Raw genomic sequence first — 109,905 nt, forward strand, 5'->3', positions numbered from 1 at the left:
CCACCAATATATAAAGGTCAACCGTTCTCGGTTGGCCTTTTTTCTTGCGCGCTCCCGCGTGTTCGCGGGGACTCCTGCGGATTCCTGCGGACTTCCTTCCTCCGGTCGTCTCGCCCATCTCGGACCCATTTCGCTCTCTCCGCGCCGTTATTCTCTCCAGCCTCGCTCCCCGACTAAGGGCCGAAGTCCGCAGAGGCCGCAACGCGGACCCATACAGATCAATGGGTTACGCGCTGACGAATCAAACGGTTGGATTGCGGCATCGGCAGGCAAAGGAAACCATGTCAGTTGTGTTTTGTCGGTAGTTCTTGACAGCTACCGACGTTTCGCAACATTATGACGACATGGACAGTTCGCACCAGAGCATTCTGGATCTTGCCGCCCAGCGCGGCCTTATTCGCCCACGCGATCTCAATGAGCGTGGGCTGCCCACGGTCGCCCTCACGCGGCTGGTGCGGCAAGGGCTGCTCCAGCGCGTGGGACGGGGCCTGTACGCGATTCCGGACCGGCCCGTCTCGGAACACGGTGCACTTGCCGAGGTGGCACGCAAGCACCCGCAAGCCATCATCTGCCTGCTGTCGGCACTTCGCCTACATGAACTCACCACACAGTCGCCGTTCGAGGTCTGGCTGGCAATCCCCAACAAGGCACGCGCGCCAAAGATGGACTATCCCCCGCTGCGCATCGTGCGCTTCTCCGGCGCCGCGCTGACGGAGGGGGTCGAGGAGCACCTCATCGATGGTGTGCCTGTGCGCGTGACCAACGTCGCCCGGACGGTGGCCGACTGCTTCAAGTACCGCAACAAGATCGGCCTGGATGTCGCGCTGGAGGCGCTGCGTGAGGCCTGGAAAGGAAAGCGCGTCGGCATGGACGAACTGTGGCAGTTTGCCAAGCTGTGCCGGGTGGCCAACGTCATGCGCCCCTACCTGGAGAGCCTGACGTGAGCAGCCGGAACACCGCCGCCTCGGTCCGTGCACGACTGCTCGCCAAGGCCCGCACCGACAAGCAGGACTTCAACCTCGTCCTCACCCGCTACGCCCTGGAGCGGCTCCTGTATCGCCTGAGTGTTTCCGCTCATGCGGATCACTTCCTGCTCAAGGGCGCCTTGCTGTTCGATCTGTGGTTCGACATCCCGCATCGTCCGACACGCGACGCCGATCTGCTGGGCTTCGGCTCGGCCGAGATCCCGCATGTCGAGGCGGCGTTCCGGGATATCTGTGCGGTGGAACTGGACGACGGCATACGCTTTCAAGCCGACTCGGTACACGCGGAGGAGATCCGCAAGGAAGCCAACTACTCCGGTGTCCGGGTCACGCTGATCGGCCTGTTGGACGGTGCCCGATGCCACGTGCAGGTCGACGTGGGTTTCGGCGACGCCGTGACGCCCGGCCCCGAGGCCGTCGACTACCCGGTGATGCTGTCGGAGATGCCAGCCCCGAAGTTGCGTGCCTACCCCCGCTACACGGTCATCGCCGAAAAGCTGGAGGCACTGGTGTCGCTCGGCATCGCCAACAGCCGCATGAAGGATTACTTCGATCTCTGGATCTTGTCGCGCTACACCGACTTCGACGGCGCGCTCCTGTGCAAGGCGATCCACGCCACCTTCGAGCGCCGCAGGACACCGCTGCCGGACGGTGTCCCTTTCGGCTTGAGCGACGAATTCGCGCAGGATCGGCAGAAGCAGACCCAGTGGCAAGCATTCCTGAGAAAGAATGCCTTGGACGAGCTTCAGATTTCCGAGGTCGTTGCCGGTCTGCGTGTATTCCTGTCGCCCCCGCTGGACGCACTCCGGCAAGCTACCGCTTTTCCGAAAACATGGCTTGCCGGAAACGGGTGGACGTCGAGCAGCGAGGAATCGGGCCGATGACCTGGAATCCCGATCTGCTCTTGGAGGATTTTCGCCGTGTCGCCAGCATGGCTGGCGTCTCGTTGGCGCTTAATGCCATCGCGATCGAGCGATGCCCTGCGCCGCACGTGCCTCCCAGGGGATTACCGCCCGGCACCATGGCGGTGTACATCTTCTCGTTTGGGCCTCATGTGCTGAAGGTCGGGAAGGTCGGCCCCAACAGCGCTGCTCGCTACACGGCTCAACACTACAACGCCGGCAGCGCGAAGAGCACTCTGGCAGCCTCCTTGATCAAACACGGCGAGCGCATCGGCGTCGCTGGCCTGAACGAAACGAACGTCGCCGGCTGGATCAGGGAGCACACCGATCGGGTGAACTTCATCCTCGATGCGTCGCTCGGTGTCCACGTCCTCAACCTCCTCGAGGCATTTCTGCAGTGCCGCCTTCGGCCTGAGTTCGAGGGATTTGCCAGCCAACGGATCGATCGCGAGGGCGGACAGGCATGAAAGAGGACATCCTCGAACAGATGGTGGACGAGTACCTGCAGCACAAAGGGTACTTCACCAGGCACAACATCAAGTTCCGGCCCGCCGGCGATCACGCGGAGTACGACACCCGCCAGGATGCCGTGCATAGCGACATCGACGTAATCGGCATCCATCCGCGACTCGACGGTGCGCGTCGGGTAATAGTGGTGAGCTGCAAGAGCTGGCAGGGTGGCTTTCGTCCCGAATACTGGATCGATGCCATCGCCAAGAACAAGGTGGTCTCGGGGCGTGAAGCCTGGCGCGGGTTTCGCGAACTGACCAGGGAGAAGTGGGCAGCAGCGTTCAGGACGACGGTCGCCGAACTGACGGGATCGTCCTCGTTCACCTACATCACAGCCGTCACGAAAGTCGTCGGCAACCGAGCGGCGTGGCAGGACAACGCGACGTTCTGCGAGAATCTCGGCGGCAACCCCATCGAGATACTGACCTTCGGCGACATGCTGAAGGAACTCTTCCCGTCCATCGACACGACTCCGGCATCATCGGAAGTCGGACGGGTTCTGCAGCTGATCAAGGCGTCAGGCTGGTCTCTCGACAAGTAATCCAACCCGAAGGATTCCCGTGCGACGGTAATCAGCGATCGATGATGGCCCGCTGCTCGTCCCACAACAACGGCGTTCCCGACGCCAGATCGAACAGCGTCACCTCTGGCGGCAAAGTCTCGTCGAGGATGGCGGCGACGATATCGGGTGCCAGGGTGGTGAGGTTCACCATCCGGCTCACATAGGCCCGATCCATCCCCTCGCGTTCGGCCACCTCGGTCAGCGTGCGTGCCTGGCCGGACTCCACCATCGCCAGCCAGCGGTGGCCGCGGGCGAGCGCGAGCTGGATCGGCGTCGGCGTGTCATCCCACGGGCGTGGTTGCACGGCGCCGCCGTCCGGCAGGGTCACGGCCTTGCGGCTGCCGCGACGCTTGATCCGGATTGGCACGGTGACGGTGAGGCTGCCGTCGCTGGCGGTGATCACCTCGGCCTGACCGGTCTTGTCGATCAAGATTTCGCTGCGGGCTCCATCCCTGGAGCCCGTCCCTGCGGGACCAGCCTTGCGGCTGTCCAAATTCGTTCCCGACGAATTTGTCATGCCACGGCCTCCTCAAGGGTTTCCGGGGCGGGTTCGGGGCGCAGCTCCAGGGCGAGCACCTCGATGCCGTTGGGCCGGAACCGCACCTCGATGTCGTTCGGCGAGACGATTACCTTGTCGATGAGGAGCCGCACGATGCGCTGCTGCTCGGCCGGAAAGAGCTGATCCCAGATCGCATCCAGCCGGGTCATGGCCACCGTGACCTGGGCCTCGTCCCAAGAGGGATCGAGCCGGGCGGCGCGCTCGGCCACCCCGGCGACCATGTCCGGGGCGCGCAGCACGCGGCGCATCTGCTCCAGCACCGCGGCCTCCAGCTCGCCGGCCGGCAAGCGCGGCAGCCCGGAGGCACCGGCGTGCTCCTTGTTCTCCCGCGTCGGCAGGTAGTAGCGGTAGATGCGTCCGTTCCTCTTGCGCGTGGACCAGGGCGTGAGCGCCCGGCCATCGATCCCCACGACGATCCCCTTGAGCAGGAACGGCACCCGGGCGCGGGTGTTGTTGCCTCGCACCCGCGAGTTCTGCGCGAGGATCGCCTGGACGGCGTCCCACAGTTTGCGCTCGACGACGGGTGGGTGCTCGCCCGGATACCACTGATCACGATGGCGGATCTCGCCCCGGTAGACCCGGTTGTTGAGGACCTTGTAGACGAGGCTCTTGTCGATGAGCTTGCCCTCGCGCACCCGCCCGTCCTGGGTGGTCCAGGCCTTGGAGGTCACGCCGTCGAGGCGCAGCTCCTTCACGAGCATGGTCGAGGACCCGAGTTCGACGAAGCGCTGGAAGATGTGGCGGACGATCTTGGCCTCGCGCTCGTTGGGCACCAACCTCCGGTTCTCGACGTCGTAGCCGAGCGGCGGCACGCCGCCCATCCACATGCCCTTGCGCTTGCTGGCGGCGATCTTGTCGCGGATGCGCTCTCCCGTCACCTCGCGTTCGAACTGCGCGAAGGAGAGCAGGATGTTGAGCATCAACCGCCCCATCGAGGTGGTGGTGTTGAACTGCTGGGTGACCGAGACGAAGGAGACCCCGTGGCGCTCGAACACGTCGATCATTCGCGAGAAGTCAGTCAGCGATCGCGTTAGGCGGTCGATCTTGTAGACCACCACGATGTCGATCCTGCCGGCCTCGATGTCGGCCAGCAGCCGCTTGAGCGCCGGCCGGTCCATGTTGCCACCGGAGAAGGCGGGATCGTCGTAGTCGTCGGCCACCGGAATCCAGCCCTCCGCGCGCTGGCTGGCGATGTAGGCGTGGCCGGCGTCGCGCTGGGCGTCGATGGAGTTGTACTCCTGGTCGAGCCCCTCGTCGGTGGACTTGCGGGTGTAGACGGCGCAGCGCAGGCGGCGCTTCAGAGTTTCGCTCATCGCCGGCCTCCCTGCTTCTTCGGATTCTTCTGCTTGGCCGGCGCCTTCACGCCGAAGAAGAGCGGCCCGGACCAGCGGGTGCCGGTGATCTCGCGGGCGATCATGGACAGGCTCGGGTAGCGCCTGCCCTCGAACTCATACTGTCCGTCCTGGGCGACCGTCACCCGGTGCTCGATCCCCTGGTACTCCCGGGTGAGCACGGTGCCGGGCATCAGCCGGATGTCGCGATCGAGCTTGCGCGCCTTGCCGGTCTCCACCAGGGCCTTGATGCGCCGCTTGTTGCGCTCCAAGAGGCTGGGATCGACCTTGCGGAACTCGATCTCTTGCAGCTTGTACGCGATCCGCCGCTCCATGAACTGGCGATTGGGCGTCGGGTTGTCGCTGCCGAAGAGTTCTCGCCAAAGCGCCCTCATTTCCTCTATCGAGAGATCCGGGAGCCCGGCGATCCGGGCGACGACGCTCGGCGGGGTGGGTGGGACGGTGCTTGCCTTCATGGAGCCTCCTCCAAAGTGTTGTTGACGGGGTGGCTATGAAGGCGCTGGTGGCCGGAGAAGCCAAGCTCAAACTCGCTCTCCGCGGGGCCGCCTGCGGACTGGGCGAACACGGCCTCGCGCAGTCGGACGAGGCCGTGGGCCAGCAAGGATGCGGCTTCGCGCCGGCGCTGCTCCGGCGTCATCCGTTCGGGTGGTAGGTGGTTGATCGTGCACATCGGTATCGGTCCTGAACGTCTAACTCGCTTGATGACGAGATTGTCCGGTCAGGCCTCTACCTGCGCCATGAGGGAATTTCGAACGGCTGCGAATCAGCGGGGAGTAATGAGGAAACGACCCGGGCCGGGAGGGACGTCGTCACCCGTGATTCTGCATTTTCACGAATAGGTCGCCGATGTTGGCACCGTCGAACGCTAACTCGAACCGTCCGTCGATCAACTCCGCTCGCCCGTAGGCATACCATCGAACACTTGCAGCTTCTGCTACCGCGCGCTCGAGTTGACGAAGCAATGCCCTCCGCGCGCCGCGTAGCTGCCCTTCGTCTACGTCATGCAATGAAACGATGATGACGAATGGTCGTGTGGAGTTGTCGTCATCGATCTTTCCCGGCCGTTCGGACATGATTACGTAGCCGTCGTCGTTTGCCGTCACCTTGGCGTGCTTACCGTGAAAGACGCGTGGGTACTTCGGGACCGGAAACCAAAGGTCATGGAGCGCGCCTCGATAGGTCGTCGAGTAACCGCGCAAGTCGATCGGCGCTTGCAGCACCTCGCGAATCCAGCTCTGGCGCTCGGTGTCGGGCCAGCCGTGCTCTTTCTGCTTCTCGTAAGCATCCGCCAGGACCGCAAGGTGCGCTTCGGCCAGCGACTGAACAAGCGACACACGAAACCGCGCCACGCCGTAGCGGCGTCCTGCAGCCTCCCGGCGACGACGGATCTCGTCTGGAGTGGGAGCGCGGGCAGGCGCGCCGCCTGCGGGCCTCGGGGGTCGATCGACGTACTCGGCGAATTCCGTCGGCAACGAGAACTGGCGCTTCTCGATGTGTGCCTGAACGGGCTTTTTCCCGGTCGGGTGTTGGTAGTTAGATGAATTTCCGTCGCAACCCGAATAGTGCTTTGCACCGCCGCGACGGGTTCGAAAATGCGGACTCTTGCCGATCTCTTGATCTGCCGGCGCATAAACCAGCACTGGATCGAGCAACACTCCGCAGAACGGACAAAAGAACTCTGTATAGAGCGTCTCATCACGGAGATACAGATCGCGAAAGTAGAGCGCGGAGTGGAAATCTCCGAATGGTTCCAGCGCGGCGACCTCAGACATTTCGCTACCCCTTCTTCAGCGCACCGGCAGCTGCCCGTTGCGGATAAAGCGATCGAAGGTGTCTTCCTCCGATTCCTCATCGTCGTGATGGGCTCCCTGCCACTCGGCTTCCGGCAGCAGGAGCAGGGTCAGGGTGTATTCGTACTGGCCAGCGTCCCTGATCATCTCATTGACCATCATGGATTCAGGCTCGCGCGGAAACCAAAGCCTCGCCGGTGTGGTTTGCTGCTGGCCGACGGCCAAGGCGTTACTGCTGTGCGCCAGCGCATCACACGGCAGCTCGATCGTGTTCTTGCGGGTCGCGAAGTAGGCACCGGACCTGAGCGCTCCCGTGTTCGACTTGGCCCACAGCATGTGGTCGTCGCGGCTGGCGATGAGGACTGCCCGTTTGGGCGCGATCTCGGTCCAGCGCAAAGCTGCCGCAGTCAGCGAGACGCCGTAGCGGTCGGCGCAGTGACCCAGCAGATCGAAGCTGACTGGCTGCCCGTCCACCTGCCGCCGAAAGTCATCCAGCGGCATCAGCAGGGTCGAAGCGAAAAGATCCGCCTCGGCCTCGATGTCCCTCTCGTTGTTGTCACCGGTCTCGATGTCGTCGTCGCCACACTCGAAACGATCCTGCTGGTGGCGATGGAGGATGTAGTGACCGAACTCGTGCGCGATCGTGAAGCGTTTGCGACCCTCCGATGGGGTGGCGCTGTTGTACAGGATCAGCCACTTCGACCGCGTCTTGTTCGCCGCCAGCATGCCGTCGAATCCGTCCAGCGCTTCCCCCCGGACCTTGTCTACGGGCGAATCCGCGAAACACTGGCGCGAGTACTCGATGGCGAGCTCATCGACCTTGACCGGAAACCGATCCGTGCCCAGAACCGCGTTGAGCATGGCCGAGATGCGGTTGGCCTCGGCCATGGGCTTTTTCGCCTCTGTCATTCATCTTCCCAAGCGTCGAGGATCTTGCGGATCTTCTTCTTGTCCGGCTCGGACATGTTCTTGTACTTACGGAAGAAGGCCTCATCGAGCACTTCTTCGTCCGGCGTGGTCGCCGACTCGGTGAGCAGGAATTCTGTAGTCACCTCGAGTACGGCAGCGATCTTGCCGACCTTCTCAGCCGAGGGCTTCGGTTCGTCCTTGTTCTCCAGCTCCCAGATGTAGCTCTTACTAGAGTCGGTCAGTTCGGCCAACTGCTCAAGGCTGAGCTTCTTCTGTTTCCGCAATGCGCGGATCTTGTCCCCCAAGGGCGATGGCACCGGTATCTCCTAATCGTTCTGCGTCAGTCCGAAGATGTTACCACTACGCCGAACGATTTCGTACCTGCTTGACAAACCCAGCATCACTTCGAGACAATCTGAAACGTTCGGCACACCGAACGTTCGCGTCCTTGGTGGGATGTGGCGGCGCCGGGCATCGTCCGTCTGAAGAAGGAGAAGAAAGGCATGACCGCGTTCAACCCTCGTCACCTCGCCCGTCAGGTTCCGGCCACCACTTGGCAGGCGTATCTGTCCTCCCGTTCCATCGCCATCCCCGAATCTTTCGACTGGAACGCCGAGGAAAAGGCATTTTCCGATGCCCTGATCGCCCTCCTGGAGGAACTCGAACCGGATCAACAGGCCCTGCTGCACGCCGAGCTGCGCCATGTCTACGCCCTCGCGACCCAGAAAGGCATCGATGCGATCCTCAACGCCAGCGACAACGACGTGGCCATTCGGGAGGACTTCGGGCAGCTCCGCAACCACGCCGAGCGGGCCATGTGGGTGTTGGTGAACTGGCCGCAAACCTTCATGACGGCCGAGGCGCTGCTTCAATTCGATCTCGGCGTCGGCAAGCGGTCGTGGAAACGGCAAGCCATCAAGGTGACCGAGCCGGTGTCCCGAGAGGCTGCCGACATCGAGGGATTGCAGGCCGCCTTGTCCGAGGTACTCTCGAAACGCAAGGGACCGCGGCGCGCCTGCCACGTGGACGTCTGCGACCGTCACCTGGACGGCGGTGTGCAGATCAGCGTCTACGTGGAGGACGATCCCAACGATCTGGTGGAGTTCGTCGAAGAGGGCATGCGCCGCCGGACGACCCGCCCGGCGACCAATCTCGCGCTGGTCTACTTCCCCGCATCCGGCATCGTCGACACCGTCGGCCGGGGCGGCGCCAAGGTCCACCAGCCGCTGGTGACGCTCTTCGCACGCCATCTGCTGAAACAGGAGGTCAAGCCCGAGGCTGTGAAGCAGCCGATGTTCTATCTCAACCGGCTGCGGCACGGCTTGGACCTTCCGGAGGACAGCGAAATCGACCTCGCCGCCCACGGCATTGACCGCATTCGCCTCCGCCGCGCCCGGCTCAGGAGCACGAGGGCGCCGATCAGCGACTTCTGGGTAGGCGTACCGGCGGATCAGGCCGAACACTGCGTGCTCGCTGCTTCGAGCGCCCACCTGAAGGACCACGACCTGTTCCGCGGTCCGTTCAATATCGTCGAGGCCCTCATCAGCATCTACTTCGCCCCTGCCGAGGTGGGCAAGCGCGGTCGCGTACTGAACATCGACATCAAGCAATCGGGGATCTCCAACCTCCAGGACATGGCAGAGGAGGACGCCAAGCTCGCTGAGCGCCTCCTGCGTGCCTGGCGCGTCTCCGAACCGACCGAGGTCGAACTGGCCCTGGTCGCGTAGAAGCCGCCGTGCAAGCACGCAACGACATCGCATTCGGCCTGCTCTGCGGGCTCGTCGAGGAATCCGAGGGAAGCCTCCATCCGGATGCCGCCCGGTATTCCGGACAAATGGATGCCTATCGGCATCTCCTCGACCTCGGCGCCCTCGGGGCGGGTGATGGTGTCGGATCGAGCATCCTCTGTCCCTGGTGCGGAATGGGCGATCTGGAGGGGATTCGCTTCGAGCAAGGAGGCCGCCAGGGGTACTGCACGGACTGCGGCTGGGTGGATCTGGCCAGTGATCAAGTGACACGGCTCAGGGTGGACATCACGCGCATCGTCCGCTGGCTCGCCTCGGCCCTGGGCCTTGCGGGACGGTATCAACATGAAGAGCTGGTTCCGACAGCGCTGTGGCGCCTGGGCGAGATCGAACATCGGCGAAAGCGGCGCATTATCTTCTTCGGTCGAAGGCTGAACGACCCGGCCTTGACGCCCATCATCGAACATCGACTGCGCAATGCCTGCGCACCGGGTTGCGGCGTCCTCATCACCACTACACCCGACGTCGCCCAAGCGATCCAGGCCGCCGGCCATCTCGTCGTTGCGCTGCGTGCCGTGGCGCATCTCCGCAAGGCCGGCTTCGTCATCGAGAATCTCGACGCATACCTCGACGGCTCCGCCGGGATCGGCGAACGGGATTCGGAAACCTCCCTGCGGCTCATGCACTCCGGCCGCATCGCACTGATCGACGGAGAGCGGCACGCACTGTCGCCCCAGGTCTACGGCTTTCTTTCGGTACTCGCGCAGGGCGGCGGCGATCCCGTCCATAAACGCACCATCGCCGACGCCTTGGAAATCGATGTCGACAAGTGCAAGGGCGCGGACATCTGCAAGCGGCACAAGGCCGTCTACCGCACCTTCGTCGCCCACGACAACGACGGTCACTATTGGCTGAAACCCGAATTCGTCAACGACCAAAGGAGGTGATGCACCCAACGAAGCGCAATCCTTTCATCCGGCAGTTCAACTTCGATCTCGATGAGGTGAATGACATGAGTGGTAAGAACCAGTGGGTCGTCCGCAACGGCGACAAGTGGGGTGTCCGGGGGGAAGGCAACGACCGCCTGACATCCGTACACGATACGCAACAGGAAGCCTTCGAGCGCGCACGCGACATCGCGCGCAACCAGGGCAGCGAGGTGCTCATCCAGGGCGAGGACGGGAAGATCCGCGAGCGCAACAGCTACGGCAAAGATCCGTTCCCGCCTCCCGGCTGACCACCCCGCATTTCCACCCCCGATAAGGGCCCGGAGCCAACCACTCCGGGCCTTTTTCTTTTCCGGCTCTGCGAAGGGCCGATTTGCACGATTTGCCCGCCCGTCCTGCCCGCTTTGCCCGCCGGTTTGCCCACCCCCTGAAACCCAGAATGACCTCACGTTTCCGCAACAACCCGTAAGGAGCGAACCGTGAGTATCAAACACCTCAACCAACGCCAACTGGCCGACCGTTGGGGCGTCAGCGAAGCCACCTTGGAACGCTGGCGCTCCGAAGGAATCGGGCCGGTCTTTCTCAAGATCCAGGGGCGCGTGCTCTACCGCGTCGAGGACGTCGAGTCCTACGAGGCGGAGTGCCTGCGCAAGAGCACCTCCGAGCGCGTCGGCGCGGGAGGTGTGGCATGAGCCGCCTCACCCCCGACCAGGTTCTCGCCACGCCGGCCGGCGAGCTCGCCGCGCTGCAAAGCGATGCGCTGTTCCAGCTCAAGAACGACGCCGCCGATCTGCTCTCTGCCGCCAAGGCCATCGTCGAGCACCTCGAACGCGCGCTGGAGCTGAAGTACGCCGACCGCGCCCACGCCCTGCGCCTGGCCGCCGGCAAGGATACCGGTGTCGTGCATTTCGACGACGGCCGCGTGCGCGTCACCGCCGACCTTCCCAAGCGGGTCGAGTGGGATCAGAAGCGGCTCGCCGAGATCGTGCGCCGCATCGCCGAGGGCGGAGAGGACCCCGCCGAGTACGTCGAGACCGCCTACCGCGTCTCCGAGACCAAGTTCAACGCCTGGCCGGAGTCGCTGAAGAGCGCCTTCGCCCCCGCCCGCACCCTCAAGACCGGCAAGCCCGGATTCCGTCTCGCCCTGTTGGAGGAGTGACCGTCATGTTCAAGAACCGCACTTTGCTCGACAAGCTGAAAAAGCAGCACCCCTATCTGCTGGAGTCCCTGCCGGAACGGATCGGGACGAATGGCGCCGACGTGGCCATCGAAGAAGCCACCCTGGACCAGATCGCCTTCGCCGTCATCGCCCTCGAAAACGAGGTCCGGCCCATCAGCCGCCGCATGAACGCCTTGCGGGAGCTCTACGACCTCGCCCGCAAACATGGCGCACTGGGCGCGCACCGGATCGGAGACGCCTTCGCCGACAAAGGAGGCCGCTCATGACCCTCCCCATCATCTCCGCCGACCAACGCCTGGCCGAGAAGCGCGGCGTGAAAGGCGTGCTGGTCGGCAAGAGCGGCATCGGCAAGACCTCGCAGCTCTGGACGCTGGCGCCCGAGGCGACGCTGTTCTTCGACCTCGAGGCGGGCGACCTCGCCGTCGAGGGCTGGGCGGGCGACACCATCCGCCCGCGCACCTGGCAGGAGTGCCGCGACTTCGCGGTGTTCATCGGCGGTCCGAACCCGGCGCTGCGCGAGGACCAGCCCTTCAGCCAGGCCCACTTCGACGCGGTCTGCGCGCGCTTCGGCGACCCGACCGTGCTCGACCGCTACGACACCGTGTTCGTCGACTCGATCACCGTCGCCGGGCGTCTGTGCCTGCAGTGGTGCAAGGGCCAGCCGCAGGCCTACTCCGAGAAGACCGGCAAGCCCGACACCCGCGGCGCTTACGGGCTGATGGGCCAGGAGATGATCGCCTGGCTCACCCACCTGCAGCACACGCGCGGCAAGAACGTGTGGTTCGTCGGCATCCTCGACGAGCGTCTCGACGACTTCAATCGCCGCGTCTTCCAGCTGCAGATCGACGGCTCCAAGACCGGGCTAGAGCTGCCGGGCATCGTCGACGAGGTGGTGACGCTGGCCGAGCTCAAGGCCGACGACGGCAGCGCCTACCGCGCCTTCGTCTGCCACACGCTCAACCCCTGGGGCTACCCCGCCAAGGACCGCTCCGGCCGCCTCGACCAGATCGAGGAGCCGCACCTCGGCCGGCTGATGGCCAAGATCGCCGGCCCCGCGCGCCCCGCACTCGAACGCCTCGACTTCGCGCGCCCCGCGCCTTCCGAACCCGTGCAGCAATAAGGAGCCACGACCATGAGCTATTTCGATTTCAACGATGCCAACGAGCAGTCCTCGTTCGACCTGATCCCCAAAGGCACGCTGGTGCGCGTGCGCATGACCATCCGCCCCGGCGGCTTCGACGATGCGAGCCAGGGCTGGACCGGCGGCTACGCCACCCGCAACGACAACACCGGCTCGGTGTACCTCAACTGCGAATTCGTGGTGATGGAGGGTGAGTACGCCCGCCGCAAGCTGTGGTCGCTGATCGGTCTCTACAGCCCCAAGGGGCCCGAGTGGGCCAACATGGGCCGCGCGTTCGTCAAGGCGATCCTGAACTCCGCGCGCGGCGTCCATCCGGGCGACGCCAGCCCCCAGGCCCAGAACGCGCGGCGCATCGCCGGGTTCGCCGACCTCGACGGCATCGAGTTCCTCGGCAAGGTCGATTGGGAGAAGGATCAGAACGGCCAGGACAAGGCCGTCATCAAGCAGGCGATCCAGCCGGATCACAAGGAATACGCCGCGCTGATGGGCAACGCGCGTCCGTCGGCCCCGGCGCCTTCGGCCACCACGCCCAACGCCTATGCCCAGGCCACGGGTCGCGCTCCGGTCACGGGCCGTCCGAGCTGGGCGCAGTAAGGGGGACTGCCGGCATGATGCTTCGTCCCCGTCAGGCCCTGCTGGTGGAGCGCTCGCTCACGGCGCTGCACCAGCACGGCAACACCCTGGCCATCGGCCCGACCGGTTCGGGCAAGACCATCATGCTGTCGGCGGTGGCCGGCGGCGTGTTGGAGCAGCCCGACGCGAAGTCCTGCATCCTCGCGCACCGCGACGAGCTCACCGCCCAGAACCGGGAGAAGTTCTGCCGGGTCAATCCGGGCGTCGCGACCTCGGTGTTCGATGCCAAGGAGAAGTCCTGGGCCGGGCGCGCCACCTTCGCGATGGTGCAGACGCTCTCGCGCGACGCGCATCTCGACGCGATGCCCACGCTCGATCTGTTGGTGGTCGACGAGGCGCACCATGCCGCCTCGCCGTCCTACCGGCGCGTGATCGATCGCGTGCTGTCGCGCAACCCACGGGCGCTGATCTTCGGTGCCACGGCCACGCCCGCACGCAGCGACGGCAAGGGGCTGCGCGAGGTGTTCAGCAACGTGGCCGACCAGATCACTCTGGGCGAGCTCATCGCCTCGGGCCATCTGGTGCCGCCGCGCACCTTCGTCATCGATGTCGGCGCGCAATCGGCCCTCGCCCAGGTGCGCCGCACCGCCACCGACTTCGACATGACCGAGGTGGAGGCGATCCTCAATAAGACGCCCATCACCGATGCGGTGATCCGTCACTGGCGCGAGAAGGCCGGCGAGCGCAAGACCATCGTGTTCTGCTCCACCGTGGCCCACGCGCAGTGCGTGGCCGACGCCTTCGTCGCCGCCGGCATCCGCGCCGTGCTGATCCACGGCGAGTTGTCGGACGCCGAACGCAAGGTGCGCCTCGCCGAATACGAGACCGGAGAGGCGCAAGTCGTGGTCAACGTGGCGGTGCTCACCGAAGGCTACGACTACACGCCCACCTCCTGCGTGGTGCTGCTGCGCCCCAGCTCCCACAAGTCGACGCTGACCCAGATGATCGGGCGGGGGCTTCGCACCGTCGATCCGGCCGAGCATCCCGGCGTGGTCAAGACCGATTGCATCGTGCTCGACTTCGGCACCGCGACGCTCATGCACGGCTCGCTGGAGCAGGAGGCCAACCTGGACGGCCACCAGCACCAGGGCGAGGCGCCCACCAAGGAGTGCCCCTCCTGCGAGGCGACGGTGCCGCTCGGCAGCCGCGAGTGCCCACTGTGCGGCTTCGAGTGGACCATTGATCCGGCCGAGCAGGCGGAGGCGCTGGACGACTTCGTCATGACGGAGATCGACCTGCTCAAGCGCTCCAACTTCCGCTGGTGTGATCTCTTCGGCTGCGACGACGCCCTGATGGCCACCGGCTTCGGCGCCTGGGGCGGGATCTTCTTCCTCAACGGTCGCTGGCACGCGGTCGGCGGAGGCAAGGATCTGCAGCCTCGTCTGCTGGCGGTCGGCGATCGCACGGTCTGCATGGCCAAGGCGGATGACTGGTTGAACGAGAACGAGTCCCTCGACACCGCCCACAAGACCCGCCGCTGGCTCAACGAGCCGCCCACCGAGAAGCAGCTGCGCTACCTGCCGCAGGCCATGCGTTCCGACTTCGGGCTCACCCGCTACCAGGCCTCGGCGCTGCTCGCCTTCCAGTTCAACAAGTCGTCCATCCAGCGTCTCGTGCTGGCGGCCAACGACGAGCACCGGAGGGCGGCGTGATATGCGCGATCTGCGGACGAGAGGGACGCGGCTTCTGCTGGCTGTCGCCGAGGAATGGCCCGCGTGCGCCGGACGGAAAGCCTCTGTTCAAGCGCTTCTGCTCGATGCGCTGCCAGGACATCCATCTGCGCAGGCTGAAGGCGGGAGGCGGCGTCGTGATTGATCCCACCCACAACGAGAAGGCCGCGATGGAGGCCGTGCTGCCCCACCTCGGCGAATACGTCGCCGCCATCGGGATGGACCGGCCGCTGTCGGCCTACAGCCGCAAGGAGGTCCTGCAACTGGTCGACGTGGTGCTCACCGCCTACTTCGACAACCTGCGTGAGATCACGCCCGACGACGTGCCGTTCTGAGGGGGGTGGCCATGCTCGATTACAACCACCGCCCCAAGTTCCACGAGCGCGTCGGCGCCGTCATCGACGAGGCGCTGGCGCGTGAACGTGCCTCACAAACGCCGCGCCGTTATCTCGGCGCGTCACGGCTCGGCGTGGCCTGCGAGCGCGCACTGCAGTACGAGTACGCCCAGGCCGCGGTCGATCCCGGCCGCGAGCTGCCCGGGCGGGTGCTGCGGGTGTTCGAGGTCGGGCATGCCCTGGAGGATCTGGCGATCCGCTGGCTGCGCCTGGCCGGCTTCGAGCTCTACACGCGCAAGGCCGACGGCGGGCAGTTCGGTTTCTCCGTCGCCGGCGGCCGCATCCAAGGACACGTCGACGGCATTCTCGCCGCCGGCCCCGCCGACATCGATCTCGCCTGTCCCGCGTTGTGGGAGTGCAAGACGATGAACGACCGGGCGTGGCGCGAGACCGTCAAGCAGGGCGTGGCCCGCGCCAAGCCGATCTACGCCGCCCAGATCACCGTCTACCAGGCCTACATGGAGGCGCACGTTCCCGGCATCTCCCGCCATCCGGCGCTGTTCACCGCCATCAACAAGGACAGCGAGGAGATCTGGTTCGAGCTCGTGCCGTTCGACGGCGGGCTCGCGCAGCGCATGTCGGACCGGGCCGTGCGCGTCATCACCGCCACCGAGGCCGGCGAGCTGCTGCCCCGTCACGCCACCACGCCGACCCACTTCGAGTGCAAGTCGTGTCCTTGGCAGGACCGCTGCTGGAGACCGGCTTGATGGCGGAAAACATCGTCTGGCTCGATTTCAATGACGCACCGGATCAGCAGACGCATGCGTCGTCTGATACCGAGGCGCTGCGCAGGGGCCTGCTCGATCGCCTGGAGGCGGTGTTGCTCTACCTGTTCCCACAGGGCCGCATCCGAGGCGGCAAATTCTTTGTCGGTGACGTCGACGGCAACTGGGGCAAGAGCCTGGTGGTCGAGCTCGAGGGCGAGCGGCGCGGCCTGTGGAAGGACTTCGCCTCCGACGAAGGCGGCGACGTCATCGATCTATGGGCGCGCTCGCGCGGGCATTCCGCCCGGCACGACTTCCCCCGCCTCGCGGACGAGATCCGCCGATGGCTCGGCCTCGCACCGCCCATCGGCCGAGCGAAGCCATCAGATGTCCGCAGCGCACCAATCGACGAGCTCGGCCCCTACACTGCGAAGTGGGACTACCTCACGGCGGACGGTCGGCTCATCGCCTGCGTCTACCGCTACGACCCGCCCACCGGCAAGGAGTACCGCCCCTGGGACGTGCGCGCCCGCATGTGGCGCGCCCCCGACCCGCGTCCGCTCTACAACCTGCCGGCCGTGGCCGAGGCGCGCGACGTGGTGCTGGTCGAGGGCGAGAAGGCGGCTTGCGCCCTGATCGGGACGGGCATCACGGCGACCACGGCCATGAACGGCGCGCGGGCGCCGATCGACAAGACCGACTGGACGCCGCTCGCGGGCAAGCACGTGCTGATCTGGCCGGATCGCGATGCGCCGGGCTGGGACTACGCGGAGAATGCCGCGCGCGCCTGCGTGGCCGCCGGTGCGGCGTCGGTCGCCATCCTCGTGCCGCCCACCGACAAGCCCGACAAGTGGGACGCGGCCGATGCCGTGGCCGAGGGCTTCGATTGCGCCGAGTTCATTCGTGATGGCGAGCGCAGGGTCGTGAAGACCGCCGCCCCCGGGCTCCCGACCTTCACCCTGGGCATGCTGCTGGACGACGACTCGCCGCTGCCGGCGGATCTCGTCGCGCCCCGCGTGCTCACCCCGGGCGGTCTGCTGGTTTTCGGCGGCGCGCCCAAGGTGGGCAAGAGCGATTTCCTGCTGGCCTGGCTCACGCACATGGCGGCGGGCGCGAGCTTTCTCGCCATGACGCCGCCGCGCCCGCTGCGAGTGTTCTACCTGCAAGCCGAGGTGCAGTACCACTACCTGCGCGAGCGCGTGAAGGAGATCCGCCTCCCGCCCAGTCGCCTGGGGGCGGCACGCGCCAACTTCGTCGCCACCCCGCAGCTGCGCCTGGTGCTGGACGACGCCGGGATCAATCAGGTCATCCCCGCCATCGCGCAGGCCTTCGGCGGCGAGCCGCCCGACATCATCGCCATCGATCCCATCCGCAACGTCTTCGACGGCGGGGACGCGGGCGGCGAGAACGACAACGCCGCCATGCTGTTCTTCCTGTCACAGCGGGTGGACCGCCTGCGCGATGCGGTGAACCCGGACGCCGGCGTCGTGCTGGCCCACCACACCAAGAAGCTCGGCAAGAAGCAGTTCGAGGAGGACCCGTTCCAGGCGCTGGCCGGGGCCGGGAGTCTGCGCGGCTACTACACCACCGGCATGTTGCTGTTCCGCCCGGACGAGACGCGCACCACGCGCCAGCTGATCTTCGAGCTGCGCAACGGCGCGGCCATCCCCTCGATGCACGTGGACAAGATCCGGGGCGAGTGGCGGGAGGTGGATGCCAACGAGCGGTTGGTGATGAAGGACTACGGCGAGCGGCTCGATGCCGAGCGTCGGCGCAAGCGCGACGCCATCCTGCAGATCCTGTTCGACGAGGCGGCCCAGGGGCGCTGCTACACCGCCAACCAGTTCGCGGAAAGCTTCGAGGGCAAGGCGGGGCTCGGTGGCGAGCGCACCATCCGCGAGCGCCTCTCCGCGCTCTCGACCCAGGGCTACATCAAGTACTTCCGCAATGCGCAGGACTACGGCCTGCCGCCCGCCCGCACCAAGTTCGGCTACCTGTGCGTCGAGGCGATGGTGCTGCGCTCGGTCGTCGGCGAGCCCGATCCAGCCACGGGCGAAGTATCGCTGCGCGAACTGCCGGTGCTGCCCACCCACTTCAAATGCCCGCAATCGGGGGCCGCATTGCCGGTCGAGAACCCCGAGGTGTGGGTTTACCAAGACGACCTGAACGACCCCGAGGAGCCCGCATGAACACGCACAGCCAAGTTGGCAAAACCGCTGCCAACTTCCCCCCGATTTTCAGAGACGTTGGCAAGTTGGCAAACGCCTGCCAACTTGAATCCCATACTGATCAACGCGTTAGGGAGTTGTCGGCAGATTGGCAAGTTGGCAACGCTGCCAACTTGCCAACTTCCCCAAACCCGCGTGGTTGCTGGGTTTCCGGAGATTTCCAAGTTGGCGAAAACTCCCTCCCCCCTTCGGGGGGAGAGGAACACGCGGTGTCCTCTCCTCCGACCCGAAGGGGTCTGCCCGGCACGGAAGGTCGGGATCGGGGACCGGGCACGGCCATCCTGAGCCTCGACCTGGGCACCCGGACCGGCTGGGCGCTGCTCGGCCGTGACGGCTCCATCACCAGCGGCTCGGAGTCCTTCAAACCCCGGCGCTTCGAGGGCGGCGGCATGCGTTACCTGCGCTTCAAGCGCTGGCTCACCGAGGTCAAACAATCGGCGGACGGGCTGGATGCGGTGTACTTCGAGGAGGTGCGCCGCCACGCCGGAGTGGATGCCGCACACGCCTACGGCGGCTTCATGGCGCAGCTGACCGCCTGGTGCGAGCACCACGGCATCCCGTACCAGGGCGTGCCGGTGGGCACGATCAAGAAGCACGCCACCGGCAAGGGCAACGCCGGCAAGCAGGAGATGGTGGCCGCCATGCAGGCCCTGGGTTTCCGGCCCGCGGACGACAACGAGGCCGACGCGCTGGCGCTGCTGATGTGGGCCATCGCGACGCAGGAGGTGCCGGCATGAACGCGCCCAGCCCCCACTATCGTTGCCCCCTCGGGCGCCTGCAACCGACTCGCCCGGACGTCGATGCCATCAAACGCGACGGCTGGCGGGACCAGGGCATCCTGGTGGTCTCGCTCGACGACGAGCGGCTCGACTGGATCGAGCGGGAGCTGGTGAAGCGCATCGGCGAGCGGCTCTACGGTCGCCAGGGAGACGGCCATGTGGAGCGTTGACGACGTCGCCGAGCGCTTCCGGGAGGCCGCCCAGACCGCGCGACGCCTGCCGCCGGTCCGCGTCCAGGGCTACTTCAACACCTGGCCGGCCATCCTGCGCCAGCCGTGGGAGACCTACTCGGGCGAAGACGTGCTGTACCGCTTTCCGCCCGACCCGGCCGCCATCGACCGCATGACGGAGACGATGCGCTGGGTGCTGTGGCTCACCGAGGAGCAGCGCCATCTCGTCTGGATGCGCGCCGAGGAACGGGGGTGGCGGGAGATCTGCCGGCGCTTCGGCTGTGACCGCACCACGGCCTGGCGGCGGTGGCAGAAGGCGCTCGACATCGTCGCCTGCCGTCTGAACGAGCAGACCCGCCGGACCGTGGCCAGCCTTTCATGAGTGAAGTTGCGGGTCGTTTCCAACGCGGTCCAAGCCATGCGGGCGGATGCGGAACGATGCCGGTTTCGAGCCATTTTGGACGTGCAACACTTCACCCGTTTTTGCGCTAGGATTTCGCTAACCTCGCGAGAGAAGCATGTGCGAAGGCCACGGAGCGATCCGTGGCCTTCGTCGTTTCTGCCTTCGCGATCCGACCCGCCGAGCGCGATGGGTCCTTCCTGGCCGAAAAGCCATGCGGGGGGCGCGAGCGCGACGCTTTTCTAGCGTCAGAGTGCAAACCGGGGTTTGCAGGGTTTGCGGTTTGCAGGCCCCATCCCTGGGGCCTGCCGCTTCGCGGCCAGCCTGCGGCTGTCCAAATCCGCTCCAGGCGGATTTGTGCACTCCCCGATACACATCACGAGCCCGCCCACGATTCTCCGTCGGCGGGCTTTCCATTTCGAGGTTCCGATCCTGAACACGCTCAACGTCGAGTACCGCAAGGTCGAGACGCTGATTCCCTACGCCCGCAATCCGCGCACGCACAGCGACGAGCAGGTCGCGCGCATCGCCGCCAGCATCGCCGAGTTCGGCTGGACCAGCCCGATCCTGGTCGATGGCGACCATGGTGTGATCGCCGGCCATGGCCGACTGCTGGCCGCACGCAAGCTGGGGCTGACCGAGGTGCCAGTGATCGAGCTCGCGCACCTCACCCCGGCGCAGAAGCGCGCCTATGTGATCGCCGACAACCGGCTCGCGCTCGATGCCGGCTGGGATGAGGCCATGTTGGCGCTGGAGTTCGCGGAGCTGGCCGACGCCGGCTTCGATCTGGACTTGACCGGCTTCTCGGCCTCCGAGATCGAAGGCCTGCTCGATCAGATCGAGGAGACGGAACCGGCAGCCGATGAGGACGAGCGTGCACCGGAAGGCGACGCGGACGAGGACGACGTCACGCCGCCCACGGTTGCGGTCACGCGGCCCGGCGACTTGTGGCTGCTGGGCGAACACCGGCTGCTCTGCGCCGACAGCAGCGACGCTGCCGCCGTCGCGCACCTCCTCGATGGCGAGCGCGCTCGCGTGCTGTTCACCAGCCCGCCCTACGCGAACCAGCGCGACTACACCACCGGCGGGATCGATGACTGGAACGCGCTCATGCAGGGCGTGTTCGGCGCCGCCCGCAGCGCGCTGCACGAGGACGCGCAAATCCTGGTCAACCTCGGCCTCGTCCATCGCGACGGCGAGTGGCAGCCGTATTGGGACGGCTGGATCGAATGGATGCGCACCCAGGGCTGGCGCCGCTTCGGCTGGTACGTCTGGGACCAGTCGGTGACCGTACCCGGCGACTGGGCCGGTCGCCTCGCGCCGCGCCACGAGTTCGTGTTCCACTTCAACCACCAGGCGCGCAAGCCGAACAAGATCGTGCCGTGCAAGTGGGCCGGCCACGAAACGCACCTGCGCGCCGACGGTTCCTCCACCGCGATGCGCGGCAAGGATGGCAAGGTCGGCGAATGGAACCACGCCGGCACGCCGACGCAGGAGTTCCGCATCCCGGACTCGGTCGTCGAGGTGACGCGCCAACGCGGTCGCATCGGCAACGGCATCGATCATCCGGCGGTGTTCCCGCTGGGTCTGCCGAAGTTCTTCATCGAGGCCTATTCGGACGAAGGTGAGATCGTGTTCGAGCCGTTCTCCGGCAGCGGCACGACCATACTCGCGGGCGAGGACTGCGGCCGCCGCCTGCGCGCCGTCGAGCTCGCCCCCGAGTACGTTGACGTCGCGCTGCGCCGCTGGCTGCAGCACCACCCAGGCACAGCGCCGGTGCTTGCCGCGACCGGCCAGACCTTCGCGGAGGTCGCCGCCGAACGGCTGGGTGAGAAGGCGGAGGTCGCTGCATGAGTTGGCTGGCCGACCGCATCGAGCATTGGCCGCTCGACAAGCTGTTGCCCTACGTCCGGAACGCGCGCCAGCATTCGGAGGACCAGATCGCGCAGATCGCGGCCTCCATCGCCGAGTTCGGCTTCGTGAATCCGATTCTCACCGGCGCCGACGGCGTGCTGGTGGCAGGCCACGGGCGGCTCGCTGCCGCGCACAAGTTGGGTCTTGCCACCGTGCCGGTGGTCGTACTCGACCACCTGACTCCGACCCAGCGCCGTGCGCTAGTGCTCGCGGACAATCGGCTCGCGGAGCTTGCGACCTGGGACAACGATCTGCTGCGCATCGAACTGGAGGCGCTGCAGGACGATGGCTTCGATCTCGACCTGACGGGCTTCGACGCCGATGCACTGGCCGACCTGCTCGCTGGCGAAGAGCAGGAGCATGAGGGCCAGACGGAGGACGACGCCGTTCCCGATGTGCCCGAGGAACCCGTCTCCCAGCCGGGCGACGTCTGGCTACTCGGGCCACACCGCCTCGTCTGCGGCGACGCGACCACCGCCGAGGCCTTCGCGCTCCTGTTCCCGGACGGCGAACGGGCGGACATGGTGTTCACCGATCCGCCCTACAACGTGAACTACGCCAACAGCGCAAAGGACAAGCTGCGGGGCAAGCACCGCCCCATTCTCAACGATGCGCTGGGCGAGGGCTTCTTCGATTTCCTCTACGACGCACTGGCGCTGATCAATGCGCACACACGCGGCGCGATCTACATCGCCATGTCGTCGAGTGAACTGGATACGCTACAGGCGGCCTTCCGCGCCGCCGGCGGCCACTGGTCGACCTTCATCATCTGGGCGAAGAACACCTTCACCCTCGGCCGCGCCGACTACCAGCGCCAGTACGAGCCGATCCTCTACGGTTGGCCCGAGGGCGCGGAGCGCCACTGGTGCGGCGACCGCGACCAGGGCGACGTGTGGCAAATCAAGAAGCCGCAGAAGAACGATCTGCACCCGACGATGAAGCCGGTGGAACTGGTCGAGCGCGCGCTGCGCAACTCCAGCCGTCCGGGCGACGTGGTGCTCGACCCCTTCGGCGGTTCCGGCACGACACTGATCGCCGCCGAGAAGTCGGGGCGCGTCGCGCGCCTGATCGAACTCGACCCGAAGTACGCGGACGTGATCGTGCGCCGCTGGCAGGACTGGAGCGGCAAACAGGCCACCCGCGAGGCGGATGGCCTGGCGTTCGATCAGGCGGCGAGTTCCTCCTCGACGATCTCGCAGTGAATCACGAACCCGGTGAGGTACGGCAACCCGCGCGGGATGCCGTAGTCCTTACTGGTGCGGCGTCCGATGGTCCATTCCATCCACTGCCGGGTGGCGGCGCAGATCGCGTCGTGGAGGGCATGGCCCGCATGCATGTGGTTGAGGACTTCGTCCGCGAAGTGGCGTCCGTGGCGGCTGTCGAGGAAGGCCCGCACCGCTTCGAAGGGCTGCCCCGTGGCGTCGGAGATGGCGTTCATCGCGATGGGCCAGGCGGCTTGCGCGTGCGCGTCCATCGTGCCCCAGAAGCCCCAGGCTTCGTTGCGGGTGGCGGGGATCGTTTTGGCTGTGGTCATCGTTGTTTCCTTCGTTGATCGTTGCGACACACGTATGAACGCGCTGTTCGATCGGGAAGCCAAGCTCAATCTCAATCCTCTCGCATCGCCTGCTGGCGACCGGTTACGGCGGCCAGCTTGGCGCGGGCCGACGCGCTTTCCCAGTGGCAGGGTCCGTTGCCGTGCGCGGCCTCTTCGCTCCAGCGGGCCAGGATTTCGTCATCGCTCCAGCCCTTGGCGGTGAGGTAGGCGTAGTCGTCGGCGTCGTAGTTGCTGTGGGTGAGGATGGCGCGGGTGGGTTTCATGCTGTGCTCCTTGGCGTGGATGGTTGCGACACCCGTATGAACGCGCTGCCGGCGCGGGAAGCCAAGCGTTTTCTGCTTGGCTTCCCATTCCGATTGAATCACGCGATTCGGTAGATGCGCTCGCCGCCCTCGGGCTTGTCCGAGGTGATGGTGAGGCCCATCTTTTTCTTGAAGGCGTTGGCGAAGGTGCCGCGCACCGTGTGCGCCTGCCAGCCGGTGAGTTCGCAGATCTGGCGCACCGTCGCGCCCTCCGGGCGCCGGAGCATCGCGATGACTTGGGCCTGCTTGCTGTTCTCGCGGGTGCGGGGCTTGGTCTCGGCGCGCTGCGGTGCCCAGGTGGCCTCGGCGGCTGCGACCTCCGCCTCGAGATCCGCATCTGCCTCCACCGAGGCCGGCGCGGGACGCGGGCGCCCCAGGGCTTCGTAACCCTCGGCGGCGACGGACCAGTCGGTGCCGTCGGTGGTGATCAGGGCCCGATTGCAGAGGCCGTCCAGTACCTTCTTGCGGGCGCCGCCTTTCACGTTGTCGGGGAACCACTCGATCTTGCCGCCGGTGTGCTCGACGGCGTAGGCCAGGATGGCGTGCTGGGCGGGGGTGAGTTGGATGGTGCTCATCTGATGCTCCTTCGTGATGATTGATGGTGTGGTCATGAACGCGCTGTTCTCTGGAGAAGCCAAGCGCTTTCCGCTGCTTTCTCAGCCCTGTCGCGCGGCCTGCCGGCCTGCCTGGTAGGCGGCCATCAAGGCGCTCTTGACGGCCCAGACGCTGACCTCGTGGAAGTCCAGCCGGTCGCTGTTGCGCGTTTCCAGGGTGTCGATGAACAGGTGATCCAGCGCGATCTGCTGCAGCTGCCGGTCGATGTCCTTTTCGGCTTGCTCGGTCACGTGCTTCTCCTCGAGGTGTCGTTGATGGTGATGACATGAACGCGCTGTTCCCGAGAGAAGCCAAGCTGAATCCGAGCCGGGCCGCGCCAATGCTTGATGGAGACCATGGGACTGTCGATTCGCGCCTATGCCCGCCACCGTGGGGTATCGGACACCGCCGTACACAAGGCCATCCGCGCCGGGCGGATCACGCCCGAGGCGGACGGCACAATCGATCCGGACAAGGCCGACCGCGATTGGGCAAGGAACTCCGAGCCGCCCAAGGAGGGAACGGGCGCCAAAGCCGCGAAGGTGCGGGTGGCGGACGATCCGGCCCCGAACCTCGCCGCCGGGCTGCCCGCGGGCGGCACGTCGCTGCTGCAGGCGCGCACGGTCAACGAGGTGGTCAAGGCGCAGACCAACAAAGTGCGCCTCGCCCGCCTCAAGGGCGATCTGGTCGATCGCAACCAGGCCATCGCCCACGTGTTCAAGCTCGCGCGCACCGAGCGCGACGCCTGGCTCAACTGGCCCGCGCGCATCTCGGCGCAGATGGCGGCCCGGCTCGGCATGGACGCACACGCGCTGCACGTCGCGTTGGAGGCGGCGGTGCGCGAGCACCTCGCCGAGCTTGGTGAATTGAAGGTCCGCGTCGATTAATGAACGACTTCGTCTACGAGGGCTTCGACGCCATCGAGCGCGCCTGGCGCGAAGGACTGACGCCCGATCCGCTGCTCTCCGTCTCCGAGTGGGCCGACCGGCACCGGATGCTTTCCAGCAAGGCCTCGGCCGAGCCGGGCCGCTGGCGCACCAGCCGCACGCCTTACCTCAAGGCGATCATGGACTGCCTGTCGCCGACCTCGCCGGTCGAGCGCGTGGTGTTCATGAAAGGCGCACAGGTGGGCGCCACGGAAACCGGCTCGAACTGGATCGGCTACGTCATCCACCACGCGCCCGGTCCGATGATGGCGGTGTGGCCCACCGTGGAGATGGCCAAGCGCAACTCCAAGCAGCGCATCGACCCGCTGATCGAAGAGTCGCCGGTGCTCTCCGAGCTGATCGCCCCGGCACGCTCGCGCGACTCGGGCAACACCATCCTCGCCAAGGAGTTCCGCGGCGGCGTGCTGGTGATGACCGGCGCGAATAGCGCCGTGGGCCTACGCTCGATGCCGGTGCGGTATCTCTTCCTCGACGAAGTGGACGGCTACCCGCTCGACGTCGAGGGCGAAGGGGATGCGATCTCGCTCGCCGAGGCGCGCACGCGCACCTTCGCGCGGCGCAAGATCTTCATCGTCTCGACACCGACCAGCGCCGGGGCGAGCGCCGTCGAGCGCGAGTACGAGGCATCCGACCAGCGCCGCTACTTCGTGCCGTGCCCGCACTGCTCCCACCGCCACTGGCTGCGCTTCGAGCAGCTGCGTTGGGAGAGGGGCCGGCCGGAGACGGCGGCCTATGTGTGCGAGTCTTGCGACCAGCCGATCGCCGAGCATCACAAGACCTGGATGCTGGAGCACGGCGAGTGGCGCGCGATGGCGCCGGAGAACGGCATCAAGACGGCGGGCTTCCATCTTTCGTCGCTCTACAGCCCGGTAGGCTGGCGCTCCTGGCGCGACATCGCGAGCGCGTGGGAGAGCGCGGTCAGCAAGGAGTCCGGCTCGGCTGCCGCGATCAAGACCTTCAAGAACACCGAGCTCGGCGAGACCTGGGTCGAGGAAGGCGAAGCGCCCGACTGGCAGCGCCTGATCGAGCGGCGGGAGGACTATCCGCTTGGCACCGTCCCCATGGGCGGCCTGTTGCTGGTGGGCGGCGCCGACGTGCAGAAGGATCGCATCGAGTCCTCGATCTGGGCCTTCGGGCGCGGCAAGGCGTCCTGGCTCGTCGAGCACCGCGTGCTGATGGGCGACACCGCGCGGGATGCGGTATGGAAGCAGCTGTCCGAGCTGATCGACGAGACCTGGACGCACGAATCCGGCAACCAGGTTCCGCTGGCGCGCTTCGCGCTCGACACCGGCTTCGCCACCCAGGAGGCCTACGCCTTCGTGCGTGCCGTGCGTGACACGCGCCTGATGGCGATCAAGGGCGTCCCGCGCGGCGCGGCCCTGATCGGCACGCCCACCGCCGTCGATGTGTCGCAGGGCGGCAAGAAGCTGCGCCGGGGCATCAAGGTGTACTCGGTCGCGGTGGGGCTCGCCAAGCTCGAGTTCTACAACAACCTGCGCAAGAGTGCGGATGTGGCCGACGACGGCACAACGCCGATCTACCCGGCGGGCTTCGTCCATCTGCCCAAGGTCGACGCCGAGTACGTCCAGCAGCTCTGCGCCGAGCAGCTGATCACCCGCCGTGACCGCAACGGCTTTCCGGTGCGCGAGTGGCAGAAGCTGCGCGAGCGCAACGAGGCGCTGGACTGCTACGTGTACGCCCGCGCCGCCGCGGCAGCGAGCGGTCTCGACCGCTTCGAGGAGCGCCACTGGCGCGAGCTGGAAAGACAACTGGGCATCGCCGCACCGCCCGAGCAGGACGAACACACCGTAATCACAGAAGACGCCCCCGACTCCGGGGGCGTCGTCGTTTCGGGCCGACGCGTCCGGCGCCGGTCCGTCGTCAAGAGTCGTTGGATGAGCTGAAGATGATGTCGGAAGGCACCTACCGCAACCCGACCACCGGTCGAGACGAAATCCGCTGCATCCGTTGCGATGCGTCGGGACACCTGATGGGCGTACCGGCCCTCGCTTCCGCCTTCGCGGTGGGAGCCCTGTCCGCCAATGGCTCCGTCACCACCGACGCGGTCGATCTGGGTGAGGAGCACGGCTACACATTGCTGCTGGCTCGTAAGAGCGGCGTCGCCTCGAAGCAGGAAGCGATGGAGATCCAGAGCTCGATCGACGGCGTGCGTTGGCTGCCGGCGGCGGGCATCTATCCGGACGAGAACGTGGCCTGGCACAAGCCGCCGAACGGCAGCGACTCCTTCACCGTCCAGGGCCGTCCCATCGGACGCTTCGTCCGCATCGTGTTTCAGAACGGCAATACGGCCCAGACCGAGCTGGTGCTCGAGCTGGCCGGTTTGGCGGGTGTCTGACCATGGCCTACACAGCGGCCGATCGCGAGGCGCTGGAGCGGGCATTGGCGCGCGGCGAGCGGCGCGTCACCTTCGGCGACAAGACGGTGGAGTACCGCTCGGTGGACGAGTTGCGCGCGGCGCTGCGCGAGGTCGATGCGGCGCTCGCCCGCGAGGCGGGCCGACCCAAGCTGCGCCAGATCCGGGTCACCACGGGCAAGGGGCTTTGATGGGCTTCTGGAGCCGCATCAAGCTCGCCTTCGGCACGACCCCCACCTACGACGGGGTGGGCTCCGGGCGCCGCGCGCTCGCCTGGATGCCGGGCAACCCCGGCGCGGTGGCCGCGCTGCTCACGACGCAGACGGAGCTGCGCGCCAAGAGCCGCGACCTGGTGCGCCGCAACGCCTGGGCGGCCGCCGGCATCGAGGCCTTCGTGGCCAACGCCATCGGCACCGGTATCAAGCCGCAGTCGATGGTCGAAGAGCCGGGCCTGCGCGAGACGATCCAGGCTCTCTGGCGCGACTGGACCGAGGAGGCCGATGCCCAGGGGCTCACCGACTTCTACGGTCTGCAGGCCCTGGCCTGCCGCGCCATGCTCGAAGGCGGCGAGGCACTGGTGCGGCTGCGCTACCGGCGACCGGAGGACGGGCTGGCGGTGGCGCTCCAGGTCCAGGTACTGGAGCCCGAGCACCTGCCGGTGACGCTCAATCGCCTTGCCGACAACGGCAACGTGATCCGCGCCGGCATCGAGTTCGACCGGCTCGGGCGGCGTGTGGCCTACCACCTGTACCGCTCGCACCCGGAGGACGGACTGCTCGCGCCCATGTCCGGCGGCGGCGGCATGGAGACGGTGCGCGTGCCCGCCGCCGAGATCGTGCATCTGTTCCGGCCCTTGCGTCCCGGGCAGATCCGCGGCGAGCCCTGGCTCGCGCGGGCCTTGGTGAAGCTCAACGAGCTCGATCAGTACGACGACGCGGAACTGGTACGCAAGAAGACCGCCGCCATGTTCGCCGGCTTCGTCACCCGCGACCAGCCGGAGGATGCCCTGATGGGCGAAGGGCCGGCCGATGCCTCGGGCGTGGCCCTGGCGGGGCTGGAACCGGGCACCCTGCAGATCCTCGAACCGGGCGAGGACGTGAAGTTCTCCCAGCCGGCCGACGTGGGCGGCTCCTACGCCGAGTTCATGCGCCAGCAGTTTCGCGCCGTGGCCGCCGCGATGGGTGTCACCTACGAGCAGCTCACGGGCGATCTCACCCAGGTGAACTACTCCTCCATCCGCGCGGGGCTGCTGGAGTTTCGCCGCCGCTGCGAGGCGATCCAGCACGGCGTCATCGTCCACCAGCTTTGCCGCCCGGTGTGGCGCGCGTGGATGGCGCAGGCGGTGCTGGAGGGACGGCTCGAGCTCCCCGGTTTCGTCCGGGACGCCGCGCGGCGCCGCGCCTGGCTCGCCTGCAAGTGGATTCCCCAGGGCTGGCAGTGGGTCGATCCGCAGAAGGAGTTCAACGCCATGCTCACTGCGATCCGGGCGGGACTGCTGTCGCGCTCGGAGGCGGTCTCCTCCTTCGGCTACGACGCCGAAGACGTGGATCGGGAGATCGCCGCCGACAACGCCCGCGCCGATGCGCTCGGCCTCGTCTTCGATTCCGACCCGCGCCACGACCGCAACCCACCCGCGGCGGCGTCCGACCCGGCGCCGCCGCAAGACATCCAGGACCTCTGACATGCAGCTCGTACACCTGGCGTCCCGTCTCTACGGGACGCCGCTTCTCATCGCGCGTTCGAAGCTTGACGTGATCCTCTCCGTGCTCGGTCCCCGCATCGGTCTGCCCGACCTGGAAGCCGCCGTACCGGCGGTGATGCCCGTAAGCCCGGAGGTAGCGGCACCGCCCGGCATCGCCGTGATCCCGATCCACGGCACGCTGGTGCGCCGCACCCTGGGCCTCGAGGCCGCCTCCGGCCTTCTGAGCTACGGCGAGATCGGCGCCCGTCTGGATGCTGTGCTGGCCGACCCTGCCGTGTCCGGCATCCTGCTCGACGTGGACTCCCCAGGCGGCGAGGCGGGCGGTGTGTTCGAGCTCGCCGAGCGCATCCGCGCGGCCGACGCCGTGAAACCGGTCTGGGCGATCGCCGCCGACTCCGCCTTCTCGGCCGCCTACGCCATCGCCTGCGCCGCCTCGCATCTCGCCGTCACGCGCACCGGCGGTGTGGGCTCGGTCGGGGTCATCGCCATGCACGTCGACCAGTCGGTCCGCGACGCCCAGCAGGGCTACCGCTACACGGCGATCACCGCCGGCCGGCACAAGAACGACTTCTCGCCCCACGAGCCGCTCGACCGGGAGGCTTTGGTGCGCCTCCAGGCGGAGGTGGATCGCCTCTACGGCCTGTTCGTCGGGCATGTGGCCGCGATGCGCGGGCTGGACCCCGACGCCGTGCGCGCCACCGAGGCCGGGCTCTTCTTCGGCGAGCAGGCGATAGGCAGCGGGCTCGCCGACGCCGTGGCGAGCCGCGACCAGCTGCTCGCCGTCTTCGCGAGCTTCTTGAACACGCAGGGCCGTTCGCGGAACCCGGCCCCCCGCACCCGTCCCGGTTCCGCCTACGCCAAACAGGAGAACGACCCGATGCGATCCCCCGATCCGACCCCCGACGTCCCCGAGACGACCCTCATCGCCGCTGCTGCCTCCGCGGCGCCCGCGCCCGAGACGCCCACCACCACAGTGGCGGACCGGCGCGAGGCCGTGGCCATCGCCGAGCTGTGCCAGCTCGGCGGCTGCCCGGAGCGCACCGCCGAGTTCCTGGCCGCAGGACTCTCGGAAACCGATGTCCGCCGCGCGCTGCTCGCCGCCCGCACCCAAAGCCCCGAGATCGGTTCGGCGATCCATCCGGATGCGCACGCCGCGCACCGCGCTTCCCCCGAACACAACCCGCTGATCAAGGCGGTCAAGCACCTCACCGGAAAGGAGTGAACCATGCCGACCCTAGTTGAACCGATGAATCTGGGCGACCTGTTGAAGTACGAGGCGCCCAACCTGTACTCGCGCGACCCGGCCACGGTCGCCGCCGGCCAGAACCTCCTCCTGGGCAGCGTCGTCGGCCGCGAGACCGCCACAAACAAGCTGAAGGCGCTCGACCCGGCCGCCACCGACGGCACCGAGCTGCCCGCCGGCGTGCTGATCGTCGACGCCGACGCCACCGCCGCCGACCTCGATGCGGTCATCGTCGCGCGCCACGCCATCGTCGCCCGCCACGCGCTCGTGTGGCCTGCCGGCATCACGCCCGCGCAGCAATCCGCAGCCATCGCCGCCCTCGAAGCGCGCGGCATCCTCGTTCGTGAAGGAGCCTGACCATGCAGAATCCCTTTTCCAATCCCGCCTTCTCGATGGCGAGCCTCACCGCCGCCATCAACCTGATCCCCAACCGCTACGGGCGGTTGGAGACCCTAGACCTGTTCCCCATCAAGCCGGTGCGTACCCGCCAGGTCGTGGTGGAGGAGATGCACGGCGTGCTGAACCTGCTGCCGACCCTGCCGCCCGGCTCGCCCGGCACCGTGGGCAAGCGCGGCAAGCGGGCGATGCGCGCCTTCGTCGTGCCCCACATCCCGCACGACGACGTGGTGCTGCCCGAGGAGGTCCAGGGCATCCGCAGCTTCGGGCAGGAAACCGAGACCGAGAGCGTGGCCGGCGTGCTCGCCCGCCACCTGGAGACCATGCGCAACAAGCACGCCATCACCCTGGAGCACCTGCGCATGGGGGCGCTGAAGGGCGAGATCCTCGATGCCGATGCCACGCCGCTGGTCAATCTCTACACCGAGTTCGGCATCACCCCCAAGACCGTGAACTTCGTCCTCGGCAACGCCAACACCAACGTCAAGGGCAAGTGCGCCGAGGTCCTGCGCCACATCGAGGACAACCTCTCGGGCGAGTTCTCGACCGGGGTGCACTGCCTGTGCTCGCCCGAGTTCTTCGACGCGCTGACCGGCCATGCCAAGGTCGAGGAGGCATACAAGAACTGGCAGCAGGGCGCGGTGCTGATCAACGACATGCGCCGCGGCTTCACCTTCGGCGGCATCACCTTCGAGGAGTACCGTGGCCAGGCGAGCGACGCCTCCGGCACCACCCGGCGCTTCATCGCGGCGGGCGAGGCCCACTGCTTCCCGCTCGGCACCGTCGACACCTTCGCCACCTACGTCGCCCCCGCCGACTTCAACGAGACGGTCAACACCCTGGGCCTGCCGCTCTACGCCAAGCAGGAGCCGCGCAAGTTCGACCGCGGCACCGACCTGCACACCCAGAGCAACCCGCTGCCCATGTGCCACCGGCCCGGCGTGCTGGTGAAGCTGACGGCAGCGTGATGGCGCAGGTGACGGATCTCTACGAGGCTGCCGGCCGCGCCGGGCTGCTCACCGACGTCGTGGTGGGCTCGCTCACGGTGCAGTGCGTCTTCAGCGCTCCGGACGAGCTGGCGCTCGACGGGCTCGCCCTGAACCGCGACTACCACCTCGAGTACCCGAGCGCCTGGCTCACCCTCGCCGCCGGCGACACGGTGGAGATCGCGGGAAGCCCGTATCGGGTGCGCGAGGTCCGCCAGCTGCGCGACGGCTCCGAGATGCAGGCCAAGCTGACCCGGCTATGACGCCCTCCGTCCGCGAGCGCCTGGTCCGGGCGGTCGTGGCGCGCATCGGTCCCGCGATCGCACCGACGCCGCTGCATCGCCAGCCGACCGTGCCGCTCCCGCGCGAGGCGAGCCCCGCGCTCCTGCTGTTCATCGAAGGCGATCAGGTCCTCGCGCAGGCGAACGACCGGTGTGAGCGCGCCCTGACGCTGAGGCTCGTCGCGCTCGCGCGCGAAGACGACGCCTTCGACGTGGCCGACGCGCTCATCGTCGCGGCGCACGGCGCGCTCATGGCCGAGCCGAGCCTCGGCAGGCTGGCCTTGGGCGTGCGCGAGATCGACTGCGAGTGGGACGCGGAGGACGCCGACAGCCAAGCCCTGGCCGTGCCCGCGCGCTACGAGATCCGCTACCGCACCCTGGCCTCCGACCTCACCCAAAATGGATAGTCACCATGCACATCGAACTCATCGAACCGCACACCCACGCCGGCCGACTCCACGCCCCCGGCGAGATCCTCGATCTCGACGAGGCAGCCGCCCAATGGCTGATCGAGCGCGGAGCCGCGCGGCCGGCCGACCCTCAACCCCAGACCCCGATCAAGACCCGTAAAGGAGACTGACCATGCCTTACTTTTCCGGACAGGGGCGCGTCTACATCGGCGCCCGCGACGCACTCGGCAACCCGCAGGGCCTGGCCTACGTGGGCAACGTGCCCGAGCTCAAGGTCTCCCTCTCGGTGGAGACCCTGGAGCACCAGGAGTCGGTGAGCGGCCAGCGCCTCACCGATCTGCAGCTCATCAAGACCAAGAAGGGCGAGTTCGCCTGCACCCTGGAGGAGCTCATCGCGACCAACCTGGCGCTCGCCCTCTACGGCGCCACCACCGCCCAGACCCCGGGCACGGTCACCGCCGAGGCGCTGCCGAACCCGGTCACCCCCGGCAGCCTCTACCTGCTCGCCAAGCAGGACGTCTCGTCGGTGGTGGTGAAGGACTCCAGCGCCACCCCCAAGACCCTGCCGGCCGCGCAGTACTCGGTGAATGCCAAGCACGGCTCGCTGGTGATCCTCGACGCCACCACCGGCGGACCCTACGTCGAGCCCTTCAAGGTCGACTACGCCTACGGCACGGCCTCGGTCACCGCGATGTTCACCCAGCCGCTGCCCGAGCGCTGGGTGCGCTTCGAGGGGCTCAACACCGCCGACGGCAACCGCGAGGTGGTGATCGACCTCTACCGCGTGGCCATCAACCCGGCCAAGGAGCTCTCGGTCATCACCGACGAGTTGCTGAAGTTCGAGCTCTCGGGCCAGGTGCTCGCGGACACGCTCAAGCCCGCCGCCGGCGACCTCGGCCAGTTCGGCCGCATCGTGCTGCTGTGAGGGGGATGACGATGAGTACTTCCGATCTGGATGTTCTCGTGCCGCAGCCTCAAGTCGTGGAACTGGCCGGCCAACGCCTCGCGATCAGCCCGCTGGTGCTCGGCGAGCTGCCGGCGATGCTCAAGGCCGTGCAGCCCTTCGCGCAACGACTGGCGGGCGAGCCGGACTGGCTCGCCTTGCTCTCGGACCACGGCGATGCCTTGCTCACCGGGTTGGCGATCGCCAGTCGCCAACCGCGCGAGTGGGTGGACGCGCTGGCTCTCGACGATGCCATCACCCTGGCGGCGACCGTGTTCGAGGTGAACGCGGATTTTTTCGTGCGCCGGATCGCGCCGAAAGTCGGCGATCTGGCGCAGCGTCTGAACGGCCGTCTGGCTGGGCTGACGCCATCGCCCGCCTGATTCGAGGCGGTCACCGCTACCCGGACATCCTCGGCTACACGTTGGGCCAGCTGAACGCCTTCCTCGCCGCCGATCGCCGCCTCGAACACGAACGGCTCGCCACCCGGCTTGCCGTCATGACCGCTGCCGCCCAGGGCAGTCGCGACGGCATCCGTGAGCTCCAGGCCGAACTCCATCGGGGCATGCGTGATGAAGATCGATCTGGTCGCTGAGGGCTTGCTGGATCGGCGGCGCTTCAGCGCCTGGCAAGGTGACACCCGCAAGACGATCCACACCGCCGTGGCCCGCGCGATGCGCGACACCGGCAAGGAGATGGCCGAGCGGGCGCGGAGCGAAATGCGCGCCGGTTTCACGGTCGTGAAGCCGAAGTTCCTCCGCTCGATGCACGCCAAGGTGTTCGACCGCAAGGCCGAGGAATTCCCGGCCCTCTACATCGGCTCGAAGGTGCCCTGGCTGGGTATCCACGAACAGGGCGGAACGATCCGGGGGCGGATGCTTGTCCCGCTGCTGCCCCAGCACCGGCGCATCGGGCGCAAGGCGTTCGCTCGGGTGATCGATGCCTTGATGCGCTCCGGTAACGCCTTCTTCATCGAAAAGAACGGCCGGCAGATCCTGATGGCCGAGAACATCGCCGAGAACGCCCAGCCGCTCGCGCGCTTTCGCCGTGCCGAGCGGGAGCGCACCGGCGCCAGGCGCGTGCGGCGCGGCCAGGAGATCCCCATCGCCGTGCTCGTGCGACGCGTGAGCTTGAGAAAACGGTTCGACCTCGCCCGCTCGGTGCGAGGCGATCTTCCCCGCCTGACGGCGGCCATCCGTAAAGCAATGTCGAAGGTGTGAACGTGGCCGGTAACCGTGCCCAGATCCTCATCACCGCCGTCGATGAGACGCGACGGGCCTTCCAGTCCGTCCAGGGAAATCTCGCCCGCCTGCGCGGCGAAGCCGCCCAGGTCGGCCAGGTGCTCTCCCGCATCGGCGGCGCGATCGGCCTTGGGCTGGGGGTGCGCGAACTGGTCGAGGTCGCCGACCAGTACAAGAACCTGCAGGCGCGCCTCAAGCTCGCGGTCACCTCGCAAGAGGAGTTCAACCGCGCCGACGCGGCCCTCTTCGAGATCGCCCAGAAAAACCGCGCGCCCCTGGCAGAGACCGTCACCCTCTATGCGCGGCTCGCACCCTCGGTGCAGGCGTTGGGGCGTTCGCAGGCGGACGTGCTGGCGGCCACCGATGCCATCGGGCAGGCCGTGTCGCTCTCCGGCGCATCCAGCGACGCGGCGGCCGGTGCCCTGCTGCAGCTGGGGCAGGCCTTCGCGTCGGGCCAGCTGCGCGGTGAGGAGTTTAATTCCGTCATCGAGCAGACGCCGCGCCTGGCGCAGGCCATCGCCGACGGCATGGGCGTGCCGCTCGGCTCACTGCGGGCCCTGGCGCAGGAAGGCAAGATCACCTCGAAGGCCGTGCTCGACGCCTTGCTCAAGGAGCGGACGCGCCTCGCCGAGGAGTACGCGAGCCTCCCCGATACGGTGTCGGGCGCGCTCACCCGCCTCAAGAACGCCTTCCAGCGAGCCTTCGGCGAACGCGACGCGAGCTCGGGTCTGACGGCGGGCCTGGCGCAGGCCATCCAGCTCGTCGCCCGGCATCTCGAGCTGCTGATCGACTTGGCCGGTGTCGTGCTGGTCGCCGCCTTCGGGCGGATGGCGGGCGCCTTCGCGACCAGTGTTGCTGCCGCCCGGGCGGAAGCGGCCGCGCGCCTGGCCAATCTGCGCACGCTGGAAGCCGAGGCGCTCGCTCGGGTGCGGCTCGCCGATGCCGCCTTGGCTCAGGCACGTGCACAAGGGCTTGCCACCAGCGCGCTGGTCGCGGATGCGGCCAAGGCCCGGTTGCAAGCCACCGCTGCTTCCGGTGCCGTAGCTCAGGCAGTAGCGTCCACGTCCCTGCTCGGTCGCGCCGCGGGTCTGTTGCGCGGGGTGCTCGCGCTCCTGGGCGGGCCCATCGGCGTCATCGTGACCGCCGCGGGGCTGCTCGCGGGCACACTCTATTCGGCGCGCGACGCCGTGGTCGAGTTCGGCGGCAGGACCGCCTCGATCAAGCAAATCGTCGCCGCCGCCTGGGACCTGGTCGTCGAGAAGGTCGGCGAAGTCGTCAGCGCCTTGGGGCGGCTGGTCGGTATCAACGACCTGTCCTGGGCCCGCGTGCGCGCGGCGATGGTCGGCGCGCTGAGCGCCATCGGCACGGCCGTCCGCGCAATGGTCAACGTCGTCATCGGCGCGTTCAACGCCATCGGCAGCATCGTGGGCATCACGGCCGCCTTCCTGGTCGAGCGCTTTCGTAGCGCCTTCTCCGACATCGGGGAACTGGCGAAGGCCTTGGGCCAGGACGTGGCAGCGGCCTTCAGCGGCGACTTTTCGATGCAGGCGCTGCGCGCAGCACTCAGCCGCCAGCTCGGCGAGGTGCGGGATTTCGGGAAGGAGCTGGCCGGAGCCGTGCGCGACGCCGTCACGCGCGACTACGTCGGGGAGGCCGCGCAAGCCATCGCCCGGCGCATCCGCCCCGAGCAAACCCAGCCGGGCGTCTTCGGCCGTCCGCAGCCGCCAGCCAAGCCGACCCCCGACAAAGGAGGCGAAGCAGCGAAGCTCGCCCTCGTGCAGGCCCAGGCCAAGGCCGAATTCAAGCTCCTCAAGGACGCGTTGGACCGTCAGGCGCGGGCGCTGGACGCATCTCTCGAAGACCGGCTGATCTCGCTCAAGGACTACTACGCGGCCAAGACCCGGATCGAACAGCAGGAGATCGATGCGGAGATCCGGCGCGTGCAGGTCTCGCTCGCGGAGCAGCAGCGCCTGCAGAAGACCGGCAAGGACGAACGGGCACGCCTCAAGGCGAAAGCCGAGGTCGCCAAGCTCGAAGCGGAGCTCACCGTCCTCAACAATAAGCGCGCGGACGTCGAGGTCGCCAATGCCCGCAAGGCCGCCCAGGCCGAGCGCGAGCTGCGCGAGGAGCTTGCCAAGGTGCGCGACGAACTGCTCGACCTCACCGGGGCGGCGACCAGCCAGGATCGACGCGCGGCGATCGAGCGGCAGTACCAGACCCTGATCGAGCGACTGCGTGCCGAGGGCGACACCGAAGGCGTGGCCACGGTCGGGCGCCTCATCGACGTCAAATCGGCGGCCGCCAATCTCACCGACTACGAGCGCCAGTTCAACGACGCGCTCGCCCGGATACGTGCATCCGAGGAGTCGATCAACCTGCAGCGCCAGTCGGGGCTGCTCACCGAGTCCCAGGCGAGAAGCCAGATCCTCACGCTGCATCGGCAGACTGGCGAATCGCTCGATGCGCTCCTGCCGCAGTTGGAGGCCGCCGCCGCGGCCATTGGCCCGGAGGCCGTCGCCCGGGTACAGACCTGGAAGAACGAGATCGCACAGGTGAAGCTCGTGGTGGACGACGTGGCGGTCGCCATCGACGGGGCGGTGCAGGACGGCTTCGCGCAGATGTTCGAGGCCATCGGCAGCGGCGCCAAGTCCGCCAAGGACGCCTTCGCCGACTTCGCCCGGGAGGTAGCAGCCGCCATCAACCGCATCGCCTCCCAGAAGCTCGCCGAGGCGCTGTTCGGCAGCCTGTTCGGGGGCGGCGGCGCTGGCGGGTTCAGCCTCGGATCGCTGGTCTCGTCGTTGTTCCAGGGCTTCGCCGGCGGCGGCTACGTCACCGGTCCGGGCACCTCCACCAGCGACTCGATCCCGGCACGGCTCTCCGCCGGCGAGTACGTGCTCAACGCCGCCGCCGTAAAGCGCGTGGGCGTGACGTTCCTGGAGGCGATCAACGGCATCGAAGGCGGACCGCGCATCCAGGGGCCCCGGCTCGCCTTCGCTGCCGGCGGGCTGGTGCCCGAGACGCCGCCCCCGCAACCGCAGGGCCAGGGCGTGCGCATCGTCAACGTGATCGACCCTGCGATGGCCGCCGACTACCTCAACTCGTCCGCGGGCGAGAAGACCATCCTCAACATCCTGCAACGCAATGCGGGAGCCGTCAGACAGGTGCTTGCGTAAATGGCGTTCGAAATCGGCACGGCCAGCGATTACCGCGATCTGCTGGACCGCTTCCATACCTTCCTCACCGCTCACCCGAATCTGGTCGCCGCAGGCCAGCAGTGGCAGGCGCTGCACTGGACGACGGACGCCGCCACGAAAGAGCTCATCCTCAAGGCGCCCGGGCTGGCCGGTGCTGAGGAGATCTACTGCGGCATCCGGGCCTACGAGAACGCCACGGCCGGCTACTACATGTGGGACCTGAACGGCTTCGTCGGCTTCAACCCGGCCAACGACTTCTATACACAACCGGGTGCGATCAGCGGCTGGCTGCCGATGATGTCGCTCTGGAACACGGCGATCCCGTACTGGTTCGTGGCCAACGGCCGGCGTGCCGTGGTGGTGGCGAAGATCTCGACCGTCTACCAGGCGGCGCACCTGGGCTTCGTCCTGCCCTACGCGACGCCGGGTCAGTACCCGTACCCACTGCTCGTCGGCGGGTCGATGACCGGCCAGCGGGGCCGCAACTACAGCGTGACATCGCCCAACCACCGCCATTTCGTCGACCCGGGCGAGGACGGACAGAACAACGCCAACACCGCCTGCATGCTGCGCGGCCCCTCGGGCGCCTGGCTGCCGTTCCAGAACCTCGCCTACTCGTCGTCCGAGTATCGCTATGACGGGCCGCGCCCGGTCTGGCCGACGAACTACACCTACCTCGGCAACCTGCGCGAGGCGCCGGACGGCACCTACGTGCTCTCGCCCGTGGTGCTCACGCAATACAACTCCGGCACCGATCACGATCTCTTCGGCGAGCTGGAGGGCATCTATCACGTCTCCGGATTCAACAACGCCGCCGAGAACCTGATCACGGTGGGCGGCGTGGACCACCTCGTGGTGCAGAACGTGTATCGCACCAGCGTGCGCGACTACTGGGCGCTGCGCCTGGAGTAAACAACCATGGCCTACCAGACCGGCACCTCCGCCAACCCCGATCAGCTGCTCGATGCCCTGCGCGTGATCGCGGTGGCCAACGGCTGGACCCAGCTGCGCTGGGTCCCCGACGGCACCGGGCAGACCCTGTCGCTCGCCAAGGGCGGGCTCTACGTCCATCTGCGCTCCGCGGTGAACGAGCGCCTCTCTACACGCTACAACACCATCACCGGCATCTGGCTGATCGGCTCGACGGGATTCGATGCCGGCAAGCCCTGGTGGGATCAACCCGGATCGATCGTCAGCGCCAGCTACGTGAGCAACACCACGAGCTACCGCGCCGAGGCCTGCGGCCTGTTCGAGGTGGGCACTGCCAACACCTACCACCTACTCTCGGCCGCCACGCCCGAACTGATCATGCTCGTCGCCGAGGTCTCGCCCGGCGTCTATCACCATCTCGCCTTCGGGGAGCTCACGAAGTTCGGCAGCTACGGCGGCGGGGCGTTCGTATCAGGAACGTTCGGCTCGGACGCCTACACCTACACGTACAGCGGCTTCAACGACTACGTTTTCGGCTACCCCTACGATCGGCACGGTGGTCTGCCGTTCAACGATTACAAAGGCTACGGCCAGACTTTCGTGCGCGGCACGGTGGATGCGGCCGACACCTGGTTCTCGGTCTGCCAGAACTCGCCGTTGACCGGCAAGCGTGCTAAGGCGATGTGGGAAGAGGGACTGGGCACCCCACGCAACAGTCTCGGGCGCTACTGGTGGGGGCATACGCCCAACACGCTGAACGGCGTGACGCCCATGATCCCGTTCTACGTGTTCGCGGAGCGACCAAGCGGTTTCTTCTCGCCCTTCGGCCACACCGCCCACCTGCGCTACCTCAACATCACCCACTACGCGCCGGCGGAGGCCTTCGCGTTGGGCGCAGAGCAGTGGATGGCCTTCCCGGCCCACTCCAAGAACGGCAAGAGCGGCGTGCACGGCTATGCCGTGAGACTCATCCCCTAAGCGGATCATGCCGACCTTTCCCGGTTCCATCCTGCCCGGTGCCGCCCGCCAGGAGCCGCCGACCTGGTCGCGCTCGCCGGAGGTCTCCGAGCGCGTGCCGGTCGCCTTTCCTTTCGACCCGAGTGCGAGCTCGATCGCGCGTCCGGGCGCGCGGCTCGACACCCAGCCCGTCGACGAGCTGCGGCTCGGCGTCAACGGCGCTCTGCTGCCCGCCTTCGGGGCCGACTGGTACCACCGCATCCACGTCATCCCCTCGACCATCGATCTCGGCAACCTGGTGAGCCCGGTCGAGCGGGTGCTGGAGGTGTGGAACGCTCGGTTCGACGCGCAGACGCTCGATGCCATCGACGAGACCGGAACGGACGGGCTGCTGCTCTCGGGCCAGCCGGCGCCGCCGCTCGCCTTCGGGCCGCTGCAATCGCGCCTCTACACCTTCGCAGCGGGCACGCGCGGGGCGCCGGTGATCGACGCCGCCTACCGCTTCGTCTTTGCCGGCGGGCTCACCGCGCTGCTGGTGGTCACCGGCCGCCGCGTGGTGGTCTTTGGCATGCGTCCGGACTGGTCGCAAGGGATCACCGAGCGGCTGGAATGGCTCACCGAGGTGCTGGAGTCCTACGACGGCACCGAGCAGCGGGTGCGCCTGCGGCAGCTGCCGCGACGCGGTTTCGAGTATGGATTCCTGATCGAGGGCCGGGACGCCCAGGTGCTGGATCATCTGCTGTTCGCCTGGGGCGCACGCATCTACTGCCTGCCGGTGTGGACCGACGTCTCCACCCTTGCGGGCGAGGCCGCCATCGGCAGCACCGCGCTCACCGTGCAGGATGCCACCAACAGCGACTACCACGCGGGCGGCCTGGCGGTGCTGTGGCGCTCCAACACACGGCACGAGGCGGTGGAGATCCTCTCCATCGCCGGCAACACGCTGACCCTCAAGCTGCCCTTGGCCGGGAACTGGCCGGCCGGTACGCGGGTGTTTCCGGCGCGGCTCGCCCGCCTCGAGGGCGAGGTGGCCGTGGCGCGTCCCACCGACACCATCGTCGTCGGCCGCTGCCGTTTCAGTGTGGAGGACATCACGGCGCCCGCGGTCGCCGACGCGGGTCCGGCCTATCAGGGCTACCGGGTGTTCGACTGGCGACCCAACCGGAGCACCGACCTCGAGGACAGGTGGCGGAGGAAGCTCTCGATCATCGACTACGGAACGGGACTGCCGACCTTCGACGACGAGTCGGGCGCCCCGCTCATCGGCCGCACGCTGACCTGGCTGCTCACCGACCGGAGCGCGGCGACCGCCTTCCGGGGCTGGCTCGCCGCGCGCGCGGGACGGGCGAATCCCTGCTGGTTGCCGACCTTCGAGTCCGACCTCGAAGTCAGCCGCACGGTGGCGGCCACGGATGCCGGCCTCGTCGTCCGCAACGTCGGCTATGCCCGCTTCGTCGCCGCCGATCCCTTGCGGCGCGACCTGCGGCTCCTCACCACGGCCGGCACCTTCCATCGCCGTATCACCGGGGCGAACGAGATCTCCGAAGACGAGGAGCTGCTGTCCCTGGACGCGCCGCTGGGCGTGACCCTCGAGCCCCTGCAGTTCCTGCAGGTCTCGTACCTGGAGCTGGCCCGGCTCGACCAGGATGCGGTCGAGCTGCATTGGGAGACGGACGCCACGGCGCGCGTGCAGCTCTCCACCCGGACGTTGAGATCATGAGCTAGGACCATGAGCTATCTGGGCATCGAACAGTCCGCCCACGGCGGACAACCGCAGGAACTCTACCGCTTCTCCCAGGGCGCGCAGCGCTGGCTCTATACCTCGGGGCAGACGGCGGTGGACTACCAATCCGAGACCTATCAGCCGGCGACGATTTCGCGCGGCGGCCTTGAGCAGAGCAACGAGCTCGCGCGCCTGGGGCTGGAGATCCGCATGCCGCGCGACCTGGCCGTGGCGAGTCTGTTTCTCGCCGCCCCGCCCGAGGGTGTGGTGAGCGTGACCCTCTACCGGCGCCATGTCGGCGACGCCGAGTTCATCACCTACTGGAAGGGGCGGATCACCGGCGCGCGGCTGTCCGGCGCCGAGGCCACCCTCAAGTGCGAGCCCATCGCCTCGAGCCTGAAGCGGCCGGGCTTGCGCGCCCGCTACCAGCTGCTGTGCCGCCACGTGCTGTACTCCAGCGGATGCGGCGCGCTGAAGGACAGCTTCCGGGTGGACGGCACCGTGGCGGCGGTGAGCGGCGTGACCGTCCAGGTCGCCGTCGCCGCCAGCCGGCCGGACGGCTACTTCGTGGGCGGCATGCTCGCCACCACCGCCGGCGCGCGCATGATCGTCGGTCACGCCGGGATCGACCTCACGCTGGTCGCGCCCATGGTCGGCCTCGCAGCGGGCGATGCGATACAGCTCTATGCCGGCTGCGACCACACCATGGCGCATTGCAAGGACAGGTTCGGCAACCTCGACAACTTCGGCGGCTTCCCCTTCATCCCGGTGAAGAACCCCTTCACCGGCGACGCCATCGTGTGAGGGGCGGCATGAGCAGTAAGCAGGGGCCCCGCGCAGCGGGGATGCGCACGGCCGCGAATGCCGCCGGCCGCCGACGGTACGGCGATTGGATTGGCAAGGAACGATAGGAGGCGGCGGACCATGTGGCAGCAGATCATCATCTGGGTCGTCACCACGGTGCTGTCGGCGCTGCTCGCGCCGCGCCCCAAGGTGCAGGACGCCCAGCCCGGCCAGATCGGCGACAAGGACGTGCCCATCGCCTCCCAGGACGCCTCTATCCCGGTGCTGTTCGGTACGCGGGTGATCTCGGGACCGAACGTGGTCTGGTACGGCGACGTGCAGGTGCGGCCGATCCGCAAGTCCTCCGGGGGCAAGAAGTGACCGAGGTCATCGCTCGGCTGGAGCATGCCCGTGCCCTGGGCTACTGCGCCCGCGGCATGCGTCGCTGGTTCGAGGGACGCAGCCACACCTGGGCCGAGTTCGTGGAGCAAGGGGTCCCGGCTGATTGGCTGCGCGCCACGGGGGACGCGATGGCGATCCGCGTCGCCGAGGAAGCCGACAAGGCCCGAAGGGCCGCAGGACAGCACGAAGTGCTGGTCCCGAGCGCAGCGAGGGATGCGCACAGCGCACAAGTGCTGGTCCTGAGCGAAGCGAAGGATGCGCGAAGCGCACAGAAGGAGCAGCCACGATGAGCGGCGGCGGCAAGGGCAGTCAGGAGTATACGGTCGGCTATTGGTACGGCCTCGGCGCCCACCTCGCCCTGTGTCACGGCCCGCTGGACGCCATCACCGAGATCCGCGTGGGCGAGCGCGTCGCCTGGTCGGGCAACGTCACCGGCAACACCACGATCACCATCGACAACCCCAATCTCTTCGGCGGGGAGGAGCGCGAGGGTGGCGTGCAGGGGCCGGTGGACATCCTGATGGGCGGGCCGACCCAGGGACGGAACGCCTACCTGCAGGAGCGTCTCGGCACCGACGTTCCGGCCTTTCGCGGCGTGGTGTCGCTGATCCTGCGCCGGGTGTGGGTGGCGGCCATGAACCCCTACATCAAGCCCTGGTCGGTACGTGCCAAGCGCGTGCCGAGGCAGTGGTACGCGGCCAAGGCCGAGATCTCCGGCGACGCCAACCCGGCCCACATCGTGCGCGAGTGTCTCACCAACGGCGAGTGGGGCATGGGTTACCCGACGAGCGACATCGACGACGCCAGCTTCACGGCGGCCGCCGACACGCTCCATGCCGAGGGTTTCGGGCTGTCGCTGCTGTGGAACAAGGAAGAGACCATCGAGGACTTCATCCTGTCGGTGCTCAGGCACGTGGACGGGCTGCTCTACGTCCATCCGCGCACCGGGCTCTTCACCCTCAAGCTCGCGCGCGCCGATTACACGCTCTCCAGCCTGCCGACCTTCGATCCGGGCAACATCCTGCGCATCGAGGAGTTCACGCGCCCCTCCTGGGGCGAGATCACCAACCAGGTGACCGTCGTCTACCGCGACGGCGCCACGGACAAGGACGGCAGCGTCACGGTGCAGGACATCGCCGCCGTGCAGCTCAACGGCGGCGTGGTAGCAACCACGGTCAACTACCCCGGCATCAGCCGAGCGGAGCTGGCCAACCGGGTGGCCATGCGCGAGTTGAAGCAACTCTCCAGCAGCCTCGCCAAATGCACCTTCGTCGCCAACCGCCAGGCCTCCGGCCTCAACATCGGCGACGTGGTGAAGCTCTCCTGGCCGCCCTACGGCATCGACCAGATGGTGATGCGCGTCGCGCGCATCGCCTACGGGGAGCTGGCGAACGGCGCGGTGCGGGTGGAGTGCGTGCAGGACATCTTCGGCCTGCCGCAGTCGGTCTACTCGGCGCCGCCCCCCTCGGGCTGGACGGAGCCGACCAGCCTGCCGGCACCGTGCCCCCACCAGACCCTGTTCGAGGTGCCGTACTGGTCGGTGGTCAAGGACTTCACCGGCGAGTCCCAGAGCCTGCTCGGCGACATCGACGATCTCGACGGCCTGGTGGCGGCCTGCGGTTCGCGCCCCTCGTCGGACGCCTTCGGCTTCAAGGCGCTGGCCCGCGTCAGCGGCAGTTTCACCGACAAGGGCTTCGGCATCTTCACGCCCACCGCGCTCCTCACCGCAACGCTGCCGCAGTCGGCCGCGCAGGTGAGTGTGGGGCTGACCTCCGGCATCGGCCTCGAGGAGGTGGACGCCTCCGGCCTGGCGGTGATCGACGGCGAATGGCTCAAGGTGGTGTCGCTCAACCTCGCGACCCAGACCGTTACCCTGGAGCGTGGGATGCTCGATACGGTGCCGGCGAGCCACCCCGCAGGCAGCCGCATCTGGTTCGTCGACGGCTTCCGCCACTACCTCACGCCCGAGTACGTCGCCGGCGAGACGGTGCGCGTCAAGCTCCTCACCCGCACGGCACGCGGCACGCTGCCCGAGGCGGCGGCCACTGAAATGAGCCTGCCGCTCAACAAGCGCTTCATCCGTCCCTACTGCCCCGGCAACGCCCAGGTCAACGGCAAGCGCTACGCGACGGTGGTGGCCGGCGAGATCAACGTGAGCTGGGCCACGCGCAACCGCCAGTCCCAGACCGCCTACCTCGTGCTACAGACCGAGGGGGCGATCACGCCGGAGGCGGGCCAGACCACCACCGTGCGCTTCTACAACGAGAACGGCTCGCTGCGCCGCACGGTGAGCGGCATCACCGGCAACGGTACCACTTGGCCGCTGGCGCAGGAGCTCGCCGACTCCGGCCTTGGGCGCGTCAACGCGCACGTCAAGGTGGAGATCGAGGCGAGCCGCGACGGCCACGTGTCCTGGCAGAAACACGTCATCGAATTCGACCGTACCGGCTACGGTCTGCGTTACGGCGACTACTACGGAGGTGCCTGATGGCTTTGAATGACCCGAACCTCGGCCTCGCCTACGGCTGGGCCCAGGGCGAACACAACTGGAACGGCGGCATGGACGCCAACCTGAAGCGCCTCGGCGCAGTGGTGGGGCTGTCGGTCAAGGACCGCTACCTCGCCACTCCACCCGCGACACCCGTGGACGGCGATCGCTACATCGTCCCGGCAGCGGCCACCGGTGCCTGGGCGGGTCGCACCGACCAGATCGCGGTGCGCATCGCGGGTGTCTGGGAGTACCACGTCCCCAAGATCGGCTGGACCTGCTTCGTCGAGGACGAGGGCGTGCTCTCCGTCTACAGGGCGACCGGCTGGAGTCCCGGTATCGCCGTCTGATCGCTTCCCTTTCCTTCATCCACCGAACCCGCCGCCCGGCGGGTTCTTCGTTTTCGGAGACCAACGATGAGCCCACCCACCCTGCAAGACGGCATGGTCGTCATGCCGCGCGATGAATTCGAGGAGCTGCTCGCACGCGCAGCCGAACGCGGCGCGAGGCGCGCCCTGGCCGACGTCGGCCTCGACGGCGAGGACGCCGCCCACGACATCCGCGAGCTGCGCGGCCTGCTCGAAGCCTTCAACGCCGCCAAGCACACCGCATGGCAGACCGTGGTCCGGCTCATCACCACCGGATTCCTCCTGGCCCTGGTCGCAGGCGCCGTCATCAAGCTCAAGGTGTTCGGAGGTGGCCAATGATCGAGACCCTGCTCGGCGGCCTCCTCGGCGGGGCCTTCCGCCTGGCACCCGAGATCCTCAAGTGGCTCGACCGCAAGGGCGAGCGCAGCCACGAGCTGGCGATGCAGGACAAGGCGCTGGAGTTCGAGAAGCTGCGCGGCGCCCAGCGCATGGCCGAGATCGGCGCCGCCGGCGAGGCCGCCTGGAACAGCGGTGCGGTCGAGGCCTTGCGCGAGGCCGTCGCCGCCCAGGGCCAGCGGTCCGGCGTCCGGTGGGCCGATGCGCTCTCCACCAGCGTGCGGCCGGTCATCACTTACTGGTTCATGGCGCTGTACTGCGCGGCCAAGACCGCCGCCTTCGTCGGCGCCGTCGATGCGGGCGTCGATTGGATGCCGGCCGTGCAGGCCGCCTGGACCGACGCTGACCAAGCCCTATGGGCCGGCGTCCTGAATTTCTGGTTCCTCGGCCGCGTGTTCGACCGGGCGCGACAGTGATTGAAGTACCAACGGCTGCGGTCGACCTGGCCAAGCGATTCGAGGGTTTCCACCGCGTGCCCAAAGCCGACCCGCAGCGCCGTGCGCATCCGTACATCTGTCCCGCCGGCTACTGGACCATCGGCTACGGCCGGCTCTGCAAACCCGACCATCCGCCCATCAGCGAAGAAGAGGGCGAGACCTTCCTGCGCCAGGACCTGCGCACCGCCCTCGTCGCCACACTGCGCCATTGCCCGGTGCTCGCCACCGAGCCCGAGGACCGGCTCGCGGCCATCGTGGATTTCACCTTCAACCTCGGCGGAGGGCGGCTGCAGACATCGACCCTGCGGCGGCGGGTCAACGAGCGGGACTGGGAGGCCGCCGCTCGCGAGCTGAGGCGGTGGGTGTATGGCGGAGGGAGAGTGTTGCCGGGATTGGTAGCGAGGCGGAGTGCCGAGACCACGCTTCTACTCTCGCCAAACCCAACGGCCTCCGACTCGAACCAGCCTAATCAAGACAGTTCGGCATAAAACAGGTTTTATTCCCATTGAAGCTATGGCAGAATCGCCGATCATGGGTGTCTATGCCGTGGGAACCGCCATGTCCGACCGATGGTTGTCCGTCGAGGAAATCGCCGAATACCTCGGGGTAAGCAGAGACACGGTCTATGCGTGGATCGGCAAAAAGGACATGCCGGCCCACAAGGTAGGGAGGTTCTGGAAGTTCAAGGCCGATGAAGTCGACCAATGGGTGCGATCCGGCAAGGCGTCGGAAGAATCCGACGATGCGCCAAGCCGATGATGAGGAGGAGCATCACTGTGCGAGCCTTGTTCTGGCTGACCAGGGGAGATCATGAATGACGACCTTGGCCTGCATTGATTTGTTTTGCGGTGCGGGTGGGCTCACTCACGGCCTGACTTCAGAAGGTATTCCTGTGGTCGCCGGCATCGATGTCGATCCTGCGTGCCGTCATCCATTCGAAACCAACAACGGCTCACGATTCATCGAAGAAGACGTTTCTCGATCGAAACCTGCGAAACTACGCGCTCTTTTCGGCGACGCGGACATCCGCATCCTCGCCGGGTGCGCGCCTTGTCAACCGTTCTCCACTTATGCACAACGCTACGACACCGTGGGCAGCCCACGCTGGGCGTTGTTGTATGAGTTCGCACGATTGGTCAAAGGTGTGCGCCCGGATATCGTCACCATGGAGAACGTACCGACAGTAGAGAAACACGAGGTGTACGGTGATTTCGTCGCCGCTTTGGAAAAACTCGGCTACAAGGTTTGGCACGATGTCGTGGACTGCTCTGGCTACGGCTTGCCTCAACGTCGACGTCGAATGGTGCTACTCGCGTCGCGACTCGGCCGAATCGAACTCATCGAATCCACTCACAATCGCCCAATGACCGTGCATGAAGCGATTGGCAAGCTCCCAGCAATCGCCGCCGGCGACTCTCTGTCGCGCGATCCGCTGCATGCGGCTTCCAGGCTGTCGAAACTCAACCTCGAGCGGATCCGAGCATCGCGCCCTGGTGGAACATGGCGAGACTGGCCCAAACGTCTGATTGCGGAGTGCCACCAGCGTGATACGGGTCGCACCTATCCCGGTGTCTACGGCCGCATGGTCTGGGACGAGCCTGCCCCTACACTCACCACGCAGTATTACGGCTTCGGCAATGGTCGCTTTGGTCACCCCGAGCAGGACCGCGCGATCTCACTGCGTGAAGGTGCCATCTTGCAGGGCTTTCCGGAGGATTACTCCTTCGTCCCGGACGGTGCGCCGATCCAGTTCAAGGCCTTGGGGCGCATGATCGGCAATGCCGTACCGGTGACACTTGGAAAGGTCATCGGTCGTAGCATCCTCCAGCATCTCGCCATTCAACCATCGATGACGGGCACAAAGGGGAAACGTGGTGTCGCGCGCAACCCCCTCGTCGCCTGAGGCAAGTCGTCGTATGGCGCGTGTGCGCCAGCGCGGCACCGACATCGAGATAGAACTTCGCAAGGCCCTGTACGCATTGGGTCTACGATATCGCCTGCAAGTACCACTACTTTCGAAACCGCGGCGGGTCGCGGATATTGCTTTCCTGGGTCCGCGCGTCGCAGTGTTCGTCGATGGGTGCTTCTGGCACGGCTGCCCTCTACACGCCACTTGGCCCAAGGAAAACGCCGAATTCTGGCGAGCGAAGATCGAAGCCAATCGCGCCCGTGATGCCGACACCGATCGACGCCTTAGTGAGCTCGGGTGGGAAGTGGTGAGGATTTGGGCGCATGAATCACCCGCCGACGCAGCGCGTCATGTTTCCAAGATCGTCGAGACGCGCAAGCACACGAGGCAGCCGGGGATCACCACCGATCGGGGGCTCCGTCGGCCGCCACGGAAACCGGACCAATCGAGCCAATGACGACCTTCTACCCCCGTGAAGCATCACCGAGCAGCCCGCGATCGGAGACCAAGGTGCGCGAGCGCTTGTCCACCGCTGATGATCTCGTTGTTTTCCATTCGGTTGCCTGGCAATCACGTCGTGGGGGCAAGCAGGGCGACGGCGAAGCCGATTTCGTCGTGCTGGCTCCCGACCTCGGCATCCTCGTTTTGGAGGTGAAGGGCGGCGGGATCGAAGCCATTGACGGCACTTGGTTTTCGACTGGGGGCGACGGAATCCGCCGTTCCATCAAAAACCCGTTCGATCAGGCGAAAGACTCCAAATATGCGTTGCTCAACTTCTTCAAGGCGGTCGATCCCACCCTGACACGGTATCCGATCGTGCATGCCGTCGTGTTCCCGGACATAGAAGTCACTCAGCTTCTCGGGCTCAATGCACCCAGAGAAATCGTCGTCGACCGTGTCGATCTGGCTCGGCCAATGGAGGCGATAGAACGGATATTCCGCCATTGGGGACAGAATCGAGCCTTGTCCAAGAGTGACGTCCAGCGGATCGTTGACCATTTGGCACCTACCATTCGAGTAAGACGCCTCCTGCGAGACGACGTTGGAGACGCCGGGCAAGCATTGCTCGATTTGACGAGCGAACAGATGGTGGTGCTGCAAGCGATCAGACGCGTCAAGCGCGCCATGATCCTCGGGGGCGCCGGGACGGGGAAGACGGTGCTGGCCGTAGAGAAGTCGCGTCAGCTCGCTTCATCTGGTTTTCGCGTACTGCTGCTCTGCTACAACGCGCCACTGAGACAGCATCTCGCGTCGACACTGCATGGCTCATCGGTCGACGTCGAGACCTTTCACAGCCTCGTACTTCGTGAGGCACGACGCGCCAAATCGAAGACCCCGTTCGACCCGACGAGCGAGTGGTACGAAATCGAAGCCCCTCGCATTCTGGGCGAGGCTGCCGCTCGCAACGGCACGCAGTACGATGCAGTACTGGTCGATGAGGCTCAGGATTTCGCCATGGAATGGCTTTCGGTGACACAATCTATCGTTGCCGACGATGGTCTTCTATACCTATTCGCCGACTCTCACCAAGATTTGTATCGACGAGGATGGTCGATACCCGAAGGACTGGTCGAACTCGAGTTGACCGTGAATTGCCGGAACACGGGTCCGATAGCTCGAAGGGTGGCCAGCATTTTCGACGATCGCCTCGACGGCAAGTTTGTCGATGGACCGGAGCCGAGGTTCGTGGAGGTGGACCGTCGAGAGCAGCTCACACCCTACGTCGTCGGCCTGGTCGAGAGCATAGTCCTCGAAGACAAGATCGAGCCGACCCAGCTGATCGTCCTGACGGATTCCACATCGGTGGTCTCCGAACTGCGATCGACCGGCGTGGCTGGGCATCTATTCACCACACTGGACGGTCATGGTATTCCCGTCGAAACCGTTTACCGTTTCAAGGGGCTCGAACGTGACGTGGTCGTCCTTGCTTTATCGGATGCCGCGACGATCGAAGACCTTCGCGCCGTTGCTTATGTCGGGTTGAGTCGGGCGAAGGTGGGTCTCTATGTCGTTGCCAGCCGAAAGATCAAAGACGCCATTGTCTGGGGCCCATGAACCGAGACTCATGGGCTTCGCAGATACCCATGTTGTCCGAAGAGCGTCAGACGGCTCAAATACCGATTGAAATAGCGGCAGGATGGCTCTCCGACATGAAGGCAAGCCATGCAAGCCGCCCCGGCGTCGGAGCAACCCGGATCCAGTGCGCAACGATGCTCGTCATACACGATGGCGTCGAACAGACGGTGCAGTTCGGTCTCGAACACGGCTTGGAGTCCTCCCAACACGAAGTCGCCCCGCGCGGCAGCGTAGATGAAGAACCCCAGATGCAGGGGAACCAGCAGCTCTGAAAGGGCATTTCTGTCGATGCCGGCGTGAACGGCGGATATCCTCAGGAAACGATGCGCATAGGAATGGACCAACTCGAGTAGTGCAGCGCCGACGGACCCGTCCTTCTCGTCCGTCGACGAAGGCAGGCGTGCCGCCTCCAATATGGCTGATCGAGCCGTTCGTTCGTCGTGCCACTCGGCGAGTGGATGACCTGCATCGACCAACCATTTCGCGACCCTCATCGGATCCAACCTGACGAAAAGGGCCTCCGTCTCGGCGATGTCCGCGTACACCTTGTAACCTTGTCCATGGCGCCCCTTGTATGGGACGAGCCGCCCCTTGCCAGGCTCGTGGTCACCTCGCGTATAGCCGAAGTGCCCCGTGAGCACGGGGAAACGCTCGATCAGGTCGACTGCGCACAGCCCGGCCGAACGCAGCGCGTGCGCATATCGCACGCGGTAGAGTAGACCGAGCTCGCTGGAAGGATCGGTCGCCGCCACCAAATCGTCGATTCTGGTCCTGGACTCCATTGTCGCTAGGGCGATGGTCACTGCTTGGGCCTCTGCATCCTCTCGTTGACCCGATGGCAGCACGATGTCTTCACTCTGCAGTGCTCCAGATGCCGTCCCGGCGATGTCGAGCATCTTGTCGATGATCTCCGGGGGCAGCCCCTGCGCCTCCAGTTGCCGCCTCAGGGTTTCACGACTGGCTGGGACTTCTTCGACCGTCTTGGTCTTCATGCCATCCACGACCCAGCTCAACGCCTTGGGTGGTCCACCCGCTTCGGCGATCGCCCGTATGCGCTCCCGCGAAGGCGGATTGACGATCACGACGTTGCGGGGCGTGTAGACAGAAGACGCACGATGTGGCTGAAAGGCGAGATTGCCCTGACCACAATCGCACGGGACGTGTCCGAACCCTTTCCGGAGTTCTCGATCGCATACCGGACACTCGAATCGGATTTCGGTCGCGGAGGAAGTTCCAGGAAACACGATGCGCACCTGCCTGTGCTCGGGACACTTGGGGATCCACGGTGCTCGGAGTGTTCCACACTTGTCGTGATAGCCCACGAAGAACAGCTGCCCCTTCTGACCTTTTGCCCCGCAAGGACACGTCGCATCCGGCGTATCGTGTACCCTCTTGCAGGACTTGCATATCCACGATTTCGGAAACGGCTCCACTTCGACGCCGTTGTTCTCGTCGAGCGTCAACACTGTGATGGGTGCGCCCGCGTGCAAATGGGCGACGAAACCGGCGTCCATTCCCACTGCACTCCACGGCGTCGCCTGCCGGATGATTTCCCGCCGAAGCGATGCCGAATCGATCTCGCCGCGAACCTTGGGATGCCGCCAGTCCTTGACTTTCCACACTCCGCCGCGCAGGTCGACGGTCTGTTCCGGAAGGAATCCGAAGAGGATCTGGGAAGCGCTTCTCGATTCTTTCACTTTTCTCCTCCTTCAGACCCTGGTCCCGATGACCGGGACCTGCTTCTCGACGTCCCGCAGCGACAGCATGGGTGGACCAGACGGCGACAGATCGGAAGGGAAACGCGCATCATTGGGTGGTACGAGGATGTTGTGGCGCAACTCGTCGAACCATACTCGCAGGTCCTTTCTCAACGGCTCGTCGAGCTCGCTCTGCAAACCAAGCGCTTCGATCAGTGCATCGAGTTCCACGTCGACGTCGAATTTCCCAGACGACACATAGTCCTTGAAAGTGCGCAAAGTCGTCAGAGCGGTTCCAGAAGACCCCTCATGGATTACCAGCAAGCGAGCCAGCTCCAGGCCGGCAACGGTTCGGTCCAAGACTCGGCGGCTGCGCCTCGTAACCGGTATGGGTTCGACGAATCGGTCCCCTTGCTCGACGAATTGTCTGAAGGAGCGAAAGACCCCTGCGTCACGTTCCCGGCCGATCTTGTGGACGACGAACACGAGGCCCGGGAAGCGGCGCCCCACCCGGGCTGTGGCCTGGATGAATTCGGCTGCCGACAGCGGGATACCGAGCATCACCATCACGTTCAACCTATCGACATCCACGCCGTGGGACATCATCGAGGATGCCGATACGATATGCAGCCGCTCTTCGAACGAGTCCTCGGGGCTCTGTAATCTTTCGAGTATCTCGCGCACTTCCGAGAAGTCGGTCTTGCCCGTGAGTGATGCAGTATTGATCGCACCAGGAACGAGCACCTGCGTTTCCATCGAGCGCATCACTGCCTCGAGGTCACGCAACGTATTCCCATAGACGACGTTCGTTCCATACAGAGAGAGCAACTCCGCCGAGAACTGCGGATCGATCCCGATATCTGCACACGTGGATACGGGATCTCGCGCCAGATTCCGCACAGCGATCTGCAACTCGGTCAGCAATCGATCGACCGTGTACTCGATGGTCACCCCCCGCGGCGCTATCGCCACGAACCGGCGCATCAAGCTTTCCGAATCCGCGGTCCAGAAGCCTCCGCCGACACGCGGCGGAGGAACGGGGAAAACACGCGCCGCTCGCCGATACAGAACGTCTACCTGCTTTTCGTAACCCGTAAGTGTCGCGGAGGATGCAAGTACCTTTGGCTTCCTGCCGCAAAGTTCGTCCTGCAGCGCGTCGTACAAAGCCTCGTAGTGTGAGTCGACAGCCCCGAGACTGTCCCGCAGGAGGTGCAGTTCGTCTTGGAGTCGGAAGGACGGTCCATACTTATCCTCCTCCATGGGCAACGCCTGGCGAGTCCCCCGACAACCGGGAACGAGACATCCCGAAGGACGTGAACTCCTCGGGGCATAGGTGTATCCATGCCCTTCTTTGGAGCACACCCCCAGAGGCGCGCCGACCATGCCGCGCATGGACGCCTGAAGGGAGATCGATGCCGCCTTGTCGAGGGTGCCGACGACCACCGTAGGCAGAAATCTGTAGATCTCCTCGTCGACCACGTATATCGGCAGAGCGTCACCATTCGCTACACAGTCCGTGTTTCCGCATCGGTGTTCGAGTCTCCACGAGCGCCTGTCGAAGTCCATCGTTATCGAACGCTCGTGACAGAAAGGGCAGTACTCCAGTACCTGGTATCGGCGCGGCATCTGGTCGTCGTCGGGATCCGGCTCGCCCGGCTTGGGGTTCTCGAGGATGCGATTGGGGGTCGCACCCTGCCCAACGAAGAACCCAAGTGAGAAACCATCTCCTGCCAAACCCATCTCGCGGCGAACCATCTCTGCCGAGGCGATTGCGTCGGCGAAACGCTGGGTCTGCTGTAGGGACAGCATCCTCAAAGGGAAACGACTCCACGCAGTGATTCCCGATACTTTCCCGGTCATTCTGTCGTATAACGCAGCCGTCACCAAAAGGCCGAGGTACGTCTCCGTCTTGCCTCCGCCCGTCGCAAACCAGACGACGTCGACGACATCCGGCTCATGCTCCTTGTCCACGACCGACGAAAGGTTCGCGAGCAAGAACCCCAACTGGAACGGACGCCAGGAGTCATACTTGCCCCGGGCACTGAATGACATCGCGCGATTCATTCCGGTGAACGCGCGAAACAAAGCTTCGTCGGACTTCAATAGCTCAATGCCTTTCGCGAGTCGCTCACACTCTCGCTCGAATTCCTCGGCGGCCCTGGTCGCTTGTTGCTGCATCTCGGTCGACCATCTATCTGCGTCCGCCCGATGTTCCAGTACATCGGCCGCCCAGTTGGCGCCTCCCCAGCTCCTCAGCGCCGAAAGTAGAGCTTCCGCCGGCCCGATCGGATCGGCCGCCAAATCCATGAATCGCATGGTTGGCATCGGATCGTCCACGCTCCAGTACCGAGGTCTACGGCGGTCGACCGTGACCGCATCTTCCGTGACGATGGCTCCAGACTCGGTACGTACGCCGCAGTTGATGCCGTACGCCTCGATACACCTGTCGTATCTGAACGAATCCTCCAGTGCTTCGAGCATGAAAGGGAGCGTGTCGAGATCCTCGACTCGCAACTCGGACTGGTAGAGCCGTGTGTCTTTGAAGTCCGGATGTTCCTTGGGGGAGCAATTGACCAGAGACACGCTCAGCTCATGATCACCGGACTGTCCGGTGTCGACTTCGACATCGATCCGCGCGGCGAGTCCGTCGCGCCCAGTCACGCTGGCCAGGGCGCTCGCGATCTCCTCTTCTCCATATCGATGTATCCCTATCCGTACCGGCACTTCGATCGCGAATCCAACGCAGACGGGCCCGGTCTTCTTCCATATCTTCGCCGACTTGTCCCACAGCCAAACCCGAAAACTCGTGACGACACGGAAGCGCCACGGTCCCGCCCCTCTGGGTTTAACCTTGATCCCGAATGCGCAGGGTTCTAGCCGTTCCCCCCGATCACCCCAGTCGCTTTCGGCCACGGCCTCGGCGGATTGCAATCTCCCCAACCAATACTTCCCTGACGGCTCGACCTTCAACACGTCGTCGCAGTCGCCCCTGCCGGCCAGGGTCATGCGCCTTGCCAACCAATCGACGAATTTCTCTCGAGCCGTTTCTGCGTTCATTCTCGTTCTCCTCTATGAAGCTCTGCCCTCGCCACACTCCCTGCACTCCTCACGAGTCCAGAAAGTCGCGAAGCACATCTCCTCGACTTGGATGCCTGAGTCGACCGAGGGCTTTGGCTTCGATCTGCCGAATCCGCTCGCGTGTCAGACCGAACATCTGCCCAATTTCTTCCAGCGTCGCCCCGTGACCGGAATCACTCAAACCGAATCGGAGGCGTAACACTTTGCTCTCTCGCTCTTTCAGGCCACTCAGGGCGCCGTCGATGCACCTCGCCAGATCGGCATGATCTAGATGCTCCTCCGGCGACGGGAGCCCGGAAACCAGCGTGTCCATCAGCGTGAGATCGTCATGGCCGTTGATCCTCTCGTCCAACGACGCAGGAACGAAGGCAGCGATCTGTTGTATGAAATGGACTTTGTCGATCGCCCAAGCGAGTTCGTCGGCGAGCTCGGCCATGCTCGTCCGTCGTTCTGGATGTGCTTGTCCCAGGAGTTTGTGTGCGCGTTTCAGCCTGAGCACGTCGTCATACACGTGTACTGGAAGACGTATCGTCGCTCCGCGATCGGCGAGAGACCTCGTGATCGACTGCCTGATCCACCATGTCGCATAGGTGGAAAACTTGTACCCGAGCGTATGATCGTACTTGTCCGCCGCGCGCATCAGTCCCATCACCCCCTCTTGGAAGAGATCATCCAGGCTGAGATCGGAAAGTCCGACATACGGCTTCGCGATGTGGAGCACGAGCCGGAGATTCGCCATGATCATCGTCTCCTTCGCATTCCTACCTCGTTCGATTATCCTGTCGTGCTCCTCCGATCGGGGAACGCCTTCTTGGAGCTCACGTAGGGCGCGGCGACCGAGCTCCATCCGCCGCCCCAGTTCGACTTCTTCCTCGGCGGTCAGAAGCCTGGAGCTCAGACTGCGCAGCCTGAGGTCTAGGCGTTCAAACGAACCATCGACGCCGGCGTCGACAGAGTCGACCTCATCGACGTTCGGGCCTTCGGTCTCATCCGGGTTCTCGGATTCGTCCTCGACACTGATGCCGAGCGCATTGAGCTGTCGATAAACCTCTGCGCCTTCCTCGACGGTCAGCTGTCGTTTCTCGAGCAACCTCTCCACATGGGCCTTGGATAGAAAACCATCCAGTCGATCATGGTCCGCGACCAAGTCTCTGACGACCCTGTCTACCTTGGTTTCTTCCACGCCCCCTCCCACGCGTGCCTGCCTATCGGTTCCACACGACCCTACAGGCGAGATACTCACCGATCACCATGCGGACATCGATCCCGGTCTGCCAGTCGACCGAATATCTATAACGACCTGGCTGTACGATCAGCCACGCTCCGACCTGGGCCGGAGGGACGGATTTTCCCAAGGCACGCAGGAAAGCGCGGCTTCCCAGCTCTGGCCATAAACACTGGGCTTCTCCCCCTATGCATTCGAACTCCTGCCTCTCCGCCTCCAGCATCGCAGGAATTGCACGAACCGAGTAAGCGTCGGGCTCGTCGTGCCAGGACTCGCTCAATTCATAGGCGGCATGCCCCTTCGCCAATTTCAAGACGACGTTGCGTACCCGCGCTTCATCGGGCCGCCACCAGGGGCGGCCGAAGAGATCATCCCAGCGACACGCATCCAATTGAGCAGTGAGCCGAGGATTCCTCGATAGCGCCCGTTTGACCTTTTCTCTCGCAAGCCCATCGGTCTCGGTCGTGCCGGCCATGACGCACTCCAGCAGGCACGCCAGATATTCCTCGTCCAACGAAAAGCCGCCGTTGCACTCCCGGCAGGCTTCGACGACCGGAAGGTTCTCAGGTAGCGGATCGTCGAGGAAGACGCGCGATGGCACGTGGTCGACGGTATCGGGTCGGCCACCACAGTAGACGCAGCTTCCTTTCAGGCGCTCATCCACGAAGAGGTGTTTCGGATCCACGTGCCGGTTCCCCTTCAGTCGGCGTTGCAGCGTCGCGCCACTTCCCAGCGACGCCACCCCGGCACATGCGCGCTCATCAGCGCCTTGAACATCCTGCCGTGCGTCGAGAAACGGAGGTGCAGCAGTTCATGGACGATGACGTAATCCTGGAACCGCTCTTCCTGCTCGACGAGATCGGATGCGAGGGTGACGGTACCCGCAGAGGAGCATGATCCCCACTTCCTGCGCATCTCCTGCACCCGGATCACCTTCGGGTTGACACGCAGCATCACCGCCCAGGCCATGGCGCGGCGCTTGAGCTCCTGAGCCGGATAGAGCGAGCCTTTTCCGGGCCCTGTACGCCTTCTCGTTCGGGAGTCGCGATGCGCTGCACCACCAGCCTTCATCATTCACCCTCCGTCAGCAGCAACTTGACCACCAGGTCGACGACGCGGGCGCGCTCGTCCTGGGAAAGCGCGAGGAGCGGCTTGTAGAGGGCAGCACGGAAGCGACGTTGCTCGTCGGGATTGACCGCTGCGTTCGGGAAGCGGCCCAGCAGAGCCTCGGCCTCCCTGGCGATTTCCATGGCCTCAATGCTGGCCCCTTGCAACGCCGCATCGCCGCGTAACGTCCAATAGATCGCGAAGGCTCGTGCCGCCAAGCCACTCTCACGGGCCGTCTTGAGCGCCGCCTCCTTCTCGGCCGCGAGTTGGGCCAGCAGGTCCATGGCGGCGAGACCGGTGGTCTTCCGTTCCTCGAGGTCCTTCAGGATGCGCTCCGCGCGGTCCTTCAACGGCTGCAGCACCGGCGCGGTCGCGGCATCCTCGTCGATCTCCTGCTGCAAGCCGCGCACGAGGTTGAACACTTTGCCTTCGTCGGAACCCTTCTCGCCGCGCAGCGATTCCAGCGTCTTGACGTCGAAGGTGACGCTCTTGGTGAGCCGCCCCAGCCCCTCCTGCGTCGCACTGCCTTCGATCAGGCGCCGGGTCTTGTAGGCGAGGTCGGCCACGAAGCCGACCTTGTCGGCATAGGCGTTGCGAACCGCCGCATAGAGCTGGCTCAGGTGCTTGTAGGTCGCGATGTGGTCGCGCAGCTCGGGCGACGGAGACAGGATCTCCCACAGCGCCTCGATGTCCTTGTAGGCCTCGAAGAAGGCCTTGCGGGCCTCGGGGGCGAGGAAGCGGCCATAGACGAGCCGCTCCAGACGCTCGTCGGCGCTACCGCCCTCGCCGGCGTCGAGGTAATCCGTCTCGGCCTGGGCGATCTTCTGTTGGAAGTCCTGGAGCAGGACGTCGAGATCCTCGATTACGCCGCTCACGTCGCTGGAGTCGAACTGCAGGGCCTTCTTGAGCTCGCGCAGCACGCCGACGAAGTCCACCACGAGGCCGACCCGCTTCTGCACCCCGTTGGCATCGACGTAGGGGCGATTGACTCGGGCGATCGACTGCAGCAGCACGTGGTCGCGCATCGGCTTGTCGAGGTACAGACAGTAGAGCAGCGGCGCGTCGTAGCCGGTGAGCAGCTTGTCGGTGACGATGAGGATCTTGGGGTCCTCGGCGGGCTTCTTGAACAGCAGCCGGACGTCCTCTTCCCGCTCGGGGGAGAGTTGGAGCTCTGCTACCAGGGGCCGGTCGATGGCGTCGGCAGCGTTCTCGGTGTAGACCGGCACCGACCACTCGGGCGGCAGCAGTTTGTCCAACGCCCTCTTGTATTTCGCGCAGGCCTCGCGGTTGACGGCGACGAGGAAGGCCTTGTAGCCCAGCGGCAGGACGCTTTCCTTGAAGTGTTCCGCGACGAAGGCGGCCACCTTCTCGATGCGGTCGTCCGCGCACAGGAAGGTGCGAAGCCCCACCGCGCGGTCCAGCACCTTGTTGAGCTCCTCGACGTCGGTGACGCCTTCGCTGTCGGCCAGAGCGAAGAATTCCTTGTCGAGCTGCTCCGTCGGCACCGTCATCGTGGAGGGGGCCATCACATGCTTGATGGGCAGAGTGGTCTCGTCGGCGATGGACTCCGCGATCGAGTACTTGTCCAGGTAGCCCAGCTCGTCCTGGGCGCCGAAGATCTTGAACGTACCCTCGCCCTGGGAGGTGCGGGCGATCGGTGTGCCGGTGAAGCCGATGATGGTGGCCTTCGGCACGGCCGCCATCAGGTAGGTGCCCAGGTCCTTGGCCACCGAGCGATGCGCCTCGTCGATGAAGACGTAGACGTTGTCACGCAGACAGCTGTCCTTCCGGATCGCCTCGAACTTGTGGATCATCGAGATGATCAGGCCCCGGAAGTCGGCGTCCAGCAACGCCTGGAGTTCGGCCTTGTTGTTGGCCCGCCGGACTGCGATGTCCTGCTGCTGCATCTCGCCGAGCAGGCGCTCGACCCAGCCCTTGAGCTGACCCTCCAGCTCGGTCCGGTCCACCACCAGGATGACCGTCGCGTTGGAGAAGCGGGCCTTGTCCTCCAGGATCTGCCGCGCTGCCGTCAGCAGCGTGAAGGTCTTTCCCGAGCCCTGGGTGTGCCAGATCAGCCCTCGGGTCTTGGCGGGGTCCAGGCAGCGGTCGAGGATGGCATCGATGGCGCGCCGCTGATGCTGGCGCAGGACGGATTTCCGCGTCTCGCCATCCTGGACATAGAACAGGATCCAGTGCTCCAGCGTGCGCAGGAAGTCGGTGCGCTCGAAGAACGACTGCACGGCGAAGCGGTAGCTCTGCTCCGGCATCTGCTTCCAGCGCGCCATGTCGCGCCGGTTCACGTTCCAGGTCACGCCGTACCAGTAATCGAGCAGGTGGGTCACGTTGAAAAGCTGCGGTGCCGCCAGCAGCTCCGGCGTCTCCAGCTCGTAGCGGCGCAGTTGCTTGATTCCCCGCTCGATCGCATCACCGTCTTTCGGGTTCTTGTGCTCGACGATGCACACGGGCACGCCATTGATGACGAACATCACGTCCGCGCGGTTGCCCTTGCGAGCCGGCGGCTTGATCTTCCACTCCCAGGTGACATGAAAGGCGTTCGTCTCGACGTGCTCGAAGTCGATGAGCTGGACGCGGCGATGGCGTTTCTCGGTCTCGTCGTACCACTGCCGCTCGCCGCGCAGCCACGCCAGCAACTCGCGGTTGCCGTCGATGGTGGCTGGCAGGGCATCCAATGTCTCGACGATCGAGCGCGCCGCATCCGCCGAAAGCCATGGGTTGAATTCGAGGATCTTCCGCTCCAGCACGCCGCGGAACAGGTTGGAGGATTCGTCGCCGCGCCGCGTCAATGCTTCGAAGGGCGTGAGCGGCTCCCAGCCGATCTCCTCGGCGTGCTTGACCATGGGGAACTGCACGCTGCCGGCCTCGCTGATCTTGAGGGTACTCATGCCACGACCTCCTCGGCTTCGGACTCGACGCGGTCCAGCACCGACAGGTCCAGTTCATCGACCCGGATCTCGCCCGTCATCAGCTTGTGCAGCAGAGCCTTGAACAGTTCTTCCAGTACCGCCCGCTTCTTGCGGTGCAAATCGATCTTGCGGTCGATGGCATCCAGAACGGCGACGATCTCGCGTTGCTCGTCTAAGGTCGGGGGGAACACGGCAGGAAACGCCTTCAGCTTCGTGCTATTGATGCAGGCAAGGTTGGTCGTTTTGTGCGCAACCTTCAGGAAATAGGCTTTACCGTAGGCACTTTGCGCCAAATAGGCGAAGAAGTCGGGTAGCAGCCTCCCTCTGTCCGTGCGCACTGCGAAGACGTGGTTCTGATGGACACACAAGTCCAATTCGCCGCGCCAAATGAAACCACGACCGAGTTTGTCAAAATCGCCGCCTTCCGTGAGGACCACATCACCTGGTTTGAGCCGGTAACGATCGATTTCAGAACGGCGGATCTTGATCTTCTTCATTTCGCTCAAGTCAAGGTGCCCGTCCTGGACATTCGCAACGCGCAGGTACGGTACTTCGACTGTCTCCCCGTCCGAGAACCTCCTGCCTTTCGCTGCCCCCGTTTGCACCTCGGCACACTCGTCCAAGGGAGATGACACCCAAGAGTCAGGGACAGGGCCGAACTCTGTCTCCCTTTGGGGCTCGCCCCGCAGGCCGCGCGTGAACAGTTCGCGCATGGCAACGAGCTTGAGCTTCTGAGCTGCTTCAATCGTATCCTCACAGACACGCAGGAGGTCTTGAGTACGCCACAGCAAGCCCGCGATGGTTCGCTGCTCCTCGAACGAGAATCGTGGACGTTCAAACTGAGCAATGTGAGCCCAAGACGTACGTGGGTGGTGGGCCCCAGTGACCCCCGTAAGTGCATGCTCGACAAAGTCGGGATCATGCACGAGGCACGCGAGGAATCTGGGATCGACTCCGGGCTTGGCTCGCAGGACCAGCAGCTCAGTCGTGCAGACCCCATCCGTATCCGCCAAGATGGCCTTGTCGAGATACGGTCGCAGCTTTCCGTAAAGGATGTCGTTCCGGCGAAACGCGTACTTGTGGCTCTGGACATCGGCCGCGATACCGCCTCCCGAGCGGCGTAGCCGTCCAGGAGTGACATGTTCCAGACCGACGTAAAGTGCCTCAGGCACGTCTGCCGGATGGACCTGCTCAGATATCAGGTCGCATAGCTCGGCTAGAGTCGCGCTTCCAGTTTCCGTGCCGTTCATGCCAGCTTGCCCAGTTGCGCAAGGGCACCAGCCAGATCGCCCTCGAGTTTTTTCTCGGCATCCAGTAAAGCTTCGAATCGGCGTAGTAGCGCGCCGAGATCCGCCGATTCAGCACCAGAGGAGCCGTTTACCCACCGACTCGGACTCAAGTTGTAGTCCGCCTCCCGCGCCTGCTCGGTGGTGATCACCGCCACCTCGCCCTCGACCGGCTCGCCCTTGAGGTACATCGCCGCCAGCGGCCGGATGTCCTCCTCTGGCAGGTAGTTCTTGGGCCGGCCCTTCTTGAAGCGGCGGCTGGCGTTGAGCAGGACGATCTTGCCCTTGCGCGCGGCGGGCTTGCGCTTGGAGAGCACGACGATGACGCCGGCGGCGGTGGTGTTGTAGAAGAGGTTCTCCGGCAGCAGGATCACGCCGTCGATCAGGTCGCGGTCGACGAACCACTTGCGGATGTTGCGTTCCTTGTCCTCGTTCTTCGAGCCGGAGCCGCGCGTGACGGCACCTGTGTCGAGCACCACGGCGGCGCGGCCGTCGTCGTCCATGCACGCCAGGGTATGCTGCAGCCAAGCCCAGTCGCCCCTGCCGGTAGTGATGCCGCCGGCCGTGCGGAAGCGGTCGAACGGATCGTTGGCGAAGATGTCCGTGGCAAACGGCTGGTTCCACATGGGATTGGCGACGACGATGTCGTGCTGCTTGATGGTCCCGTCCGCGTTGCGGAATTTGGGATTGATCATCGTGTCGCCACGCGCCAGCTCCACCTCCATGTCGTGGATGATCGCGTTCATCTGCGCCACGGCGTAGCTCTCGGCCTGGAGCTCCTGGCCGGAGAGCTTGAGCGGCACCTTGCTGGTCGGGTCGAGTTCACGGGCGACGAGCTGCAGCTTGATCAGCAGGCCTGCCGAGCCGCAGGCATAGTCGTGACAGGTCTCGCCCGGCCTCGGCCGCATGATATGGGCCATCAGGAAGCCGACCTCGGTCGGCGTGAAGAACTCGCCCGCGCTTTGGCCCGAGCCTTCGGCGAACTTGCGCAGCAGGTACTCGTAGGCCCGTCCGAGGAAATCCGGCTGCACGTCGGCCAGCCCCAGCCGATAGCGCGGGTCGGAGAAGGTCTCCACCACGCCGCGCAGCTTGGCCGGGTTGATGTCGCGCTCGCCGTTCCGTTCGGCGGCGAAATCCACCACGTCGATGACGCCCGAGAGCGAGGGGTTCTGCTTGACCACCGCGCGCACGGCCTTGGTCAGGTGCTCGCCGATGTCCTTCGGCGCGGTGCTGCGCTTCTTGTCGTCGAGCGGCCAGTCGTACTGCTCGCGCCCGCTGATCATCGCCCAGCGTGCTTCGGGCGGCAGATAGAACCGCAGCAGTGAGTGGTCGGACTCGGCGATCTCCAGCGCAGTGGGCCGATCGCCGTATTCCTCGGCCAGCCGCTCGATCTCGTCGTCAAAGACGTCGGACAGCCGCTTCAGGAAGAGCAGCGGCAGCAGGTAGTCCTTGAACTTGGCCGCGTCCTTCTCGCCCCGGATGGAGCAGGCCGCGTCCCACAGCATCTGCTCCATGGGCTTGGTGGTGGGCGTCGCGGCTGTTGCGCGCCGGCCGCGACGGCGGGAGACTTGGACGGCTGCTTCCGGGGCATCCTCGGCGGCTTCTTCGACCCCGGCCTCGCGGGCGAGTGCCATGATGGCCTCCTGTGCCGCGCGTTGGGGTTTGGTGTCACCACCTTCCCAGCGGTTGACCGTGGCGAACGAGACCCCGAGCCGCTCGGCGAGCTGCTCCTGGGTGAGATCGAGCTTGGCGCGGATGGCGCGAAGTGTGGCGGGTAGAGCTTGTGCTTGTTTTGTCATGTTTGCGATATTTGCAATATCGCATACGCTTGTCAAGCCCTATCGTCCGTTCCGTGCCTGACCTGTTCCGAATCGCCTTTACTTGAAGACGATTACCGACAAAACGCAACACGCATCACTCTGCGCTTGCCCGCGCGTCACGGCACTTGGTCGAGGTCGCCAGACACGACGCCTCGTAGGCTTCGATGTCGATCTGGCGGTAGAGGACGCGGCCGCAGAGCTTCAGGAACTTGGGGCCGATCCCCTCGCTGCGCCAGCGCTCCAGCGTGGCCTCGCTGACACCCCAGCGGGTGGCCAGTTGCTTCTGGTTGAGATGAACGACTTCCATCTTGGTCTCCTTCCGAACGAGTTGGCAGGAGTCCATGACGGCGCTGTTCGCCGCGGAAGCCAACGGCCATCCAACCATCGGACGTGGGTTCGGTTGCAGACTCGGGAATCGAACTGGGTAGCAAACCAGACCGGTTGAGAAGCCGAGACTGCCACCCAATCCGGGAGACAAACTGACTGACGGATGGCAGGAGGAAAAGCGATGACCGGCGCTATCCGCTTGAACCCGCAGGCGCTCGCGCTGGCCGGCAACGCTTCGATTGTGTAGTATGAACGCAGTTTGGCGCAGGCTGCCACCCCACCACCAATATATAAAGGTCAACCGTTCTCGGTTGGCCTTTTTCTTTGCGCACTCCCGCGTGTTCGCGGGGACTTTCGCGCCTCAGGCGAGCGTTCCGAGTCGCCATCACCTGTAATATCTACCGACAAAACGCAACACGGTTCACTCCGCGCTCACCCGCGTGCCACGGCTCTTGATCGAGGTCGACAGACACGCTGCCTCACAGGCTTCGATGTCGATCTGGCGGTAGAGCACCCGGCCGCAGAGCTTCAGGAACCTGGGGCCGATCCCCTGCTGCGCCAGCGCGGAAGCCGGGCCTCGCTGACACCCCCGCGGACGGCCAGTTGCTTCTGATTGAGATGAACGACTTCCATTTTGATCTCCTTCCGAATGAGTTGGCAGGAATCCATGAAGGCGCTGTTCCGCTGGGGAGCCAAGTCGTTCCGAGGGGCATTCACGCCGACGGCGGATCGTTCAACTCGTAGGAGGTAGAGCGCCCGCCGGCTGCGGATTTGCGCAACACACCGTGGGCCAGCAGCTCATTGATGTCGCGTAGCGCCGTGTCCGGCGAGCATTTGGCGATGGCCGCCCACTTGCTGGTGGTGAGCTTCCCTTCGAAGCCGTCGAGCAAGCGGTTGAGCAGCTTCACCTGCCGTTCGTTCATCGGCATACCGGCAAAGCGCTGCCAGAACCGCGCCTTGGCAAGCACGGCATCGAGGGTGTGCTGGGCCAGGTCGACCGCGCGGTGCAAGGTATCGAGGAACCAGGCGAGCCACTCGGTGACGTCGAGCGTGCCTTTCTGGGTGCGCTCCAGGATGTCGTAGTAGGCATTGCGCTCGCGCTGGATCTGCGCCGAAAGGCTGTAGAAGCGCTGTGGGCTGCCGTCGGCACGGGCCAGCAGCAGATCGCCGATGGCACGGGCGATGCGGCCGTTGCCGTCGTCGAAGGGGTGCAGGGTCACGAACCACAGATGGGCGAGGCCAGCCTTGATGAGCGGCGGCTCGCCAGTTTTGGTATTGATCCATTCGAGAAAACGACTCGTCTCGGCCTTCAGGCGGTCGGCCGGCGGCGCTTCGAAATGCACGCGCTGCCGGCCGATGGGGCCGGACACCACCTGCATCGGACCGCTGGCATCGTCCCGCCAACCGCCGACCTTGATCTTGGAGAGGCCTGAGTAGCCGGTTGGGAAGAGCGCCGCGTGCCAACCGAACAAGCGCTCGCGGGTGACCGGGGCCGCGCAGTTGGCCGTGGCGTCGAGCACCATCTCGACCACGCCCTCGACATGTCGATCCACCGGCGCCAGGGCGCCGATGTCCACACCCAAGCGACGCGCGATGCTCGAACGCACGGACTCGACGTCGAGCCGTTCGCCCTCGATCTCGCTGGTCTTGACCACGTCGGAGGTCAAGGCCGAGAGGCTCGCCTGGTCGCGCTTTGGCCTGCCGACGTCAGCCAGGCGCCCCATCAGCAGACCTTGGGCGCGGCTGACCTCGGCCAAGGGGCCGGCCAGGGCCGCCAGGTCGTAGCGCCACTTGGGCCAGTCGTCAGCCTGCCAGATGTACTTGCAATCGCCGCTGTTCATGCGGAGATTATCGGTCACATTCTCCGCATTGGCAAGTTATTCACCGCGTAATATGCGGTGATAGTGGCACCATTCGCCGCATGGAAGACGAGGAGACACGCCACACGCTTCAGGAATGGGTGTAAGTGGATGTCCATTTGGGTTTGCAGGCAAACCGATCCATGGTTCGTCGTTTCGGATATTTCGTTTATGCTGCTCGCCATGACCTTGATGGAAGCCCCCCAGGAGGCTGCCATGACGGCGCCCCCACCCGCCCGCCCGCTGCCCACGACAGAGGAGGTCGCACTCGCCCGGGAGAGCGGCCGGGCTCTGTCCTCTTACCTGCTGACCGACGCCGAGACGCAGCATATCGAGATCGTCGACGACCAGGGCATCGCCCACTCGGTTCGGGTCCCGGTGTCGGCGCTGCGGCTTTTCGTCGACGTCCTCACCGAGATCGGTGAAGGCAATGCGGTCGCCGTCGTCCCGATCCATGCCGAGCTCACGACACAGGAGGCGGCGGACGTGCTCAATGTCTCGCGGCCGTTCCTGGTTCAACTGCTGGAGCGCGGCGAGATCCCGTTCCACAAGATCGGCACTCATCGCCGCGTCCGCTACCAGGACGTCATCGCCTACAAGGAGTGCATCGACGCCGAGCGCCACAAGGCCCTCGACGCCTTGGCCGAGCAGGCCCAGGCGCTCAAGATGGGGTATGAGTGACCGCCAAAAGGTAGGCGCGTGTTGACAACGGCTACACGCGGTTCTAGGATTTGTGTATACATCGTGTATGCGGGAGTGAGTCATGCGAGACGCCGCCATCAACCTGAGGGCATTGCCCGAGCAGCGCGATCTGATCGACCGCGCCGCCCGGCTCCTGGGCAAGAACCGTTCGGATTTCATGCTCGAAGCCGCCTGTGACAAGGCCCAGGCGGTGCTGCTCGATCAGGTCTACTTCAACCTCGACGCCGACAAATTCCAGCAGTTCATAGACCTGCTCGATGCGCCGCCCGCGCCCAACCCGGGGCTTGAACGGCTGATGGCGCTGAAGGCCCCCTGGGCCAAGGAATGAGTGCGTCGCTCAGTGCGCCCCAGCCGCTGACCGCCGCCCACTGTCTTGACGACTTTTCCTGCGGAGAGCCGGTACTCGACGAGTGGCTCACACGTCGGGCAATGGCCAACCAGCAAAGCGGTGCCAGCCGCACCTTCGTGGTCGTTGATCAAGACGACTGCGTTCAGGGGTACTACGCGATGGCTGCGGGGGCGGTCGCACACCGTCTGGCTACCGGCGCAGTTCGCCGCAACATGCCAGACCCCGTGCCGGTCCTGGTGCTGGCCCGGCTGGCCGTCGACACCCGCGCCCAGGGGCACAAGCTCGGCGGGGCCATGCTTCAGGATGCCGTGCAACGGGCGGTGGTGGTCTCGCAGAACGCCGGCGTGCGGGCGTTGCTCGTCCATGCCCTTCACGATCGCGCGAGGCAGTTCTACGAGCACTACGGCTTCCAGGCATCGCCGCTCGATCCGTTGATGCTGATGCTGCGGTTGGACACCACGCGGCCATGACGGGCGCGGGTTCGATTCCGGGTTGGAACCGAACCGGCGCTGTGTTGCGGGCATATCGTGTATGCGGACTGGCAACGTCAGCTGGCGCAATGGCGGACAACGCGCTGGCTGGTCGATATCGACAAACAGGACTCTTCATAGGCCTCGATGTCGACAAGCCGGGAAAGAACTCGGCCGCACAGTTTCAGGAACTTGGGTCCAATCCCTTCGCTGCGCCATCTTTCCAGGGTCGCCTCACTGACGCTCCAGCGGGCGGCGAGTTGTCTCTGATTGAGGTGCACGACTTCCATCTTGGTCTCCTCCCGAATAAGTTGGCAGGAGTCATGAAGGCGCTGTTCCTCCCGACAGGCAAGTCGATGTTGGCGCACCGAGCGGAAAAATCCCGTTCTCGTCAAGACTGAAGCTGCGGCAACTTGCGAATACAAGCGCTTCGGAACATTGCCGCCAACTGTAGGTCGCCAAGCACGCGCAAGCATGAATCGCCCGAGAGAGTGGAAACCCGGCAGGCTGCCGTCCCACCAATTTGTCGATTGAAAGAGAAACATCTCTTCAACAGTGCGGGCTCCAAGCCCTTGGCCCAAAACTGCGAGGAGGTTGTTCTTTGTCCAGGCTGGCCCAGTCCCCCTCCCCGGCTCAGGGGCCGCCTTCCAATGATTTCCGGCGTGCCGCCAAGCCGTCTGCCGAGCGGGGCGGCTGCGCCAATGTCAGCGAGCCTGGAACGAATGCAGCTTCAACGCGGCAAGCAACGGCAAACCACCCCGACGCAGGGGCGGGCACATCCTCTGAAAAGCCGTTCGCCGTAGCCATTTATCCCGAATGACTGCTTGTGGCACACTTCCGGCCATGACGATTTCATTCCCCCCGAGACCCGCATGAAATTTTTCTCGCCGCTCTACCGCCGGGCCATGGCCTGGTCCCGCCATCCGCGTGCGCCCTGGTACCTGGGGGCGTTGAGTTTTGCCGAATCCTCGTTCTTTCCGGTGCCGCCTGACGTGATGCTGGCGCCCATGTGCCTGGCCAATCCGCGCCGGGCCTGGCATTTGGCGCTGCTGACCACGCTGACTTCGGTGGCCGGCGGCTTGCTGGGATACGTGATCGGGTATTTTGCCTTGGATGCCGTGCTGCCCTGGCTGCGGGAGAGCCATTACTGGCCGGCTTATCAGACCGCGGTGGCCTGGTTCGAGCGCTGGGGCTTCTGGGCGGTGTTCGTGGCCGGCTTCTCGCCGATCCCGTACAAGGTGTTCACCATCGCCGCCGGCGCCCTGTCGATGGCGCTCTTCCCCTTCACCCTCGCCTCGGTCATCGGCCGCGGCCTGCGCTTTTTTCTGGTGGCCGGACTGATGGCGTGGGGCGGCGCGCGCATGGAGGCGCTGCTGCACCGCTACGTGGATCGCCTGGGCTGGGCGGTGGTCGCCCTGGTGGCGGCTGGGGCGCTCTGGTACGGCAGCCAATGAGCGGGCCAAGCGAAAAACGCTAGCGGCCTGCGGCATGCCCCCAAGAAGAAGGGGGCCGAAGCCCCCCGTGTGTAGCCGTTGGCCGACCCGCCTCAGTGATGGCGGGCGCGGTCCCAGGCGTAGTGGACGGCGTCCTTGAAGCGATCCCACGGACCGTAGTTGTGGGCCTCCCAGTCGCGCCGGATCTCCGGCTCGACCTGGCTCCAGTCGCTGCCCCGATAGCGCGGATTCAGGCCCAGGTGGTAGCCGTAGCGGTAGGCGGGCTGCAGTTGCTCGTAGCTGATGCCGCGGCTGGAGTAGACGTTCTGGAAGTCGCTGCGGAACTCGCTCTCGTGCGCGGCGAACTGCTGCGCCTCCTCGGGGGTCAGGGATTCCACTTCGACCTCGGTGGCGCGCACGGTGCCGCGGATGGTTTCCGTGTGCTCCGTGGCCTCCTTGCCGACGACGACTTCCTCCACCACGCGGGCCTCCTTGCTGACCACCGGCTCTTCCGCCGTGGTGCGGATCTCCATGGTGCCCTCCTGGAAGGCGTTCAGCTCCGCCTCGCTGGCCGGGCGGTCCACCGGCCGGCGCTCCACGTCGACCCGTTCCTCGCGCAGGCGCACCTGCTCTTCCACCGGGGTCTCGGTCATGTGGCTGTAGACGCGCGCGCCGCCGCGCTCGACCTCGCGCTTGCCGACCTTGAGCTCTTCCTCGATCACCGGAATGCGGGTTTCGCCTTCGGTCGCGCTGCTCGCCGCCGTGGTGCCGCTGGCGCCCATGACGCCGCTGGCGGTCGTGGCGCCGGTCTGCGTGGCGCTGTCCGCCTGCCACGCCGTCGCCCGCTCATCGATGTCCACCGCGCCGTGGCGGCTCAGGATGTCGGCGGCCTCATCGGCGCTGTCGTCATCGGTGGTCACCGACAGCAGGGTGCCGCCCCGGCGCATGCCCTCCGCATAGAGCGAATGCTCCGATTCGGACACGTGGGAAGCGCCCTTTTCGCTCATCAGGCCGATTTCCGCCAGGAAATGCCGGACGCGATCCATGAAGCCTTCGTGGGCGTGGGTCTCAGGGGTCTGGCCAGCGTATTCCCGGCCCCCTTCCTCACCCGCCATGAGGCGGATGCTGCTGCGGCTGAAGCCATTGCTGATCAGGTCCTGCTGGGCACTTTCGGCTTGGGTGCGACTGTCGAAAAAACCGATTACTGTCTTAGCCATAACTCGCTCCTTTACGTAGTTGCTTGCTGTCGTTCATCGACGCGCAGGCCAGGCTTGCTGCGTGCGCTGGCTTACGTAAGCTCGGGTTACTGCTGTCAGCCATCCCCTTCCCGACCGCGGAGGGGCTCGATCGTGACCTCCTCGCGCCGCAACGTGACCCGCTGGGCATGCTGCTGCTGATGCCGGCACTTGGTGATGCGCAGCTCCTCGCGCAACATGATGCGCTTTTCCACCACCAGCACTTCTTCCAAGAGCGGGATCACCAGGGTATCGCCTTCCTGGCGCGGTGCCGGCGCACTGTCCACGATGCGGTTGACGGCCACGTGTTCGATTTGGACGTCCTCCCGCAGGATCGGTTCCTCCACCTCCGCCTCGCGTTCGTGCACCGTCTTGTGCACGCGCACGCCGCCATTGGCCCGGGTCCGCTTGTGGATGCGCAACTGTTCCTCGATCACGGGCAGCACGCTGGCTTCGCCGTCGGCGGCAGTTTCGGCTTTGGCCGGGGACTGCAGTTCGGCGAAGCCGAAGGGTACGGCGTAGTTGCCGTCGTCCCGCAGAATCAGCGCATCGGCCGGCACCAGTATCCGCTGGCCGCTCTCCAGCTTGACCAGGAGCGCCGCCCGGGTGGCGCCCAGGGCCTGCGGCTCCGAGTCCACCGTGCCGCGCCGGCCATGCTTGTCTATGACCAGGATTCCCGCTGGCTCCATGGAGTACTCCATTTGGCTGGAATTGCAGCAGCGCGCTGCGTGTGGAAGCATCGATCTGAGGAGGTCATGTCCATTTCGAGCCCATGGCATGCCCGGAGTTCCATCCGGAGTTGATGGATGGCCGGGAGCGGCAAGCTTGGAACTTAAGATGGATAGCGGTATTCCGGACTTGGGATAAGATGAATTTTAAAGTCCGTAAAAACCCTTGAGGGGGAAGTGATGCGAAAATCCTTGAAGCGGCTCTTTTGCAGTCACGACTGGGCGCAGTCGCACGTCCCCGATCTCCGCTACCGGCTCGGCGACTCCCGCTACGTATGCATCAAGTGCGGCAAGGAACGCGGCTTCGACCGCTTTCACCACGCCCTCACCCCGCCACTCCGGCCCGCTGCGGCCGCCGGCCGGCAGCCCCGGAGCAGGCGCGGCCTGCTCCACTCCTGAAGGCCCGGCGCGGGCGAGTCCGCTTTCAGCCAGGCGAAGCACGGCATGGGCCGTCGCTTTGCCGGTGACTATTGGCATGGCCCGGCAAGGCGCGGCGCCCTCGCTGCCCGGCCGGAACCGGCTTGCCCAAGACGGGGTGCGCGATGAAATACTTCGTCGTTTACAGGTGGAAGTACGAAGGCCGCGATTACGACAGCAACTGGTACATCGTCAACGACGTGCTCGACCGCCATCCGGTGGACGAGCTCATTCGCCTGAACGCGGAGCACTGCCAGGGCTACAAGTATCAGCTGCTGTTCTGGAGCGAGATTCCGGACGACGTCACGAACGGGCCAGACGCTACATCGACGAGCACGGGGAGCTCAGCGGTTAGCTGCTTCCATGCAAGCGTGGCACCATGATGCCTCGACGGCAGCCAAGCACCGCCAAGGTGGCGGTTCTGTTTATCGCGAGCCAGCTCGCTCCTACAGCCGGACGCGGCGTTTTGGACTGAGGGCAAGGCACACGCCACCGGTACCATTTCTGCACCCGGATGCGGCATTTGGGCTGTAGGAGCGAGCTGGCTCGCGATTGAAGACCTTGCCTGCGGCCCACGACCATGGCCAACGCGCGGCAAGCCCCGCCACGGGCCGCTCAGTTCTCCGCCCCGTAGACCACCTCGATGCGGGCCAAATAATCTTCGAGCTCGTCCAGGCAGTCCGCCACGCTGGGCGCATCCTGCGCCTGCGCCGCTTTTTCCAGGCGGGCGCCGATCCCGCTGATGGCGCTGAAGCCGTAGCCCTGCCCCGTGCCCTTCATGCGGTGCGCCAGCAGGGCAACGGCTTCGAAGTCCGCGCGCGCCAAGGCCGCGCGCATGGCCGGCAGGTCGCGGCGGCGGTTGTCCAGGTAGGCAGGCACGATGGGGGCCAAGGCCTCGTCCACCTGCACCACGATGGGCGCGCCGGGCTGCTCAGGAGAGGGTGTCAACCTTGCTCCGTTGCCGGCGGGCCGGTGAGCGCGCCACCTCCACCCGGTTGCGCCCCAGCGCCTTGGCCCGGTACAGCGCCTCGTCGGCGGCGGCGATGAGCGATTCCGGGCGCCGATGGCCGTTGGGCGTGGCGGTGGCGACGCCCAGGCTGATGGTGACGATGCGGCCGGCGGCCGAGTGCTGGTGGGGAATGCCCAGCCGCTCGATTTGCGTGCGCAGCGTTTCCGCGACGACGGCGGCGCCCTGGGCGTTGGTGTCCGACAGGATGACGGCGAACTCCTCGCCGCCGTAGCGGGCCACCAGATCGCCGGGGCGGGACAAGGAGGCGACCAGGGTCTGCGCCACCTGCTGCAGGCAGGCGTCGCCCGCCTGGTGGCCATAGACGTCGTTGAAGGTCTTGAAGTAGTCGATGTCGATCAGAATGAAGGACAGCGGCAGATGGTCCCGCACCGCCCGGCGCCATTCGCTGCGGAAGGTCTCGTCGAAATGGCGGCGGTTGGCAATGCCGGTCAGGCCGTCCTGGCAGGACAGGCGTTGCAACGCCTCGTTGGCGGCTTTCAGCTGCAGCGAGACATCCAGCAGCTCCCGCTCCCGCGCCTTGCGCCAGTCGCGCTCCTGCTTCAATGCCAGCGCCGAACGCAGCCGCGCCAGCAGTTCCACCTTGTTGAAGGGCTTGGTGATGTAGTCCGTCGCGCCGGCGGCGAAAGCGGCCTCCAGATCCCGGGACTCGGTGCGGGCCGTGACCATGATCACCGGCACGTCGCGGAATCGCTCATGGCCCTTGATGCGGCGGCAGGCCTCGATGCCGTCCATCTCGGGCATGATGATGTCCATCAGAATGACGTCCACATCCATCCCGCCGCTGCCGCCATCCGTCAGGCCCAGCAGCTGCAGCGCCTCCCCGGCCGAAGCGGCCACGCTCACGTCGCCGTAGCCCGCCGCCCGCAGGATGTGCTGCAGCAGGAGCAGGCTGTCGGCATCGTCATCAACAATCAGGATCCGCATTTCCACCCGTCTCTGGCTTTATCGTTGTCATGTAGATAGTCCAATATCGTCAAAATGCCGACACTTGGACGACAGGACTGCAGAGGAGCAGCGCTCGAGGCGGCACGCAGGCCGGGCCTGCTCAGCCGTAGGACACGCCTTTCGTCAGCAGGCCGTCCCAGCGTTCTTCTTTTTTCTTGTGCAGGAGCTTGCCGAATTCTTCCGCCGTCAAGGGCTTGCTGAACAGGTTGCCCTGCACCTTGTCGCAGCGCTGGGCCCGCAGGAAGGTCAACTGCTCTTCCGTCTGCACGCCCTCGGCGATCACCTTCAGCTTCAGGCTGTGCGCCAGGGTGATCACGGCGGTCACGATGGCGGCATCGTCGGCGTCGGTATTGATGTGGTGCACGAAGGACTGGTCGATCTTGAGCATGTCCAGCGGGAAGCGCTTGAGGTAGCTCAGGGAGGAGTAGCCGGTACCGAAGTCGTCGATGGACAGCTGCACGCCCATGGCCTTGAGGTCGCGCAGGGTGGTGATGGTCGCCTCCACGTTCTCCGCCACAATGCTCTCGGTCAGTTCCAGCTCCAGGTACTGGGGATCGAGCCCGGTGTCCTCCAGCACATGCGCCACGGTGTCGATGAGCGGCGTGTGCTTGAACTGACGCGCGGACAGATTGACCGCCACCCGCAGCGGCGGCATGCCGGCGAGCTGCCAAGCCTTGTTCTGCGCGCAGGCGGTGCGCAGCACCCATTCGCCCAGGGCACCGATGAGCCCGGTCTCCTCGGCCAGGGAGATGAACTGCAGGGGCGAGATCAGCCCCAGCTCGGGATGCTGCCAGCGCACCAACGCCTCCATGCCGAAGATCTCGCCGCTGTCCAGGTCCACCTGGGGCTGGTAGTGCACCAGCAGCTCCTCCTGATCCAGCGCCTTGCGCAGCATGTTGCCCAGGGCCAGGCGCTCGAAGGACAGGGAATTCATCTCCGCGGCATAGAGCTGGAAGTTGTTGCGCCCCTGGTCCTTGGCCCGGTACATGGCGGTATCGGCGTTCTTCAGCAGGGTCTCGGGTTCCTCGCCGTCGGTGGGATAGAAGGCGATGCCGATGCTGGTGGAGGTGTAGAGCTCATAGCCGTCGATGTAGAAAGGCGGCTTCAGGGCATCGATCAGCTTTTGGGCGATCTTGGCGGCGTCCTCCACATGGGTGACTTCGGGCAGGATCAGGGTGAACTCGTCGCCGCCCATGCGGGCGACGGTGTCCTCCTCGCGCACGCACTTGGTCAGCCGGTAGGCCACCGCCTGCAGCAGCTGGTCGCCCACGCTGTGGCCGAGGGTGTCGTTGATGGTCTTGAAGCGGTCCAGGTCGAGGAAGATCACCGACAGCATCTGCTGATGGCGGTGGGCGTAGGCCAGGGCTTGTTCCAGGCGGTCCTTGAACAGCACGCGGTTGGGCAGGCCGGTGAGGGCGTCGTGGTAGGCCTGGTGCCAGATGATCTCCTCGGCCCGCTTGCGTTCGGTGATGTCGCGGGCGATGGACAGGACCACCCGGGACCCGCCCAGGGGAAAGACGTGGGCGCTGATCTCCACGGGAATGCGCATGCCGCCCTTGCTGGTCAGGGTCATCTCGAAGGTGGTGTGGCCCTGGCGCAGCAGCTCGCGCATCACCCCCATCATCTTCTGGGCGCTTTCCTCGTCCACCACGTCGCAGGGCTGCTTGCCCAGCAGCTCCTCGCGGCCGTAGCCCATGCGCTGGCAGGCGACGTCGTTGACTTCCAGGAAGTTGCTCAGGCTGCCGTCCTCGCCGACGGCGTTCAGGAAAATGGCGTCGTAGGCGTTGTTGAACAGCAAGCGGTACTTTTCCTCGCGCTCGCGCAAGGCTTCTTCCGCCTGCCGGCGCGCGCGCCGCTCCTCCGCTTCGCGCAACTCCCGCTCGATGGCGGGCACCAGCCTGGCCAGGTTGTCCTTTTTGAGATAGTCGTGGGCGCCGGCCTTCATGGCCGCCACCGCGAGGTCCTCGCCGATGGTGCCGGAAACGATGAGGAAGGGCAGATCCTGTCCGCTCGCCTTGAGCAACTCCAGCGCGGCGATGGCGCTGAATCGCGGCAGGTTGAAGTCGGTGATGATGACGTCCCACTCCCGCCGGGCGAGGGCGTCGCGCATGGCTTCCATCGTGTCCACCCGCTCGGCGTCCGGCACATAGCCGCCGCGGCGCAGCTCCCGCAGGATCAGCGCCGTGTCGTCCTCGGAATCCTCGACTACCAGGACGCGCAGCGGTTTGCTCATCTCATGCTCCCAGACGCGGGCACGGCTCGTTGAGGACGAGCCAGTAGAGGCCGAGTTGGCGGACGGCTTCCATGAATTGGGCGAAGTCCACCGGCTTGCGGATGTAGCTGTTGGCGCCCAGGCTGTAGCTCTCGATCAGATCCCGCTCCTCGTTGGAGGTGGTCAGCACCACCACCGGCAGCAGCCGCGTGCGCTCATGGGCGCGCAGCCGCTTGAGCACCTCCAGCCCGGTCATCTTCGGCAGCTTCAGATCCAAAAGCACCACCTGCGGCAGCAACCCGTTCTCCTGCCCGGCATAGGCCCCCGTCCCAAACAAATAGTCCAGCGCCTCCACCCCGTCCCGCACCACGTCCACGGTGTTGGCCAGATTGCTCTTCTTCAGCGCCCGCAACGTCAGCGCCTCGTCATCCGGATTGTCTTCCACCAATAAGATCAGCTTGTTCTGCATAGGCTCCGGTACCGCACGTCGCAAAGTAGGTTGTGCATCGCATGAGTCTCACGCGCAACACGCCAAGGCCGGAAGGCCGCGTGCGGCGGGTGGGTTGTCGTTATCATCTCACAATCTTGCCTTTGCGGGGACAGGATTTCAACGACAAATCCGTCCCGCCCCGGCCACGGCCGGCACGCCGCCGCTCCCCGCACATGCCGCATGGATGCGGCGCACGGGCCACGCTCGGCCGACAAGCCAGCGGCACGCGGTTGCGACCTTAGGCCTATGCGCTTTGATCCGCACACCACTTATGCTACTAAGCACAAGAAAATCTGGACCTTAGCGTCATGCTGCGCTGTCTGCACGGGGTGGGTTGCCATGGAAACTATCCGCGTAAAGCCCGGCGAGATCGGGGTCGGTTGCGTGCTGCCGTGGTCCGCCTACGACCAGCATGGACGATTGCTCCTCCCGAAAGGGGCCATTGTGGCCAGCGAGAGCCAACTGCGCGGGTTGTTGAGCCGCGGGCTTTATCGGGCGGAACGCGGGCAGCCGTCCGCCTCGCCGGCGCTCCCGCACAAGAAGGCGGATCCCTTCCAGCGACTGGGGGATTTGTGCCGCAGCCTGCAGCAGCAGTTCCGCGACATCGGTGCCGGCGTGCGCGGCACCGGGCCGGCCGGCGTCCTGTCCCTCGGCGAGGAAATCCAGCACCTGTGCGCGGAAGACGCCGACGCGGTTTTGGGTGCGGTGCATCTTTGCCATGAACACCCCTATGTCGTGATCCACCCCATCCATGTGGCCCTGCTGTGCGAGTTGGTCGCCACGCGCCTCGGGTACTCCGCCGAAGACCGGCGCACCATCCTGGCGGCGGCCCTGACGGCCAACGTGGCCATGTTGGAGTTGCAGGCGCTGCTTTCCACGCAGAAGGTTCCGCTCGACGGGTCCCAGCGCCGCCAGATCCGGGATCATCCCGCCCTCGGCGTGGCCATGCTCCAGATGGCCGGCATCGATGACGCACACTGGCTGCGCATCGTCGCCCAGCATCATGAGAAAATCGACGGCAGCGGCTACCCGCAAGGATTGCGCGGACAGGAGCTTGCGGAGGAGGCGCGCATCGTGAACCTGGCCGACACCTACTCGGCCATGGTCTCGCCGCGGGCCATCCGAGGTCCGAAGCCAGCCCGGGACGCGCTGCGGGAAATCTTCCTGTTGCGGGGCAAGGAGATCGATGAGCAGCTTGCGCTGATTTTCATCAAGGAAATCGGGGTTTTCCCGCCGGGCGCCATGGTGCGGCTGCGGAACGGGGAAACGGCGATCGTCGTGCGCCGCGGCCGCGAGTCCACGGCGCCGATCGCCTACAGCGTACTCGGACCGCAGGGTGAATGGTATGCCCGGCCTGGCCGCCGGGACTGCAGCCTGGACCGCTACACGATCGAGGAGATGCAGCTCACCGACAACCTGCTCCCCATCGATGTGCATGCCTTGTGGGGCTACGACTAGCGGCTGCTTGGCGACGCACACGAGCGGCTTTCCCGCCAGCGGACGGCTACGCAAAGGCGACCGTTCTCCGCGCAACGCCAGGAGGTGAAGACCATGCGCCAAGACCGTGCCGCCCGATGGGGTCGTCCAGGCTATGCGCTGCTGGGACTCCTCTGCCTAGCGCCCATGGCCGCCGCGCAGGAAACGCCGCGGCTCGGCCTGGAGGCCGTGGCGACCCGGGGCCTGCAGAGTCCGGTCTACGTCACCCACGCCGGTGACGGCAGCGGCCGCCTCTTCATCCTGGAGCAGCCCGGCCGCATCCGCATCGTGCAGCAGGGCCGCCTGCTGCCCACGCCTTTCCTGGACATCACCAAGCAGGTACGCGCCGGCGGCGAGCAAGGGCTGCTGGGCCTGGCCTTCCATCCCAAGTACCGGCAGAACGGCCGCTACTTCATCAACTACACCCGCGCACCCGACGGCGCCACCGTCGTGGCCGAGTACCGGGTTTCGGACGAGGCGAACGTTTCCGCCACCGAAGAACGCCGGCTGCTCGTCGTCCCGCAACCCTACCCCAACCACAACGGCGGCATGATCGAGTTCGGCCCGGACGGCTTTCTATACATCGCCCTGGGTGACGGCGGGGCCGGCGGCGATCCCGGCAACCGTGCCCAGAACCGGCGGGAGTTGCTGGGCAAGCTCCTGCGCATCGACGTGGATCGCGGCAAGCCCTACGGCATTCCGGCGGACAATCCGTTCGCCCGGGGCGGCGGGCGCGCGGAGATCTTTGCGTATGGTCTGCGCAATCCTTGGCGCTTCTCCTTCGATCGCAAGACCGGCCAGCTCTGGGCCGCCGACGTCGGGCAGGACGCCTGGGAAGAGATCGACGTCATAAAGCGCGGGGGCAACTATGGTTGGCGCATCATGGAAGGGAAGCACTGCTTCCCGCCCAGGCGCGGCTGCTCCCAGGCCGGCTTGCAACTGCCGGTGGCCGAATATGGACACGAAAAAGGCCGCTGCTCCATCACAGGCGGCTACGTCTACCGCGGCAGCCGAGTGCCGGCCCTGACGGGCATCTACCTGTACGCGGATTATTGCAGCGGCGAGATTTTCGGCCTGCGCGACGGCCGGCAGCGGGTGCTGCTGCCGACCAAGCTCAGGATCACCTCCTTCGGCCAGGACGAGCAAGGCGAGGTGTACGTGGTTGGGCACGAAGGTACGGTGCATCGCCTGAGCGGCGGCGCAAGCCGCTAGACCAGGCGCATGCTGCCGCGCAACGGTCAGGGCGCCCAGCGCTAAGCAGCAGGCGCTGCAGCACCCGTACCGCGCGCAGCCAGGCAGGCGCACGCTGCACCACGGTCCGGGCTACGGCCCGGCTACCCGCCGCCATCGCGATAGCGAGGTAAGCTCATGTCCATTCAGAATTTCTTTCAGTCCATGCTGGACCGCCTGCACAGCAGCGCCCATGTACATACGGTGTATGGCGAGAGCATCACCGCCGCAGGCCGGACCGTGATTCCCGTCGCGCGGATCGCTTACGGCTTCGGCGGCGGCTCCGGCAGTCGCCATCCGGGGCAACGAGCCGCGCAAGCGGACGCCGAGGAGGGTGGCGGCGGAGGCGTCGCGGTCACGCCCTTGGGCGTGGTGGAGATCACGCCCGAGGCGACGCGCTTCATCCGCTTCGATGATCGACGCAAACTGGCCGGTGCCCTGGCGATCGGCCTGCTGGCCGGCCTTTGGCTGGGCCGGCGCCGCAGCCGCGGGCGGCGACTCACTCCAGCGTGAAGTAGAAGGTGGCGCCCTGCTCGACGGCGCCCTCGGCCCAGATGTGCCCGCCGTGGCGGTGGATGATGCGCTGCACCGTGGCCAGCCCCACGCCGGTGCCTTCGAACTCGGCGGGGTTGTGCAGGCGCTGGAAGGCGCCGAAGAGTTTGTTCGCGTAGGCCATGTCGAAGCCGGCGCCGTCGTCGCGCACGAAATAGACCCGCCGTCCGTCCTCCTCCCGCATGCCGAACTCGATGCGGGCGCGCTCGTGCTTGCTGGTGAATTTCCAGGCGTTGTCCAAGAGGTTCTCCAGCACGACCCGGAGCAGCTGGGAATCCCCCTCCGCCGTCACACCCTCGGCAATGACAAAGTCCACCTGCCGCTCCGGCTGAGTCTGCTGCAGGCGCTCGGCGATCTCGCGCACCTTGTCGCTGAGGTCCAGGCGCTCGCGGCGCAGTTCACCCCGGCTCAGCCGGGCCAGGTTCAGCATGGCATCGATGAGCTCGGCCATGCGTTGGCTGGCGCGGCGGATGCGGCGCATGTAGTCGCGGCAGCCCTCCGTGAGCGTGCCGCCGCAGTCCTCCAGCAGGGCATAGCTGAAGCCGTCGATGGCGCGCAGTGGCGCGCGCAGATCGTGCGAGATGGAGTAGCTGAAGGATTCCAGCTCCAGATTGGCGGCCAGCAGTTCGGCCGTGCGTTCCTCAACCCGTTGCTCCAGCTCCGTGTTCAGCTGGCGGATTTTCGCTTCCACACGCTTGCGTTCGGTAATGTCCTCCGCCGTGCCCACGATCGTGGTGACCCGCTCCTTTTCGAAGAGGGGCGCGGCGCTCACGCTGACGATACGCTTGCTGCCGTCCTTGCGGGTCAGCTCCGTTTCATACTGCGACACGCTCATGCCCTGGGTGACAACCCGGGCGAATTGCTCTTGCACACCGGCCAAAGCGTCCGGCGTGAAGAGGACCGCGAAGGGCTGCCCGAGCAGCTCATGGACCTCGTAGCCCGTGATGGTCGCGCCGGTCCGGTTGCACAGGATGATCCGGCCTTCGAGATCGATGGCGTAGATGGCGTTGCTGGCGCTCTCCATGATGCGCTCGCGGAATTCGTAGGCCCTGCGTAGGGCCTCCGCGGTGCGCTGGCGCTCGGTGATGTCCAGCAGCGTGCCCACCCAGGAGGTCACCTGTCCCTGGGCATCCCGAATGGGCACCCCGCGGCTGAGGATGACGTAATCCTTGCCGTCCACGCCGCGCAAATGGTACTCGTAATCCCAGAAGCAGGCCCTCTCCACGCAGTGCCGCCAGTCTGCCGCGGCGCGCGCCGCCTGGTCAGGCGGCAGCACCCACAGCCAGCCGTTACCCTGCATCTCTTCCAAGGTTTTGCCCAGCAGTTCGAGCAGGCTCCGGCTCAAGTAAGTGATCTCGCCCTGGGCGTTGGCGGTCCAGACGCCGAAGGGAATGAGCTCGCCGATGGCCCGGTAGCGCGCCTCGCTCTCGCGCAGGGCCGCTTCGGCCCGCTTGCGCTCGGTGATGTCCTCGACCAGGGCGAGGGTGCGGGCGGGCTGGCCGTCGCTGGCCCGCACCAGGGAAACCGTGACATTGGCCCAGATGGTGCGGCCGTCCTTGTGGATATAGCGTTTTTCCAGGGTGTAGCTCTGTCCATCGCCGTTCAGCAGCCGGCGTCGCAGTTCGAGCTCCCTTTCCAGATCCTCCGGGTGGGTAAGCTCGCGGAAGGTGATCTGCAGCAGGTCTTCGCAGCGGTAGCCGAGGATGTCGCACAGCTTGCGATTGACCTCCAGCAGGCGGCCGTCGAGCGCCGCATGGGCCATGCCGACCGCCGCCTGATGGAAGGTGGCGCGGAACAGGGCCTCCCGTTCCCGCAGGGATTGGGCCATGGACGCCAGTTCGGCCTTTTCGCGCTCGCTCTCTTGCAGTGCCCGGTGCAGCCGGTGCCCGAACCAGCTGATGATGCTGCTCATGAGGATGAAGCTGCCGAAGCGGATGACTTCCCCGCGAGTGAGGCTGGCCAGGCTATAGGGGGGCGGGAAAAAGGTGTAGTTCAGCGCCAGCACGCTGAGACCGGTGGCCAGCAGGCCCGGCCCCCAGCCGCCGATGAAGGCGCTGAGAATAACGCTGATCAGATACGGCGACAGCAGGGTGTTGGGGGCGAGAAAAGGACTGAGAGGTATGTTGATCAGTACCGCCAGTCCGGTGAAGGCGACAGGTAACGAATACCGCCAACGGGCGGACAACTGGCTCCAACGCTTGAAAGGCATAGATGGCCTTTTCCGGCACAGATGACAGGGCTGGGTGCCGTGGCATGGGCGCGGATGAGCTGGTATCGCTCTCCCGCCATCACTGGCTGATGTTTAATTCTAAGTATAGCCCTTGCCGGCAGGGTTCATGCCAGGCAGCACCACAAAACGCCCCGTCAAAAGTCCGATGCGGCCGGCCGCGTCAGCGGCCGGCCCGGTCGACCTCGGGTTTTCAGCTCCTGGGCGCGGACTGGTCGCGCACGGCACGGCGGCCGCCTTTGCGCTTCACGGTCCAATGCCCGCACTGGCGGCAACGCATGGCGCCGGCAATCAGCAGGGTAGGCAGGGGTTTTTTACAATTGGGGCATTCCATCTCGTATCCTTTACCGGGTACTGTTCGCATTGAAAACAGATTCGTTCTCCATTTGTTTCCCATCATAAGGAGAACACCGCGAGAACGCAAGCACCGTAGCACCGCTCCGTTGCCGGCTGGATGGGACCAAAGGCGGTCCCGGCTGGCCGCCCCGGCCCGGAAGCCCTATGATGATCTCATGTGCGGACGCTATACCCTGAGCAGCCGGCCGGAGGCTTTGCAGCTTCTCTTTGAACTGGAAGCGCTGCCGCCGCTCGCGCCCCGCTACAACATCGCACCCACCCAAGCAGTGCCGGTGGTCCGGCAGCACGGGGCGGGCCGGGAAATGACGTTGATGCGCTGGGGACTGATTCCATCCTGGGCCAAGGACCCGGGCATCGGCGCCCGCCTGATCAATGCCCGCGCCGAGGGCGCCGCCGACAAGCCGGCTTTTCGCGCTGCCTTCCGGCGCCGGCGCTGTCTCATTCCAGCGGACGGCTTTTACGAGTGGCGCAACCAGAACGGGCGCAAGCAGCCGTTCTATTTCCGCCGGGAGGACGGCACGCCCTTCGCCTTCGCTGGGCTGTGGGAGCATTGGCATGGGCCGGACGGGGCGGAGATCGAGTCCTGCACCATTCTGACCACCGATGCCAACGCGCGGGTGCGGCCGATCCACGACCGCATGCCGGTGATCCTGGAACGCGCGGACTTCGACCTCTGGCTGGACCCGGCCATCAGCGATCCCGAGCTGCTGCAGCCGTTGCTGGCGCCCTACCCGCCGGCGCAGATGACCGGCTATCCGGTCAGCAGCAGCGTCAACAGCCCCAAACATGACGATCCGGCCCTCGTCACGCCGCTCGCGGAGCCCTGAGCCGGCGGGCGACGACAAGGAGGGCATGCGGTCCATACTTGGTAAAGCGCCGGCCGCCGGCCAGACCAGGAGAGTCGCCCATCATGCCGCGGGACATCCCCATCGGGAACGGCACCTTGCTTGCCGCTTTCGACCTCGATTACCGCATCCGTGACTTCTACTACCCGCGCGTCGGCAAGGAGAATCATGCCTTGGGTTTCCCCTGGCATTTCGGCGTCTGGGCGGACGGCGCCTTTGCCTGGGTGAACCGGGAGGACTGGACCATCCGCCGGGATTATCTCCCCGACACGCTGGTCACGGCCGTCACCGCCACCCACCGCCACCTGCCGCTCGCCCTGCGCTGCAACGACATCGTCGATTACGAGCAGAACATCCTGGTGCGCCGGGTGCGGGTGCAGAATCGCTCGTCCCGCCCCCTTTCGGTGCGGCTCTTCTTCCATGCCGACCTGAACGCACTGGAAAACGAGATCGGCGACACGGTGTTTTTCGATCCCAAGAATGCCTGCCTGGTGCACTACAAGGGACCGCGCTACTTTTTCATGAGCTGCGCCAGCGAGACCGCGCTGGGAGTGACGATGTTCGCCACGGGCACGAAGCGCAACAAGGGCTTCGAGGGCACCTGGCGGGACGCCGAGGACGGCGAGCTGAGCGGCAATCCCATCGCCCAGGGCGCGGTGGACTCGGTCATCGGCGTGCCGCTGCTCGTCCCCGCCGGCCAGCGGGATTTCCACGACCTGCCGCCGTCGTTGCTCGCCTGCTATCGGCGCAGCCTGCTCATCATCCGCACCCAGAGCGACCATGGCGGTGCGGTGGTCGCCGCCAATGACACGGACATCCGGCAGTTCAACCAGGACACCTACAGCTACATGTGGCCCCGCGACGGCGCCATCACTGCGCAGGCGCTGGACCGGGCCGGCTTTGGCGGCCTGAGCCGGCGCTTTCTGGAATTTTGCACCCGCAAGGCGGTCGAATTTAATTATTCCGCCAGCATTTTGTCCGAAACGGGCTTTTTGATGCACAAGTACAATCCGGATGGGTCGGTGGGCAGTTCCTGGCACCCTTGGTTCAGCCACGGGGACATGCAGTTTCCCATCCAGGAGGACGAGACGGCCCTGGTGATCTGGGCCATCTGGCAGCACTACCTCGCGCACCGGGACATCGAGGCGATCCGCCCCCTCTACAGTCCCTTCGTCGAACGGGCCGCCGACTTTCTGCTGGGCTTTCGCGACGAGCACACCGGACTGCCCCTGCCTTCCTATGATCTGTGGGAGGAGCATCGCGGCGTCTTCACCTTCACCACGGCCACGGTGGTGGCGGGCCTGCGGGCGGCGGCGGAGCTGGCGAGGCTGTTTCAGGAAGACGAGCGGGCCGACGCCTATGCACGGGCGGCCGCCGAGGTGCGCGAGGCCATGGATCGGCACCTTTACTGTCCGCGGGAGGGGCGCTTCGCGCGCGGCATCCTCTTCGAAAACGGCATGCAGATCCGCGACCCCGGCGTGGATGCCAGCCTGCTCGGCCTCGTGCTCTTCGGCGGCTACGATCCCTTGGACCCGCGGGTGGCCGGCACCGCCCGCGCGGTGGAAGAACGGCTGTGGATCCGCCACGGCATCGGCGGCGTGGCGCGCTACGAGGGCGACACCTATCAGCAGGCGCAGGCGGCGGACGCGCCCGGCAATCCCTGGCTCGTCTGCACCCTGTGGCTCGCCCAGTATCACATCGCGGCGGCACGCGACCGCGCCTCCCTGGAGCGCGCCCTGCCCCTGCTGCGCTGGGCGGCCGAGCGGGCGCTGCCCTCCGGCGTGATGCCGGAGCAGGTACACCCGCACAGCGGCGCGCCCCTTTCCGTGTCGCCGCTGACCTGGAGCCACGCCACTTTCGTGGCGGCGGTATCGGACTACGTGGACAAGGCGGCGGTGCTGGGGGCGTGACGGACGAGGTGGCAGACATGGACGACGAAGCGCAGCCGAGCGTGTCCCCGATGGCGCCGCCCGCCTACCTGGAAGCGACGCGCGAGCGCCGGCTGGCCTACCTGGATTTCCAGGAGCGCGACCTGGCCCTGCTCCGCGATCTAGAGGACCTGATCCAGGCGCATCTGCCCGAGATCGTCGAACGCTTCTATCAGCACCTCCTCGCTTTCCCGGAGACGCGCCAGGTCTTCCGGGACGAAGCCGTAGTGCGGCGCCTGAAGGAGGCGCAGAAGGCCTATCTGCTCCAGGCCGTGCGCGGCCCCCGTGACGCCGACTACTTCAAGCGCCGCTGGCGCATCGGTTACATCCACAACATCATCCAGGTGGAGCCTCAGTGGTTCATCGGGGCGTTCCAGCTCTACCACCGCATCCTCTACCCGCTCCTCCTGGAGCGCTATGGCCACGATCCGCAAGCCTTGGTGGAGCACATCCTCGCCTTGGACAAAGTCATGAACCTGGACCTGCAGCTCGGCATGGAAAGCTACATGGCCCATTACAACGCCACCATGGAGCAACTGCACCTGCTCAACCTGCAGATCCAGGCTGCGAGCGCCGCCAAGAGCCAGTTTCTGGCCAACATGTCGCACGAGTTCCGTACGCCGCTCAATGCCATCATCGGCTTCACCGAAGTCCTGGAAGACGAGATCCCCGGCGCGCTCAACGCGGAGCAGCACGAATATCTCGGCTACATCCACAACGCCGGCCAGGTGCTGCTGCGCCTGATCAACGACGTGCTGGACCTGGCCAAGGTGGAGGCCGGCCGTTTGGAGCTCTTCCATGAGACCTTTCCGGTGGCGCAGGTGGTGCGGGAGACCATCACCACCCTGCGCGGCGAGGCGGAGAAGAAGAACCTCTGGATCAAGGTGGACCTGCCGCCCGATCTCGGAGTGATCACGGCGGACCCGCTGCGCTTCAAGCAGGTCCTCTACAACCTGCTCTCCAATGCGGTGAAGTTCACCGACCAGGGCGGCGTCACCGTGTCGGCCCGGATCGAGGGAGACCGGCTCCACCTGCGCGTGGCCGACACCGGCATCGGCATCCGTCCCGAGGATCGCGAGCGGATCTTCACGGAGTTCAGCCAGGTGAACGCCTCCCACGCCCGACAGCAGGAAGGCACCGGCCTTGGGCTGGCGCTGAGCAAGCGCCTGGTGGAAGCCCACGGCGGGCGAATCTGGTTCGAGAGCGAGTTCGGCCGGGGCAGCGTCTTCCACGTGCTCCTGCCCTTGCAGCCCGCCGAATCCGAGGAGGACCGTGCGTCATGAAAGAGCAGCCGGCCATGCGGCGCCCCGGCACGCCGGCCCGCCCCTCCGCCTCCACGCCGACCCACCCAGCGGTGCTGGTGGTGGAGGACGATGCGCAGGCGGCCAAGCTTCTCGCCATGTACCTCGACGCGGCCGGCTATGGGAGCGTGTTGGTCCGCAGCGGCGAGGAGGCGCTGCAGCAGGCGGCGCGACTCCGTCCCCAGGCCATCTTCCTCGACCTGCTGCTGCCGGGCATGGACGGCTGGGACGTGCTGACGGCGCTGAAAGCCTCTCCGCGCACCCGCGACATTCCCGTCGTCATCATCTCGGTGCTGGACCGCCAGGCCCTGGGCTTTCGCCTGGGTGCCGTCGACTACCTGGTCAAGCCGGTTGATCGGATGCAGCTGCTGCGCGCCCTTGGCCGCTGCCTGCGCCAGCGCGGGACGCCCGGCGTGCGCCAGCAGGTGATGGTGGTGGACGACGACGCCGATGCCCTGCGCCTGTTGTCCGCCTACCTGGCCAATGCGGGCTTCGACGTCGTACAGGCCCTCGGCGGCGCCGAAGGCATCTACCTGGCCAAGCTCCTCCGTCCGGCCCTGGTGGTGGTCGATCTTCTGTCCGGCACGGATTGCCTGAGCGTGATCCCGGCGCTGCACGGCGATCCTGGCGCCCACATTCCCGTGCTCGTCCTCACCACGTCACAGTTGGTCCAGGCGCAACAGGCCCTGGGCTACGGCGAGATTCACATCATCACCGTCCGGCAGGAAGGCGTCGGCCAGGAGCTGCTCACGGCCATCGCCCAGGTGCTGCCGGTGCACGGCCAGCCCTGAGGGAGCGCCATGGACGCAACGCACGGTCCCATTCTGGTGGTGGAGGATGACCCGGCCAGCCGCAAGCTGATCCGCGCGGTGCTCGGCGCGCGCGGCTACCGGGTCGAGGAAGCGGAGGATCTGACCCGGGCCCGCGCCCTGCTGGAGGCCGCCACGCCCGCTCTCGTGCTGTTGGACATCCGCCTGGGCGGCAGCAACGGCCTGGAGCTGGCCCGCCATATCCGCAGCACCCCGCGCCTCGCCCACCTGCCCATCATCGCCATCACCGCCCAGGCGCTGAAGGACGACGAAAGCCGCATCCTGGGCGCGGGCTGCGACGCCTATCTCGCCAAGCCCATCGACACGCGGCGGCTGCCGCAACTGGTCGCCGATCACGTGCAGCAACAAGCCGGAGGGCCGCGCCATGAGCGATGACAACACGATCGCGGGCGCGCGCATCCTGGTGGTGGATGACGCGCCGCAGAACGTCAAGCTGCTGCAACTGATCCTCAAGGACGCGGGCTATCGCGTCATCGAGGCATACAGCGGCCGCGAGGCGCTGGATAAGGTGAGGCTGGAAAGGCCGGACGCGGTGATCCTGGACGTGCGCATGCCCGGCATGAGCGGCTACGAGGTCTGTGAAACCTTGCGCAGGGAGCCGGATTTCGCCACCCTGCCGGTCATCATGGTCACCGCCCTGTCACTGCCGGAGGAACGCCTGCGCGGCATCGAGGCCGGCGCCACCGATTTCATCACCAAGCCCTTCAACAAAAAGGAATTGCTGGCCCGCGTGCAGACCAGCCTGGCCTTGGCCAGAGCCCAGCAGCCCGGCGTCATCGAGCAGCTGCCCGGTGCCGTGGTCATGACGGACGCCGACTGGCGCGTGCTGGCGTTTTCGCCACGGGCCGCCACGCTGCTGGGGCTGTCCGCGGACAGCGCGCCGGGCAGCGACTTCCGGCCCATGCTGGAGCCGGGCACCGGGGACTGGAGCGCGGATGCCGGTGGCATCTTCCAGGTGCGGACCGTGGCCACGCAACTGCCCCTGCTGCTGCGGCACACCCCGGTCCGGGACGCCGCGGAGCAGGTGCTGCTGCGTATGCTGGTGTTCTCGGGTCAGCGTGAAGGGGAACGGGAGACGGGAATCCGGGAAGGTTAGTGGCGCGTCGAGAGCGGATGCTCGCTCGCCGATCGGCCTTCCGCTACGCTGCGATCCACTGCCGTGTCGGCGCCGTAAAAAGCGGAGCGGTACAGGGAGTACAGGCTTTCCCGCAGGTCCGAGGGTGCGTTCTCGACGCAATACTCCAACGCTTCCTGATAGGCAACGCTGTTCTTTTCGCTGTGCATCAGGAAATCGAGCGCCTGCTCCAAGGATTGAAAATGCATGTATCTTAACTCCAGGCCTGGCTGAAACCATTAGACCAGGGTGCACGCGACAAGTTGCAGCGCAGGGTGCGCCATGGGACTTCAGCCGTAACGCAGGCTGCGCCGGCCCGACACCGCCGCGGCAAGCACGAAGGCCAGCGGCAGCAGCGCGATCAGGGCGACGCTCAGCAGCCATTCCCGTCCCGCCTCCCAAGAGGACCAGGCCGGGCGGAAATAGCTGCCCGCCTCGTAAGCCGCCATGCCGAAGCTGAGGCCGACCACCGTGGCGCCCATGATGCGGGAAGCCAAGCGCGCCCGGGCATCGGCGCGAGCCAGCAGCCGCGCCACCCACAGGCTGTTGAGCCCGTCGCTGAGCATCATGCCCAGCATGAAGACCGCGCCCAGCAAGGCGCCGGTCAGCCAGCCGCCCCCGCTGGAGGCCGCCAGGGCCCAAGTGGCCGTCTGGCTCAAGGTGTCGAAGGCAAATGCGAAGAGCGCGCCCACCAGCAGCACGGCCCCCGGGCTGCGCGCCCGGGTGGCGAAGCGCAGGTAGCGTCCCTTCAATCCGACCGGGCGCACGACCTCGTCCCGGCCGGCCCGCAACAGGCTGAGCAGGTTCAGCAAGCCGATCAGGGTCAGCAGCGTCACCGAGGTCCACACGCCGACGGCGCCGAACCAGGCGGGTATGTGCAGCGCGCCGGCCAAAGCGGCCATGAGCACGGACACGCCGATCACCACCAGGCCGTGCCCCAGCGAGAACAATACGCCGGTCCAGCGCGCCAAGCGCGGACGGCGCTCCGCGTTGAAGCGCGCCAGGCCGTCGATGGTCGCCAGATGATCGGCATCGAGGCCATGACGCAGTCCAAGCACAAAGACGAGCCCCAGCCAAGCCAGCAAGCCATGCGGCGTCGGATCCATGACGTTTCCTCTGTGGTGACGTGAAAAGACTTGCCGTCGGTCCGCGACGCAGCGCGGCACGGCAACAGCCAGCATAGCCGCCCTGCCTGCCCGCGGCATGGGCAAAAAGGCCGGTGGCCGCCGGCGGGCCCCGGAGTTGAACCCCGCCGCTGGCCGCCTGTCTTAGTGGATAATGGCAAAATCATACGCCGTGCTGGCCGCTTTGGCCGGATCGGCCTCTCAAGCGACCATCGATGCTGAAAACCAAGCAAGTCATCACGCAAGCCCAGCACGACGATCTTTTCCGGCTCATCGCCACCCTGCCCGTGCCCGTGCAGGAGGCGCTGCAGGGGCAGCCCCTGGACGAATTGCTGGAAATCGTGCTGGATCTGGGGCGTCCGCCCCAAGCGCGCTTTATCAAACGCACGATCGAGCTGCTCGACCGGCCGGTGACCCACGACGATCTGCATTACGTGCTGGCGCTCGTGGGCGAGTTCAGCGCCGACAATCGCGCCGGCATCGAGCGCACCCTGCATCGCATTTCCGCCCTGCGCAATCGCCAAGGGCAGATCGTCGGCCTGACCCTGCGCGTCGGCCGTGCGGTGCTGGGCACCATCGACCTGATCCGCGACCTCATCGACACCGGCGCCAGCGTGCTGCTGGTGGGCCGCCCCGGCGTGGGCAAGACCACCAAGCTGCGCGAGATCGCGCGCGTGTTGGCCGATGATCTCGGCAAGCGCGTCATGGTCATCGACACCTCCAACGAGATCGCCGGCGACGGCGATGTGCCCCACCCCGCCATCGGCGGCGCCCGGCGCATGCAGGTGCCGCACCCGGATCGCCAGCATGCCGTCATGATCGAGGCGGTGGAAAACCACATGCCTGAAGCCATCGTAGTGGACGAGATCGGCACCGCGGCCGAGGCCGCGGCGGCGCGCACCATCGCCGAGCGCGGCGTGCAGCTGATCGGCACCGCCCACGGCAACACCCTGGAAAACCTGGTGGCCAATCCGATCCTGTCGGATCTGGTGGGCGGCGTGCAGACCGTCACTTTGAGCGACGAGGAGGCGCGCCACCGCGGCACCCAGAAGACGGTCAGCGAACGCAAGGCGCCGCCCACCTTCACCATGCTGGTGGAAATCGCCGACCGCGACGAGGTGATCGTCCACCGCGACACGGCCGCCGCCGTGGATGCCCTGCTGCGCGGCAGCGATCCCGGCGGCGAGCGGCGCAAGCAGACGGCGGAAGGCCAGGTGGCGGTCGAGCGCGCCACCGTGCGCGTGCGGCCGGCGCCGGGCAAGCCGGAAGCCCTGCCGCGCGAGCGCACCGTGCGCATCTATCCCTATGCCCTGAGCCGCGACTCGGTGGAGCGGGTCATCCGCGACCTGCGCCTGGACGCCCGCACCGTGAACCGGCCCGAGCATGCCGACCTGGTGCTCGCCCTGCGCGCCCGCGCCGACGATCCGCGCCTGCGCAACCTGATCGATGTCACGGACAAGCCGCTGCACCTGCTCAAGAAGAACACCACCGCGCAGATCCGCCATCTGCTGCAGCAGGTGTTCCATGTCATGGGCGGCATCGATGCCGACGAGGTACAGGATGCATTGCGCGAGACCGAGGCGGCGATCGAACGGGTGCTCAACGAGGGCGTGGAAGTGGAGCTGACGCCGCGCCGGCCGGCCCTGCGCCAGGTGCAGCACCGCCTGGTGGCCCGCCACCGCCTCGCCGCCGAGAGCACCGGCAGCGAGCCGTTGCGGCATCTGGTGATCTATCCGGCGGAAAGCGAAGTCTTCTGAAGGGCGCAGCTATACTCAGTGAACAAACCTGCCAACAGGAGGTGTCGTCATGCGTATCGTCAGCCAGGACAGCCAGGGCGTGACCATCGAATTCGACCAGGACGAGCTGGGACGCATCGCCGAGCCCATCATCCAGCACGCCGAGGAACTCAGGCGCTACGTGCTGGATCTGGGCTACGTGCTCGCCAACCACAAGGAAACCATGGAGCACCCCTTCCGGGAGCCGCCCCATGCCACCCATTGACGGAGGACCAGCCATGCACGTGATCGAGGAAAGCGCCAACAAGCTCGTCGTCCATCTGGACCCCAAGGAGGCCCGGGAAATCGCCAGCAACCTCCTGGAGCACGCCGAGCTCCTGGGCGGCCCGGCGGCAGGATTGGGACGCATGCTGCACGATGCCGGCTACGCCCTGCCGCCCGACGAACCGCCCCACTACGAGCACCACAACCCGCTGGAGGACTGATCCCGCCGGTCAGGGCCGGGCGGCAATCGCGGGCAGCCAGCTCCGACGGCATCCGGCACGGCCTGCAGGAGCTGGCCTGCCCGCGATCACGGCTCCCGGCGCAGGCGAAACGCTGCAGCGGCGATCTTGGCCAAGCTGTGGTATCGTCCTTTGCTACACTCGCCCATCCGTTGCCGCAGCGCCATCCCATGCACATCGAATACCTGGACAGCCTGGCCGGCATCGCCGCCGCCGACTGGAACGCCCTGGACCCCACGGGCAACCCCTTCCTGCGCCATGAGTTCCTGCACGCCCTGGAGGCGAGCGGCTGCGTGGGCCCCGGCACGGGCTGGCTGCCGCGCCATGTGGCGCTGTTCGAGGGCGGCGCGCTGCAAGCCGCCCTGCCCCTCTACGAGAAAAGCCACAGCTACGGCGAATACGTCTTCGACTGGGCCTGGGCCGAGGCTTACCACCGCGCCGGCCTGGATTACTATCCCAAGCTGGTCAGCGCCGCGCCCTTTTCGCCGGTCACCGGCCCGCGCCTGCTGACCGGCGGGCATCCCGAGCGGCAGCCGGCCTTGCTGCAGGCTGCCCTGGCCTTGGCCGACACGGGCTATTCTTCCCTGCACACGCTCTTCTGCCCTCCCGACGAAAGCGCGGCGCTGGAAAACGCGGGCCTGCTCATCCGCGAGGGCGTGCAGTTCCACTGGCGCAACGCCGGCTACCGGGATTTCGACGATTTCCTCGATCGCTTCAGCTCCCGCAAGCGCAAGCAGGTGCGCAAGGAGCGGCGCGAGGCTCTGGCTGGGGAGCTGACGGTGGAGTGCCTGCAGGGGCGGGAGATCGCGGCGGCCCACTGGGACGTGTTTTACCGCTTTTATCTGGCCACCATCCGCAAGAAGGGCGCCATGCCCTACCTCACCCGGGGCTTCTTCCACGAGCTGGGCGAGCGCCTGCCCGCTGCCTGCGTGCTGTTCCTGGCCCGGCAGGGCGACGACTACGTGGCGGGCGCCCTCAGCCTGCGCAGCGAGCACGCCCTCTACGGCCGCTACTGGGGCAGCCTGGACGAATTCCCCGGTCTGCACTTCGAGCTTTGCTACTACCAGGGCATCGACTACTGCATCCGCGAGGGCCTGGCCCGCTACGAGGCCGGCGCCCAGGGCGAGCACAAGATCGCGCGCGGCTTCCTGCCCGTGACCACCTACAGCGCCCACTGGCTCGCCCACCCGCAGTTCCGGCGGGCGGTGGCGGATTTCCTGCGGCGGGAGCGCGTGGGCCTGGCCCGCTACCGGGCGGAACTGGAGGCGCTGTCGCCCTTCAAGCGCGAGTCGGTCTGAGCGGCCGATTCACACCTGCACCAGCATCTCCAGCGGATAGCGTCGGCCGGCCAGGTAGTCGTCCACGCAACGCAGCACCTGCGGGCTGCGCAGCCGGTCGGTCCGGCCCAGCAGCTCCGCACGACTCAGCCAGCACGGGCCGATGATGCCCTGGTCCAGGGGCCGGTCGGGATCGTAGCCGCCGATCGAGCCGACGAAGGCCACGCGCAGGAAGGTGATGTCGCGCCGCGGATGGCGCCAGTGATAGATGCCGAGCACCGCCTCCGGCGTGAAGGCGTAGCCCGTCTCCTCCAGGGTTTCGCGCACCGCCGCCTCCGCCAGGCTCTCGCCCTCCTCCCAGTGGCCGGCGGGCTGGTTGAAGACGCGCCGGCCCTCCGCCTCCTCCTCCACCAGCAGGAAGCGCCCGTTCTCCTCCACCACGGCGGCGACGGTCACATGGGGGGTCCAGATCATGCCTTGTCCTCTCGATGCAATGCCAGTTGCAGGTCGGCGGGCGTCAGCTCGCGGTACGCGCCGGGCGCCAGCTCGCCCAGGCGCAGGCGGCCGATGGCCGCGCGGTGCAGGGCGGTGACGTGGTTGCCCACGGCGGCGAACATGCGGCGCACCTGATGATAGCGGCCCTCATGCAGGGCCAGGCGCACGTGCTGCGGACCGAGCACTTCCAGCTCGGCCGGCAGGCAGGGGCGTTCCTCGCCTTCCAGCAGGAGCGTGCCCGCGGCGAAGCGCGCGGCCTCGTCGCCGCGCAGGGGCTCGGCCAGGATGACTTCGTAGACTTTGGGAATGTGCTGCCGGGGCGAAGTCAGGCGGTGCAGCAACTGGCCATCATCGGTCAGCAGCAGGAGGCCGCTGGTGTCCTTGTCCAGGCGCCCGACGCTGGACAGCGGCGGCTTGCGCACCGCCCAGCGCGCCGGCAGCAGCTCGTAGATGGTGCGGCCCAGCTCCTTGTGGGAGCAGACGTAGCCCACCGGCTTGTGGAAGATCACGCTCAAGCCGTCGGGGTGGTCCAAGGGCTCCCCGTCCACTCGCACCGTGTCGGGCAGCACCTTGTCCGCCGGATTGCGGGCCGACACGCCCTGCACTTCCACCCGGCCCTGCCGCAGCCAGTCCCGCACTTGGCTGCGGCTGCAGTAGCCCAGGTTCGACAGCAGCTGGTCCAGGCGCTGGCGCTTCACTTCACCCCCGCCAAAACCTTGAAGCCTTCCGCCTGCGCCACCCGCTCATGGCGGCTCAGCTGCCGGTCCAGCACGTTCTCGTAGCTGATGAATTGATTGGCCACCAGGAACAGCCGCCCGCCCCGGCGCAAAGCGCGGCAGGCCGCCTCCACGAAGCGGTTGCCCAGCTGGTAGTCGGTGCCCTTGCCCGTATGGAAAGGCGGATTGACCAGCACGAAGTCGAGATCCTGCGGCAGCGGCTCGTCCACGCCCGCCCAATGGCACTGCAGCCGGGCCTGATCGAATTCGGCCAGATTCAGGCGCGCGCAGTCCAGCGCCCGCGCCTCCGCCTCCACCAGATGCAAACGGCGCACGCCCGGCGCCTTGCGCAGCAGCATGTAGCTCAGATAGCCGTAGTTGCAGCCGAGGTCCATGCCCTCGCCGCCGAGATCGGCGGGAATCTGCTCCGCCAGCAGGGCCGAGCCGCGGTCGATCTTGTTCCAGCCGTAGATGCCGGGCACGGTCTGGAACGGCGTGCCGGGAATGCGGGAAGGCTGCGCCGCCGCCTGCCATTCCTGCTGGAGCCGGCGGTCGACGTGGCCGCCATCGCTCCAGAACACGCGGCAGTGGGATTTGCTCAGATGGCCCGCCAGGCCGGCCAGGCTGCGCAGATTCTTTTCGTAGGTGGCCGCGCCCATCTCGTTGGCGCAGCTCACCACGAGCCGGCCGCCGGGCGCCAGGCGCCCCACCGCCTCCGCCAGACAGGCCAAACTCTCCCGGCGCTGCTTGGTGGGCACGAAGAGGAGCAGATCGAAGTCGCCGTGCAGGGCGGGCACCACCTCGAGACCCGCAGCGGCCAGTGCGTCCACGTGCGGCTTGAAGGTGCTCTGCAGCTGCAGCCCGGCCACGGCGGGATGACGCGCCAAGGCCAGGAGCTCCGGATGGAAGTCCGCGCGCAGCATGCCGACACGCAGCCCCGTCCCCGCCAGGAAGGGACCGGTGAGGACGTGCTGCAGGAGCAGGTTCAGCGCAAGCTCATGGGGACGGAGAGACATGGACGTAGTGTAGCGCAGTCCGGCGCGCGCTTCAGCCCGTATGGCCTCGCCGGCGGCCAGCGGCTATCATTGCGCAAACTCCGCAACCTGGATGCATCCATGCCACAGTACTTTCTGCCGCCCGAATGGGCGCCCCAAAGCGCCGTGCAGCTCACCTGGCCCCACGCCGAAGGCGACTGGGCGCCCCACCTCGCGCTGGTGGAGCCCAGCTTCGTCGAGATCGCTCGCCAGATCAGCCTGCGCGAGCGCGTGCTCATCGCCTGCAATGGCGCCGACCACTTGGCCCACGTGCGCGCGCTGCTGACCCGGGCCGGCATGGCCATGGCGCAGGTGCGCCTCTTCGCCGTGCCCAGCAACGACACCTGGGCCCGCGACCATGGCCCCATTACCGTGCTCGACGGCGGCCGGCCGCTGCTGCTGGATTTCGGCTTCAACGGCTGGGGGCTCAAGTACCGGGCCAACCTCGACAACCAGATCACCCGCCGCCTGCACGGCCTCGGCGCCTTCGGCGACGCGCCGCTCCGGACCATGGGCCTGATCCTGGAGGGCGGCGGCATCGAGAGCGACGGCGCCGGCACCTTGCTGACTACCAGCCAATGCCTGCTCTCGCCCAACCGCAATCCGCATCTCGACCAAGCCGGGCTGGAGGCGGAACTGCGTCGCTGCTTCGGTGTCGAACGGGTGCTTTGGCTGCACCACGGCTATCTGGCCGGCGACGACACGGACAGCCATGTGGACACCCTGGCGCGCCTCTGCGATCCGCAGACCATCGCCTACGTGCGCTGCGACGATCCGGCGGACGAGCACTACGCCGAGCTCCAGGCCATGGAAGCCGAGCTGCGGGCCTTCCGCACGGCGGACGGCCAGCCCTACCGGCTGGTGCCCCTGCCCTGGCCGGCGCCCAAGTTCGACGCCGAAGGCGAGCGCCTGCCGGCCACCTACGCCAATTTCCTGATCATCAATGGCGCCGTGCTGGTGCCCACCTACGATGATCCCAAGGATGCCGAGGCGCTGGCGGCATTGGCTGCCTGCTTCCCGGAGCGCGAGATCGTCGGCGTGCCCTGCGCGCCTCTGATCCTGCAGTTCGGCAGCCTGCACTGCGTCACCATGCAAATCCCGCAAGGAGTGGTTCCATGAGCAAGCGCACCCTCAGCGTCGGCCTCGTCCAGCACGCTTGCGGCGAGGACCGCGAAGGCAACCTGGAAAAAAGCCTGCGGGGTATCCGCGAAGCGGCCCGCCAGGGCGCCCGGTTGGTCCTGCTGCAGGAGCTGCACACCGGGGTCTACTTCTGCCAGACCGAGGACACGCGCCGCTTCGACCAGGCCGAGCCCATCCCGGGCCCGAGCACGGAGACCCTGAGCGGGCTGGCGCGGGAGCTGGGCGTGGTGATCGTCGGTTCGCTCTTCGAGCGCCGCGCGCCGGGGCTCTATCACAACACCGCCGTGGTGCTGGACAGCGACGGGCGGCTGGCGGGCAAGTACCGCAAGATGCACATCCCCGACGATCCCGGCTACTACGAGAAGTTCTACTTCACGCCCGGCGACCTGGGCTTCACGCCGGTGGACACCGCCGTGGGCCGCCTGGGCGTGCTGGTCTGCTGGGACCAGTGGTATCCGGAGGCCGCCCGCCTCATGGCCCTGGCCGGGGCGGAACTGCTGCTCTACCCCACCGCCATCGGCTGGGACCCGCGCGATGAAACGGCCGAGCAGGACCGCCAGCGCGAGGCCTGGATCATCAGCCAGCGCGGCCACGCCGTGGCCAACGGCCTGCCGGTGCTGGCCTGCAACCGCACCGGCTTCGAACCCGATCCGAGCGGCCAGGGCGCCGGCATCCAGTTCTGGGGTTCGAGCTTCGTCGCCGGCCCTCAGGGCGAGTGCCTGGCCCAGGCGCCGGTGGACCAGGAAACGGTGCTGATGGCCGAAGTCGATCTCGGCCGCTCCGAAGACGTGCGCCGCATCTGGCCCTTCCTGCGCGACCGCCGCATCGACGCCTACGGCGACCTGCTCAAGCGCTACCGCGACTGACCCCTTCCGTCCTCCGCCGGGACCCCTGTGCGGCCCCGGCCGATTCCGCCCAAAGTCCCAGTTGCCTCCTCGCCGCGTTGACACGCGCTCCCGCCTGCACTACAGAATTATTACAGTTTCATGACAAAAACCTTGCTGCGGGCAGGCACCGCCCCCGCATTGCCCAGGCCCGGTCAAAGCCGGAAACGTTTGCCCCGCCTTTTCGCCATCCGCTCCTCATCACGGCGGCCGCCGTACCGGGCCGAAGACACCGGACCGGTTGTGCGCATCCCTGGTGGGGCCGCCGTCCAGCCTTTGACAGTGCCACCACACAGGGAGGGAGCCGTCTCATGTTGAGCAAAGCTTCGCAATGGTCGCGCCAAGCCGATCCCGCCTTCGGCGCCACGCCCATGTACGCGGCCATCCCGTCTGCCGCCGGCGCGCCGCGGCACACCGGAATGAGCTCCCTCGACTTGGCTGCGCATGGCGGGGCGGAGATCCGACTGTCGCCCCAGCGGATCGCCAAGACGCTGGCCGCCGCGATCCTGCTGCTCACCTTGGCGAGCATTGCCGGCCAGATCGCCAAATACGTCTTCGGCTACGCGGGCCTCTTCGGCTTCGTGCGCCTTTTCCACCTCGACCAGGAAGGCAACGTCCCCACTTGGTTTTCCTCTTTCCTGCTGCTCTCCTGCGCCATCCTGCTGGCGGCCAACGCCAGCGCCGCGGGCGCGGCCCGCGCCCGCTTCGCCCGGCACTGGGCCGTCCTGGCGCTCATCTTCCTGCTCATGTCCGTGGAGGAGGTCTCCAGCTTCCATGAGCTGGTGGGCACGCGGATGCAGCATGCGTTCCAGACCACCGGCGTTCTGTATTACGCCTGGGTGATTCCGGGCAGCATCTTCGTCGCCATCTTCGCCCTCTCCTACCTGCGCTTCCTGTTCCATCTGCCGGCACGCACGCGCCGGCTCTTCCTGAGCGCCGGCCTGCTCTACGTCGGCGGCGCTCTGGGCCTGGAATTCGTGAGCGGGAACTATGCCGCGCTGCACGGTGAGGAGAGCCTGAGCTATGCCCTGCTGACCACCGTCGAGGAAGTGCTGGAGATGGCGGGCCTCGCCGTGTTCGCCTACGCGCTCTTGTCCCACACGGAACGCCACGTGGGGGAGCTGCGCATCCGGCTGGACGACGGCGGGCAGTTCCTGCGCCGTTGAGGCGCCGAGTTGGCGCAGCGGTTGCCAAGTGGCGGCAGCGGCTCCAGAATAAGGCGCATGAGCCAGCTTCCCGACAAAACCCAGCAGATCGTCCAGGCCCACGCCGCCCTCATCCATCGGGTGGTGCTGGCCTGCCATAACCGCGCCCAGGTCCCCGACCTCGATCAGGTGCTCAAGATCGCCGCGGACAACGGCTGGACCGAACTGGTGGCCGCCATCCGCCTGATCCTGGCCGGCCGCCGCGACCCTGGCGTCCTGACGGGCCTGGACGAGGAGGACGGCGTGGTGGCCCAGGCCATCCTGCGCGGCCTGCAGGACCCGAGCACCCTGCCCGACCCCAACGCCAAGCCGGACCCCACCCTGGCGGCGCCTGGTTTGGCCGCCATGATCCACCAGTCCGGACGCGGCAATACCCAGGTCCTGCAGATCCTGGCCGGCATGGCCGAGCAGATGTCGCGGGCGGGCGGCGACATGGCCCGCCTGGCGGCGGCCATACGGCCGCTGGTCAACGGCGAGCGCGATCCGGAAAAGCTTTGCAAGGGCATGGGCGCCCAGGGCGAGGGCTTGGTGCTGTCGATCCTGGCCGAGCTGGGCAAGCTGGAAACCCATTAGCCGCGCCGCCCGCCCGAACCTTGGCGTTGCACGAACGCCTGCTCCCCCGGCGCACTGCGCGACGCCCTGCTTGCGGCCAGCGCCGGCCGTTGCCTGCCTGCGCGCCGTACGGTAAGCCACCCCGCGCTTGCCGCAGCACTCGACCAGTTTGCATGTGCAAAGAAATCGGCTAATATCGAAGCATGTTCGATTGCTGTCTCTATTTCAATCTCAACGTGCTCACCCGCACGATCAACCGCATCTGGGAGGAGGCCTTCCAGCGCCTGGGGCTGTCCCCTTCCCACGCCTATCTTCTGCGGCTGGTCTTGGGCGAACCCGGCATCACTCAGAAGCGCGTCGCCCAGGCACTGGGATTGGCGCCCTCGACCGTCACCCGCTTCGTCGACGCATTGGCCGCCAAGGGCCTGCTGGAACGCGGCCCAAACGCGGCGGATGCCCGCGAATCGGCCCTCTATCCGACCGCGGCGGGACAGGCGCTGGAAGCTGAACTCGATGCCACCGGCCAAGCCTTGTTCCAGCGCATGCGCAGCACCCTCGGCGCCGAGCGTTTCGACCAGCTGGTGACAACCCTGCGGGAGGCGCAAGCGGCGGTGGCAGGGCAATGACTGTTTCGCCACACTTTTGTATGTACGCGTAAACCCATGGATCAGCCTGCTGCGGACCGCGCCACGCCAATCGAGTGTCCCTGCGGCAACGCATGTTCCCACCTCAGGAGACCATCATGGCACGGGATCTGAGCGATATTTTCCACGCTGGCGAACTGGAGGCGCAGCGACGCTTCAACCCCGCCGCTGCCTGGAGCGGACGCGCCGTTGAGGCGTTGGATCGGATGTTCCGCCAAGCTATCGACGAGGAGACCGCCTTCTTCATCGAAGGGCGCGAATTCTTCTTCATTGCCACCGCCGATACCCAAGGCCGCTGCGACTGCAGCTTCCGCGGCACGGAGCCCGGCCTGGACGGCCAGCCCCAGCCGGCCGTGCGGGTCATCGACCCCACCACCCTGGTCTTCCCGGATTACAGCGGCAATCGGCTTTACAACTCGCTTGGCAACCTGCTGATCAATCCGCGCATCGGCCTGCTCTTCATGGATTTTGCCCATGGCGACCGGTTGCGGGTGAACGGCCGAGCGGCGATCGTCGAAGACCAGGGGGATTACGGCCGGATATGGAGCACGGCGCTGCGCTACGTGCGGGTCGGCGTCGAGCAGGTGTTCTGGAACTGCGCCCGGCGGATACCGCGCCAGCCATGAGCCGGACTTGCTTTTGCATTACTGCGAACAGAAAGGAGGCACGCCGATGCGGCCATTCCCGCGACCAGCGCCAAGCGGCATTCGCGCCAGGCAGGTCAGCATGACCGACGGCGAAGCGGTGATCGACGTGCGCGGGCAAACCTGCCCCGGCTATCTGCTGGCCATCAACTGCGACGTGGATGCCCGGCCGCCGGGCACGCCTGCCCGGCTCCTGATCACCTATCCGCCCTGCGGCGACGACGTGCGGGCCTGGTGCAAGGCGCGCGGCATCGTCCTGCTCGGCATGGAGGCGCGGGCGGACATGACGGTCATCCGCATCCGCACCTGAGCGCCGATCACGACAGGTCGCCCAGCACCCCGCCCCGCCGGCGCCGCTCCTCGTCCACGCCGTACATCCAGCCTGTCAAAGTGTAGCGGTCGGCATGGCTGGGCAGCACTTCGTGCAGCACCTCGCGGCTCTTGAAGAGCACCAGCCGGTCCATGCGCGGCTCGATGACGCACGCGTGCGGGCCCAGAAGCTGCAACTGCCCGCCATGCGCCGGCCCCCAGCCGGGATTCAGAAAGTACACGAAGGTGATCAGGCGATTGCTGCCGTCGGCGAAGGCGTCCAGATGGGCCTTGTAGAAAGCGCCAGGACCGTAGTAGGCAGCATGGCATTCCAGGCGGCGCAGGCCCAGGAAAGCCTCCCGGTTGAGGGTCTGGCGCAGCGCCTCCATGCGGGCCAGGAAGCCGGCAATGGCCGGCGGCTGCGCCACGTCATCGAACCAGTGGATGAGGTCGCGGCGGGTGTCGGGAAGATAGCTCTCCCCTTCCCCGCGCCCGACCCGCGCCGGACGCCCCAGGCCGGCGGCGAAGATGTCCTGCATCTCGGCGCGCACGGCTGCGGACGCATCGGTACCGAGAAAGTCATCCAGCAAGACCACATCCGACGCGGCCAGGCGGTCGATCCAGGCGGTCCCTTCCATCGCAAACTCCGTGTCAGGCCTGCGGGACTTGTCTTGAGGGCCGGCTGCCCTCATATTGCATTAAAATTTTCTTGTCTTCTTATAACAAGATAGTACGGAGTGTAGCATGGCCAACAGCCCGCATGTGCAAGACGTCAATCTCGCCAATTTCGAACAGATGGTCCTGGCGGAATCCCAGCAGCGGCCGGTGCTGGTGGATTTCTGGGCGCCCTGGTGCGGCCCCTGCCGCGCCCTGGGCCCGATCCTGGAAAAGCTGGCCGACGAGTACGGCGGCAAATTCCTCCTGGCCAAGATCAACTCGGATGAGAACCAGGAACTGTCCATCAAGTACGGCGTGCGCGGCATTCCCGCCGTCAAGGCGTTCGTCGGCGGCCGGGTGGTGGACGAGTTCACCGGTGCGCTGCCGGAGGCCGGCGTACGCCAATTCCTGGACCGCATCATTCCCTCCGAGGGCGACCGGCTGCGCGCCGAAGCGGACCTGCTGCGCCGCGCCGGCCAGGATGCCCAGGCGGAAGCCAAGCTGAAAAGCGCCCTGGAGGTGGACCCGCAGAACGACCGGGTGCGCCTGGATTTGGCGCGCCTTTATCTGGAAAGCGGCCGCTATCCGGACAGCGCGGCCATGATCGAAGCCATGCACCCGGCGTTCCGCATGGAGCCCGAGGTCGAAGCCATCGCCGCAGTCCTGGAGTTCGGTCAGATCGCCGCCCAGGCGGCCGACGACGACAGCCTGCGCCGGACCATCGCGACCGCCAACGGCGATGCCCGCGCCCAAGCCCTCTACCAGCTCGCCGCCCGCCTGGTCCTTCGGGGCGACTTCGACAGCGCCATGGCGCAACTGATCGAAATGGTCCGCGACCACCGCGCCTACGGCGACGACCTCGGCCGCAAGACCCTGCTGAAAGTCTTCAACATCCTCGGCAACCAGGGCGAGCTGGTGAGCAAGTACCGGACCCTGCTGTCGCGCACCCTGTTCTGACCCGCAGCACCGCCCAGCCGCCCCCAAGCACCCTTTCCCTGGCCGCTGAGGGTATGCAGGGCGTGCCGTGCCACCGATGCCCGGCAGCGCTGGTCATGGACTGTCGGAGCGAGCTGGCTCGCGATGTAGGGGCGATCGGCACGGTGGATCGCGAGCCAGCTCGCTCCTACAACAGGTCGAGGAGCACGATCAACCAGCCACCGCGGCGCGCCCCCTTCCCGCTCTCGGCGGGAGCGGGGATTCCGGGCGGGCGCGGTGCCACACCAGGCAGCACCGGGCCGGCGAATAACGCGCGCAGCGCCCAGGAGCGAGCCGGCCCGCTCCTATCCTCAAACCTGTTGGGTTTCGCCAGCTCCGCCCGACAAACACCGGAACATCAAGCCAAACCACCACCCACTCACGCCAGCCCCGGAATCGCCGCCCGCAGCACCTCCTCGATCCGCTGCGCAAACACGAACTCCATCTCGCCGCGCACCGACTCCGGCAGCTTGCCGAGGTCCTTCTCGTTCTGGGCCGGCAGGATGACGCGGCGGAGGCCGGCGCGGCGCGCCGCCAGGACTTTTTCCTTGATGCCGCCGACCGGCAGCACGAGGCCGGTCAGGGTGATCTCGCCGGTCATGGCGGTGTCGCTGCGCACCGGCCGGCCGCTGTAGAGCGAGGCGATGGCCGTGGCCATGGTGACGCCGGCGGAAGGGCCGTCCTTGGGGATGGCGCCGGCGGGGACATGGATGTGCACCCCCGCCTTCGGCTTCGCGATGCCCAGCGCCTGGCCGTGGGAGATGATGTAGCTCTGCGCCGCCTTGGCCGATTCCTGCATGACATTGCCGAGCTGGCCGGTCAGCAGGAGCCTTTCGCCCTCGGGCAGCAGCAGGGCCTCGATGTAGAGCACGTCGCCGCCGGCCTCGGTCCAGGCCAGGCCGGTGGCCACGCCGGGCGGCAGCTCCTTGCGCGCCTGCTCCATGAAAAAGCGCGGCGGGCCCAGCAATTCGGGCAGCATCTCGGGCGTGATCGCTTGCGGTGCGCCGCCTTCGGCGATCTGCAGCGCCACCTTGCGCGCCAGGCGCCCGAGCATGCGCTCCAGCTCGCGCACGCCCGCCTCTCGGGTGTAGCGGTTGATGACGGCCAGCAGGGTGTCGTCGGACAGGGCGAACTGTTCGGCGCTCAGGCCGGCCTGCCGGCGCTGGCGCTCGAGCAGGTAGCGGCGGGCGATTTCCAGCTTTTCCTCGTCGCTGTAGCCGCTCAGGCGCAGGATCTCCATGCGGTCCAGCAGGGGCCCGGGAATGGTGTCCAGGGTATTGGCGGTGGTGATGAAGAACACCTTGGAGAGATCGAAGGGCAGATCCAGATAATTGTCGTGGAACTCGTAGTTCTGTGCCGGGTCGAGGATCTCCAGCAGGGCGGAGGCGGGATCGCCGCGGAAATCGCGCCCGAGCTTGTCGATCTCGTCGAGCATCAGCAGCGGGTTTTTCACCCCGGCGCGGCGGATGGCCTGGATGACGCGGCCGGGCATGGCGCCGATGTAGGTGCGCCGGTGGCCGCGCAGCTCGGCCTCGTCGTGCAGCCCGCCCAGGCTGAAGCGCTCGAACTTGCGTCCCAACGCCCGGGCGATGGACACGCCGAGCGAGGTCTTGCCCACCCCGGGCGGGCCGACGAAGCACAGGATCGGGGCCTTGGCCGTGGGGTTGAGCTTCATCACCGCCAGGTGCTCGAGGATGCGCTCCTTGATCTCCTGCAGGTCGTAGTGGTCCTCGTCGAGCACCTGTCGGGCCCGGGCCAAGTCCAGCTTGTCCTCGGTGGTCTCGTCCCAGGGCAGGTCCAGCACCAATTCCAGGTGGGTGCGCGCCACCTGATGCTCGGGCGAGGCGGCCGGCGTGCGCTCCAGCCGCGTCAGCTCCTGCTCGGCCTCCTTGCGCACCGGGTCGGGCAGCTTGGCCTCGTCCAGGCGGCCGCGCAGGCTGGCGACCTCGGCCTCCTCGGGATTCTTTTCGCCCAACTCCTGCTGGATGGCGCGCAGCTGCTGGCGCAGCAGGTACTCGCGCTGCTGGCGGTTCATCTCCGACGCCGCCTGGCCGGCGATCTCCTGGCGCAACTGCTGGATCTGCCGCTCGTCCAGCAGGTAGCGGTGCAGCAGCCGCATGGCCTGCAGCTGGGTCGATGCCTCCAGGAGCGCCTGCGCCTTCTCCAGGTCGAGTCCCAGCATGGTGCCCAAAAGATAGACCAGGTGCATGGGCTCCTGGATCTGCGCCACAATCTGGCGGATGTCCAGCTCCTGCACCGGCTGCGCCAGCGACTGGTACTCGGCCGCCAGGCGGATCAGCTCGCGCTGCAGGGCCTCGGCCTCGGCGTTTTTTTCCAGGGTCACCGGCACCGGCCGGAAGCGGGCGCGCAGGAAGGGCTGCGTCTGCTCGATGTCGATCAGCTCAATACGCTCCACGCCGTGCAGGATCACCTCCATGGTTTCCTCGGAGCGGACCATGCGCTTGACCACGGCCATGGTGCCGAGGCCGTACAGGGTGTCGCGGTCCGGCTGCTCCACCGTGGCATCGCGCTGCGCGACCACGGCCACGAGCTTGTCCTCGCGGGCCAGGCTGGCGTCGAGGGCGGCAATGGAGCTCGGCCGGCCGGCCGAGAAGGGACTGAGCACGAAGGGGAACAGCACGCTGTTCCGCATGGGAAAGACGGGCAGGGTGAGCAAATCTTCACTTTGATTCATGTCTGGGAACCCTCCGTGATGATGCGCACCAACAGCATGCCGTCGCGGTACTGGGTGACGGCCCGGGCCTGCTCCAAGGCGCAGGGCAGCTCGATCGAACGTTCGAAATGGCTGTAGGCGATCTCCAGCGAGTAGTGCTCGCAGCCTTCCACCAGCGCCATGTCGTAGCGCCGGCCGCGCACCGTCAGCCAGCGGCCGCTGACCTTGAGTTCGATTTCCTCGCTGCGCACCCCCGCCAGCTCGATCTTGACCAGCCAGCCCTCGCGGGTCCGGTAGATGTCCGCCGCGGGCCGCCAGCGCAGGGGCTGCACCCGCTCCCGGGTCGCCAGTTGCAGGCGCCGGGCCAAACGCATGAGATCGTCACTGTCCATGGTGGTCTCGTCTGTTGCGGGAACTTCGAAAGAGACATGCCGGATGCGTCCGCACCTGGATGCGGGCCTCTCGAGACTCAGCTTATCGGCCCGGCAGCCGGAAAGCATCCGACTTAATGGCATTGACCGGCGCCGGGCTGCTCCGGTTCAACCGGCGCGAACAAGGTACGGCTTGGGAGGGATCACTTTTTGCGGATTTCAGCGGATCGGGTTGCCTGGAAGCTCGGGCTCGCCCTTGCCATCATCGCTCTGGTCCTGGTGCGCGCCGGCGCCATCCAGCAGGCCGCGGGCCGCCATGTCCGCGCGCAGCGCCGCCAGCTCCCGGCGCAGGTGCTGGATGTCGCGGTGCATCTCCCGGCGCAGGGCCTGCTCGTCCTCCCCCACCACCAGCGCGACGACGCTGGCCGACAGCATGGACAGCAGCGCATAGCCCAGCAGCACGATGAGCACGGCGAAGATGCGGGCCGCCGGCGTGGTGGGCACCATGTCGCCGTAGCCGACCGTGGCCCCGGTGGTGAAGGCCAGCCACAGGCCTTCGGCATAGGAATGCACCGTCGGCTCGAGCCAGTAGAAACCGACGCCCGCCACACCCAGGAGGGCGCCGCCCAGACCCAGGAGGATGACCACGCCCGTGGGGGAAAAGATGGTCCGCAGCGCGCCGAAGATCCGCGCGATGAAGAGGACCACCACAATCAGGCGCAACGCCGGCACCAGATAGGGGATTTCCCCTGTGTACCAGCCGAAGATGTAGCCCGCGGACGCGACGACGATGAAGAGACTCAGCCAGTTCCACAGCAGATAGCGCAGGCGCTGGCGCGTGACCGCCAGCATGATCAGGAGCTCGATGCTGAAGGCGGTCAGGATGAGCAGGGACAGGGCCCGCCCCAGATCCCGGTAATCGCCGCCCAGCACCGCCTCGAAGTAGAAGGCCGGCAGGGCCAGCAAGGCCGCCAGCACCATGGGCCAGTGCAGGCGCCGCTCCCAGGCGTAGGCGGCGGGCCGGTCATGGGGCGGCACCCCGCCCAGGCCGGTCCAGCGGTAGACCGCGTGGCGCGGTTTGGTCACGCGCGCGGTTTCAGGCATGGCGCCAAGCCTCCTCCGCCGCCACTGCCGCTCGCAGCCCGCGCGGGATGTTCACCCACCACAGCAGCACCAGGCCGGCCAGGAAATAGCCGCCGGTCAGCAGCAGCGCCAAGCGGTGATCGTTGTGGGTCAGCCAGGTGAGCAGGCCGTAGGTCATCGGCCCCAGGATGGCGGACAGGCGCACCGCCAGGCCCCACAGACCGAAGAACTCGGCGCGCCGGCTGGCGGGGCTCAGCAGGCCCACCAGCGCCCGGCCGATGGACTGGCTGGCGCCGAGGCACAACCCGGCCACGTTGGCCGCCAGCCAGAAGCGCTGCGGCGTGTCGGCCGTGTAGGCCAGATAGATCATCACGAGCCAGCCCAGCAGGGTCAGGCTCAGGGTGGGCCGGTGGCCCAGACGGTCCTGCACGTGCCCGAGGAAGAAGGCGCCGAGGGCGGCGGTGACGTTCACCACCAGAATGAGCTTGATGCTGTCCTGGGTGCTGAAGCCCATGGCCTCCTGGGCGTAGACCGCCGCCAGCACGATCACCGCTTGAATGCCCGCCGAGTAGAACACCACGCTCAGCAGAAAGCGGAACAGATCCTGGTAGCGGCGCACGTGGTGCAGGGTCTGGCCGAGCCGCCCGAAGGCGGTGCGCCAGACGCCGTGCGGGTGCGCCTGCGGCAGCGCGCGCTCGCGCAGGAAGAGAAAGGTGGGCAGGCTCGCCAGGGCGAAGACGGCGGCGGTGATCAGCATGGTCGCCGGCACGAACTCGGCCGCCGTCGCCCCATGGCTCTGGGCGAACTGCACGTAGGCCAGGCAGGCGCCCAGAGTGAGCAGGCCGCCGAAGTAGCCGAGACTCCAGCCCCAGCCGGACACCCTGCCGACCGCCTCGCCGCGCGCCAGCTCGGGCAGGAAGGCGGCGACCAGGGTTTCGCCGAGGCTGTAGGCCACGTTGGAGAGGATCAGGAGCAGCACCCCCAGCGCCACGTCGCCGGGCCCGACGCCGTAGAGGGTGGCGGTGAACAGCACGCAGGCCGCCGTGGTCCAGGCCAGCAGGCGCTTCTTGGCCGCATGGGCATCCGCGTAGGCGCCCACCAGGGGCGAGAGCAGCATGGCCAAGGCATAGGAGACCGACAGGGCCGAGGTCCAGGCCAGGGTCGCCCAGGGCTGGCCCGCGGCCACCACGCCGACGAAGTAGGCATTGAAGACGGCGGTGATGACCACCGTGGTGTAGCCGGAATTGGCGAAGTCGTACATGGCCCAGCCGAAAAACTCGCGGCGGGCGACACTGTCGGCCAGGCTGCTGCGCATGGGAACCCCTGTGGTCTTGTGCTGTCTACCGCCGCGTGCGTGGCGCGGCGCTCGTTCGTGTGCTTGCTGCCGGAACCCGCGCATGAGAGCGGATGGGACGCGCAGGCCAAGCGCGGGTCCGGCGTCCAGCGCGCGCCAGCTTGCTCCCACCAGTGGGATTCGGCGCACGGCCGCAGGAGCGAGCTGGCTCGCGATTGCTGCGGCCACGCCGCCCCCACAACACCGCATGAGGCCACAAAGGCACTTATGCGACGGGTTCTAACATAATACAATTTGCCGGATCATGTTGAACATTCAAAACCTCTCCTACCACCAGGGCGCCCGGCAGCTCTTCCGCGGCGCCTCCCTGCAGCTCTTCCACGGTCAGCGCCTGGGCCTCGTGGGCGTCAACGGCTGCGGCAAATCCACCCTGTTGCGCCTGATCCGCGGCGAAGCGCAGCCGGACGGCGGCGACATCAGTCTGCACACCGGCATCACCATGGCGAGCGTGGCCCAGGAGATCGACACTTCGGCGCGCCCGGCCCTGGATTTCGTGCTGGACGGCGACCTCGAGCTGCGCGAGCTGGAGGCCGTGCTCGGACAGGAGCGGCACGATGCGGCCTACTTCCAGGCCCAGAGCCGCTTCGAGGCCATCGACGGCTACGGCGCCTCGGCCCGCGCCGCCCAGCTTTTGGCCGGCCTGGGCTTCGCACCCGAGCAGATGCAGGCCCCGGTCAACAGCTTCAGCGGCGGCTGGCGCATGCGCCTCAACCTGGCCCGGGCGCTCATGCGCCGTGCCGACCTCCTGCTCCTGGACGAACCCACCAACCACCTTGACCTAGAAGCCATCCTCTGGCTGGAGCAATACCTGGCCCGTTATCCCGGCAGCCTCATTCTGGTCTCTCACGACCGCGAGTTCCTGAACGCGGTGGTGGACCGCATCGGCCACATCGACCAAGGCCAGATCACCCTCTACCCCGGCGACTACGACGCCTTCGAAACGCGCCGGGCGGAGCGCGCCGCTCAGCAGCAGGTTCTTTACGAGCAGCAGCAGGCGCGCATCGCCGAACTGGAGCACTTCGTCGCCCGCTTCCGCGCCAAGGCCAGCAAGGCCCGCCAGGCGCAAAGCCGCCTCAAGGCCCTGGCGCGCATGGAACGGGTGGCCAAGGTGCAGGTGGCGGACGGCTACAGCCTGGAGCTGCCCAGCCCGGAACGCCCGCCGCAGATCCTGCTCAAACTGGAGCAGGCCGCCTTCGCCTTCGGCGAGCGGCCTTTGTTCCGCGGCCTGAACCTGACCCTGCGCCCGGGCGACCGCCTCGCCCTGCTCGGCCCCAACGGCACCGGCAAGTCCACCCTGATCCGCCTGCTGGCCGGCGAACTGCAGCCGACCCAGGGCACGCGCCAGCTCACCCCGGGCGTGCGCATCGGCTACTTCGCCCAGCATCAACTGGAGCAGTTGGACCTGGCGGCCACGCCCCTGCAGCACATGCAGCGCCTGGACCCCGAAACCGATGCCCAGAGCCTGCGCAACTTCCTCGGCCGCTTCGGCTTCGGCGGCCACGAGATGGACCGCCCGGTGGGCGGCTTCTCCGGCGGCGAAAAAAGTCGTCTGGTGCTGGCCGGCTTGGCTTGGCAGCGGCCGCACCTGCTGCTCCTGGACGAGCCCACCAACCATTTGGATCTGGACATGCGCGACGCCCTGACCTTGGCCCTGCAGGACTACGCCGGGGCCATGGTGCTGGTCTCCCACGATCGCAACCTGACCCGCGCCTGCGCCGACCAGCTCCTGCTGGTTGCCGACGGCCAGGCGGCGGCTTTCGATGGTGACCTGGACGACTACCGCCAGTGGCTCGCCGCCCGCGCTGCCCGCGCCAGCGCCCCGAAACCCGACAAGCTCACCGCGCCCAAGCGCGGCCCCGGCGCCAATCTCAAGCAGGTGCGGCAGAAACAGGGCAAGCTGGAGGCAGAAATGGCCGTGCTGGAAGGGGAACTGGCGCGGCTGGACGCGCTGCTGGCCGACCCCCTGCTCTATCAGCAGCCGGACCCGGAAAAATTCCAGACCCTCAACGCCCAGCGCGCCACCCTGCAGGCGCGCTACGGCGAGTTGGAGGAAGGCTGGCTGGCGCTGGAGGAGGAAGTGCAGATGCTGGCGGCCGAAGGCTGAAGCGCAAGGCCATATAGCTCCCCGGGTCCAGGGGAGACATGCGCCTTGCACCCTCCGGCCCGCCCTCGGCAGCACGTGGACCTCGTGGGTTCACAGGACTGTAGGAGCGAGCTGGCTCGCGATCGACTGCATGGCCGCCACGGAATCGCGGGCCAGCCCGCTCCTACGGCTGGCGGCGGCAGCGCGGTCCGGGGGGTGCCGCCGGGGCGCCAGCCATATCAGCCCTCACCCTGCCTCTCCCCAGGGAGAGGGTGTTCCGGGCGGCTGCGATGCCGCGCCAAGCCAGGCGTGCCGGCATCCCAGGCTGTAGGAGCGAGCTGGCCCGCGGTGGCTGGCCTGGCGGCATAGTGGATCGCGAGCCAGCTCGCTCCTACGGCCGGCGGCGGCAGCGGGGCTCTGGGTTGCCTTCGCCGTTTCGCGAGCCGCAGGCGAGCGTGAGCGCAGCGAACGGCAAAACAACCAGCGGGAGTTTCGCGAGCGCAGCGAGAGCGAACGCAGAGAGCGGCAAAACGACCAAGGGGAGTTTCGCGAGCACAGCGAGAGCGAACGCAGAGAGCGGCAAAGCAGGTTGCCGCCGGCAACCCCCGACACCCAACTACCCGCGGGCGCCAGCCCGCTCCAACCCTCAACCCGGTGGGGCTGGAGCAAGCCCACCCAAGCACCCGCCCTTCAACGGCACCCCGCCCACAAGCCCGCTGGCAACGTCCCCTACCCCAAACTCCGCAACTGCTCCAGCTCCGCCGCCAGAAACCCCGCCTGCACCCGATCCTCCAGATTGAACGGCCCCTTCAGCCGCCCCTTCATATACTGCTCCACCAGCGCGAAAAAGGTGCCCACCGGCTCCAACCCGCGTTGCGCGCAGAGATAGTGGAACCAGCGCGTGCCCACGGCCACGTGGCCGATTTCATCGCGGCGGATGAGGCGCAGGATGGCGGCGGCTTGCGGGTCGCCGGCGGCCTCCAGGCGTTCGATCAGGCCTGGCGTCACGTCCAGGCCGCGGGCTTCCAGCACGCGCGGCACCAGGGCCATGCGCACCAAGGGATCATGGGCCGTGTCCACCGCCATCTGCCACAGGCCGTCATGGGCGGGGAAGTCGCCGTAATCGGCCTCCAGACCGCGG

The 109,905-nt window shown here is 66.5% G+C and carries 120 protein-coding genes (1 of these 120 only partly in view); 80 read left to right on the forward strand and 40 right to left on the reverse strand.

Annotated features, from left to right (window positions below; all coding sequences use genetic code 11):
* Nucleotides 1-344 precede the first annotated feature (344 nt).
* From G579_RS0103635 to G579_RS0103650, 4 genes are read left to right on the forward strand one after another with little or no spacing between them, the layout of a single operon-like run.
* Nucleotides 345-944 carry a type IV toxin-antitoxin system AbiEi family antitoxin domain-containing protein gene (locus G579_RS0103635; protein WP_028989091.1) on the forward strand — a complete coding sequence of 200 codons (600 nt, stop codon included), beginning with the start codon at nucleotides 345-347 and terminating at the stop codon, nucleotides 942-944.
* Nucleotides 941-1,867, forward strand: coding sequence for a nucleotidyl transferase AbiEii/AbiGii toxin family protein (locus tag G579_RS0103640; protein ID WP_211218643.1), 927 nt, complete (start codon nucleotides 941-943; stop codon nucleotides 1,865-1,867). The genes G579_RS0103635 and G579_RS0103640 overlap by 4 nt, the downstream gene beginning before the upstream one ends.
* Complete coding sequence (locus G579_RS0103645; protein ID WP_038018039.1) at nucleotides 1,864-2,352, forward strand: hypothetical protein; 489 nt, start codon at nucleotides 1,864-1,866, stop codon at nucleotides 2,350-2,352. The genes G579_RS0103640 and G579_RS0103645 overlap by 4 nt, the downstream gene beginning before the upstream one ends.
* Entirely contained in the window at nucleotides 2,349-2,936 is a 588-nt protein-coding gene (locus tag G579_RS0103650; RefSeq protein WP_028989094.1) for a nuclease-related domain-containing protein, read from the forward strand. The genes G579_RS0103645 and G579_RS0103650 overlap by 4 nt, the downstream gene beginning before the upstream one ends.
* 31 nt (nucleotides 2,937-2,967) lie before the next feature.
* Here G579_RS0103650 and G579_RS0103655 read toward each other — a convergent pair whose 3' ends face one another.
* The 7 genes from G579_RS0103655 to G579_RS0103685 all read right to left on the reverse strand — a co-directional run bounded on the left by G579_RS0103655 (nucleotide 2,968) and on the right by G579_RS0103685 (nucleotide 7,884).
* The gene (locus G579_RS0103655; protein WP_230973779.1) at nucleotides 2,968-3,387 is read right to left on the reverse strand and encodes a LacI family transcriptional regulator; all 420 of its coding nucleotides are present in this window, start codon (nucleotides 3,385-3,387) and stop codon (nucleotides 2,968-2,970) included.
* An 83-nt stretch (nucleotides 3,388-3,470) separates the two neighbouring features.
* Complete coding sequence (locus G579_RS0103660; RefSeq protein WP_028989096.1) at nucleotides 3,471-4,829, reverse strand: recombinase family protein; 1,359 nt, start codon at nucleotides 4,827-4,829, stop codon at nucleotides 3,471-3,473.
* A complete protein-coding gene (locus tag G579_RS0103665) occupies nucleotides 4,826-5,323 on the reverse strand; it encodes a DUF2924 domain-containing protein (protein ID WP_028989097.1) in 498 nt (165 codons plus the stop codon). The genes G579_RS0103660 and G579_RS0103665 overlap by 4 nt, the downstream gene beginning before the upstream one ends.
* A complete protein-coding gene (locus G579_RS18530; protein WP_072755421.1) occupies nucleotides 5,320-5,538 on the reverse strand; it encodes a hypothetical protein in 219 nt (72 codons plus the stop codon). Before G579_RS18530 ends, G579_RS0103665 begins: the two co-directional genes overlap by 4 nt.
* A 139-nt stretch (nucleotides 5,539-5,677) precedes the next feature.
* Nucleotides 5,678-6,640, reverse strand: a complete 963-nt coding sequence (locus G579_RS18970) for a hypothetical protein (RefSeq protein ID WP_155989733.1) — start codon at nucleotides 6,638-6,640, stop codon at nucleotides 5,678-5,680.
* Between the two features lie 15 nt (nucleotides 6,641-6,655).
* Nucleotides 6,656-7,567: an ImmA/IrrE family metallo-endopeptidase gene (locus G579_RS0103680; protein ID WP_028989099.1), complete on the reverse strand. Its 912-nt coding sequence runs from the start codon at nucleotides 7,565-7,567 to the stop codon at nucleotides 6,656-6,658.
* A complete protein-coding gene (locus G579_RS0103685; protein ID WP_028989100.1) occupies nucleotides 7,564-7,884 on the reverse strand; it encodes a helix-turn-helix domain-containing protein in 321 nt (106 codons plus the stop codon). Before G579_RS0103685 ends, G579_RS0103680 begins: the two co-directional genes overlap by 4 nt.
* Nucleotides 7,885-8,070: 186 nt before the next feature.
* Between G579_RS0103685 and G579_RS0103690 the strand changes: the two genes are divergently transcribed.
* The 17 genes from G579_RS0103690 to G579_RS0103770 all read left to right on the forward strand — a co-directional run bounded on the left by G579_RS0103690 (nucleotide 8,071) and on the right by G579_RS0103770 (nucleotide 22,675).
* Entirely contained in the window at nucleotides 8,071-9,294 is a 1,224-nt protein-coding gene (locus tag G579_RS0103690) for a hypothetical protein (protein WP_028989101.1), read from the forward strand.
* Nucleotides 9,295-9,302: 8 nt separating this feature from the next.
* Nucleotides 9,303-10,259, forward strand: a complete 957-nt coding sequence (locus G579_RS0103695; RefSeq protein WP_155989734.1) for a hypothetical protein — start codon at nucleotides 9,303-9,305, stop codon at nucleotides 10,257-10,259.
* The gene (locus tag G579_RS0103700; protein WP_017364503.1) at nucleotides 10,259-10,549 is read left to right on the forward strand and encodes a DUF2188 domain-containing protein; all 291 of its coding nucleotides are present in this window, start codon (nucleotides 10,259-10,261) and stop codon (nucleotides 10,547-10,549) included. Before G579_RS0103695 ends, G579_RS0103700 begins: the two co-directional genes overlap by 1 nt.
* Before the next feature lie 189 nt (nucleotides 10,550-10,738).
* Nucleotides 10,739-10,951 carry a helix-turn-helix transcriptional regulator gene (locus G579_RS0103705; protein ID WP_024892258.1) on the forward strand — a complete coding sequence of 71 codons (213 nt, stop codon included), beginning with the start codon at nucleotides 10,739-10,741 and terminating at the stop codon, nucleotides 10,949-10,951.
* Nucleotides 10,948-11,418: a hypothetical protein gene (locus tag G579_RS0103710; protein ID WP_028989103.1), complete on the forward strand. Its 471-nt coding sequence runs from the start codon at nucleotides 10,948-10,950 to the stop codon at nucleotides 11,416-11,418. The genes G579_RS0103705 and G579_RS0103710 overlap by 4 nt, the downstream gene beginning before the upstream one ends.
* A 5-nt stretch (nucleotides 11,419-11,423) precedes the next feature.
* Nucleotides 11,424-11,705, forward strand: a complete 282-nt coding sequence (locus G579_RS0103715; protein ID WP_038018048.1) for a hypothetical protein — start codon at nucleotides 11,424-11,426, stop codon at nucleotides 11,703-11,705.
* Nucleotides 11,702-12,559: an ATP-binding protein gene (locus G579_RS0103720; RefSeq protein WP_028989105.1), complete on the forward strand. Its 858-nt coding sequence runs from the start codon at nucleotides 11,702-11,704 to the stop codon at nucleotides 12,557-12,559. The genes G579_RS0103715 and G579_RS0103720 overlap by 4 nt, the downstream gene beginning before the upstream one ends.
* Before the next feature lie 12 nt (nucleotides 12,560-12,571).
* Entirely contained in the window at nucleotides 12,572-13,174 is a 603-nt protein-coding gene (locus G579_RS0103725; RefSeq protein ID WP_028989106.1) for a hypothetical protein, read from the forward strand.
* Between the two features lie 14 nt (nucleotides 13,175-13,188).
* Nucleotides 13,189-14,865 carry a DEAD/DEAH box helicase gene (locus tag G579_RS0103730; protein ID WP_028989107.1) on the forward strand — a complete coding sequence of 559 codons (1,677 nt, stop codon included), beginning with the start codon at nucleotides 13,189-13,191 and terminating at the stop codon, nucleotides 14,863-14,865.
* Nucleotides 14,866-15,020: 155 nt separating this feature from the next.
* Nucleotides 15,021-15,218 (forward strand): DUF6511 domain-containing protein, encoded by a 198-nt coding sequence (locus G579_RS15675; RefSeq protein ID WP_154656694.1) that lies wholly within the window; start codon nucleotides 15,021-15,023, stop codon nucleotides 15,216-15,218.
* 11 nt (nucleotides 15,219-15,229) lie between these two features.
* Nucleotides 15,230-15,985 carry a PD-(D/E)XK nuclease family protein gene (locus G579_RS0103740; RefSeq protein WP_028989108.1) on the forward strand — a complete coding sequence of 252 codons (756 nt, stop codon included), beginning with the start codon at nucleotides 15,230-15,232 and terminating at the stop codon, nucleotides 15,983-15,985.
* Nucleotides 15,949-18,171 (forward strand): AAA family ATPase, encoded by a 2,223-nt coding sequence (locus tag G579_RS0103745; protein ID WP_211218644.1) that lies wholly within the window; start codon nucleotides 15,949-15,951, stop codon nucleotides 18,169-18,171. The genes G579_RS0103740 and G579_RS0103745 overlap by 37 nt, the downstream gene beginning before the upstream one ends.
* A gap of 248 nt (nucleotides 18,172-18,419) precedes the next feature.
* A complete protein-coding gene (locus tag G579_RS0103750; protein WP_230973780.1) occupies nucleotides 18,420-18,947 on the forward strand; it encodes a crossover junction endodeoxyribonuclease RuvC in 528 nt (175 codons plus the stop codon).
* A complete protein-coding gene (locus tag G579_RS0103755; RefSeq protein ID WP_028989111.1) occupies nucleotides 18,944-19,159 on the forward strand; it encodes a hypothetical protein in 216 nt (71 codons plus the stop codon). The genes G579_RS0103750 and G579_RS0103755 overlap by 4 nt, the downstream gene beginning before the upstream one ends.
* Nucleotides 19,146-19,541, forward strand: a complete 396-nt coding sequence (locus G579_RS0103760; protein ID WP_028989112.1) for a DUF6362 family protein — start codon at nucleotides 19,146-19,148, stop codon at nucleotides 19,539-19,541. The genes G579_RS0103755 and G579_RS0103760 overlap by 14 nt, the downstream gene beginning before the upstream one ends.
* A gap of 375 nt (nucleotides 19,542-19,916) precedes the next feature.
* Nucleotides 19,917-21,413, forward strand: coding sequence for a site-specific DNA-methyltransferase (locus tag G579_RS0103765; RefSeq protein WP_230973781.1), 1,497 nt, complete (start codon nucleotides 19,917-19,919; stop codon nucleotides 21,411-21,413).
* Nucleotides 21,410-22,675 (forward strand): site-specific DNA-methyltransferase, encoded by a 1,266-nt coding sequence (locus G579_RS0103770; protein ID WP_028989114.1) that lies wholly within the window; start codon nucleotides 21,410-21,412, stop codon nucleotides 22,673-22,675. The genes G579_RS0103765 and G579_RS0103770 overlap by 4 nt, the downstream gene beginning before the upstream one ends.
* Here G579_RS0103770 and G579_RS0103775 read toward each other — a convergent pair.
* The 4 genes from G579_RS0103775 to G579_RS0103790 form a co-directional block, all read right to left on the reverse strand.
* Nucleotides 22,639-23,007: a hypothetical protein gene (locus G579_RS0103775; RefSeq protein WP_028989115.1), complete on the reverse strand. Its 369-nt coding sequence runs from the start codon at nucleotides 23,005-23,007 to the stop codon at nucleotides 22,639-22,641. The genes G579_RS0103770 and G579_RS0103775 overlap by 37 nt on opposite strands.
* A 71-nt stretch (nucleotides 23,008-23,078) precedes the next feature.
* Nucleotides 23,079-23,291, reverse strand: a complete 213-nt coding sequence (locus G579_RS0103780) for a hypothetical protein (protein WP_026045831.1) — start codon at nucleotides 23,289-23,291, stop codon at nucleotides 23,079-23,081.
* Nucleotides 23,292-23,389: 98 nt separating this feature from the next.
* Nucleotides 23,390-23,905, reverse strand: coding sequence for a DUF3489 domain-containing protein (locus G579_RS0103785; protein WP_028989116.1), 516 nt, complete (start codon nucleotides 23,903-23,905; stop codon nucleotides 23,390-23,392).
* A gap of 81 nt (nucleotides 23,906-23,986) precedes the next feature.
* On the reverse strand, nucleotides 23,987-24,175 hold the full coding sequence (locus tag G579_RS0103790; RefSeq protein ID WP_017364484.1) for a DUF6900 domain-containing protein: 189 nt from the start codon (nucleotides 24,173-24,175) through the stop codon (nucleotides 23,987-23,989).
* Between the two features lie 105 nt (nucleotides 24,176-24,280).
* Between G579_RS0103790 and G579_RS0103795 the strand changes: the two genes are divergently transcribed.
* The 31 genes from G579_RS0103795 (at nucleotide 24,281) to G579_RS15710 (ending at nucleotide 50,089) form a co-directional block, all read left to right on the forward strand.
* On the forward strand, nucleotides 24,281-24,811 hold the full coding sequence (locus G579_RS0103795; RefSeq protein ID WP_026045830.1) for a hypothetical protein: 531 nt from the start codon (nucleotides 24,281-24,283) through the stop codon (nucleotides 24,809-24,811).
* Nucleotides 24,811-26,775, forward strand: coding sequence for a phage terminase large subunit family protein (locus tag G579_RS0103800; RefSeq protein WP_028989117.1), 1,965 nt, complete (start codon nucleotides 24,811-24,813; stop codon nucleotides 26,773-26,775). The genes G579_RS0103795 and G579_RS0103800 overlap by 1 nt, the downstream gene beginning before the upstream one ends.
* A complete protein-coding gene (locus G579_RS0103805) occupies nucleotides 26,763-27,227 on the forward strand; it encodes a hypothetical protein (protein WP_028989118.1) in 465 nt (154 codons plus the stop codon). Before G579_RS0103800 ends, G579_RS0103805 begins: the two co-directional genes overlap by 13 nt.
* A 2-nt stretch (nucleotides 27,228-27,229) precedes the next feature.
* On the forward strand, nucleotides 27,230-27,436 hold the full coding sequence (locus tag G579_RS0103810) for a phage head-tail joining protein (RefSeq protein ID WP_017364480.1): 207 nt from the start codon (nucleotides 27,230-27,232) through the stop codon (nucleotides 27,434-27,436).
* The gene (locus G579_RS0103815) at nucleotides 27,436-28,926 is read left to right on the forward strand and encodes a phage portal protein (RefSeq protein ID WP_028989119.1); all 1,491 of its coding nucleotides are present in this window, start codon (nucleotides 27,436-27,438) and stop codon (nucleotides 28,924-28,926) included. Before G579_RS0103810 ends, G579_RS0103815 begins: the two co-directional genes overlap by 1 nt.
* A gap of 1 nt (nucleotide 28,927) precedes the next feature.
* Nucleotides 28,928-30,169, forward strand: coding sequence for a S49 family peptidase (locus tag G579_RS0103820; protein WP_028989120.1), 1,242 nt, complete (start codon nucleotides 28,928-28,930; stop codon nucleotides 30,167-30,169).
* 3 nt (nucleotides 30,170-30,172) lie between these two features.
* Nucleotides 30,173-30,547, forward strand: a complete 375-nt coding sequence (locus G579_RS0103825) for a head decoration protein (RefSeq protein ID WP_028989121.1) — start codon at nucleotides 30,173-30,175, stop codon at nucleotides 30,545-30,547.
* A gap of 2 nt (nucleotides 30,548-30,549) precedes the next feature.
* Entirely contained in the window at nucleotides 30,550-31,554 is a 1,005-nt protein-coding gene (locus G579_RS0103830; protein ID WP_028989122.1) for a major capsid protein, read from the forward strand.
* A complete protein-coding gene (locus G579_RS15680; RefSeq protein ID WP_038018067.1) occupies nucleotides 31,554-31,835 on the forward strand; it encodes a head-tail joining protein in 282 nt (93 codons plus the stop codon). Before G579_RS0103830 ends, G579_RS15680 begins: the two co-directional genes overlap by 1 nt.
* The gene (locus G579_RS0103840; RefSeq protein ID WP_028989123.1) at nucleotides 31,832-32,260 is read left to right on the forward strand and encodes a hypothetical protein; all 429 of its coding nucleotides are present in this window, start codon (nucleotides 31,832-31,834) and stop codon (nucleotides 32,258-32,260) included. Before G579_RS15680 ends, G579_RS0103840 begins: the two co-directional genes overlap by 4 nt.
* A 5-nt stretch (nucleotides 32,261-32,265) precedes the next feature.
* Nucleotides 32,266-32,433: a DUF7210 family protein gene (locus G579_RS19255; protein WP_168175389.1), complete on the forward strand. Its 168-nt coding sequence runs from the start codon at nucleotides 32,266-32,268 to the stop codon at nucleotides 32,431-32,433.
* 2 nt (nucleotides 32,434-32,435) lie between these two features.
* Nucleotides 32,436-33,188: a phage tail tube protein gene (locus G579_RS0103850; protein WP_017364472.1), complete on the forward strand. Its 753-nt coding sequence runs from the start codon at nucleotides 32,436-32,438 to the stop codon at nucleotides 33,186-33,188.
* An 11-nt stretch (nucleotides 33,189-33,199) separates the two neighbouring features.
* A complete protein-coding gene (locus G579_RS0103855; protein WP_038018070.1) occupies nucleotides 33,200-33,589 on the forward strand; it encodes a DUF6631 family protein in 390 nt (129 codons plus the stop codon).
* Between the two features lie 41 nt (nucleotides 33,590-33,630).
* The gene (locus G579_RS18535) at nucleotides 33,631-33,801 is read left to right on the forward strand and encodes a hypothetical protein (RefSeq protein WP_201769617.1); all 171 of its coding nucleotides are present in this window, start codon (nucleotides 33,631-33,633) and stop codon (nucleotides 33,799-33,801) included.
* Nucleotides 33,779-34,426, forward strand: a complete 648-nt coding sequence (locus G579_RS0103860) for a DUF6441 family protein (RefSeq protein ID WP_028989125.1) — start codon at nucleotides 33,779-33,781, stop codon at nucleotides 34,424-34,426. Before G579_RS18535 ends, G579_RS0103860 begins: the two co-directional genes overlap by 23 nt.
* A 2-nt stretch (nucleotides 34,427-34,428) precedes the next feature.
* Nucleotides 34,429-37,620, forward strand: coding sequence for a tape measure protein (locus G579_RS0103865; protein ID WP_038018134.1), 3,192 nt, complete (start codon nucleotides 34,429-34,431; stop codon nucleotides 37,618-37,620).
* Nucleotides 37,621-38,553, forward strand: coding sequence for a hypothetical protein (locus G579_RS15685; protein WP_051180803.1), 933 nt, complete (start codon nucleotides 37,621-37,623; stop codon nucleotides 38,551-38,553).
* 6 nt (nucleotides 38,554-38,559) lie between these two features.
* The gene (locus G579_RS0103875) at nucleotides 38,560-39,549 is read left to right on the forward strand and encodes a hypothetical protein (protein ID WP_028989127.1); all 990 of its coding nucleotides are present in this window, start codon (nucleotides 38,560-38,562) and stop codon (nucleotides 39,547-39,549) included.
* A gap of 7 nt (nucleotides 39,550-39,556) precedes the next feature.
* Nucleotides 39,557-41,248 carry a hypothetical protein gene (locus G579_RS15690; RefSeq protein WP_051180804.1) on the forward strand — a complete coding sequence of 564 codons (1,692 nt, stop codon included), beginning with the start codon at nucleotides 39,557-39,559 and terminating at the stop codon, nucleotides 41,246-41,248.
* A 9-nt stretch (nucleotides 41,249-41,257) separates the two neighbouring features.
* On the forward strand, nucleotides 41,258-42,055 hold the full coding sequence (locus tag G579_RS0103885) for a DUF2163 domain-containing protein (protein ID WP_028989128.1): 798 nt from the start codon (nucleotides 41,258-41,260) through the stop codon (nucleotides 42,053-42,055).
* Nucleotides 42,056-42,175: 120 nt separating this feature from the next.
* A complete protein-coding gene (locus G579_RS0103890) occupies nucleotides 42,176-42,415 on the forward strand; it encodes a hypothetical protein (RefSeq protein WP_028989129.1) in 240 nt (79 codons plus the stop codon).
* Nucleotides 42,412-42,726: a hypothetical protein gene (locus tag G579_RS19320; RefSeq protein WP_211218645.1), complete on the forward strand. Its 315-nt coding sequence runs from the start codon at nucleotides 42,412-42,414 to the stop codon at nucleotides 42,724-42,726. The genes G579_RS0103890 and G579_RS19320 overlap by 4 nt, the downstream gene beginning before the upstream one ends.
* A complete protein-coding gene (locus tag G579_RS0103900; protein ID WP_028989130.1) occupies nucleotides 42,723-44,924 on the forward strand; it encodes a phage tail protein in 2,202 nt (733 codons plus the stop codon). Before G579_RS19320 ends, G579_RS0103900 begins: the two co-directional genes overlap by 4 nt.
* Nucleotides 44,924-45,274 carry a DUF2793 domain-containing protein gene (locus tag G579_RS0103905; RefSeq protein ID WP_028989131.1) on the forward strand — a complete coding sequence of 117 codons (351 nt, stop codon included), beginning with the start codon at nucleotides 44,924-44,926 and terminating at the stop codon, nucleotides 45,272-45,274. Before G579_RS0103900 ends, G579_RS0103905 begins: the two co-directional genes overlap by 1 nt.
* Nucleotides 45,275-45,340: 66 nt before the next feature.
* Complete coding sequence (locus G579_RS0103910) at nucleotides 45,341-45,631, forward strand: DUF6127 family protein (protein WP_028989132.1); 291 nt, start codon at nucleotides 45,341-45,343, stop codon at nucleotides 45,629-45,631.
* On the forward strand, nucleotides 45,628-46,104 hold the full coding sequence (locus tag G579_RS0103915; RefSeq protein WP_028989133.1) for a hypothetical protein: 477 nt from the start codon (nucleotides 45,628-45,630) through the stop codon (nucleotides 46,102-46,104). Before G579_RS0103910 ends, G579_RS0103915 begins: the two co-directional genes overlap by 4 nt.
* A complete protein-coding gene (locus tag G579_RS15700; RefSeq protein ID WP_051180805.1) occupies nucleotides 46,101-46,613 on the forward strand; it encodes a lysozyme in 513 nt (170 codons plus the stop codon). Before G579_RS0103915 ends, G579_RS15700 begins: the two co-directional genes overlap by 4 nt.
* A 43-nt stretch (nucleotides 46,614-46,656) precedes the next feature.
* On the forward strand, nucleotides 46,657-46,884 hold the full coding sequence (gene mads1 / locus G579_RS0103925; protein ID WP_230973782.1) for a methylation-associated defense system helix-turn-helix domain-containing protein MAD1: 228 nt from the start codon (nucleotides 46,657-46,659) through the stop codon (nucleotides 46,882-46,884).
* A 55-nt stretch (nucleotides 46,885-46,939) separates the two neighbouring features.
* Nucleotides 46,940-48,028, forward strand: coding sequence for a DNA cytosine methyltransferase (locus tag G579_RS15705; protein WP_051180806.1), 1,089 nt, complete (start codon nucleotides 46,940-46,942; stop codon nucleotides 48,026-48,028).
* Nucleotides 48,000-48,491, forward strand: coding sequence for a very short patch repair endonuclease (locus tag G579_RS18540; RefSeq protein WP_211218646.1), 492 nt, complete (start codon nucleotides 48,000-48,002; stop codon nucleotides 48,489-48,491). Before G579_RS15705 ends, G579_RS18540 begins: the two co-directional genes overlap by 29 nt.
* A gap of 53 nt (nucleotides 48,492-48,544) precedes the next feature.
* Nucleotides 48,545-50,089 (forward strand): nuclease-related domain-containing DEAD/DEAH box helicase, encoded by a 1,545-nt coding sequence (locus G579_RS15710; protein ID WP_162142967.1) that lies wholly within the window; start codon nucleotides 48,545-48,547, stop codon nucleotides 50,087-50,089.
* Nucleotides 50,090-50,097: 8 nt separating this feature from the next.
* On the opposite strand, the gene G579_RS15715 is transcribed toward G579_RS15710, so the two are convergent.
* The 10 genes from G579_RS15715 to G579_RS0103990 form a co-directional block, all read right to left on the reverse strand.
* Nucleotides 50,098-51,807, reverse strand: coding sequence for a hypothetical protein (locus G579_RS15715; RefSeq protein WP_028989136.1), 1,710 nt, complete (start codon nucleotides 51,805-51,807; stop codon nucleotides 50,098-50,100).
* Nucleotides 51,808-51,819: 12 nt separating this feature from the next.
* Nucleotides 51,820-54,864 (reverse strand): helicase-related protein, encoded by a 3,045-nt coding sequence (locus G579_RS0103950; protein WP_028989137.1) that lies wholly within the window; start codon nucleotides 54,862-54,864, stop codon nucleotides 51,820-51,822.
* Between the two features lie 49 nt (nucleotides 54,865-54,913).
* The gene (locus tag G579_RS15720) at nucleotides 54,914-56,068 is read right to left on the reverse strand and encodes a sigma-70 family RNA polymerase sigma factor (protein WP_051180808.1); all 1,155 of its coding nucleotides are present in this window, start codon (nucleotides 56,066-56,068) and stop codon (nucleotides 54,914-54,916) included.
* A 22-nt stretch (nucleotides 56,069-56,090) separates the two neighbouring features.
* Complete coding sequence (locus G579_RS0103960; protein WP_028989138.1) at nucleotides 56,091-56,795, reverse strand: hypothetical protein; 705 nt, start codon at nucleotides 56,793-56,795, stop codon at nucleotides 56,091-56,093.
* Between the two features lie 14 nt (nucleotides 56,796-56,809).
* Nucleotides 56,810-57,184 carry a M48 metallopeptidase family protein gene (locus G579_RS15725; RefSeq protein WP_230973783.1) on the reverse strand — a complete coding sequence of 125 codons (375 nt, stop codon included), beginning with the start codon at nucleotides 57,182-57,184 and terminating at the stop codon, nucleotides 56,810-56,812.
* On the reverse strand, nucleotides 57,181-60,120 hold the full coding sequence (locus G579_RS0103970; protein ID WP_028989139.1) for a type I restriction endonuclease subunit R: 2,940 nt from the start codon (nucleotides 60,118-60,120) through the stop codon (nucleotides 57,181-57,183). Before G579_RS0103970 ends, G579_RS15725 begins: the two co-directional genes overlap by 4 nt.
* Nucleotides 60,117-61,391, reverse strand: coding sequence for a restriction endonuclease subunit S (locus tag G579_RS15730; protein ID WP_051180809.1), 1,275 nt, complete (start codon nucleotides 61,389-61,391; stop codon nucleotides 60,117-60,119). The genes G579_RS0103970 and G579_RS15730 overlap by 4 nt, the downstream gene beginning before the upstream one ends.
* Entirely contained in the window at nucleotides 61,388-63,262 is a 1,875-nt protein-coding gene (locus G579_RS0103980; protein ID WP_211218647.1) for an N-6 DNA methylase, read from the reverse strand. Before G579_RS0103980 ends, G579_RS15730 begins: the two co-directional genes overlap by 4 nt.
* Before the next feature lie 79 nt (nucleotides 63,263-63,341).
* Complete coding sequence (locus tag G579_RS0103985) at nucleotides 63,342-63,554, reverse strand: helix-turn-helix transcriptional regulator (protein WP_028989141.1); 213 nt, start codon at nucleotides 63,552-63,554, stop codon at nucleotides 63,342-63,344.
* A 733-nt stretch (nucleotides 63,555-64,287) separates the two neighbouring features.
* A complete protein-coding gene (locus tag G579_RS0103990; RefSeq protein WP_230973784.1) occupies nucleotides 64,288-65,433 on the reverse strand; it encodes a Fic family protein in 1,146 nt (381 codons plus the stop codon).
* Between the two features lie 171 nt (nucleotides 65,434-65,604).
* Between G579_RS0103990 and G579_RS0103995 the strand changes: the two genes are divergently transcribed.
* From G579_RS0103995 to G579_RS0104005, 3 genes are all read left to right on the forward strand, one after another.
* A complete protein-coding gene (locus G579_RS0103995) occupies nucleotides 65,605-66,114 on the forward strand; it encodes a helix-turn-helix domain-containing protein (RefSeq protein ID WP_230973785.1) in 510 nt (169 codons plus the stop codon).
* 82 nt (nucleotides 66,115-66,196) lie between these two features.
* Nucleotides 66,197-66,463, forward strand: a complete 267-nt coding sequence (locus tag G579_RS0104000; RefSeq protein ID WP_028989144.1) for a type II toxin-antitoxin system TacA family antitoxin — start codon at nucleotides 66,197-66,199, stop codon at nucleotides 66,461-66,463.
* Nucleotides 66,460-66,954, forward strand: a complete 495-nt coding sequence (locus G579_RS0104005) for a GNAT family N-acetyltransferase (protein WP_028989145.1) — start codon at nucleotides 66,460-66,462, stop codon at nucleotides 66,952-66,954. The genes G579_RS0104000 and G579_RS0104005 overlap by 4 nt, the downstream gene beginning before the upstream one ends.
* A gap of 77 nt (nucleotides 66,955-67,031) precedes the next feature.
* Here the strand turns inward: G579_RS0104005 and G579_RS0104010 are convergent, their stop codons facing one another.
* Nucleotides 67,032-67,244 carry a helix-turn-helix transcriptional regulator gene (locus G579_RS0104010; RefSeq protein WP_028989146.1) on the reverse strand — a complete coding sequence of 71 codons (213 nt, stop codon included), beginning with the start codon at nucleotides 67,242-67,244 and terminating at the stop codon, nucleotides 67,032-67,034.
* A gap of 582 nt (nucleotides 67,245-67,826) precedes the next feature.
* On the opposite strand from G579_RS0104010, the gene G579_RS0104015 reads away from it, so the two are divergent.
* Entirely contained in the window at nucleotides 67,827-68,408 is a 582-nt protein-coding gene (locus G579_RS0104015; RefSeq protein WP_028989147.1) for a YqaA family protein, read from the forward strand.
* 92 nt (nucleotides 68,409-68,500) lie between these two features.
* On the opposite strand, the gene G579_RS15735 is transcribed toward G579_RS0104015, so the two are convergent.
* Nucleotides 68,501-69,604, reverse strand: a complete 1,104-nt coding sequence (locus G579_RS15735; RefSeq protein WP_051180810.1) for a YsnF/AvaK domain-containing protein — start codon at nucleotides 69,602-69,604, stop codon at nucleotides 68,501-68,503.
* Between the two features lie 95 nt (nucleotides 69,605-69,699).
* On the reverse strand, nucleotides 69,700-70,311 hold the full coding sequence (locus G579_RS0104025) for a YsnF/AvaK domain-containing protein (protein WP_081662570.1): 612 nt from the start codon (nucleotides 70,309-70,311) through the stop codon (nucleotides 69,700-69,702).
* A gap of 219 nt (nucleotides 70,312-70,530) precedes the next feature.
* Between G579_RS0104025 and G579_RS0104030 the strand changes: the two genes are divergently transcribed.
* Together G579_RS0104030 and G579_RS0104035 are read left to right on the forward strand one after the other, a co-directional pair.
* Nucleotides 70,531-70,749 carry a hypothetical protein gene (locus tag G579_RS0104030; protein ID WP_028989149.1) on the forward strand — a complete coding sequence of 73 codons (219 nt, stop codon included), beginning with the start codon at nucleotides 70,531-70,533 and terminating at the stop codon, nucleotides 70,747-70,749.
* A gap of 143 nt (nucleotides 70,750-70,892) precedes the next feature.
* Nucleotides 70,893-71,150, forward strand: coding sequence for a hypothetical protein (locus G579_RS0104035; protein ID WP_155989735.1), 258 nt, complete (start codon nucleotides 70,893-70,895; stop codon nucleotides 71,148-71,150).
* Nucleotides 71,151-71,382: 232 nt separating this feature from the next.
* On the opposite strand, the gene G579_RS0104040 is transcribed toward G579_RS0104035, so the two are convergent.
* From G579_RS0104040 to G579_RS0104055, 4 genes are all read right to left on the reverse strand, one after another.
* The gene (locus tag G579_RS0104040) at nucleotides 71,383-71,715 is read right to left on the reverse strand and encodes an Hpt domain-containing protein (protein ID WP_051180811.1); all 333 of its coding nucleotides are present in this window, start codon (nucleotides 71,713-71,715) and stop codon (nucleotides 71,383-71,385) included.
* The gene (locus G579_RS15740; protein ID WP_051180812.1) at nucleotides 71,699-72,721 is read right to left on the reverse strand and encodes a GGDEF domain-containing protein; all 1,023 of its coding nucleotides are present in this window, start codon (nucleotides 72,719-72,721) and stop codon (nucleotides 71,699-71,701) included. The genes G579_RS0104040 and G579_RS15740 overlap by 17 nt, the downstream gene beginning before the upstream one ends.
* 121 nt (nucleotides 72,722-72,842) lie before the next feature.
* Nucleotides 72,843-74,975 carry a putative bifunctional diguanylate cyclase/phosphodiesterase gene (locus tag G579_RS15745; protein ID WP_051180813.1) on the reverse strand — a complete coding sequence of 711 codons (2,133 nt, stop codon included), beginning with the start codon at nucleotides 74,973-74,975 and terminating at the stop codon, nucleotides 72,843-72,845.
* A 1-nt stretch (nucleotide 74,976) separates the two neighbouring features.
* A complete protein-coding gene (locus G579_RS0104055) occupies nucleotides 74,977-75,423 on the reverse strand; it encodes a response regulator (protein ID WP_038018079.1) in 447 nt (148 codons plus the stop codon).
* Nucleotides 75,424-75,783: 360 nt separating this feature from the next.
* On the opposite strand from G579_RS0104055, the gene G579_RS18090 reads away from it, so the two are divergent.
* The 3 genes from G579_RS18090 to G579_RS0104070 all read left to right on the forward strand — a co-directional run bounded on the left by G579_RS18090 (nucleotide 75,784) and on the right by G579_RS0104070 (nucleotide 78,663).
* A complete protein-coding gene (locus G579_RS18090; protein WP_162142968.1) occupies nucleotides 75,784-76,902 on the forward strand; it encodes an HD-GYP domain-containing protein in 1,119 nt (372 codons plus the stop codon).
* Between the two features lie 93 nt (nucleotides 76,903-76,995).
* On the forward strand, nucleotides 76,996-78,132 hold the full coding sequence (locus tag G579_RS0104065; protein WP_211218648.1) for a PQQ-dependent sugar dehydrogenase: 1,137 nt from the start codon (nucleotides 76,996-76,998) through the stop codon (nucleotides 78,130-78,132).
* Between the two features lie 156 nt (nucleotides 78,133-78,288).
* A complete protein-coding gene (locus G579_RS0104070; RefSeq protein ID WP_028989155.1) occupies nucleotides 78,289-78,663 on the forward strand; it encodes a GerW family sporulation protein in 375 nt (124 codons plus the stop codon).
* On the opposite strand, the gene G579_RS18095 is transcribed toward G579_RS0104070, so the two are convergent.
* Nucleotides 78,650-80,911, reverse strand: coding sequence for a PAS domain S-box protein (locus G579_RS18095; RefSeq protein WP_051180816.1), 2,262 nt, complete (start codon nucleotides 80,909-80,911; stop codon nucleotides 78,650-78,652). The two genes, G579_RS0104070 and G579_RS18095, sit on opposite strands and share 14 nt — an antisense overlap.
* 530 nt (nucleotides 80,912-81,441) lie before the next feature.
* Here G579_RS18095 and G579_RS0104080 point away from each other — a divergent pair.
* The 6 genes from G579_RS0104080 to G579_RS0104105 all read left to right on the forward strand — a co-directional run bounded on the left by G579_RS0104080 (nucleotide 81,442) and on the right by G579_RS0104105 (nucleotide 87,286).
* Entirely contained in the window at nucleotides 81,442-82,113 is a 672-nt protein-coding gene (locus G579_RS0104080) for an SOS response-associated peptidase (RefSeq protein WP_028989156.1), read from the forward strand.
* 83 nt (nucleotides 82,114-82,196) lie between these two features.
* Entirely contained in the window at nucleotides 82,197-84,041 is a 1,845-nt protein-coding gene (locus G579_RS0104085) for a glycoside hydrolase family 15 protein (RefSeq protein WP_028989157.1), read from the forward strand.
* A gap of 17 nt (nucleotides 84,042-84,058) precedes the next feature.
* A complete protein-coding gene (locus G579_RS18100; protein ID WP_155989736.1) occupies nucleotides 84,059-85,342 on the forward strand; it encodes a protoglobin domain-containing protein in 1,284 nt (427 codons plus the stop codon).
* Nucleotides 85,339-86,151: a response regulator transcription factor gene (locus G579_RS18105; protein WP_028989158.1), complete on the forward strand. Its 813-nt coding sequence runs from the start codon at nucleotides 85,339-85,341 to the stop codon at nucleotides 86,149-86,151. Before G579_RS18100 ends, G579_RS18105 begins: the two co-directional genes overlap by 4 nt.
* A gap of 9 nt (nucleotides 86,152-86,160) precedes the next feature.
* On the forward strand, nucleotides 86,161-86,565 hold the full coding sequence (locus tag G579_RS15765; RefSeq protein WP_038018082.1) for a response regulator: 405 nt from the start codon (nucleotides 86,161-86,163) through the stop codon (nucleotides 86,563-86,565).
* Nucleotides 86,555-87,286 carry a response regulator gene (locus G579_RS0104105; RefSeq protein WP_028989159.1) on the forward strand — a complete coding sequence of 244 codons (732 nt, stop codon included), beginning with the start codon at nucleotides 86,555-86,557 and terminating at the stop codon, nucleotides 87,284-87,286. The genes G579_RS15765 and G579_RS0104105 overlap by 11 nt, the downstream gene beginning before the upstream one ends.
* Here G579_RS0104105 and G579_RS0104110 read toward each other — a convergent pair.
* Nucleotides 87,283-87,513 carry a hypothetical protein gene (locus G579_RS0104110; protein ID WP_028989160.1) on the reverse strand — a complete coding sequence of 77 codons (231 nt, stop codon included), beginning with the start codon at nucleotides 87,511-87,513 and terminating at the stop codon, nucleotides 87,283-87,285. The genes G579_RS0104105 and G579_RS0104110 overlap by 4 nt on opposite strands.
* Before the next feature lie 81 nt (nucleotides 87,514-87,594).
* Nucleotides 87,595-88,410, reverse strand: a complete 816-nt coding sequence (locus G579_RS0104115; protein ID WP_028989161.1) for a HoxN/HupN/NixA family nickel/cobalt transporter — start codon at nucleotides 88,408-88,410, stop codon at nucleotides 87,595-87,597.
* Nucleotides 88,411-88,643: 233 nt separating this feature from the next.
* Here G579_RS0104115 and G579_RS0104120 point away from each other — a divergent pair, with 233 nt between their 5' ends.
* The 4 genes from G579_RS0104120 (at nucleotide 88,644) to G579_RS0104135 (ending at nucleotide 91,965) form a co-directional block, all read left to right on the forward strand.
* A complete protein-coding gene (locus G579_RS0104120) occupies nucleotides 88,644-90,185 on the forward strand; it encodes a R3H domain-containing nucleic acid-binding protein (protein ID WP_051180818.1) in 1,542 nt (513 codons plus the stop codon).
* Between the two features lie 49 nt (nucleotides 90,186-90,234).
* Complete coding sequence (locus G579_RS0104125) at nucleotides 90,235-90,429, forward strand: hypothetical protein (protein WP_028989163.1); 195 nt, start codon at nucleotides 90,235-90,237, stop codon at nucleotides 90,427-90,429.
* Nucleotides 90,430-90,442: 13 nt separating this feature from the next.
* Nucleotides 90,443-90,649, forward strand: a complete 207-nt coding sequence (locus G579_RS0104130) for a hypothetical protein (protein ID WP_028989164.1) — start codon at nucleotides 90,443-90,445, stop codon at nucleotides 90,647-90,649.
* Nucleotides 90,650-90,837: 188 nt separating this feature from the next.
* Nucleotides 90,838-91,965, forward strand: coding sequence for a GNAT family N-acetyltransferase (locus tag G579_RS0104135; RefSeq protein ID WP_028989165.1), 1,128 nt, complete (start codon nucleotides 90,838-90,840; stop codon nucleotides 91,963-91,965).
* Between the two features lie 9 nt (nucleotides 91,966-91,974).
* Here the strand turns inward: G579_RS0104135 and G579_RS0104140 are convergent, their stop codons facing one another.
* From G579_RS0104140 to G579_RS15770, 3 genes are read right to left on the reverse strand one after another with little or no spacing between them, the layout of a single operon-like run.
* A complete protein-coding gene (locus G579_RS0104140; protein WP_028989166.1) occupies nucleotides 91,975-92,418 on the reverse strand; it encodes an NUDIX hydrolase in 444 nt (147 codons plus the stop codon).
* The gene (locus tag G579_RS0104145; RefSeq protein WP_028989167.1) at nucleotides 92,415-93,137 is read right to left on the reverse strand and encodes a pseudouridine synthase; all 723 of its coding nucleotides are present in this window, start codon (nucleotides 93,135-93,137) and stop codon (nucleotides 92,415-92,417) included. The genes G579_RS0104140 and G579_RS0104145 overlap by 4 nt, the downstream gene beginning before the upstream one ends.
* Nucleotides 93,134-94,171, reverse strand: coding sequence for a class I SAM-dependent methyltransferase (locus G579_RS15770; RefSeq protein WP_081662572.1), 1,038 nt, complete (start codon nucleotides 94,169-94,171; stop codon nucleotides 93,134-93,136). The genes G579_RS0104145 and G579_RS15770 overlap by 4 nt, the downstream gene beginning before the upstream one ends.
* A 99-nt stretch (nucleotides 94,172-94,270) precedes the next feature.
* On the opposite strand from G579_RS15770, the gene G579_RS0104155 reads away from it, so the two are divergent.
* The 7 genes from G579_RS0104155 to G579_RS15780 all read left to right on the forward strand — a co-directional run bounded on the left by G579_RS0104155 (nucleotide 94,271) and on the right by G579_RS15780 (nucleotide 99,568).
* A complete protein-coding gene (locus G579_RS0104155; RefSeq protein WP_028989168.1) occupies nucleotides 94,271-95,308 on the forward strand; it encodes an agmatine deiminase family protein in 1,038 nt (345 codons plus the stop codon).
* Nucleotides 95,305-96,195, forward strand: coding sequence for a carbon-nitrogen hydrolase (locus G579_RS0104160; protein WP_028989169.1), 891 nt, complete (start codon nucleotides 95,305-95,307; stop codon nucleotides 96,193-96,195). Before G579_RS0104155 ends, G579_RS0104160 begins: the two co-directional genes overlap by 4 nt.
* 329 nt (nucleotides 96,196-96,524) lie before the next feature.
* Nucleotides 96,525-97,379: a hypothetical protein gene (locus G579_RS15775; protein ID WP_081662573.1), complete on the forward strand. Its 855-nt coding sequence runs from the start codon at nucleotides 96,525-96,527 to the stop codon at nucleotides 97,377-97,379.
* Between the two features lie 57 nt (nucleotides 97,380-97,436).
* Complete coding sequence (locus G579_RS0104170) at nucleotides 97,437-97,991, forward strand: hypothetical protein (RefSeq protein ID WP_028989170.1); 555 nt, start codon at nucleotides 97,437-97,439, stop codon at nucleotides 97,989-97,991.
* A 182-nt stretch (nucleotides 97,992-98,173) separates the two neighbouring features.
* Nucleotides 98,174-98,596, forward strand: a complete 423-nt coding sequence (locus G579_RS0104175; RefSeq protein ID WP_028989171.1) for a MarR family winged helix-turn-helix transcriptional regulator — start codon at nucleotides 98,174-98,176, stop codon at nucleotides 98,594-98,596.
* 116 nt (nucleotides 98,597-98,712) lie between these two features.
* A complete protein-coding gene (locus G579_RS0104180; protein WP_038018086.1) occupies nucleotides 98,713-99,240 on the forward strand; it encodes a pyridoxamine 5'-phosphate oxidase family protein in 528 nt (175 codons plus the stop codon).
* A 100-nt stretch (nucleotides 99,241-99,340) separates the two neighbouring features.
* Complete coding sequence (locus G579_RS15780; protein ID WP_051180820.1) at nucleotides 99,341-99,568, forward strand: sulfurtransferase TusA family protein; 228 nt, start codon at nucleotides 99,341-99,343, stop codon at nucleotides 99,566-99,568.
* A gap of 7 nt (nucleotides 99,569-99,575) precedes the next feature.
* On the opposite strand, the gene G579_RS15785 is transcribed toward G579_RS15780, so the two are convergent.
* Complete coding sequence (locus tag G579_RS15785; protein WP_051180821.1) at nucleotides 99,576-100,205, reverse strand: 2OG-Fe(II) oxygenase; 630 nt, start codon at nucleotides 100,203-100,205, stop codon at nucleotides 99,576-99,578.
* A 106-nt stretch (nucleotides 100,206-100,311) separates the two neighbouring features.
* Between G579_RS15785 and G579_RS0104195 the strand changes: the two genes are divergently transcribed.
* On the forward strand, nucleotides 100,312-101,181 hold the full coding sequence (locus G579_RS0104195; RefSeq protein ID WP_028989173.1) for a tetratricopeptide repeat protein: 870 nt from the start codon (nucleotides 100,312-100,314) through the stop codon (nucleotides 101,179-101,181).
* 397 nt (nucleotides 101,182-101,578) lie between these two features.
* Here the strand turns inward: G579_RS0104195 and lon are convergent, their stop codons facing one another.
* The 4 genes from lon to G579_RS0104215 all read right to left on the reverse strand — a co-directional run bounded on the left by lon (nucleotide 101,579) and on the right by G579_RS0104215 (nucleotide 106,642).
* A complete protein-coding gene (gene lon / locus G579_RS0104200) occupies nucleotides 101,579-103,894 on the reverse strand; it encodes an endopeptidase La (protein WP_038018089.1) in 2,316 nt (771 codons plus the stop codon).
* A complete protein-coding gene (locus G579_RS0104205) occupies nucleotides 103,891-104,265 on the reverse strand; it encodes an Hsp20/alpha crystallin family protein (protein WP_028989175.1) in 375 nt (124 codons plus the stop codon). Before G579_RS0104205 ends, lon begins: the two co-directional genes overlap by 4 nt.
* Before the next feature lie 198 nt (nucleotides 104,266-104,463).
* Nucleotides 104,464-105,348, reverse strand: a complete 885-nt coding sequence (locus tag G579_RS18550) for a potassium channel family protein (RefSeq protein WP_211218649.1) — start codon at nucleotides 105,346-105,348, stop codon at nucleotides 104,464-104,466.
* Entirely contained in the window at nucleotides 105,341-106,642 is a 1,302-nt protein-coding gene (locus G579_RS0104215; protein ID WP_028989177.1) for an MFS transporter, read from the reverse strand. The genes G579_RS18550 and G579_RS0104215 overlap by 8 nt, the downstream gene beginning before the upstream one ends.
* A gap of 283 nt (nucleotides 106,643-106,925) precedes the next feature.
* Between G579_RS0104215 and G579_RS0104220 the strand changes: the two genes are divergently transcribed.
* Nucleotides 106,926-108,785 carry an ABC-F family ATP-binding cassette domain-containing protein gene (locus tag G579_RS0104220; protein WP_028989178.1) on the forward strand — a complete coding sequence of 620 codons (1,860 nt, stop codon included), beginning with the start codon at nucleotides 106,926-106,928 and terminating at the stop codon, nucleotides 108,783-108,785.
* Nucleotides 108,786-109,493: 708 nt separating this feature from the next.
* On the opposite strand, the gene G579_RS0104225 is transcribed toward G579_RS0104220, so the two are convergent.
* Nucleotides 109,494-109,905 carry the 3' portion of a ferritin-like domain-containing protein gene (locus G579_RS0104225; RefSeq protein ID WP_028989179.1) on the reverse strand. 392 nt of this gene lie beyond the right edge of the window, so 412 of the gene's 804 nt are visible here — the last part of the coding sequence; its start codon lies off the right edge, out of view; the stop codon is at nucleotides 109,494-109,496.

Source organism: Thermithiobacillus tepidarius DSM 3134, assembly GCF_000423825.1.
Taxonomy (GTDB): Bacteria; Pseudomonadota; Gammaproteobacteria; order Acidithiobacillales; family Thermithiobacillaceae; genus Thermithiobacillus; species Thermithiobacillus tepidarius.

Excerpts from the sequence above, each read along its gene's own strand:
- G579_RS0103635 (WP_028989091.1), top strand. The coding sequence starts at position 345 with ATGGACAGTTCGCACCAGAGCATTCTGGATCTTGCCGCCCAGCGCGGC.
- G579_RS0103645 (WP_038018039.1), top strand. The coding sequence starts at position 1,864 with ATGACCTGGAATCCCGATCTGCTCTTGGAGGATTTTCGCCGTGTCGCC.
- G579_RS0103650 (WP_028989094.1), top strand. The coding sequence starts at position 2,349 with ATGAAAGAGGACATCCTCGAACAGATGGTGGACGAGTACCTGCAGCAC.
- G579_RS0103660 (WP_028989096.1), bottom strand. The coding sequence starts at position 4,829 with ATGAGCGAAACTCTGAAGCGCCGCCTGCGCTGCGCCGTCTACACCCGC.
- G579_RS0103665 (WP_028989097.1), bottom strand. The coding sequence starts at position 5,323 with ATGAAGGCAAGCACCGTCCCACCCACCCCGCCGAGCGTCGTCGCCCGG.
- G579_RS18530 (WP_072755421.1), bottom strand. The coding sequence starts at position 5,538 with ATGTGCACGATCAACCACCTACCACCCGAACGGATGACGCCGGAGCAG.
- G579_RS18970 (WP_155989733.1), bottom strand. The coding sequence starts at position 6,640 with ATGTCTGAGGTCGCCGCGCTGGAACCATTCGGAGATTTCCACTCCGCG.
- G579_RS0103680 (WP_028989099.1), bottom strand. The coding sequence starts at position 7,567 with ATGACAGAGGCGAAAAAGCCCATGGCCGAGGCCAACCGCATCTCGGCC.
- G579_RS0103690 (WP_028989101.1), top strand. The coding sequence starts at position 8,071 with ATGACCGCGTTCAACCCTCGTCACCTCGCCCGTCAGGTTCCGGCCACC.
- G579_RS0103700 (WP_017364503.1), top strand. The coding sequence starts at position 10,259 with ATGCACCCAACGAAGCGCAATCCTTTCATCCGGCAGTTCAACTTCGAT.
- G579_RS0103710 (WP_028989103.1), top strand. The coding sequence starts at position 10,948 with ATGAGCCGCCTCACCCCCGACCAGGTTCTCGCCACGCCGGCCGGCGAG.
- G579_RS0103715 (WP_038018048.1), top strand. The coding sequence starts at position 11,424 with ATGTTCAAGAACCGCACTTTGCTCGACAAGCTGAAAAAGCAGCACCCC.
- G579_RS0103720 (WP_028989105.1), top strand. The coding sequence starts at position 11,702 with ATGACCCTCCCCATCATCTCCGCCGACCAACGCCTGGCCGAGAAGCGC.
- G579_RS0103725 (WP_028989106.1), top strand. The coding sequence starts at position 12,572 with ATGAGCTATTTCGATTTCAACGATGCCAACGAGCAGTCCTCGTTCGAC.
- G579_RS0103730 (WP_028989107.1), top strand. The coding sequence starts at position 13,189 with ATGATGCTTCGTCCCCGTCAGGCCCTGCTGGTGGAGCGCTCGCTCACG.
- G579_RS0103740 (WP_028989108.1), top strand. The coding sequence starts at position 15,230 with ATGCTCGATTACAACCACCGCCCCAAGTTCCACGAGCGCGTCGGCGCC.
- G579_RS0103755 (WP_028989111.1), top strand. The coding sequence starts at position 18,944 with ATGAACGCGCCCAGCCCCCACTATCGTTGCCCCCTCGGGCGCCTGCAA.
- G579_RS0103760 (WP_028989112.1), top strand. The coding sequence starts at position 19,146 with ATGTGGAGCGTTGACGACGTCGCCGAGCGCTTCCGGGAGGCCGCCCAG.
- G579_RS0103770 (WP_028989114.1), top strand. The coding sequence starts at position 21,410 with ATGAGTTGGCTGGCCGACCGCATCGAGCATTGGCCGCTCGACAAGCTG.
- G579_RS0103775 (WP_028989115.1), bottom strand. The coding sequence starts at position 23,007 with ATGACCACAGCCAAAACGATCCCCGCCACCCGCAACGAAGCCTGGGGC.
- G579_RS0103780 (WP_026045831.1), bottom strand. The coding sequence starts at position 23,291 with ATGAAACCCACCCGCGCCATCCTCACCCACAGCAACTACGACGCCGAC.
- G579_RS0103785 (WP_028989116.1), bottom strand. The coding sequence starts at position 23,905 with ATGAGCACCATCCAACTCACCCCCGCCCAGCACGCCATCCTGGCCTAC.
- G579_RS0103795 (WP_026045830.1), top strand. The coding sequence starts at position 24,281 with ATGGGACTGTCGATTCGCGCCTATGCCCGCCACCGTGGGGTATCGGAC.
- G579_RS0103800 (WP_028989117.1), top strand. The coding sequence starts at position 24,811 with ATGAACGACTTCGTCTACGAGGGCTTCGACGCCATCGAGCGCGCCTGG.
- G579_RS0103810 (WP_017364480.1), top strand. The coding sequence starts at position 27,230 with ATGGCCTACACAGCGGCCGATCGCGAGGCGCTGGAGCGGGCATTGGCG.
- G579_RS0103815 (WP_028989119.1), top strand. The coding sequence starts at position 27,436 with ATGGGCTTCTGGAGCCGCATCAAGCTCGCCTTCGGCACGACCCCCACC.
- G579_RS0103820 (WP_028989120.1), top strand. The coding sequence starts at position 28,928 with ATGCAGCTCGTACACCTGGCGTCCCGTCTCTACGGGACGCCGCTTCTC.
- G579_RS0103825 (WP_028989121.1), top strand. The coding sequence starts at position 30,173 with ATGCCGACCCTAGTTGAACCGATGAATCTGGGCGACCTGTTGAAGTAC.
- G579_RS0103830 (WP_028989122.1), top strand. The coding sequence starts at position 30,550 with ATGCAGAATCCCTTTTCCAATCCCGCCTTCTCGATGGCGAGCCTCACC.
- G579_RS15680 (WP_038018067.1), top strand. The coding sequence starts at position 31,554 with ATGGCGCAGGTGACGGATCTCTACGAGGCTGCCGGCCGCGCCGGGCTG.
- G579_RS0103840 (WP_028989123.1), top strand. The coding sequence starts at position 31,832 with ATGACGCCCTCCGTCCGCGAGCGCCTGGTCCGGGCGGTCGTGGCGCGC.
- G579_RS19255 (WP_168175389.1), top strand. The coding sequence starts at position 32,266 with ATGCACATCGAACTCATCGAACCGCACACCCACGCCGGCCGACTCCAC.
- G579_RS0103850 (WP_017364472.1), top strand. The coding sequence starts at position 32,436 with ATGCCTTACTTTTCCGGACAGGGGCGCGTCTACATCGGCGCCCGCGAC.
- G579_RS0103855 (WP_038018070.1), top strand. The coding sequence starts at position 33,200 with ATGAGTACTTCCGATCTGGATGTTCTCGTGCCGCAGCCTCAAGTCGTG.
- G579_RS0103860 (WP_028989125.1), top strand. The coding sequence starts at position 33,779 with ATGAAGATCGATCTGGTCGCTGAGGGCTTGCTGGATCGGCGGCGCTTC.
- G579_RS15685 (WP_051180803.1), top strand. The coding sequence starts at position 37,621 with ATGGCGTTCGAAATCGGCACGGCCAGCGATTACCGCGATCTGCTGGAC.
- G579_RS0103875 (WP_028989127.1), top strand. The coding sequence starts at position 38,560 with ATGGCCTACCAGACCGGCACCTCCGCCAACCCCGATCAGCTGCTCGAT.
- G579_RS15690 (WP_051180804.1), top strand. The coding sequence starts at position 39,557 with ATGCCGACCTTTCCCGGTTCCATCCTGCCCGGTGCCGCCCGCCAGGAG.
- G579_RS0103885 (WP_028989128.1), top strand. The coding sequence starts at position 41,258 with ATGAGCTATCTGGGCATCGAACAGTCCGCCCACGGCGGACAACCGCAG.
- G579_RS0103890 (WP_028989129.1), top strand. The coding sequence starts at position 42,176 with ATGTGGCAGCAGATCATCATCTGGGTCGTCACCACGGTGCTGTCGGCG.
- G579_RS0103900 (WP_028989130.1), top strand. The coding sequence starts at position 42,723 with ATGAGCGGCGGCGGCAAGGGCAGTCAGGAGTATACGGTCGGCTATTGG.
- G579_RS0103905 (WP_028989131.1), top strand. The coding sequence starts at position 44,924 with ATGGCTTTGAATGACCCGAACCTCGGCCTCGCCTACGGCTGGGCCCAG.
- G579_RS0103910 (WP_028989132.1), top strand. The coding sequence starts at position 45,341 with ATGAGCCCACCCACCCTGCAAGACGGCATGGTCGTCATGCCGCGCGAT.
- G579_RS0103915 (WP_028989133.1), top strand. The coding sequence starts at position 45,628 with ATGATCGAGACCCTGCTCGGCGGCCTCCTCGGCGGGGCCTTCCGCCTG.
- mads1 (WP_230973782.1), top strand. The coding sequence starts at position 46,657 with ATGGGTGTCTATGCCGTGGGAACCGCCATGTCCGACCGATGGTTGTCC.
- G579_RS15705 (WP_051180806.1), top strand. The coding sequence starts at position 46,940 with ATGACGACCTTGGCCTGCATTGATTTGTTTTGCGGTGCGGGTGGGCTC.
- G579_RS0103950 (WP_028989137.1), bottom strand. The coding sequence starts at position 54,864 with ATGAACGCAGAAACGGCTCGAGAGAAATTCGTCGATTGGTTGGCAAGG.
- G579_RS15725 (WP_230973783.1), bottom strand. The coding sequence starts at position 57,184 with ATGATGAAGGCTGGTGGTGCAGCGCATCGCGACTCCCGAACGAGAAGG.
- G579_RS0103970 (WP_028989139.1), bottom strand. The coding sequence starts at position 60,120 with ATGAGTACCCTCAAGATCAGCGAGGCCGGCAGCGTGCAGTTCCCCATG.
- G579_RS15730 (WP_051180809.1), bottom strand. The coding sequence starts at position 61,391 with ATGAACGGCACGGAAACTGGAAGCGCGACTCTAGCCGAGCTATGCGAC.
- G579_RS0103985 (WP_028989141.1), bottom strand. The coding sequence starts at position 63,554 with ATGGAAGTCGTTCATCTCAACCAGAAGCAACTGGCCACCCGCTGGGGT.
- G579_RS0103995 (WP_230973785.1), top strand. The coding sequence starts at position 65,605 with ATGCTGCTCGCCATGACCTTGATGGAAGCCCCCCAGGAGGCTGCCATG.
- G579_RS0104000 (WP_028989144.1), top strand. The coding sequence starts at position 66,197 with ATGCGAGACGCCGCCATCAACCTGAGGGCATTGCCCGAGCAGCGCGAT.
- G579_RS0104005 (WP_028989145.1), top strand. The coding sequence starts at position 66,460 with ATGAGTGCGTCGCTCAGTGCGCCCCAGCCGCTGACCGCCGCCCACTGT.
- G579_RS0104010 (WP_028989146.1), bottom strand. The coding sequence starts at position 67,244 with ATGGAAGTCGTGCACCTCAATCAGAGACAACTCGCCGCCCGCTGGAGC.
- G579_RS0104015 (WP_028989147.1), top strand. The coding sequence starts at position 67,827 with ATGAAATTTTTCTCGCCGCTCTACCGCCGGGCCATGGCCTGGTCCCGC.
- G579_RS15735 (WP_051180810.1), bottom strand. The coding sequence starts at position 69,604 with ATGGCTAAGACAGTAATCGGTTTTTTCGACAGTCGCACCCAAGCCGAA.
- G579_RS0104025 (WP_081662570.1), bottom strand. The coding sequence starts at position 70,311 with ATGGAGCCAGCGGGAATCCTGGTCATAGACAAGCATGGCCGGCGCGGC.
- G579_RS0104030 (WP_028989149.1), top strand. The coding sequence starts at position 70,531 with ATGCGAAAATCCTTGAAGCGGCTCTTTTGCAGTCACGACTGGGCGCAG.
- G579_RS0104035 (WP_155989735.1), top strand. The coding sequence starts at position 70,893 with ATGAAATACTTCGTCGTTTACAGGTGGAAGTACGAAGGCCGCGATTAC.
- G579_RS15740 (WP_051180812.1), bottom strand. The coding sequence starts at position 72,721 with ATGCGGATCCTGATTGTTGATGACGATGCCGACAGCCTGCTCCTGCTG.
- G579_RS15745 (WP_051180813.1), bottom strand. The coding sequence starts at position 74,975 with ATGAGCAAACCGCTGCGCGTCCTGGTAGTCGAGGATTCCGAGGACGAC.
- G579_RS0104055 (WP_038018079.1), bottom strand. The coding sequence starts at position 75,423 with ATGCAGAACAAGCTGATCTTATTGGTGGAAGACAATCCGGATGACGAG.
- G579_RS18090 (WP_162142968.1), top strand. The coding sequence starts at position 75,784 with ATGGAAACTATCCGCGTAAAGCCCGGCGAGATCGGGGTCGGTTGCGTG.
- G579_RS0104065 (WP_211218648.1), top strand. The coding sequence starts at position 76,996 with ATGCGCCAAGACCGTGCCGCCCGATGGGGTCGTCCAGGCTATGCGCTG.
- G579_RS0104070 (WP_028989155.1), top strand. The coding sequence starts at position 78,289 with ATGTCCATTCAGAATTTCTTTCAGTCCATGCTGGACCGCCTGCACAGC.
- G579_RS18095 (WP_051180816.1), bottom strand. The coding sequence starts at position 80,911 with ATGCCTTTCAAGCGTTGGAGCCAGTTGTCCGCCCGTTGGCGGTATTCG.
- G579_RS0104080 (WP_028989156.1), top strand. The coding sequence starts at position 81,442 with ATGTGCGGACGCTATACCCTGAGCAGCCGGCCGGAGGCTTTGCAGCTT.
- G579_RS0104085 (WP_028989157.1), top strand. The coding sequence starts at position 82,197 with ATGCCGCGGGACATCCCCATCGGGAACGGCACCTTGCTTGCCGCTTTC.
- G579_RS18100 (WP_155989736.1), top strand. The coding sequence starts at position 84,059 with ATGGACGACGAAGCGCAGCCGAGCGTGTCCCCGATGGCGCCGCCCGCC.
- G579_RS18105 (WP_028989158.1), top strand. The coding sequence starts at position 85,339 with ATGAAAGAGCAGCCGGCCATGCGGCGCCCCGGCACGCCGGCCCGCCCC.
- G579_RS15765 (WP_038018082.1), top strand. The coding sequence starts at position 86,161 with ATGGACGCAACGCACGGTCCCATTCTGGTGGTGGAGGATGACCCGGCC.
- G579_RS0104105 (WP_028989159.1), top strand. The coding sequence starts at position 86,555 with ATGAGCGATGACAACACGATCGCGGGCGCGCGCATCCTGGTGGTGGAT.
- G579_RS0104110 (WP_028989160.1), bottom strand. The coding sequence starts at position 87,513 with ATGCATTTTCAATCCTTGGAGCAGGCGCTCGATTTCCTGATGCACAGC.
- G579_RS0104115 (WP_028989161.1), bottom strand. The coding sequence starts at position 88,410 with ATGGATCCGACGCCGCATGGCTTGCTGGCTTGGCTGGGGCTCGTCTTT.
- G579_RS0104120 (WP_051180818.1), top strand. The coding sequence starts at position 88,644 with ATGCTGAAAACCAAGCAAGTCATCACGCAAGCCCAGCACGACGATCTT.
- G579_RS0104125 (WP_028989163.1), top strand. The coding sequence starts at position 90,235 with ATGCGTATCGTCAGCCAGGACAGCCAGGGCGTGACCATCGAATTCGAC.
- G579_RS0104130 (WP_028989164.1), top strand. The coding sequence starts at position 90,443 with ATGCACGTGATCGAGGAAAGCGCCAACAAGCTCGTCGTCCATCTGGAC.
- G579_RS0104135 (WP_028989165.1), top strand. The coding sequence starts at position 90,838 with ATGCACATCGAATACCTGGACAGCCTGGCCGGCATCGCCGCCGCCGAC.
- G579_RS0104140 (WP_028989166.1), bottom strand. The coding sequence starts at position 92,418 with ATGATCTGGACCCCCCATGTGACCGTCGCCGCCGTGGTGGAGGAGAAC.
- G579_RS15770 (WP_081662572.1), bottom strand. The coding sequence starts at position 94,171 with ATGTCTCTCCGTCCCCATGAGCTTGCGCTGAACCTGCTCCTGCAGCAC.
- G579_RS0104155 (WP_028989168.1), top strand. The coding sequence starts at position 94,271 with ATGCCACAGTACTTTCTGCCGCCCGAATGGGCGCCCCAAAGCGCCGTG.
- G579_RS0104160 (WP_028989169.1), top strand. The coding sequence starts at position 95,305 with ATGAGCAAGCGCACCCTCAGCGTCGGCCTCGTCCAGCACGCTTGCGGC.
- G579_RS15775 (WP_081662573.1), top strand. The coding sequence starts at position 96,525 with ATGTTGAGCAAAGCTTCGCAATGGTCGCGCCAAGCCGATCCCGCCTTC.
- G579_RS0104170 (WP_028989170.1), top strand. The coding sequence starts at position 97,437 with ATGAGCCAGCTTCCCGACAAAACCCAGCAGATCGTCCAGGCCCACGCC.
- G579_RS0104175 (WP_028989171.1), top strand. The coding sequence starts at position 98,174 with ATGTTCGATTGCTGTCTCTATTTCAATCTCAACGTGCTCACCCGCACG.
- G579_RS0104180 (WP_038018086.1), top strand. The coding sequence starts at position 98,713 with ATGGCACGGGATCTGAGCGATATTTTCCACGCTGGCGAACTGGAGGCG.
- G579_RS15780 (WP_051180820.1), top strand. The coding sequence starts at position 99,341 with ATGACCGACGGCGAAGCGGTGATCGACGTGCGCGGGCAAACCTGCCCC.
- G579_RS15785 (WP_051180821.1), bottom strand. The coding sequence starts at position 100,205 with ATGGAAGGGACCGCCTGGATCGACCGCCTGGCCGCGTCGGATGTGGTC.
- G579_RS0104195 (WP_028989173.1), top strand. The coding sequence starts at position 100,312 with ATGGCCAACAGCCCGCATGTGCAAGACGTCAATCTCGCCAATTTCGAA.
- lon (WP_038018089.1), bottom strand. The coding sequence starts at position 103,894 with ATGAATCAAAGTGAAGATTTGCTCACCCTGCCCGTCTTTCCCATGCGG.
- G579_RS0104205 (WP_028989175.1), bottom strand. The coding sequence starts at position 104,265 with ATGGACAGTGACGATCTCATGCGTTTGGCCCGGCGCCTGCAACTGGCG.
- G579_RS18550 (WP_211218649.1), bottom strand. The coding sequence starts at position 105,348 with ATGCCTGAAACCGCGCGCGTGACCAAACCGCGCCACGCGGTCTACCGC.
- G579_RS0104215 (WP_028989177.1), bottom strand. The coding sequence starts at position 106,642 with ATGCGCAGCAGCCTGGCCGACAGTGTCGCCCGCCGCGAGTTTTTCGGC.
- G579_RS0104220 (WP_028989178.1), top strand. The coding sequence starts at position 106,926 with ATGTTGAACATTCAAAACCTCTCCTACCACCAGGGCGCCCGGCAGCTC.